This window comes from Pseudomonas sp. EYE_354 (assembly GCF_023148575.1).
GTDB lineage: Bacteria > Pseudomonadota > Gammaproteobacteria > Pseudomonadales > Pseudomonadaceae > Aquipseudomonas.
Map to the genome: position 1 here is coordinate 1 of NZ_JAHXNQ010000017.1, position 112772 is coordinate 112772.

Sequence of the window (112772 nt, forward strand, 5' to 3'; positions counted from 1 at the left end):
GGGATATCAGCCATTTTTTGATGCACCGATACAACTGGATTCGACCGCACCAATTTAATGGTGGGCTGCCACCGGCTCAGGCCGAAAAAAAACTTAACGTCGTGTCCGGGATTAGTTGACCACTACAGCCTTCTTCACCATCAGGCGCTGCCGCTCGGCTTCTCGTTCGAATAGTTTTCTCAAGTCTGCGGGCGTCAGCCTTTTCTTCTTATTCTGGCTATCACGACCCAGCGGGCTTCCCCGTACCAGTTTGTCTTTCTTGGCACGTAGCTCTAGAAGGTGACGCAGCTTGGTAATCTTCTTTCCTTTTATTCCACGTTCGTAGGCGTCAGTAAGGAGGTTTTGAATGTCGCTTTCACTGCTACGGGCGATATCGGCTGCCATGCTTAGAGGTATCAACCCTGTCTCGACTGCTGACAGGAGTTTTTCTTCACCGCGTTCAAGTAGACCAACAATCATGCTGACCCAAGAGGCTGTGCTGCCAATCACTACTGCGATCGCCTCATCGGTTTTACCCCGTTCTTTCAGGCGCCCGACCTCGTTCATAAGGTCTATCGGCCTGTGTTGCCTTCGAGCTACGTTCTCTACCAAGCTCATGACCAAGCAGTCTTCTTCCACGGCATCAATCACAAACGCTGGAATTTCTGTGGCTTCTAGCGCAAGAAATGCTTCGAGACGGCCTTGTCCACACACAAGGTCGTAGCTGATCTGCCCCTGAGGCGTGGCTCTGAGACTTACGGTAATGGGACGCTTGAGTCCTACCGTTTTTATGTTTTCTATGAGCTCGCGGTGAACCTTCTTGTTCCTCGTGCGAGGATTGAGGATGTGGATATGTGATATTGGAATTAGTGCGACGCGATCACGCGAGGTAGATGGGACAGTCATTGACGTGCCTCCTTCAGCGAGCAACGCGCAGCAAGTCCATCAAGTACGTCCAGCGTTGCAAAACGGTAACTGTCTATTAAGGGGCTGTTTTCTTCGGACATTTTTCGCGGCCACGCCCCCATATCCATACTGGGGATGAGGTAATAGTCCCGCACTTGTAGATTTTCGTGCTCCATGCGTACCGCGATGGTGATGTCGGGTGTCAGGCTGTTTTCAAACCGGAGCTTCCAGCGAAGAGTACCTGCCAGTGTGGATTGGCAGCGCGCGATGACCACTGATGCTGTCCATTCATCGTTAATTGTCAGTAGGTCACTCTGAATATTGAGCTCGACTCCGGCACCCACATGCTTGAAGTGTTTTACAACATCTTCAAGAACCTGCGGATGCAGCTGCCGCAGGGAGCGATTGACCTCCAAATACCGATAGTCTCGGTCTGGTGTGTAGCCGATAAGCGTGTAGGCACGTAAGAGGCCGCCGAAGCGATTTATATAGGTCGTGCTGGAGGGCATGTGGTCTTGGTCATCGATGAGCATCCCGGACAAAGAGCCCGCCCGCCGTAACAGGTTGCGAAGCAGTTCTAGCAGTTGTGCATCGTCCAAGCGGCGTGAGCGTTGCAAAATGATTTCGCGAACTGCGGCAAACACCTCCAGTGAGACAATTCCCTGGAATGCCCCATCGCATCGAACCCACTTTTCGGGTGGATTGCGGCTGATACGTTTACGTAGCTTGGAGGACGTTTTGTTGTAGACGTTGTTACCTATGTATTTCTCGTTGGTCAGCACTTGGTGCACGCTACCTCTACTCCAGGGGCGGTCGAAATCGGTAATCAGCCCTTCGGCGTTTAGTGCATCGGCAATTTCGTGCTCACTCATTCCGTTGTGGATGAACTGGTGATAGATGTGTTGAACCACCTCGATTTCGGTTTTGGGTCCCGGAATTAAGATAACCCTGTCGGTCTGGAGACTTTTCTGTTGGCCCCGCGACAGTTCTGCCTTGAATTCGCTTTTCTCATCGATCAAAGCGCGGCGCAATCCATATCCTGCCGGGCCGCCTTGATGAAAACCTTTTTCAACGAGGCGGCACTGACCAGCGAAGACTTTTTGGGAAAGCTCTCGGCTGTACTCCCCAGCCATGGATCGTTTGATGCCTTTGTAAATGGTTGCTAGAGGCGAGCCGTCGTTTTCAAAAGGCTCTGCGCAATACACCACGTTGATACCGGAGCTGGTGCAAAGGTATTCATAGTGGGCACTTTCGTCCGTGTTCTGAAAGCGTCCCCAACGGCTGACGTCATATACAAGAATCACCTGATACTGGGTATGTCCGGCCTGGACGTCGTCAAGCAATCTACGCAGAGCATCACGGCCGCCGATATCTAGGCCACTTTTCCCATCGTCTTTGTAAGTTTTGACGATTTTCATGCCGTGGCTCATGGCGTAAGCATGGATGGCTGCTGATTGGTTTTCCGTGGAGTAGCGTTGGTGATCAGTAGACATGCGAACGTACTCCGCAGCTGGCACCAAGCTGTCAGAGCAGTCAGTTGAATCTGTTCGCATGGACGGAGAGGACAAGTAGGCCTCCTCTAGGCCAGAGAAGGCTGGCCCATTCAATTCAGATTAGCGATGTGTTGTGACGAGATGGTGACGAGTCTTGGGGGCTGGCTGAAGCGCGGGTACGAGCGGGTGATGCCTTGCCCCCGAATCAGCCCCGTCCTGCCCAACTCCGGGCGGACTAAAGAGTCGCGACATAGGAGGATATCAAACCAGAGCAATCAGATTGATGCAGGGCCTAGAAGACGAACTTGATCAGTTTCTACTATCCAGTGGCAACTGATGTTGCCTCCCAGTTCGCCCTCTAAGGTCCGGTGACGATCGGTGATATCGAGACGTGGGTACGGCTCTTCATGACCGGCGAGAGGCGTCCGCAACGCGTTGATCACGGCGCTATTTCCCACGTTATTGGGTCCAACTAGAGCGTCCAACCCGGGCTGCAGTTTCAATGTTGTGTAACGCTACTTGCAGAAGTTTTTTATGGTGAGTTCAGCGAGGTAAATGAAGATCTCCATCCTTGATTTGCGATGGAATCCTATCCCGGCTGGGCTACGCAGTACCTTCAGTCGCACTCGAGGTTTAGATCCAGCTGGCGAGCAGTCTCTGCAGGAGGTGCTTCTCTGTTAGAAAAAAGTGGGCGGATCGAGAAGTTTTCTTTCGCGGCCAGCGCCAAGGGAATGGACGCAGCAACTATTTGATGTGTGGGCCAAGTGTCTGGTTGGCCGACAGGATTCTCCGTCGAAGGAAGATTACCCCAACGATGAACATCTGGAGTTTCGAAGCCTGCCATGATGGCCAAGCGAATCCAGTAGCCCTCAAACCTAGTCCTGATCCTTTGGTCTCCGACAACCCAGCTCAGTACTGTCGCTCGGATCTCGGTGTTCTCTGCTGCAGCCCACTCAGTCAGCGCCGATGAGGAGTAGCCAGCACGACGACATGCAAAATGGTCTTTGAAGCGTTTCCGCGGACTCACCGACTGTCCGACATAGCAGGCCTTTCGGCTGCCGTCGTTACTGTGAGCTGTGAGTGCGTAAATCCAAGTGCCTCCAAGCGAAGGTTTTCGTGGTTTCAGCTCTTTGGGCTTACGAGGGGGATGATCTCCAAAATTGAAGTGGACCCGTAACCGATTTCCGCTTTCGCAGCTAAATCCAGCGTAATCCTTCCCGTTCCTTGTGACGATCAATCCGTGCCCGGCAGCTCGACTGAGTAAATGTTCTTTGCTGGTGATTTCTCCCGAGTCGATTGCAGCTTGTAGCGTGCGTTTTAGAGTCCTGGCGTGCCTAATCGCTTCTCTGTCCATATTCGCAATCCATGTTCAACCCGCTTCAAAGGTCGATGACCATCCCACCACGCGCCCGGCTTTCCTAGCCAAGCGTTAATCAGCCGCCCCCCTGCACCACTATCGGGTTTGCTTCAGCTAAGCCGAGCCGAGCACTATAATGAGGCTTCCGTACTACGGCAGGGTGAATCGCCCCCGGGATTCTAGAAACCATGCAATCTCATTGTGGATTGTATGGGATGGGTGGCGCAGGTAGCTGCCTCCTTTGGTGATACGCTTACTACTCAGCAATTGGAGGTAGTCCAATGGTTCGGCACCATCAAAAGCATGATCAGCACCCAAAGCAGATAACCTCCGCTCGATCTTCGGTTGATCACAAACGATACAAATTGGTTGATCTACTACAGAAGTATGATTTCGGCTTACCTGAATCACCTGAAATCGCGTTCTGGCGTGATGCGCCTGCTGTTGGGGCGGAGGTCGTTACGAAAGTAACTCGGGGCGATTAATAAGCCCCACCACTGTCCTTCTCTCCTGAATCCTGTCGGAGAGGCTGTCTGTTGACGCTGATGCCGAATTGACCCACCTGCTGACGCAAGACTGACCCAACTCCAAATATGCACAATTCCAATAATGGCAATGGTTCGCTAGGGGCAGACTGGGTCAGTGACGTCTCATTAAGGGGTCAATTCGGCGGCGACGCCAACTGATGGCACTGTGATACAGTTCTTGAGTGGCCTGCTCTAGCAGGGGCTAATCTTACCCAAGGAAAAATGAGGCATGGAATGTCAATATCTAATACTACAAGCCGCTACATTCCGCTCCATGCACCAGAAACTGCCAATCTAGATGATGAAAAAACTCTGCTGCCATTGGCGGTGTACCACAAATTAGCTGAGTTCATCACTAAAGCTCTTCATACGGTCAATGCTAAAGGGGATAGCACTAAACTCAACGAAATTCGGAGCCACAATGCGGTATCCATTGACGGTGAGCGTGGCACCGGAAAAACGTCAGTATTGGTGAATTTACGCACGTACCTGAAAAGTACACATGGAGACATCTTAAAGGATATCCATATTCTTGAGCCGGTCGACCCTACCCTGCTGGAGGAGAATGAATCCCTTTTCTTGCACATAATAGTGGCGGCGGTACTGTCTGACGAAGATGTCAAAAACTCACAACGCACCAATCCCGAAAGTTACAAGCAGTTAAACCATGCATTGGATAAACTCGCCCATGCTCTGGAATGCGTAGAGGTACAACACGACGAACGCGGTATGGATAAGCTTCGTGCGCTTTTCGGCAATAAGCATTTGGCTGATCGCGTGCAGGAGTTTTTCAAGGCCGTACTGCAGTTATTGGGTAAAAAATTGTTGGTGCTGCCGATTGATGACGTAGACACCTCACTCAATCGTGCATTCGAGAATTTGGAAATTGTACGACGTTATCTGACCACGCCTTATGTGCTGCCGATCGTCAGTGGGGATCGCGAGCTGTACCGTGAAGTGACATGGCGAGATTTTCATGGTCGCTTGACCAAGGATTCAAACTACAAACCGGAGCAGGCATATACCACTGCTGTTGAGCTAGCTAATGAGTATCAGCGCAAAGTGCTGCCTTTGCCAAGTCGACTGTTCATGCCTCCGGTTAGTGAATACTTGGGTGATCAGGACATTACGTTGGGTCTGCCAAGCGTCATTTCGCTTCCCAATTTTCATGCTTGGTTGGAGATTTTCTTAGCCGGTCCGGTCAATGGTCGCGAAGGCAGTGATCTGACGCTGCCTATTCCTTCATTGCGTGCTCTGACACAGTTCATCAACAGTTGTTCGGAGCTAATCCAAGGCTTGCCACAAGCGGTGCGTTTGGCTGAGAACCCATTGCAAGTCAAGCGTGCCTGGCAAATGCCCACAATCCGTCTTGATGTAATGAACTTGTTTCATGCCGAACACCAGCGTTTAAATAAAGAAACGAAACGGGAGTTCGGCCCCGCGTACAGGTTATTTTCAGAGCCGCCTCACGAACCGCTAGATGGCATTTTCGGCGGGTTGGATCAGACGACGATATCTAGCTGGGAAAGCACTCTTAGTGATTACTTTCAGTACGAACCAAAGGCCGGGGCAGTTTATCTGGTACTACAGGCTTATAAATACTGGCAGCACCTGGCAGAAATCAGTGAAGAGGAACGCAACGGTAGTATTTTTGACACTCCGCTGTTCCAGCCTCTACATCACGAGGCGGCAGGGCTGAATCAGTTTATCAAGGAAAATGACTTTTCCGAATGGCAGGTACATTTAAAAGAAAAGTTACCGTATGGCTGGTTGGCGAGATTAGATGCTCAGCAAACCTTGTTGCCCTACCCAGTGGCAGAGGTGGGAGTAAATTCGGCAAAGGATTGGAAATACTGGGAGGTGATTTCCAGGTCTGGGGCGGCTGAAAAGATTGGAGACAAAGCCGTTTTCTTACTTTCACTGCTCACCCATCATAACTATTACACAAATGCTAACCGCAGCATGATGCTGAATATTGGCCGTATTTTCGAGCTGATTATTGCCAGTCTTGTTGGCCCGGTCAGCCTACAAACCCTGCAAGGCATCGTACAGGATGCGCCGTTTCACTCCACCAGTGCTTTGGCGCCTACTAAAACTTTGAATCTTGGGCCTGATGAGGACGATGAGCCTGTAGAAATTAGCGAGGATGATGTACTGGAAAGGCTGAATCGACAGCTTGAACTATTGCAGAAAGACATAGAGGTTTGGCGTGAACATCATAAATTGGACCAAGTAAGGTTCTCACCATGGCTTATCTACAAGGTGTTCAACAAGGTATATAGCCAGGTAGCCGAATTTAGAAATGTGCCTAAAGGCATGAAGGATGTCGGCAAAGCATTGGATAAAGTGGGTATGGTGTTCCACGCAACTTGGTCTGCCTTTGGAAGCTTTGAAAAGGGCAGGTTGTTCGGTCTCCCGGACGTGGTGGCTACTGTCAATTTGAATTCGTCACACAACTTTGAGCAGAACCCCCATTTCAAGATGAACATCTTGCCATTTGCTCCGACGACAGGGCAGAAAGGCCAAGATAATCCCGACTCTCTTTCCAAACGTCAATTTGGTGCAAGCACCCGCACCGCTAGTTTCTTTCTTGCAGATCATCCAATCAGAAGTTGGTTAGATGAGATACTGGCCATTTCTTGGGTCAAAGAAGCAAAAAATGTAAGTGCGAGAGAATGGTTATTTAGCAAGCTAAACGCTACTCCGCCATCTCGGCTAACATCGAAATTTCTTGAGATTAAGTTACGTAAAATCGCAGAGGTCGAGCGCCAAAGAATCATTACTGAAATGACAGTGTTATACCCTGATAGCAGTGAGTTGAAGTTACTGGCAGACGCGAATCAGACACTCCTGGCTAGTCAAAACTGATGCTGAACCGTTCTCTCACTGAACATGCAACCGGCGGTTTCTACGGAAGCCGCCGGTTTGCAGAGCGGTTGTGGACTGAGCTGGTCAGCCCGCAGCAGGGTATGGGACAAGACAGGTGGCAAGTCCTACAGGGAGACTGCTATCAGCAGCTGGTCGATACGCTGGATGAGCACTATCCGCGCCGTTTTCGCTTGAACGATCTTCGCCATCTAGTGGAACGGGCGTGTGATGCGCGACTGTTCATTGAGCCAAAGTTGCCGTGGCTGGATGAGTTGTTCAATCAGCAGCTGATGCGTAATGGGGACATGATTTGCTATCGCGAAACCCAGGTGCAAGCGTATGCGCGGCTTGCGGCAGAACTGGATCCTACACTGCTGGTTGGTTGGCATCTTAGTGGTTGGCTTAATGAAAACCCTCAGCCGACAGCGGGAGATGTTTGCCGTGTCGTCTCAGCGCAAACTCCTTTCTTTGCGCCATTACCTAACCCATTTTTGCCGCATGCTGAAGGACACGTTCACCTTGGGGGCGTTGCGACGGACAGTGCCGTTCTTGGCGATTATTTGTTGAGAGCAGGCGATTCTGACGGATTGAGGAGCAGCGATAAGGATGGAGTCTGGTTAAAGAACGAAAAGCAGTACTTGAATCCGCAGCTAAAGCGCATGCGCCAGTTGCTGATCCAACTGCTCGAACATTCCGGAAGGGAGCAGGATATTAGCCTGCAGTTGAATAACCCAATGGTTGTCAAAGAAAGGCTGCCGGATTGGGAATTGCTTGCAGCTAGCCACGCTACGGCGAAGGTAGGTTCTGCTCCGTGGGTATGTGGTCAGTTCGCCCAAGCGATGATGCGCGGATGTGTTAATCGCTGGCTCTGGCTGCTCCTGTACCTTTGCTGCCTCTATCGCGAGCCGACGCTTTTGCCTTCGTGGCGTGTCGCGATTCTTTGCTGGCTGCAAATGTTTAATGAGTTGCGGCGGCGGCTTATCATGGATGGTCAAGGGTTGACCCGTTTTGTTGAGCGCTACTTTCAGGGGCCGTTGAGGCGTAATGGAGCGTCTCTTTTGCAAGAAAATGTGCGCCGGCTGCTAGTAGGGCGTGAAGATGTGGCGGAGGTAAAAGCCATGATCGGAACCTTTTCTTCCAATTTTGCGAGCAAACTGGCCGATGCTGTTGCGAATAACAACAGACTTCACGCGATCATTCCGCCTTATATATTCGGCGAGCATGAAATCAGCCTAGAAGGTAGTGCCGGGCATTATTTGAGATCAATGGAGCGTTGGCATTTTTGCGGCCATTTTTCTCGCACTCAAAGGCAAAAGCGAGCTCCTGGTCGAGAATTAGAAGGACTCTGGAAAAGTGCCGACGATTTGTTGACGGGTTTGTCGAGGCAAGCCGGCTGGACATTGCCAAAATTTCTGGGCGGTCAGCTAAATCAGCATTTTCAGTTCCATCCTGCACGCTGGTTTCGCGGACTGGACGTTGCTGGTGATGAAAATGATCTGCGTATCGAGTTGTTTGCGCCTATCTTGCGTTGGTTGCGGCGGGGCCTTGTGTCGCGTCCTGACGGTGAGGATGCCAGCAGCGGTTTTCATCTGAGTATTCACGCGGGCGAGGACTATTCCCACCCCTTGTCGGGAATGCGCCATATTGACGAAACGGTGCGATTCTGTGAAATGCGCGATGGCGATCGCCTGGGACACGCGTTGGCGCTGGGTATTGACCCTGCGCAATGGGTGGCTCGGCAGGGCGAGATGATGGTCCCCCTGGACGAACACCTGGACAATCTAGTTTGGCTTTGGCATTACGCCACAACATTAAGCAGTCGTTTGCCTCTGGCGCAGCAAGTGCTGCCTATCATCGAGCGTCGTATTGCGCGCATCCTCCCCTTCGTCCCTTGGCTTGAGCCACCTGAGTTGGACGTAGATCATCAAGAAGGTGATGGTATATCTGGGTCGGCATTTGTGGCTATGCCTCCTTCGGTACTTTATCGTGCGTGGTGCTTGCGCCGTAACTGTCATCATCTATGGCAAAAACTGTACGATGATCAGCCAAGAACCGAGCGGGAGCGGTGTGCTGTGCCAGACGCTGCAGTGATTAACAACCTGTCAGATATAGCCGCACGTATTTACCGTTACCGTCATCAGCATATGGCGGCGATGAGCAAGTTACCATTGGTCGTTGTAAGAATGGGCAGTGAGTGGGATGGACAAGCCCTATACGAACAGCATTGTGAGTCGGTACTTGGAGTTATCAACGATGTAGATACTACCCAGGAGTTGGAATTCATGCATGCCCTGCAGGATTACTTAATGGATCATTATGACGATATGGGGTTGATAATTGAAACTAATCCCACGTCGAATGTTTACATTGCTCGATTGGAAAATCATAGCGAGCACCCGATTTTTCGATGGAGTCCGCCAGATGAATCATTGCTTTCAAATGGCGGGAAATACAACCGCTATGGTTTGCGGCGTGGGCCTGTTCGGGTATTGGTCAACACTGATGATCCCGGAATTACGCCAACCACTTTAAGAACTGAATTTACTCTGTTGCGCGAGGCCGCTATATCGCTGGGTACGGCTAGAACGGTGGCAGAAGAATGGCTGGAAAGACTAAGACGTTATGGAATTGAACAGTTCCATAAAAATCATCTTCCAGTTTTTGATGAAAAATAGTATCGATATACTATCCTGTTTCCTTGTATCGAAAACCCCAATTTCTCGGATAGCTATAGTCCAGATTGGGGGATACTTTTAAATTTGAAAAAGCCAAGTTTGCTTCCTAAAAGGATTTAAAGATGCCTATTGAACAATGTTATCCGTTCAACCTCCCTTGGCTGGCCTTCCTCGCTTTCGACTGTTTTGCACTCGATAAAACTGCCCCAAAGTACTTTGGATTCGCCGAGCTTATCAGTGGCCTTGCCTTGACACTGGTCGTTTGGACCGTCGCAGATCTGCGGTACAAATTTCGTATTGACACTGCATTCCTCCCTGTAAGAAGGGCTTCTGTAGCGATCACTATCACAGTGGGGTTGCTTGCGTTGCTGACTGACCATTGGCGTGCGAGCCAATCGCGTGTACCGCTTGGAGATTGGCTGACACCCGAATCGTGGCAATTATTGCTGGGTGGTGGTTTTTTTCTGGTATTGGCCACTTGGCTTTGGTTAGCTTTTTTCTTGCCTGCCAGATTCAACTGCTGGAATGCTAAAAATTTTGCTCGCAGCGTAGAAGCGCGTCTGTTGCGCGGTTCTCCAACCGAGCTGGCGATTGTTGGCGACGAACTGGCGAGGTCCGTTTCAAGGATCGTGAACTATGCGCCGGGCAATTTCACTGCAGACCAGATTACAAAGACGCAGGAGCATGCTCTCAGGCTTCTCATGGCCATGGGCAGCCCGAAGTTCTGCCGGGCGGTGGTCGAGGGATCACCGAGGTTGATCATCAATCTGTTCAACGCTGTAAGCAACCAGCTTAAGTACAGTGATGAGATCAAGATCATCGCGAAGAACCTCGTGACTGCAGCTATCGAGAATCGGAACTCATTTTTGTACCATGAGCAGGACTTTTACGAGTCGGGACTAGAAGGCATTACCCGTCCGGTGTCCACGGCTATATGTCAAAACCCACAGTTGGTCAGGCATATTGATACATTACTCAGCCCTGAGTATTCGCGTCGCAAACCTTGGGACATTGATCAGTGGAAGGCATATTTTCGTCTGGTACTCCAAGCGTTCACTGTCCACGTGGGAGGAGGCGCCGCTTCAAAACCGAAATCTTTACATTGTGCCTATCTACAAATCGAGGGCATCTACTCCGACCTTACTGAAGATCTTCAGCTAACAGATTTGAGGTTCAACGATGACCTCGACCTACGACTACGTATGCTGGGCACGCTTATTCAAGACATGGTCACAGTGCTGGATGACCTTGATCAGCAAGGTAAGACTTACGTTGAGCACGCCTCGGAAGATATTGCGCACATCATATTCTCTCTGGTTGAAGCAGCTTCGTCAGTCCGTAAGCCTCATAGGGTATCCAGAAAAATACAGTACACGCTGATCTGGGACGATATCCTAAACTCAAGTGAACTGCGCACTGCGGCAGGTGGAAAAATCCTAAAGCTGGTCCATTCGATGTTATTGAATTCAATAGTAAAGGCACCAAACCTAGACAGCGTTAGGTTGATGGGATATTGCCTTAACGTTATGGGATTCAAACCGTCCGAGAAGGATGAAGGATTCGGCTCGGCCTGGCGCGATCTGCATATTGATTTCATCGCTTGGGTAAAGCGGCATATTGCCTCTCTGCTAAAGGCTTATCCAGCTATGGCCCGTGAATGCTTTGTCGATGGCATGTCGTACGATGAGCAGGGCAGCCGCTTAGTGATTCACTATGCGGGAAAAGATGGGGGCGAGGGTAGCTATATGTATCTTGAGGTTGATCCAGCGACTGAGCCCAACCCTGCTTAACAGAATTGGCCTGGCGGTGGCCGAAAGTCCTCTCGCAGCACGCGTTGCTATGCCCTGTTCTACGTGGGACCAACTATTGTGTTAAACGAGTAGGTTTTTCTCATTTATTAAGTAAATCCCGGTAGGCGGAATCACAAAAAAGCTGATCCTCTATCAGCGTTTGTTGAGGCTCCTGAATCATCTATTCTGTGAACCTACATCCGGTGTAGCCCGCAAAAGCAAAAAGGCCAACGCATGCGTTGGCCTTTTTTATGGGTGAATATCACGCTTTATTGAAATGCTCCACGTGGAACATCTACCTTTTTAGCCACTGGATGCCGTCGCTACACTCTCCAGCCGGTACCCATACCCATAGATCGTCAACAGCTGCCAACCCCTATCGGCCGTGAGCCCCAATTTGTTGCGCAGTCGATAGATATGCGTATCAAGCGGGCGTGATGACACCATTTCTTCATGGGGCCAGAACCGCTCATACAGATACTCGCGGGACAACGGTCGCGCCAAGTTGGCGAACAGGCAGCTGGCCAGGCGGTATTCTCGCTCAGTCAGATTGATCGGTTTTCCAGCGCGAGTGACGGTCAATTCGGCATCGTCAAAGGTCAGGTCATTAAAACTCTGTACTTCATGGATTGCTGATTTTTGCAGGCCATGCCGACGTAGAACCGCCGTGACCCGAGCCTTCAGTTCGTTTGGGCGAAAAGGCTTGCTCACGTAGTCGTCGGCGCCGCTGTTCAATGCCGTGACAATGTCGCTCTCGGCATCACGGCTGGTCAGCATGATTACGGCCGGTGGTGAATCCATGTGTTCGCGGGTCCAGCGCAGCAATGCGATGCCGGTGATATCGGGCAACTGCCAGTCGAGTATCAACAGGTCAAAGGTTTCACGTCGTAATTGACGCAAGAGATCTTCACCGCGCTCAAAACAATGCAGTGTCCAGGGCTGTTCGGCGGTGCCAGGGATTTGTCGCAGTGTCTGTTCAACCCGGCGCAACTCTGCGGGTTCGTCATCCAGTATTGCGACACGCATGGGTGGGTCCTTTCGTCTTGAAGAGTTCGGCAGCCGCTGGCCTGTCTATATTGAAGGCTCGTACTGCGTAGATGCCGGTCGGCGAATCTGAAGAATTGTGCTCAGATTCGATGACCCCTTGGATCTGTCGGTACGCTGGGCCCAGTAAGTGATTACCAAACGTTCACGATACCAATGTGGGAAAGATACCGACTCGAGACGGTAAGGAAAAGGATCAGCCGACGCGCGCGCGTAAACTCCTGTGGCCTGACAGTGGACGTCCAGTGCAATCCCCACCATGAATAACATCAATCAGGAAAACTTTTCCGCCGCGTCGAAAGTAAGCTTCACTGGCCTGAGCGCAGCGTCGTATCTCAGGCGTGCTTCGGCTTACGGCGAGCATCATAAGGAAGGGGAATCCAGGTCTATGCCATCGTCCATTACGCGCCAACAACACAGGCACGCTGACTCATGATGCTCTGGGGCAAGGCTGAAAAACGTCAACCCACCCATGCCCAGCGCCTGTTCCATGGCCTGGTCCGAGAATGGTTATGGATCGGCTTACTGTTGCTGCCTATCACGGCCTACCTCTCCGTGAGTCCCGGCCTGGCCTTGAATAATCCTTTGTACGACAGCCTGCGTCGGCTGACACCGCTACCTGTGGACCCGCGCATCTTGCTGGTGACCATTGATGATCCTACCCTTAAAAAGCTTGGCCAGTGGCCCTGGCCTCGTAGCCTGCACGCTGACCTGATTGATCGCATTAGCGCCGCGCAACCTGCCGGTATTTTGTTCGACGTGATCTTCAGTGAGCCTGGCGACCCTGCCAATGACAAACGCCTGGCCGACGCGGTATGTAATGCCGGCAACGTATTGTTGCCTCTGGCGCGTGATGATGCTGCCACTCTGCCCGGTGCGCACCTGTTGCCATTGCTCAAGTGCGCCAAAGGCGTCGGGCACATCAATGTGGAGGCAGATAGCGACGGCGTGGTCCGCAGCGTATACATGCGCGAGGGACCGCCTGATGCGATGGTGCCGCAGCTGGTTTGGCTGGCCTATGCGATGAGCGGCGAGGCATCAGAGATGCCGGGAAGGGTTCAGGATTCGGCCACCCAGGACTGGCATCGTGAACATGCCGTCCGCATACCGTTTATTGAGTCCGGCACTCATTTTCCCAGCGTTTCATACGTCAGCGTACTCCAAGGCGAAGTGCCTCCCGAGCGCTTTCGCGACCGTCTGATTCTGGTTGGTGCAACGGCCTCGGGCATGGGCGAACGTTTTGTCATTCCGCCCTCCTCCACGGTAGGTACAACGGCGGGCCTGGAGATACAGGCCAATGTGCTCAACGGTTTGTTGCAAGGTCGTAGCATCGTGGACCTGTCCGGATGGTTGGCAGCGCTGATCGCCACCTCGCTTGTGGCTTCGCTATTGGGCCTGCTCCTCTTCCGCCCGCGCTACGCACTGTGGATGACCCTCGGATGCATGGTTACGGCATTGCTCGGCTCCTGGGCCCTCTTGCGGCTCGACTACTGGTGGTCGCCTGCTGCCTGTCTGATTGGCTTGCTGCTCAGTTATCTGATCTGGAACTGGCGTCGTCTCAGCGTGATCCTGGCCTACTTCGGCTGGGAATTGGCGCGGCTGGATAACGAACCCAAAGTCTTGCCCGAACGTCGTCGCGCACCCGCCAGCAAGGGCGACGTTTTGCAGGGCCGCATCTTTGCCCTCGAACAAGCCGTAAGCCGCACACGGGATACCCGGCGCTTTATGGCCGATGGGCTGGAATGTCTGCCGGTGGCAACGCTGATCACAGACACCCAGGGCAAGATTCTGCTGGCTAACCGGATTGCCCGTGATGTGTTCGGCAGTGATCTGGTCAACCACAACCTGCTGGAGCAGTTGGTGGACCTGGGGTACCCGCCGCTGCACAACGGCGTGCGTCCAGCCCTTTCGGCGCTGGAGCTCGTTGAGTTTCGTGATATCCGTCAGCGCAGCCTGCGCATGGAGCTTGCTCCTTTGCTGCCCGCCGAAGGTGATGTTGCACTGGGTTGGCTGCTGAGCCTCACCGACCTGAGTAAAGAGCGCGAGGCGCAACAGCATCGCGAAACTATGTTGCGCTTTCTCTCCCATGACCTGCGTGCCCCGCACTCGGCGATCCTCGCATTGCTGGATGTGCATGGCGCAGAGTCGCGGGTATTTGCCCAGATCGAGCAACAGGTGCGTCGCGCCTTGAGCCTGACTGAATCCTTTGTTCAGTTAGCGAAAGCCGAAGCCGACGGTTATCACTTTCAGCCGACCCTGTTCGCCATGCTGATAATGGATGCCTTTGACCAGGTGGCGTTGATCGCCCAACTCAAGGGTATCCACTTGGTTCACGACCTGGATGAGGCCGACGAAGGGATGGTGTCAGCCGATCAATCGCTGCTCACCCGCGCACTGTTCAACGTGCTCGAGAATGCGATCAAGTACTCGGCGTCCGGTACCACCGTCAGGTTACGCCACAGCAGCGCGCAAGGCTGGTTGGAATGCCGTATCAGCGATCAGGGGCCGGGGATAGCCGCGCAGGACCTGCCGGAGCTGTTCAGCCAATACAAACGCTTCGATTCTGCCCAAGGCAGCGAGGGGCTGGGATTGGGGCTGACCATGGTCAAGGCAGTCGCGGAACGTCACGGTGGTCGTATCGTGTGTGAAAGCGTGTTGGGCAAAGGCACCACGTTCACCCTGCATATACCCTTGATTGAGAACGGCTAAAAATCACTTTTTCGCTGTGCATAAAAAACCGGTCACAAGGACCGGCTTTTTTATGCAGAAAAAACTTATGCACGTTTTTAGAGAATTTATAGGGTTATGAAATATGTAAACAAATCATCAAGTTAAGATGGAAAAACACTGATTTTCCAACAAATGGTGCACAGGTTATCCACAGATGCTCACACCACTGGCGTATCCACCACAACCGGCTCTGGTGGTAGAGAGCCCATGGCTCGCTGCTGCGCTTCATTCCAGGCCTGGGCGCGGTCATTCAGCGCGGCAATGGCGCGAGGGCCTTCGCCTTCGGCGTACATCGGTTCGCCAATTACGACGGTGATGGTGCCTTCGCGTTTGGCCCAACCGGTTTTCGGCCAGAATTTTCCGGCGTTATGCGCGATCGGCAAGACCGGCAGGTTAGCGTTGACCGCCAGCGCCGTACCGCCCCGGGAGAACTTGCCCAGTGTGCCAAAAGGCACCCGCGTACCTTCGGGAAAGATCAGCACCCACACGCCGTCTTTAAGCAGCTCGTCGCCCTTCTTGGCCACATGCTTGAGCGCCGCTTTTGGGTTGTCACGGTCGATGGCGATCGGACGCAGCATGGCCATGGCCCAGCCGAAGAACGGCACATACAGCAGCTCGCGCTTGAGCACCTGGCTCAGGGGCGAGAAGTAGGCCGAGAGGAAGAACGTTTCCCAAGTGCTTTGGTGATTCGAGAGAATCACGCAGGGTTGGTCCGGGACGTTTTCGGCGCCCTTGATTTCGAACCGAATGTTCAGGAACACCTTGGTCAGCCACAACGCGCAGCGGCACCAATAGACATTGATAAAACGATATCGCGCCTTGAACGGCAGGAAGGGCGCAATAAAAAAGCTAAGGGTGCACCAGAGAAACGAACTGGTGCCCAGCAGCAGGTAAAAGAAAAAGGTTCTGATGGCCTGCAAGATTGACATGGCGGCGTTTACCGTTGCGGGACATTGCCCGCCTGTTGAAAAGCGCACTCCCGAACAATCCTTGGTCAGGAAGTCGAGGGCGACTAGTTGTTGATAAGTTCTGCGGCAACTGCCGCCAGATCGTCAAAAATCAAAGTGCCTACCGGCAGGTTTTTCGCCTGGGTCTTTTCGCCTTTCCCGGTTTTTACCAAAACTGGCTGAGAGTCGACGGCTTTGGCCGCCTCCAGGTCACCGAGGCTGTCGCCAACGAACCATATTCCCGCCAGTGGCACAGCGTAATGGGCGGCGATGGTTTTCAACATCCCCGGCTTGGGCTTGCGGCAATCGCAGCCTTCGTCGGGCCCGTGAGGGCAATACACCACCAGTCCCACCTCGCCGCCCTGTTCCGCCACCAACGTGCGCAAACGCGCATGCATGGCGTCCAGGGTCGCGATGTCGTAGTAACCGCGGGCAATGCCGGACTGGTTGGTGGCGATGGCCACCGTCCAGCCGGCTTTGCTCAACTGCGCGATGGCCTCGATCGAGCCGGGCAATGGAATCCACTCCGCCACCGACTTGATGTAAGCGTCGGAGTCGTAATTGATCACTCCGTCCCGATCGAGAATCAGCAGTTTCACCATGATCAGCTCAGCGTCGAAATGTCAGCGATGTTCACGAACAAACCGCGCAGACGCGCCAACATGGCGTAGCGGTTTTTCCGCACACCGGCGTCGTCGGCATTGATCATCACCGCTTCAAAGAACGCATCCACCGGCTCACGCAGAGTGGCCAGGCGCGCCAGGGCTTCGGCGTAGTTGCGTTCGGCGATCAGCGGCTTCACGGCGTTTTCTGCCTTGGCGATGGCTGAGTTCAGCGAGAACTCCTTGGCATCGGCGAACAAACCAGGATCGACGTCGGCGTTGCCCAGGCCTTCGGCCTTGCTCAGCAGGTTCGACACACGCTTGTTCACAGCTGCCAGTGCATCGGCTTCCGGCAGCTTGCGGAAGGCCTGCACGGCTTGTACGCGCTGATCGAAGTCCAGTGCCGAACCCGGTTGCAGGGCGCGTACCGACAGGTAGACAGAAACGTCCACGCCTTCGTCTTCATAACGCGCTCGCAGGCGGTCGAACACGAACTCCAGCACCTGCTCGGCCAGGCCGGCCTGCTTGACCTTGGCACCGAACTGGCCCACGGCGAACACCACGGCCTGGGTCAGGTCGAGGTCGAGCTTTTTGTCGATCAGGATACGCAGCACGCCCAAGGCCGCACGGCGCAGGGCATACGGGTCTTTGCTACCGGTAGGCAGCATGCCGATACCGAAGATGCCGACCAGCGTGTCCAGCTTGTCGGCGATGGCCACCGCAGCACCGGTCAGGGTGGTGGGCAGTTCGGCACCGGCACCGCGCGGCATGTATTGCTCGTTCAGCGCCAGGGCTACGTCGTTTGCTTCGCCGTCGTTGAGGGCGTAGTAGTAGCCGGCCACGCCTTGCATCTCAGGGAACTCGCCGACCATTTCAGTGGCCAGGTCGCACTTGGACAGCAACCCGGCACGCGCGGCCGAGGCGGCGTCGCCGCCAATGCGTGGGGCAATGTAGGCTGCCAGCTTGGAAACGCGCACGGCTTTGTCGTAGACGCTGCCGAGTTTTTCCTGGAACACCACGTTTTGCAGGCGCAGGTTGAAGTCTTCGAGCTTCTGCTTCTTGTCTTGCTTGAAGAAGAACTCGGCGTCGGTCAGGCGCGGGCGAACGACTTTTTCGTTACCGGCGATGATTTGCTGCGGGTCCTTGCTTTCGATGTTGGCCACGGTGATAAAGCGCGGCAGCAACTTACCGTCCACGTCCAGCAGGCAGAAGTACTTCTGGTTGTCCTGCATGGTGGTGATCAGTGCTTCTTGAGGCACGTCGAGGAAGCGCTCTTCGAACGAGCACACCAGCGGCACAGGCCATTCAACCAGTGCAGTCACCTCGTCGAGCAGGCTTGGCGGCACGATGGCGGTGCCTTCCTGCAGACGGGCCAGTTCTTCGGTGCGTTTGCTGATCAGCTCACGACGCTCATTGGCATCGGCCAATACGTAAGCGGCGCGCAGGTCGTTGAGGTAGTTGGCCGGCGACGTGATGCGCACGGCTTGCGGGTGGTGGAAGCGGTGGCCACGGGAGTCGCGACCGGCCTTCTGGGCGAGGATAGTGCAATCGATGACTTGGTCACCGAGCAGCATCACCAGCCACTGGGTTGGGCGGACGAACTCTTCCTTGCGAGCCCCCCAGCGCATGCGCTTAGGGATCGGCAGGTCATTGAGGGAGTCTTCGATGATCGTCGGCAGCAGGCTGGCAGTCGGCTTGCCGGTGATGACCTGGCTGAAACGCAGTTTCGGGCCGCTCTGGTCGATCTCGCTCAGCTCTACGCCGCACTTCTTGGCAAAACCAAGGGCGGCCTGGGTCGGGTTGCCTTCGGCGTCGAACGCAGCCTGACGCGGTGGGCCGTCAAGGTTGATGCTGCGGTCCGGTTGCTGGGTTTCCAGCGCCGTCAGGAGCACCGCCAGGCGACGCGGCGCGGCGAAAACTTTCTTGGCTTCAAACTTCAGGCCAGCGGTGTGCAAGCCTTTTTCGATACCGGCCAGGAACGCATCGGCCAGGGTATTGAGCGCCTTGGGTGGCAGCTCTTCGGTGCCCAGTTCAACCAGGAAATCTTGAGCACTCATTGTGCAGCCTCCAGCTTAGCCAACACTTCATCACGCAGGTCGGGGGTCGCCATCGGGAAGCCCAGCTTGGCGCGAGCCAGCAGGTAGGCTTGGGCGACGGAACGCGCCAGTGTGCGCACACGCAGGATGTATTGCTGACGCGCGGTCACCGAGATGGCGCGGCGGGCGTCCAGCAGGTTGAAGGTATGGGACGCCTTCAACACCATTTCGTAGCTCGGCAACGGCAGCGGCTGGTCGAGTTCGATCAGCCGCTTGGCTTCGCTTTCATAGAAGTCGAACAGCTCGAACAGCTTGTCGACGTTGGCGTGTTCGAAGTTGTAGGTCGATTGCTCCACCTCGTTCTGGTGGAACACATCGCCGTAGGTCACTTTGCCGAACGGGCCGTCCGCCCATACCAGGTCGTAGACCGAATCCACGCCTTGCAGGTACATGGCCAGGCGCTCGAGGCCGTAGGTGATCTCGCCGGTCACCGGGTAGCACTCGATGCCGCCCGCTTGCTGGAAGTAGGTGAACTGCGTGACTTCCATGCCGTTGAGCCAGACTTCCCAGCCCAGACCCCAGGCGCCCAGGGTTGGCGACTCCCAGTTGTCTTCGACAAAACGGATGTCGTGGACCAGCGGGTCCAGGCCGACATGCTTGAGCGAGCCCAGGTACAGTTCCTGGAAGTTGTCCGGGTTCGGCTTCAATACCACCTGGAACTGGTAGTAGTGCTGCAGACGGTTCGGGTTCTCGCCGTAGCGGCCGTCAGTCGGGCGACGACTGGGCTGCACATAAGCGGCGTTCCAGGTTTCCGGGCCGATGGCCCGCAGGAATGTTGCGGTGTGGAAAGTGCCGGCGCCTACTTCCATATCGTAGGGCTGAAGTACCACACAACCTTGCTCGGCCCAGTATTGCTGGAGGGCGAGGATCAAGTCTTGGAAGGTACGCACGGCTGGCGTAGGCTGGCTCACAAAATTCACCTGTTACTTGGGCTGCGATTTAAAGAGCGGGAGTATACCCGATTCGGCCGCGCCACCATCCCCTGGAGCCTTATGCCACGCTGCTTTTGGTGTTCTGAAGATCCGCTGTACATGGCTTATCACGATCAGGAGTGGGGAACGCCGTTGCGCGATGCGCAGGGTTTGTTCGAGTTGCTTTTACTCGAAGGGTTCCAGGCGGGCCTGTCCTGGATCACCGTTTTACGCAAACGCGAGCATTATCGAAAGGTCTTGTTTGGCTTTGATGCCAGGCGCCTGGCGCAACTGACCGATGCTGAAATCGACGCGTTGATGCTCGACCCCGGCATCGTGCGCAACCGTCTCAAGCTCAACGCGACCCGGCGCAACGCCGCAGCCTGGCTAGCCCTTGAGGATCCGGCAGGCATGCTCTGGTCGTTTGTCGGTGGCGTGCCCAAGGTCAATCACTTCAAGGATCGCAGCGAAGTCCCGGCGATTACGCCCGAGGCTGAAGCGATGAGCAAAGCCCTGAAAAAAGCCGGCTTCACTTTCGTCGGGCCGACCATCTGCTACGCGTTCATGCAGGCCTCTGGCATGGTCATGGACCACACTCAGGACTGCGACCGTTACGCGGACCTGGCCAACGCCGGTTAGAATGCGCGCTTTGCGCATCACATACGATCAGGAGTGACCTGTGGAAAAGTTTAAAGGCGCCTTGCTGGTGGGCGCTCTTCGGTTGTTTGCCCTGCTGCCTTGGCGCGCAGTGCAAGCCGTGGGTTCGGCCATCGGCTGGATCATGTGGAAAACCCCCAACCGTTCCCGCGAGACGGTGCGGATCAACCTTTCCAAGTGTTTTCCGGACATGGACCCGGCCGAGCGCGAGCGCCTCGTCGGCCGCAGCCTGATGGACATCGGCAAGTCCCTGACCGAGAGCGCCTGCGCCTGGATCTGGCCGGCCCAGCGCTCCATCGACCTGGTGCGTGAGGTCGAAGGCCTGCACGTGCTGCACGAGGCCCTGGCTTCGGGCAAAGGCGTGGTTGGCATCACCAGTCACCTGGGTAACTGGGAAGTGTTGAACCATTTCTATTGCAACCAGTGCAAACCGATCATTTTTTATCGTCCGCCCAAGCTCAAGGCGGTGGATGAGTTGCTGCGCAAGCAGCGCGTGCAGTTGGGCAACCGCGTGGCGGCGTCGACCAAGGAAGGCATCCTCAGCGTCATCAAGGAAGTGCGCAAAGGCGGTCAGGTGGGCATCCCCGCTGACCCGGAACCGGCTGAATCCGCCGGGATCTTCGTGCCGTTCTTCGCCACCCAGGCTCTTACCAGCAAGTTCGTACCGAACATGCTCGCCGGCCACAAGGCGGTCGGCGTATTCCTGCACGCCCTGCGGCTGCCGGACGGCTCGGGCTACAAAGTGATCCTGGAAGCGGCGCCGGAAGATATGTACAGCACCGACACCGCCACTTCCTGCGCGGCGATGAGCAAAGTGGTGGAGCGCTATGTCGGCGCCTACCCGAGCCAGTACATGTGGAGCATGAAGCGCTTCAAGAAACGTCCGCCGGGTGAGGAGCGGTGGTACTGAGTTATCGCTGACCGACAGGCGTTACAAAACAATGTGGGAGCGAGCACGCCCCCCACATTGTTTAATCGCCCTTCAGCCTTGACGGTCGAGTTTCTTCAGGAACACCGTCATTTCTTTCTCGGCCTGCTTGTCGCCATGGGCTTGCGCCGCTTCGATGCCCTTCTCCCATGCCAGCCGCGCAGCCGCTTGATCGCCAAGCCCTGCCTGCGCCTTGCCCAACAACTTCCACGCCGCCGAATACTTCGGATCGAACTCGACACACTTGTGCAAATGCTCCGCCGCCTTGGCATTGTCCTTCAGGTCCAGATAACCCTTGCCCAAGCCAAAGCGCAGCAATGAGTTATCCACACCTTTGGCGAGCATTTTTTCCAGGGATTCGAGCATTTCAAACACCCCGTTTAATCAGAAGAAGCTCAGCCCCACGTGGAACAATTTCTCCACGTCGCGGATATGTTTTTTATCCACCAGAAACAGGATCACATGGTCTCCGGTGGCGATCATCGTGTCGTCGTGGGCGATGATCACTTCCTCATCGCGAATGATCGCGCCGATGGTCGTGCCAGGTGGCAGACCGATATCGCGAATGGCCTTGCCGATCACCTTGCTCGATTTTTCATCACCGTGGGCAATCGCTTCGATCGCTTCCGCCGCACCCCGGCGCAGTGAGTGCACGCTGACGATATCGCCACGGCGTACGTGGGCGAGCAAGGTGCCGATGGTCGCCAGTTGCGGGCTGATAGCGATGTCGATATCGCCGCCCTGGATCAGGTCGACATAGGCCGGATTGTTAATGATCGTCATCACCTTCTTCGCCCCCAGCCGCTTGGCCAATAGTGAAGACATGATGTTGGCTTCGTCATCGTTGGTCAGCGCCAGGAAGATATCGGCGTCGGCGATATTTTCTTCCATCAACAGGTCGCGGTCCGAGGCGCTGCCTTGCAAGACGACAGTGCTGTCCAAGGTATCGGACAAATGCCGGCAGCGCGCGGGGCTCATCTCGATGATCTTCACCTGGTAGCGGCTTTCGATTGCCTCGGCCAGGCGCTCGCCGATTTGCCCACCGCCGGCGATGACGATGCGTTTGTAGTTCTCGTCGAGCCGACGCATTTCGCTCATCACTGCGCGAATATTCGCCTTGGCGGCGATGAAAAATACTTCGTCGTCGGCTTCGATGACCGTATCGCCCTGGGGCAGGATCGGTCGGTCACGTCGGAAAATCGCCGCGACGCGGGTTTCCACATTCGGCATGTGCTCGCGCAGCTGGCGCAATTGCTGGCCCACCAACGGGCCGCCGTAGTACGCCTTCACCGCCACCAGTTGCGCCTTGCCACCGGCAAAGTCGATCACCTGCAAGGCGCCGGGAATTTCAATCAGGCGCTTGATGTAGTGGGTCACCACCTGTTCCGGGCTGATCAGCACATCGACCGGGATCGCATCGTTGTCGAACAGGCCGGCGCGGGTCAGGTAAGCGGCTTCACGCACCCGGGCGATCTTGGTGGGGGTATGAAACAGGGTGTGGGCGACCTGGCAGGCGACCATGTTGGTTTCGTCGCTGTTGGTCACGGCCACCAGCATGTCGGCGTCGTCGGCACCGGCCTGGCGCAACACCGTCGGGAACGATGCGCGGCCCTGTACGGTGCGGATGTCCAGGCGGTCACCGAGGTTGCGCAGACGCTCGCTGTCGGTGTCGACCACGGTGATGTCGTTGGCTTCGCTGGCCAAGTGCTCGGCCAGTGTGCCGCCCACCTGCCCTGCTCCAAGGATGATGATTTTCAACCGGTCACTCCCTTAAAACCATTCAGCCGCGTGCGGCGGCGATCTTGATCAGTTTGGCGTAGTAAAAGCCATCATGCCCGCCTTCCTGCGCCAGCAATTGGCGGCCGTGTGGCTGCTTGATGCCGGCGGCCGTGGCGAGATCCAGTTCTCGCGCACCGCTGGTGCGGGAGAGGAAGGCTTCGATTACCTCGGTATTTTCGGTAGGCAGCGTGGAGCATGTGGCGTAGAGCAGGATGCCGCCGACTTCCAGGGTCGGCCACATTGCGTCCAGCAACTCGCCTTGGAGCACCGCCAGTGCGGCGATGTCGTCGGGTTGGCGGGTCAGCTTGATGTCCGGGTGGCGGCGGATCACGCCGGTGGCCGAGCATGGTGCGTCGAGCAGGATGCGCTGGAACGGTTTGCCGTCCCACCACGTGGCGGTGTCGCGGCCGTCGGCGGCGATCAGGTCGGCGCTCAGGCCCAGGCGCGCGAGGTTTTCCCGCACGCGCACCAGGCGCTTGGCCTCCAGATCGACAGCGACTACGCCAGCCAGGTCTTTTTCGACTTCCAGGATGTGACATGTCTTACCGCCCGGGGCGCAGCAGGCGTCCAGGACACGCTGGCCTGGTGCCAGATCGAGCAACTCGGCGGCCAGTTGCGCGGCTTCGTCCTGCACGCTGATCCAACCGTCGGCGAAGCCCGGCAGGCTGCGCACGTCGGTGGCGACTTCGAGCACGATGCCGTCGCCGCTGTACACGCAAGGCGTGGCGTTGATGCCGGCGGCTGTCAGCAAGTGCAGATACGCATCACGGCTGTGATGGCGGCGGTTGACCCGCAGAATCATCGGCGGGTGGGCATTGTTGGCTGCGCAAATGGCTTCCCATTGCTCGGGCCAGAAGGCCTTGAGGGATTTTTGCAGCCAGCGCGGGTGTGCGGTACGCACCACCGGGTCATGTTCCAGCTCGGCCAACAGCGCTTCGCTTTCACGCTGGGCGCGGCGCAGTACAGCGTTGAGCAGCGCCTTGGCCCAGGGTTTTTTCAGCTTGTCGGCACACCCGACGGTTTCGCCAATGGCCGCGTGGGCGGGCACGCGGGTGTAGAGCAACTGATAAAGGCCGACCAATAACAGCGCTTCGACGTCTGCGTCCGCGGCCTTGAACGGTTTTTGCAGCAGTTTGGTCGCCAACGCCGACAACCGAGGTTGCCAACGGGCGGTACCGAACGCCAGGTCCTGAGTGAAACCACGGTCGCGGTCTTCGACCTTATCCAGCTGCGTGGGCAGCGAACTGTTCAGCGATGCCTTGCCGTTGAGTACGGCGGCGAGGGCCTTGGCGGCGGCCAGACGTGGGTTCATTGAGCGGCCATCCCGAGTACAGTGCCCAGGGCAAATTTCTCCCGGCGGCTGTTGAACAAATCGCTGAAGTTCAGCGCTTTGCCGCCGGGCAATTGCAGACGGGTCAGGCACAGCGCCTGTTCACCGCAGGCCACCAACAGGCCGTCTTTGCTGGCGCCGATGATTTCACCGGGTGCGCCTTTGCCGTCGGCCAAAGTCGCGGCCAGTACCTTCAAGGCTTCGCCGTTGAGGGTGCTGTGGCAGACCGGCCAAGGGTTGAAGGCTCGCACCAGGCGCTCCAGCTCTACGGCCGGACGGCTCCAGTCGATGCGCGCTTCGTCTTTATTCAGTTTGTGGGCGTAGGTGGCCAAGCTGTCGTCCTGCACTTCGCCCTCCAGGGTGCCGGCAGCGAGACCGGCGATGGCCTGGATCACGGCAGGTGGGCCCATCTCGGCGAGGCGGTCGTGCAGGCTGCCGCCGGTGTCTTCGGCGGTGATCGGGGTGATAACTTTGAGCAGCATCGGGCCGGTGTCCAGACCCGCCTCCATGCGCATTACGGTCACACCGCTCTGGCTGTCGCCCGCTTCCACGGCGCGCTGGATCGGCGCCGCACCGCGCCAGCGTGGCAACAACGAGGCGTGGCTGTTGATGCAACCCAGGCGTGGGATGTCCAGCACCGCTTGCGGCAGGATCAAGCCGTAGGCCACCACCACCAGCAGGTCTGGCTTGAGCGCGTTCAGTTCGGCCTGGGCCTCGGCGTTGCGCAGGGTCGGTGGCTGCAACACGGGAATGGTGTGCTCCAGGGCCAGTTGCTTGACCGGGCTGGGCATCAGTTTTTGCCCGCGACCGGCCGGGCGATCCGGCTGGGTGTACACCGCGACGACGTCATAAGGGCTGGCGAGCAGGGCCTTGAGGTGTTCGGCCGCGAATTCAGGAGTGCCGGCAAAAACAATGCGCAATGGCTCGGTCATGGGAGTTCTCGGTTAAAAGCAGTCACAAAAGAAAAAGGCTTGCCGTAGCAAGCCTTTGGAAGAAGGGCATCAAGCTTGCTGGCGATGCTTTTTTTCCAGCTTCTTCTTGATCCGGTCGCGCTTGAGCGTGGACAGGTAATCGACAAACAGTTTGCCGTTGAGGTGATCGCATTCGTGCTGGATGCACACCGCCAGCAGGCCTTCGGCAATCAGCTCGAACGGCTTGCCGTCGCGGTCCAGCGCCTTGATCTTCACGCGCAGCGGGCGCTCGACGTTTTCGTAGAACTCCGGCACCGACAGGCAGCCTTCCTGGTACTCGCCCATCTCTTCGGTCAGCGGTTCGAACTCGGGGTTGATGTACACCCGGGGTTCGCTGCGATCTTCAGACAGGTCCATGACCACGACACGCAGGTGCACGTTGACCTGTGTCGCGGCCAGGCCGATGCCCGGGGCTTCATACATTGTTTCAAACATGTCATCGACCAACTGACGAACCTTGTCGTCCACTACGGCCACCGGTTTGGCGATCGTGCGCAGGCGCGAGTCGGGGAATTCGAGGATGTTCAAAATAGCCATAAGCGTAATTGCTGCACATGTGAGGTAGAGGCAAATCGGCGGTGGGATGGACCCACACGGCCGGTGTGAAACGTCCTAAAGCCGCGAAGGCCGTGGCATTTCACGCGAACGCACATAATAAAGGAGATTCACCCCATGAGGAAATCGCTACTCGTCTTGCTGCTGTGGGCCCCGTTCGCCATGGCCCTGCTGCCGCCGCCCCTACAGCGCGTGGATCAACCCACTCAACAGGCCATCCAGCGCTTCCTGCTGCATAACCGCATTCTCGATTCGCCCCAGGACCTGGACACCGCACCCTACATTGTTGCCGCAAGTACCGGTCGCGTACTGGGCGCCAATGGCGAGCGCGTGTACGCAAGGGGCAATCTGGACCCGACTCAGCCCAGCTATGGGATTTTTCGTCGCGGCAGGCTCTACACCGACCCCCACAGCGGCGAGCTGCTGGGGCTCAACGCCGACGAGATCGGCACCGCGCGCTTTGTCACCGCCGGCGATCTCAGCACGCTGGCGGTGCAGCGCGTGACCCAGGAGGTGCGCCCCGGCGACCGCTTGCTCAGTGCCGCCGCTCCCCATGGGGTGGCAACTGTGCAACCTGCGCAGTCTGTGCCGTTTATCCAGGGGCACATTATCGATATCCCCAAGGGCATCACGCAGATCGGCGTACTCGACGCCATCACCCTGAACAAAGGTCGCCGCGACGGGTTGGTCGAAGGCCACTTGCTCAGTGTGATCAAAACCGGCGCCTGCGTGCGCGACGCCCTTACCGGCGCCCTTGTGCAGCTTCCCGACGAGCGCGCGGGCACCCTGCTAGTGTTTCGCACCTTTGAAAAGCTCAGTTACGCCCTCGTACTCAGCGCGTCGCATCCGCTGGCGGTAATGGACCGTTTTGAGACTGCCCTTCAAACGCAATAAATAGCCGGCTAAATAAGTTACCAACAGAGTTATCCACAGCTTGTTCCGATCAAGGATGATCCCGATGTATCCGACAAACCGCCATGAAATATCCCCGTCAGAACTGGAAGCACGGCTACGCTTGCACAGGCTGCCGGAAGTAGGCACGAAGCGCTTTCGCGTGTTGATCGAAGCGTTCGGCAGCGCATCAAAAGCCATCAGCGCCCCGGCCAGTGCCTGGCGCTCCCTGGGCTTACCGGCCATCAGTGCCGATGCCCGACGCAGCGCTGAAATACGCGACGGAGCCAGCGACGCATTAGCCTGGCTGGCGCGTCCGGCCCAGCATTTGTTGATGTGGGACCAGCCTGAGTACCCGGCACTGCTGGCGCAGATCGACGATGCACCGCCGCTGTTATTCGTCGCCGGCGACCCCGCCATCCTCGAAAAACCGCAACTGGCGGTGGTCGGCAGCCGGCGCGCCTCGCGCCCCGGCATGGACACCGCCGCCGCGTTTTCCCGCAGCCTGGCGAGTGCCGGTTTTGTCATCACCAGTGGCTTGGCCCTGGGTATTGACGGCGCTGCGCACCAAGCGGCATTGGATGTGGGTGGACATACAATCGGCGTGCTCGGCACCGGGCTTGAAAATTTTTATCCACAGCGCCATCGGCGGCTCGCAGCGGCGATGATTGCCCAAGGCAGCGCGGTGGTTTCCGAGTTCCCGCTGGACGCCGTGCCCCAAGCGGGCAATTTCCCCCGACGCAATCGCATTATCAGCGGCCTGTCGCTGGGCGTGCTGGTGGTGGAGGCCAGTATCGCCAGCGGTTCGTTGATCACCGCAAAACTCGCCGCCGAGCAAGGGCGTGAGGTGTATGCGATCCCAGGTTCCATTCATCATCCCGGCGCCAAAGGCTGTCACCAGTTGATTCGTGAAGGCGCGACCCTGGTGCAAACCATCGATGACATTTTTGAGGGACTGCGCGGTTGGCAGGCATTGTCGCGCCCAACGCCGATGCCGGTGGTGCACCCGCTGGTGACGCTGCTGCATGCGGCGCCCCATACCAGTGAAGCTCTGGCGATTGCCAGCGGGCGACCGTTGTCCCAAGTGTTGGCAACCCTCACGGAGTTGGAGCTTGAGGGCCAGGTGATCTGCGAAAACGGGCGCTGGCTTGCGCGCGGTCCGCTTTCGTAGCAGCCAGGTTTATTGGAACTAGGTTTTGTAACGAAGATCGGTAAACTGCCCAGAGCTTTAGTCTGGAGAGTAAACAATGGTCAACAGGTGGCGTGTGCTGGAAGCCGCACGAGAAATTCGCGCAGGCGCGGTGATTGCCTATCCAACCGAGGCAGTGTGGGGCCTGGGCTGCGACCCTTGGAACGAAGAAGCGGTGGACCGGCTGCTGGCGATCAAGAACCGCTCGGTGGACAAGGGGCTGATCCTGGTGGCCGACAATATTCGTCAGTTCGACTTTCTGTTCGAGGACTTCCCGGATACCTGGATCGAACGCATGGCGAGCACCTGGCCGGGGCCGAATACCTGGCTGGTGCCTCACCAGGATTTGCTGCCGGAATGGGTGACCGGCGTGCATGACACGGTGGCGCTGCGGGTCAGCGATCACCCGTTGGTACGGGATTTGTGTTCACTGGTGGGGCCATTGATTTCCACCTCGGCCAACCCTCAGGGCCGTCCGGCTGCGCGCACGCGGATTCGCGTAGAGCAGTATTTCCGTGGCCAAGTGGACTTGGTCCTGGGCGGCGCCTTGGGTGGACGCAAGAACCCAAGCCTGATCCGCGATCTGGTGACAGGTGATGTGGTGCGTCCGTCCTGAGACCGAGGCGTGCCCTTCGCCAGCAAGCCCGCACATTTTGATCGAGTGGTCACACCAGGGGCACCGATCAAAAAATGTGCGGGCTTGCTTGCGACAAGGGCCTCACAGCCCCTATAAGTCCATCGCCTTACGGCAGCAAAATCGTCGACCCGGTGGTGCGTCGCCCCGACAACTCGGTCTGCGCCTTCGCCGCATCCGCCAGCGCATACCGTTGGTTGATATCAATGCGCACCTTGCCGCTTTTGATCATCGAAAATAGATCATCCGCCATCGCCTGCAAGTTCGCCGCATTGTTGGCGTAGGTCGCCAGGGTCGGCCGGGTCACGTACAGCGAACCCTTCGCCGACAGAATCCCCAGGTTCACGCCGTCCACTGCGCCCGACGCATTCCCGAAACTCACCACCAGCCCACGGGGCGCGGTGCTGTCCAGCGACGTGAGCCACGTGTCCTTGCCGACGCCGTCATACACCACCGGGCACTTTTTACCGTCGGTCAGTTCTAGTACGCGCTGCGCGACGTTTTCCTTGCTGTAGTCGATGGTTTCCCACGCACCGAGGGCTTTGGCTATGGCGGCTTTTTCCGGCGAACTCACGGTGCCGATCAACTTCACGCCCAACGCCTTGGCCCACTGGCAGGCCAGGGAGCCGACGCCACCGGCTGCCGCGTGGAACAGGATGGTTTCGCCCCCCTTCAACTCATAGGTCTGGCGCAGCAGGTACTGCACGGTCAGGCCCTTGAGCATGGCGCCGGCCGCTTGTTCGAAGCTGATCTCATCGGGCAGGTGCACCAGATTGGCGGCGGGCAGTACGTGCAGTTCGCTGTACGCGCCCAGCGGGCCGCTGCCGTAGGCCACGCGGTCGCCGACTTTGAATTGGCTGACGTCACTGCCGACGGCATCCACCACCCCGGCGCCTTCCGCGCCCAGCCCGGATGGCAAGGCGGGCGGTGCGTACAGGCCGCTGCGGAAATAGGTGTCGATAAAGTTCAGGCCGATGGCCTCGTTACGCACTCGAACCTGCTGCGGGCCCGGCTCCGCCGGCGTGTAGTCCACGTAGTCAAGAACGTCGGGGCCACCATGGACACTGAACTGGATACGTTTGGCCATCTGCACTTCTCCTGGGTTCGAATTCGCGTAGCCCCCTATCGGACTCCTAAGCTTGATCCTCGTCAACTGCGGTGAACCTGAGTGCAGTGGTATCCTGTGCGCCCATTTGCCGCCGAGGCCCCATGGCCTTGCGCAGCGCTGCCCGATTCAAGGTGATGTCATGACTACCCGCACCGAGGCTGTCAAAGCCTACCTGCTCGACCTGCAAGACCGCATTTGCAGCGCCCTGGAAACCTTCGAGACGGACACTCGCTTTATCGAAGATGCCTGGACCCGGCCTGCCGGCGGCGGCGGTCGCACCCGTGTGATCGCAAACGGTGCGGTGATCGAAAAAGGCGGCGTTAACTTTTCCCACGTGTTCGGCAGCGGCCTGCCGCCGTCCGCCAGTGCGCATCGCCCGGAGCTGGCCGGCCGGGGGTTTGAAGCCCTCGGCGTGTCCCTGGTGATTCATCCGCATAACCCCCATGTACCGACGTCCCACGCCAACGTACGATTTTTCATCGCCGAAAAAGAAGGCGAAGACTCGGTATGGTGGTTCGGTGGCGGCTTTGACCTCACGCCCTACTACGGCAATGAAGAAGACTGCATCCACTGGCACCGCGTGGCCGAGCAGGCCTGTGCGCCCTTCGGCCCTGACGTCTACTCGCGCTACAAGGCCTGGTGCGACACCTACTTCCACATCAAGCACCGTAACGAGCCGCGCGGTATCGGCGGTCTGTTCTTCGATGACTTGAACGAGTGGGACTTCGACACCTGTTTCGCCTTCATCCGCGCCATCGGCGACGCCTATATCGACGCGTATCTGCCGATCGTGCAGCGCCGCAAGGCCATGGCGTACACCGAGCAGCAGCGCGAATTCCAGGAATTCCGCCGAGGCCGCTACGTCGAGTTCAACCTGGTCTACGACCGCGGCACCCTGTTCGGCCTGCAGTCGGGCGGGCGTACCGAGTCGATTCTGATGTCGCTGCCACCCCAAGTGCGCTGGAGCTACGACTGGAAAGCCGAAGCCGGCACCGACGAAGCGCGCCTGACCGATTACTTCCTGCAAGACCGTGACTGGCTTGGCGTAGCTGCGCCAGAGGCGGCGGTCTGATGGATCATTACGTCGTCTTCGGCAACCCTATCGGCCACAGCAAGTCGCCATTGATCCACCGCTTGTTCGCCGAGCAGACCGGTGAACAGTTGGACTACAGCACCTTACTCGCGCCGCTGGAGGGCTTTACCGACTGTGCCCGCGAGTTCTTTCAGCACGGCCGTGGCGCCAACGTCACCGTACCCTTCAAGGAAGACGCCTACCGCCTGGCCGACAGCCTCACCGAGCGCGCCCAGCGCGCTGGCGCGGTGAACACCCTGAGCAAGCTGGGCGATGGCACGTTGCTCGGTGATAACACCGATGGTGCTGGCCTGGTGCGGGACCTGACGGTGAACGCCGGGTTGAACCTGCAAGGCAAACGCATTCTGCTGCTGGGCGCCGGTGGCGCGGTGCGCGGGGTACTGGAGCCGTTGCTGGCGGAGCGACCAGCTTCGTTGATTATCGCCAATCGCACGGTAGAAAAAGCCGAAATGCTCGCCGAGCTGTTCGACGATCTGGGCCCTGTGTCTGCCAGTGGTTTCGACTGGCTGCGTGAGCCGGTGGACGTGATCATCAATGCTACGTCCGCCAGCCTGTCAGGCGACGTACCGCCGATCGCCGGCAGCTTGATCGAACCGGGCAAGACGTTTTGCTACGACATGATGTATGCCAAGGCGCCGACGGCGTTCTGCCGCTGGGCGACTGAACAGGGCGCCGCCGTGGCGATGGACGGGCTGGGCATGCTGGTTGAGCAGGCGGCCGAAGCGTTCTTCCTGTGGCGCGGCGTGCGTCCGGATTCGGCGCCGGTGTTGGCTGAACTGCGTCGACAGTTGGCGTCTGCGTAAATCCCGCCGCGTCAGCGCTGTTCAGTCTTCAAAGTGGATGGGGCATTTTTCGGCCCCCTCCAGCTTCCTCAATTCCTCAACCACCTGCGGCCTGGCTCGGCGCAACGTCAGGCTACGCCCCAGCCCTCTTAACCGCCGCGCCTCCTGATGCAGCATCTCCACCCCGGAATAGTCGATAAAATTGATCTGCTGCGCCTCGATCACTACCCGCTGGCCCTGCAAGCTTTGCAGGCGCACTTGCAGGTAATGGCTGGCGCCGAAAAAGATCGAGCCACCCACGCGCAATACATCGTCCTCACCGTCGCGCCATTGCTGCACGCGAGGTTGTGAGGTGCGCTTGAGGTAGAAAAACAGCGAGGCCAGCACGCCCGCGTAGATCGCGGTTTGCAACTCCAGCAGCAACGTCGCGACGCAGGTCAGGCTCATCACCACGAACTCCGCACGGCTGACCCTGAACAAGGCACGCACGCCGCGATGATCCACCAGGCCCCAGCAAATCAGCAGAATGCTCGCGGCCATGCTCGGGATTGGAATATGCGCGATCAGCGCCGCGCCGAACAACGCAAACAGTGCTACCCAGAGCGCGGAGAACACCCCGGCCAATGGCGAACAGGCGCCGGCCTCGTAGCTCAGGCCTGAGCGGGTGAAGGAGCCGGCCGACAAGTAACCGGAAAAAAATCCACCGACGATGTTGGACAAGCCCTGCGCACGCACTTCCTGATTCGCATCGAGCAGTTGTTGCGAACGCGCCGAAAGTGAGCGGGCAATCGACAGGCTGGTCACCAACCCCAGCATGCCCAAGGCCACGGCGCTCGGCAGCAGACGCAGGATCATGTCCGGGTCCAGCGGTAAGGGGCTGAACGGCGGCAGTTTGCCGATAAACGCGCTGACCAACGCCACGTGCCCGAACATCGCCGGCCACAGCCAAACCGCCAGGCTGCCGCACGCCAGGGCGATCAACAGGGTCGGCCAACGCGGCACCCGATACTTGAGCAATGCGCCCACCAGTAAGGTGCCCAGGCCCAGCGTCAGCGAGGCGTGGTCCCACTCGCCGCCATGCTCGATCAATGCCATCAGGCTATTGATCGCCGTGGCCTGGCTCGGCAGGTCCAGCCCCAGCAGGTTCGGCAACTGCCCCAGGGCGATCACCACGGCGGCGCCCAGGGTGAAACCGAGCACCACCGAATGGGAGATGAAATTCACCAGCGCACCAAAGCGCAGCATGCCCAGCAGCCACTGGAACACCCCGGCGAGGAATGTCAGCAACAGGATCAGGGTGATGTAGTCCTTCGAGCCCGGCACGGCCAACGGACTGATGCTGGCGTAGAGCACAATGGAAATCGCCGCTGTTGGCCCACAGATCAGGTGCCACGACGAGCCCCACAGGCAGGCGATCAACACCGGGATGATCGCGGCGTACAGGCCGTATTCCGGTGGGAGCCCGGCGATCAGCGCGTAGGCAATCGACTGCGGCAAGGCGAGCACGGCGCCGCTGAGACCGACCATCGCGTCCCGCCCGACGCTGGCGCGGGTCTGGCGCGGTAGCCAACTGAGGAAAGGAAAGAGGGTGTGGCGGTTGGGCCGGGGCATCGCAGACTCGGATAAAAAGGCGTGTTGGGGGCAGGTTATCAGGTTGTGGCGAGCTTGCTTGCGCAGGCTGGCGCGAGCAAGCCCGCTCGCCACAGTAGGGTGATCTTGCAGGCGCGCGTTTTAGAGTTGGGCTTTGACCGCCGGCAACGCCTCTTTGCCATCCACGGTTTTCACGCCGTCGAGCCACTTATCCAGCACCGCCGGGTTGGCCTTGATCCACGCCTTTGCCGCATCGGCGTTGCTGACCTTTTTGTTGGCCACTTCGGCCATGATGCTGTTCTCCATCTCCTGGGTAAAACTCAGGTTGGTCAGCAGTTTTCCTACGTTCGGGCAGGCCTGTGCATAACCCTTGCGAGTCAGGGTGTAGACGCTGCCGGTGTCGCCGAAGTACTTCTCGCCACCTTTGAGGTAGTGCATCTTCAACTGCACGTTCATCGGGTGCGGCGTCCAGCCGAGGAAGGTGACGAAGCGTTGTTTCTTCACCGCCCGCGAGACTTCGGCAAGCATTGCCTGTTCGCTGGACTCGATCAGCTTCCACTGGCCGAGGTCGAAGTCGTTTTTCTTGATGATCTCCTGCAACGAAATGTTGGCCGGTGCGCCAGAGCCGATCCCGTAGATCTTCTTGTCGAACTTGTCGGCGAATTTATTCAGATCGGCGAAGTCATGCACACCCGCGTCCCATACATAGTCCGGTACGGCGAGGGTGAACTCGGTGCCGTCGAGGTTTTTCGCCAGTTGCACGACGTCGCCATTGGCCACGAATTTATCGTAGAAGCCCTGCTGCGCCGGCATCCAGTTGCCCATGAATACATCCACCTGGCCGTCCTTGAGCCCGCCAAAGGTGATCGGCACCGCCAGGGTGTCGACTTTGGCTTTGTAGCCCATGCCCGTCAGCAAAAAACCGGTGATGGCGTTGGTCGCGGCAATGTCACTCCAGCCGGGATCGGCCATTTTCACCGTTTCACACTTGGCGTCCGCGTACACATTGGCGCTGCTCAACGCCAGAATGCCCAGCATTACCGTTAACTTTTGCATGGCCTTCCCTCTGTGTTTATTGGTTTTGGCAGGGTTGTGGATAACGTGCCTTGCGCTCCAGGTCGTCGAGGTCGATATGGTTGCGCATGTATTGCTGACTGGCGTCCACCAGCGGCTGGTGATCCCAGCTCTTCAGCTTGCCTTGGGTCAGTGCCTCGAACACCAGGCGACGACGACGCTGGCTGGCGAGCACCTGTTGGTGAATCGCCGGAATGTCCCATTTGGCCCGCGCCTCGTTCAGGAAAGCCTCGAACAGCGCCCGATGCTGCGGCGATGCGCTGAGCTCTTGCTGCTCCCGAGGGTCGTTGCGTACATCGAACAGCAGGCAGGGATCGTCCTCGCTGTAGATAAATTTGTAGGCCCCCCGGCGAATCATCATCAGCGGGCCGACGGTGCCTTCGGCCATGTATTCGCCGAACACTTCGTCGTGGCCGCCCTGCCCTTGCAAGTGTGGCATCAGCGAGCGGCCATCGAGTGGCAGGCGCGGGTCCAACTGGCCACCGGCCATTTCCACCAGGGTCGGCAGCAGGTCAGCGGTCGACACCGCGCTGGCGACGCGAGCCGCTGCGAACTGCCCCGGTGCACTGACCAGCAATGGCACGCGGGCGGCCATTTCAAACCAGTGCATTTTGTACCAGAGGCCACGCTCGCCGAGCATGTCGCCGTGGTCGCCGGAGAACACGATGATCGTATCGTCGGCCAGGCCGGTGTCCTCCAGGGTTTGCAGCAGCTTGCCGACGTTGCTGTCGATGTAACTGCACGCGCCGAAGTAGGCGCGGCGCGCATCGCGGATCTTATCCACCGGCAGCGGTTTGTCCCACAGGTCGTAGACCTTGAGCAGGCGCTTGGAATGCGGGTCCAGATCCGCTTGCGCAGGCGTTGCAGGCAAGGGAATGTCACTGTCGTCGTACAGGTCCCAGAACGGTTTGGGAATGGTGTATGGGTCGTGGGGATGGGTCATCGACACGGTCAGGCAGAACGGCTGGTCGCCATCCTCGCGAATATGATCAAACAGGTACTGCTGGGCCTTGAACACCACCTCCTCGTCGAAATCCAGCTGGTTGGTGCGCACGCACGGTCCGGCCTGCAGTACCGATGACATGTTGTGGTACCAGGTGGGGCGTACGTCCGGTTCGTCCCAGTTCACCGCCCAGCCGTAGTCGGCGGGGTAGATGTCGCTGGTCAGGCGCTCTTCATAGCCGTGCAACTGGTCGGGGCCGCAAAAATGCATCTTGCCTGACAGCGCAGTACGGTAGCCGAGGCGTCGCAGGTAGTGGGCATAGGTCGGTACGTCGGCGGGGAAATCCGCCGCGTTGTCGTAGGCGCCGATCTTGCTCGGCAACTGGCCGCTGACCAGGGTAAAGCGCGACGGCGCGCACAGCGGGCTGTTGCAGTAGGCGGCGTCGAACACCACACCCTGTTCGGCAAGGCGGCTAAGGTTTGGCAGCTTGATCGGGGAAGGTCCGTAGAACGGCAGCATCGGCGCAGCCATTTGATCGGCCATGATAAAAAGAATGTTCTTGCGCTTCATGGGTTCTCGGCATTCCATAGGCGATGTTTATGCCAATGAGCATGCAGCCCATGGAAAACGGGGTAAAGCCCATGAAAAGCAATGTCTAGGATAAGCACGGCTTATGTATGAATCCCTCGGAAATGTGTCCCTCGACCTGCTGCGCGCGTTCGAAGCGGCCGCACGCCATCGCAGCTTCACCGCGGCGGCCATGGAGTTGGGCACCACCCAGCCGGCGATCAGCCAGCAGATCAAGCGACTCGAGGAACAACTGGCTATTCGCTTGTTTGATCGCATCTACCGTGGCATTGAGCTGACCGACGCCGGCGCCCTGTTGTTCGAACACGCGCAAGGGGGATTGCAGGCCATCAACGCCGGCCTCAGCGCCATTACCCAACAAGACCAGCACGAAGTACTGCAAGTGGCCACCGACTTCGCGTTCGCCGCCTACTGGCTGATGCCGCGCCTGCACCGCTTCCACCAGGCCAACCCGCAGGTGGATGTCAGCCTGGTGACCAGCGAGCGCAACCACGCCACGCTGCGCAGTGACATCGACGTGGCCGTACTGTTTGGCGACGGCCGCTTCAAGCAAGGCGATAGCCTGTGGCTGTTCAACGAGGAAGTGTTCCCGGTGTGCAGCCCGCAATGGCTCCAGGCCCAGGCCACGCCGCTGACTGTACAAAATTTGCACGATTTTCCGTTGCTGCACCTGCGCCAGGAAAACAACAGCCAGTGGTTCGACTGGAGCGGCGTGTTTCGCGAATTGGGGATCGCCGTTGCGCCCACGCCCGGGCAATTGCGGTTCGATAACTACACGCTGCTTATCCAGGCCGCGATCGCCGGCCAGGGCGTCGCCATCGGCTGGCGCCACCTGGTGGACAACCTGTTGGAGCAGAACTGGCTGTGCCGGCCGTTCGGCGAAACGGTGATGTCACGGTTCGGTTATTACGTGGTGCAGCCCCAACGCAAACGCCGGGGGCAACTGGTGGACCGATTTGTCGAGTGGCTGCTGGCGGAGCAAGCCAGCAGCGCGCAGTCATTGACCGGGCTGGCCCTGCCGTCGATTGCGGTCTAGCCTTTGGCGTACATTGGATCCGGAGCCCCCCATGCAACGTATCAAGGGCTATCACGCCCATATCTACTTTGACGCCAGCACCCTCGATCAGGCGCGCACCTTGTGCGAGGACGCGGTAAAACTCTTCCCGCTGCAAATGGGGCGCATGCATGAGCGTCCCGTCGGCCCGCACCCGGACTGGAGCTGCCAGCTGGCATTTGCCCCGGAGTACATTGGCGTGGTGCTGCCGTGGCTGGCGCTGCATCGCAACGGTCTGGTGGTGTTCCTGCACCCGGACACCGGCAATGACCTGAAAGACCACACCGATTACGCGATCTGGATGGGGGCCATGCGCACCCTGGACCTGAGCGCTTTTTAACCTACTTCGCCAATCACTACGTCTGAACTGCCCTGAAAGGCCGTAGAGCTTCGTTTGTCCTTCTCCCAATATATGGGACTGATATTTATATATTGAGATATGTCGAGGCATAGGTTTATATTCGCCCATCCGCTTTTTTCGGCACCCACTCATTTCAGGTGAAGCGATGCAGGCGCAATTGATCGCGCTCGATTGGGGAACCAGCTCCCTTCGTGCTTACAAACTCGGCCCCGCAGGCGTGGTGCTGGAACAACGCTCGCTGGCCTCGGGCATCATGCATTTGCCCACCGAGCCCCGTGAGATCGCCGGCGTACTGTGCAGCGATGGCTTCGAATTGGCCTTCGATGCGGCCTGCGGTGATTGGCTCGATGCCCAGCCTGGCGTCCCGGTCATCGCCTGCGGCATGGTCGGCAGCGCCCAGGGCTGGAGCGAGGCGGCCTATCGCAATACCCCCGTCGACGTTGCCAGCCTGGGTCAGGCGCTGCATAAAGTGCGCAGCGTGCGCGGTGTGGAGGTGCATATCGTGCCCGGCGTGATCGAGCAGGTCGGTTTGCCCAATGTGATGCGCGGCGAAGAAACCCAAGTGCTCGGCGTGCTGCAAGGGCTGAACGCTGAGGTGTTGATTGGCCTGCCGGGCAGCCACTCAAAATGGGTCGAGGTCGTCGACGGTTGCATCACGCACTTCGATACCTTCATGACCGGTGAGGTGTTCGCGGTGCTGAGCAAGCACAGCATCCTGGGTCGTACCCAACAAAACTCTGCAACGTTCCAGGCCGCGGCGTTTGATCGTGGCGTGCAGGTGGCGTTGTCCCAGGAAGGCGAGCGCGGCGTGCTGTCGACCTTGTTCAGCGCACGTACCCTGGGGCTCACCGCCGAACTCGCGCCGGATGAACAGCCCGATTACCTGTCAGGCCTGATGATCGGCCATGAACTTGCCGGCCTGCCGGCCATTGCCCGCAGTTTCCCCATCATTCTGGTGGGCGCAGCCCCGTTGTGCGCCCGCTACCAACGCGCCCTCGCCCTTTGCGGCTTCGCCCACGTCAGCCTGGCGCAAGAGGCCACCGAGCGCGGCCTCTGGCAACTGGCCGTGGCGGCCGGGCTCATTCAGCCTGTATCGGAGGCCTGACATGCTCAAGAAAGCACTCGCACAAAACGGTTTGATCGCGATCCTGCGTGGCGTGCGCCCGGACGAAGCCCAGGCCGTCGGCCAGGTGTTATACGACGCCGGTTTTCGCGTGATCGAAGTGCCGCTGAATTCGCCGGACCCCTACACCAGCATTCGCACCCTGCGCGACAGCCTGCCCGCCGACTGCCTGATCGGTGCCGGTACGGTGCTGACCCCCGAGCAGGTCGAGCAGGTGAAAGCCGCCGGTGGCCAGGTGATCGTCATGCCCCATAGCGATGCCAAGGTATTGCGTGCCGCCAAAGCGGCAGGCCTGTACCTGTCGCCAGGTGTGGCCACGCCCACTGAAGCCTTCGCCGCACTGGCCGAAGGCGCCGACGTGTTGAAGCTGTTCCCGGCCGAGCAAATGGGTCCGGCAGTGATCAAGGCGTGGCTCGCGGTTTTGCCGGCGGGCACCTTGCTGCTGCCGGTAGGCGGCATCAACCCGGACAATATGCAGGTGTTTACCGACGCCGGCGCCAAGGGTTTCGGGCTGGGTTCCGGGTTGTTCAAACCGGGCATGACGGTGGATCAGGTCGCAAGCCGCGCCACGGCCTATGTCGCCGCCTGGAAAGCCCTGAGCTGATATCAAGTTCCGCGCCCGCAGGCGCCGCATCGATAAGAGAGATAACAGATGAAAATCACCAAACTGACGACCTTTATCGTCCCGCCGCGCTGGTGCTTCCTCAAGGTCGAAACTGACCAGGGCGTGACCGGCTGGGGGGAGCCCGTGGTCGAGGGCCGCGCGCACACCGTGGCTGCGGCCGTCGAAGAACTGTCCGACTACCTGATCGGCAAAGACCCGCGCAATATCGAAGACATATGGACCGTGCTCTATCGCGGCGGCTTCTACCGTGGCGGCGCCGTGCACATGAGCGCGCTGGCCGGCATCGACCAGGCGCTGTGGGACATCAAGGGCAAGGCGCTTGGCGTGTCCGTCAGTGACCTGCTGGGCGGCCAGGTGCGTGACAAGATCCGCGTGTACTCGTGGATCGGCGGCGACCGCCCCGCCGACACCGCCCGCGCGGCCAAAGAAGCCGTGGCGCGCGGCTTTACCGCTGTAAAAATGAACGGCACCGAAGAATTGCAGTTCGTCGACAGCTTCGAAAAAGTCGACCTCGCCCTGGCCAACGTGGCCGCTGTGCGTGATGCAGTGGGGCCCAATGTGGGCATCGGCGTCGACTTCCATGGCCGTGTGCACAAACCCATGGCCAAGGTGCTGATGAAAGAGCTGGACCCATACAAACTGATGTTCATCGAAGAGCCCGTGCTCAGTGAAAACTACGAAGCGCTCAAGGAACTGGCGCCGCTGACCAGCACGCCCATCGCCCTGGGCGAGCGCCTGTTCTCGCGTTGGGACTTCAAACGGGTGCTCAGCGAAGGCTACGTCGACATCATCCAGCCGGATGCGTCCCACGCCGGCGGCATCACCGAAACCCGCAAAATCGCCAACATGGCCGAAGCTTACGACGTCGCGCTGGCCCTGCACTGCCCGCTGGGCCCGATTGCCCTGGCCGCCTGCCTGCAACTGGACGCGGTTTGCTACAACGCGTTTATCCAGGAGCAAAGCCTGGGCATTCACTACAACGAGAGCAACGACCTGCTCGACTACGTGCGCGACCCTGGCGTGTTCGACTATGACCAGGGTTTTGTGAAGATCCCCAACGGGCCGGGGCTGGGTATCGAGATCAACGAGGAATACGTGATCGAGCGCGCCGCCATCGGCCACCGCTGGCGCAACCCGATCTGGCGCCATGCCGACGGCAGCTTTGCCGAGTGGTGATGTTCACCTGAAGACACTCGGCAAAAAATGTGGGAGCGCGCTCCCACATTGGCCGGTTCTCGTCAGTAAGACCTGTCCTCAACAAACATAAGAAGAGGCAAACCCCCATGCAACCTGAATCCTTCACCGGGCAGGCTTCTCTCGTCACGCCTACCCGAAAGCGTTTTTTTATCATGGTGCTGCTGTTTATCACCGTGGTGATCAACTACCTCGACCGCAGCAACCTGTCGATTGCCGCGCCCGCGTTGACCAGCGAGTTGGGCATCGATCCGGTGCATGTCGGGCTGATTTTCTCTGCGTTCGGTTGGACCTACGCTGCGATGCAGATCCCCGGCGGCTGGCTGGTGGACCGCGTGCCGCCGCGCATCCTTTACAGCGTGGCGTTGCTGCTGTGGTCCATCGCCACGGTCATGCTGGGTTTTGCCGCCAGCTTCATTGCGCTGTTCGTGCTGCGTATGGCGGTCGGCGCACTTGAGGCGCCGGCCTATCCGATCAACAGCCGCGTGGTCACCACCTGGTTTCCCGAGCGCGAGCGTGCGACGGCGATCGGGTTCTACACCTCGGGGCAGTTCGTTGGGCTGGCGTTTCTCACGCCGGTGCTGGCCTGGCTGCAGCACACTTTCGGCTGGCACATGGTGTTTGTCGTCACCGGCGGCGTGGGCATCGTGTGGGCGGCGATCTGGTATGCGGTGTATCGCGAGCCGAAAGACTTCAAAGGCGCCAATGCCGCCGAGATCGAACTGATCCGCGAAGGCGGTGGGCTGGTCGATATGCAGACCAAAACGGTGAAGGCGCCCTTCAGTTGGGTCGATCTGGGCATCGTATTGAGCCAGCGCAAACTTTGGGGCATCTACCTGGGCCAGTTCTGCCTGAACTCCACCCTGTGGTTCTTCCTGACCTGGTTTCCCACCTACCTGGTGAAATACCGCGGCATGGACTTCATCAAGTCCGGCCTGCTGGCATCGCTGCCGTTCCTCGCGGCGTTTATCGGCGTGCTGTGTTCCGGGATTTTTTCCGACTGGCTGATTCGCCGTGGCGCCTCGGTGGGCTTTGCGCGCAAGTTACCGATCATTGGCGGGCTGTTGATTTCGACCGCGATCATCGGCGCCAACTACGTGGACTCGACCGCGTGGGTGATCGCGTTCCTGGCGGTGGCGTTTTTCGGTAATGGGCTGGCTTCGATTACCTGGTCACTGGTATCGACCCTGGCGCCCGCGCGGTTGCTGGGGCTGACCGGGGGCGTGTTCAACTTCATCGGCAACCTGTCGGCGATTGCCACACCGATCGTGATTGGCTTTTTGGCCAGCGGCGATTCGTTTGCGCCGGCGATCACGTATATCGCGGTGCTGGCGTTGCTGGGCGCGCTGTCCTACGTGCTGCTGGTAGGCAAGGTCGAGCGCATCGAACTGAACGAGTAAAACCGCCCAATGCGAGCTTGCTGCACCCAGTCAACGTGTTGTGGCGAGCAAGCTGAATCAGCGTCAGTTGAGCACGCCCTCCAGAATCTCGTAGACGATGCCGGTGCCCACCGCGATCAGCACCACGTCCGGCCCCGAACGGCGCCATTCGTAACCTGGGTAGACGGGCAGACGCGCCAGGGCGCGGTGGTCCAGGCGTTCGCCGTAATAGCCGGGCGGCAGCGGTCGGCCACGCATCAGGCGTACATTGGGCGGCGGCGGTGCGCCACGGGCGAACTGGCCGTGGTTGTCGTGGATGATCTGACGCACCGGGCCAAAGTCCTGAGGTGGGCCGCCGCGGCGGTTGTCCGGCGGGCCACGATGGTCGTCGCCACGTTGCTCATGCGGGCCTTGCGGGCCGCCACGGTCATCGCCGCGCGGGTCAGGCGGCGCGGCGTGCACCAGGGCGCTGGCGCCGAGCACCAGCACACCAAGACCTGCAATCAAGGATTTGGGCATTTTCATCGGGTATTCCTCAGGGCGCGCACACAAAAAAGGGATTTCGAACGAGGTTCGAAATCCCTTGGTCTTGCGTGTTAGGCCCTGCTCCGACGGGTTGATTCCTCTGTATCAGGAACTTTACCTACGCCTTACCTGCGGCTTACTTACGTGCGTTGCGAACACCTTCCGCCAACGCCGCGCAATGGCTCAACACGCCGTCGATGGCTTGCTGATCGTTGCTGGCCGTGGCGATGTGATCGATCAGTGCCGACCCCACCACCACGCCGTCTGCCAGGCGCGCGATAGCTGCGGCCTGTTCCGGCGTGCGGATACCAAAACCGATGCTGATCGGCAGGTCGGTATGGCGGCGCAGGCGGGTCACGGCTTCTTCGACGTGTTCCAGGGTCGCGGCACCGGCGCCGGTCACACCGGCGACCGATACGTAATACACAAAGCCGGAGCTGCCGTTGAGCACGGTCGGCAGGCGCACGTCGTCGGTGGTCGGTGTGGTCAGGCGGATAAAGTCGATGCCTGCGGCCTGGGCCGGGTCGCACAGTTCGCCGTTATGCTCGGGCGGCATGTCGACCACGATCAGGCCGTCTACACCGGCTTCTTTGGCGTCGGCAATGAACGCCGGCACGCCGTATTTGTGGATGGGGTTGAAGTAGCCCATCAATACCAGGGGGGTGTCGTTGTTGTTCTTGCGGAACTCGCGAACCATTTGCAGGGTTTTGGCCAGGTTCTGCTTGGCCTCCAGCGCGCGGATGTTGGCCAGTTGGATCGCCGGGCCGTCGGCCATTGGGTCGGTGAAGGGCATGCCCAACTCGATCACGTCGGCGCCGGCCGCCGGCAAGCCCTTGAGGATCGCCAGGGAGGCGTCATAACCCGGATCGCCCGCCGTGACGAAGGTCACCAACGCAGCACGGTTCTGTTCTTTGAGTTCGGCAAAACGCGTTTGCAGGCGGCTCATCAGTGTTTCTCCTGCTGGGACTGTTCCATGTGGTGCATCACGGTTTGCATGTCTTTGTCGCCACGGCCGGAGAGGTTGACCACCATCAGGTGATCCTTCGGCAGATTCGGTGCGCGTTTGAACACTTCGGCCAAGGCGTGGGCGGTTTCCAGTGCGGGAATAATCCCTTCCAGGCGGCAGCACTTGTGGAATGCGATCAGAGCCTCGTCGTCGGTCACCGAGGTGTATTGGGCGCGGCCGATGTCATGCAACCAGGCGTGTTCCGGGCCGATGCCAGGGTAATCGAGGCCGGCGGAGATCGAGTGGGCATCGATGATCTGGCCATCGTCGTCCTGCAGCAGGAAGGTGCGGTTGCCGTGCAGCACGCCCGGTACGCCGCCGTTGAGGCTGGCGGCGTGTTTGCCGGTGGCAATACCGTAGCCGGCCGCTTCCACGCCGATGATCTCGACGCTGGTGTCATCCAGGAACGGGTGAAACAGGCCCATGGCGTTGGAGCCACCGCCGATGCACGCCACCAGGCTGTCCGGCAGGCGGCCTTCCTGGGCTTGCATCTGGGTGCGGGTTTCCTTGCCGATCACGGCCTGGAAGTCGCGCACCATCGCCGGGTATGGGTGCGGGCCGGCCACGGTGCCGATCAGGTAGAAGGTGTCGTCGACGTTGGTCACCCAGTCACGCAGGGCTTCGTTCATCGCGTCTTTGAGGGTGCCGGTGCCGGCGACCACCGGGATCACTTCGGCGCCCAGCAGCTTCATGCGGAACACGTTGGCCTGTTGGCGCTCAATGTCGGTGGTGCCCATGTAGATCACGCACTGCAGGCCAAAACGCGCGGCGACGGTGGCGGTGGCCACACCGTGCATGCCGGCGCCGGTCTCGGCGATGATGCGTTTTTTGCCCATGCGCCGCGCCAGCAGGATCTGGCCGATGCAGTTGTTGATCTTGTGCGCGCCGGTGTGATTCAGCTCTTCGCGCTTGAGGTAGATCTTGGCGCCGCCGCAGTATTCAGTCAGGCGTTCGGCAAAATACAGCGGGCTTGGGCGGCCAACATAGTCGCGCTGGAAGTAGGCCAATTGCTCATTGAACGCCGGATCAATCTTGGCCGCTTCGTATTCGCGCGCCAGTTCAAGGATCAACGGCATCAGGGTTTCAGCGACGTAGCGGCCGCCGAACGCGCCAAACAGGCCGTTGGCGTCTGGGCCGTTGCGTAGATCGGTCTGGGACTGAGTCATGGGACGCTCCAGGAAAAGGTGTGTAAGAAACAATGAGGGCCACTCTACCCCTGACGCAGTCAGCTGAAAACCGATAAGATCGCCGCAACCTGTCAGGAAAACTCACATATGAGCCGAGACCTTCCACCGCTGAACGCCTTGCGTGCATTTGAAGCTGCCGCCCGGCTCAACAGCGTCAGCGGAGCTGCGGAGCAGTTGCATGTGACCCATGGCGCGGTAAGCCGCCAGCTCAAGGTGTTGGAAGAGCACCTTGGCGTGGGTCTGTTCGTGAAAGATGGGCGTGGCCTTAAACTCACAGATGCCGGCATTCGATTGCGCGATGCCAGCGCCGAAGCCTTCGAGCGTTTAAGGGACGTGTGCGCCGAACTCACCCAGCGCAGTGCCGATGCGCCATTCGTGTTGGGGTGTTCAGGCAGTTTGTTGGCACGCTGGTTGATTCCGCGCCTGGGGCGCTTGAACGCCGACCTGCCGGACCTGCGTCTGCATTTGTCGGCCGGTGATGGCGATCTTGATCCGCGTCGTCCGGGTCTGGATGCCCTTTTGGTCTTTGCTGAGCCACCGTGGCCGGCGGACATGCAGGTGTATGAACTGGCCAGCGAGCGTATCGGCCCGGTCATGAGCCCGCGTTTCGCCGGCTACGAGCGCCTGCGCCAAGCGCCCGCTTCGGCCTTGTGTGGCGAAGCGTTGCTGCACACCACCTCGCGACCCCAGGCTTGGCCGAGTTGGGCGCAGCACCATGGGATCAAGCCCGACGCGTTGAAACACGGCCAGGGGTTTGAGCATTTGTATTATTTGCTGGAGGCCGCGGTGGCCGGCTTGGGCGTGGCAATCGCGCCGCAACCGCTGGTTGCAGAGGACGTGCGTGCGGGTCGCCTGGTGGCGCCGTGGGGGTTCAGTGAAACGGCGGCGCACCTGGCGTTGTGGCTACCCAAGCGCGCCGCAGATGGGCGCGCCGGGCAGTTGGCGCAATGGCTCAAGGCTGAGCTGTTGCGCGAGCCGGTTTAGTCACCGCGTTTGCACAGCAGATAGGCTGCGAGCAGGCCCAGGGCGCCTACAGCCACACCGGCTGTAGTCCATGGGTGCTCTTGCGCGTAGTCCCGGGTTGCAACACCGGTTTCGCGGATTTTGACTTTGCTCTCTTCATAAGCATCGCTGATCAGGTGACGCGAATGCTTGAGGGCATTTTCGGCATTGCTTTTCAGGGCCTTGAGGGTCTTGCGCGACTCATCGGACGCATCGTCCTTGAGGCTCTCAAGCGACTTGAGCAGGCTCGAAATCTCGGCTTCCATGCTTTCCAGCGACGCTTTACGTAAAGAAGTGTTGGCCATGTGGACTCTCCTGAAGTGATTGAGTGGCGTGTGTAGATACCGACTCCTGCGCTTTCAGAAAGTGCAGTAAATCTGAACTTTCGGGTAGGAACGGTCGCCAGAAGCAGTATGAGCTTTGACTGCTAGGCTTTATTGACGACCCTCAGGAGAAACGCTATGTCTGATCATCACACCTACAAGAAAGTCGAATTGGTGGGCTCTTCCACCACCAGCATCGAAGATGCGATCAACAACGCCCTGGCCGAGGCCAACAAAAGCATCAAGCATCTTGAGTGGTTTGAAGTGACCGAAACCCGTGGTCACATCAAGGACGGCAAGGCCGCGCACTTTCAGGTCACCCTCAAAGTGGGGTTCCGAATTGCCAGTAGTTAATCGGCAGAGTTGAACTTTGCTGGCTGGCCGATTGCCATAACCTGCGCTACAAGACAATGTGCCGACCCCCTGTGTGTCGGCACGCTCTTTTTGATCAGCGCAAGGAAAGTAACGGATGAAGAAGTTCCTGCTAGCGGTAGGTTTGTTGAGCATCGCGGGCACAGCCCTGGCGGCGGGCAAGCCTTGTGAAGAGCTTAAAAGTGAAATCGCAGCGAAGATCGACGCCAAAGGCGCGTCGGGTTATTCGCTGGAAGTCGTAGATAAAGGCGCCTCAACCGACGCCCAAGTGGTTGGCACCTGTGAAGGTGGCACCAAGGAAATCGTCTATAAGCGCGGTTAATCCCGTGTTGCAGACATAAAAAACCGACGCAGGTGCGTCGGTTTTTTTTCGCCTGGGGGTTATGCCTGCATCAACTGCGCGAGCAGCTCGTAGGAATGAATCCGGTCGGCGTGTTCATACAGGTCGCAGGTGAAGATCAGCTCGTCGGCGCCGGTTTGCTCGATCAGCACCTCCAGCTTGGCGCGGATCTTCGCCGGACTGCCGACCATGGCCAGGCCGAGGAAGCTGCCGACAGCGTCTTTTTCGTGAGGCAGCCACAGGCCGTCCATGGTTTTTACCGGCGGGCGCTGCACCAGGCTCTGGCCTCGCATCAGCGCGAGGATGCGCTGGTACACCGAGGTGGCCAGGTAGTCCGCCTGTTCGTCGGTGTCGGCCGCCACCAGCGGAATGCCGAGCATCACGTAGGGCTTGTCCAGCACGGCCGAAGGCTTGAAGTGATTGCGGTAGACGCGAATCGCCTCGTGCATCAGGCGCGGTGCGAAATGGGAGGCGAATGCGTAGGGCAAACCGCGCTCCCCTGCCAGCTGCGCGCTGAACAGGCTGGAACCCAGCAGCCAGACCGGGACGTTGGTGCCGGTACCGGGCACGGCGATCACCCGTTGATCGGGTGTGCGCGGGCCCAGGTAGGCCATCAGCTCGGCCACGTCCTGCGGGAAGTCGTCGGCGCTGCCGGAGCGCTCACGGCGCAGGGCGCGGGCGGTCATCTGGTCGGAACCGGGTGCGCGCCCCAGGCCCAGGTCGATACGGCCGGGGTAAAGGCTTTCCAGGGTGCCGAACTGTTCGGCGATCACCAGCGGCGCATGGTTGGGCAGCATCACGCCGCCGGAGCCGACGCGGATGGTCGACGTGCCGCCGGCCAGGTAACCCAGCAACACCGAGGTGGCCGAACTGGCGATGCCGTCCATGTTGTGGTGTTCGGCCACCCAGAAACGGTTGTAGCCGAATTTTTCCACGTGCTGGGCCAGGTCCAGGGAATTGCGCAGCGACTGCGCCGGGCTGCCATTGGCGCGCACGGGCACCAGGTCGAGGGTCGAGAATTTCACGTCGGACAGCGATTTCATAAGCCTGCTTCTCCAATGGGGGCGCAGGCTTCTTAGACGAACCAAAACCTGCTGCTTCATGTGCATGTTCTATGCAATGAGGGCATATACCCGAGATTCAATAGCTGAGCTGGAAATTTCCTACTAAATTCCTGGGTTTCTCCGACAAGGTGAACTTTGCCCCGCCGTCTATCCTCAGAACCCTTACTGACGCAAAACCACCGTTCGAGGAGACCGCTATGAGTATCGTTAAAAAAGCATCCGCGCATTGGGAAGGTGACCTGAAGACTGGCCTGGGTTCCATCTCCACGGAAACCGGGGTACTGCGTGAAGCGCCCTACGGCTTCAAGGCGCGTTTTGAAGGCGGCAAGGGCACCAACCCGGAAGAGCTGATCGGCGCGGCCCATGCCGGCTGTTTCTCGATGGCCTTTTCCATGATTCTCGGCGACGCCGGCTTGAAGGCTGACAGCATCGACACCCAGGCTGAAGTGACGCTGGACCAAGTCGACGGCGGCTTTGCGATTACCGCTGTGCACCTGATTCTCAAAGCCAAGATCCCCGGCGCAAGCCAGGCGCAGTTCGATGAGCTGAGCAAGAAGGCCAAGGAAGGGTGCCCGGTGTCCAAGGTGCTGAACGCGACCATCACCCTGGATGGTACGTTGGTAAACTGACAAACCCGCCATTCACAGGGGATTAACTGTAGGGCGGGCCTGCCGTGTTGAGCGGGCTTGCCCAGCATTGGGCTGCAAAGTGGCCCCATGGGTTTGCAATGTACCCATGCCGGGGCCAGCCCCGCACCCACCTTCCGCTATGCGTTAAATCAGAACTCGTGTTTGCAAACTGTGGTCGAATAGCCATGCAGCCTAGGCGCACACCCGTGCGCGGTGCATTCAGGGAGCTTCACACATGAAACGTTTTGCCTTGGCGATCATCTGCGCTGTGTTGGCCACATCGGCCGTGGCCGCTCCAAAAGATTGTGAAGAACTCAGGAAAGAGATTGAAGTGAAGATCCAGGCCAAGGCGATTCCGTCCTACACCCTGGAAATCATCACCGCCGAAGAAGCCCAGAACCACGACAGTGCCATGATCGTCGGCTCGTGTGAAAACGGCACCAAGCGCATCATCTACCAAAAAAACAACGACTGATCAGAGGCAGTTGACGCTGCGTTCTTCGGCCAGCAACTGCCGCGCCGAGTCGTACAGCCGAATGTTGGGCGTGAAGGCCAGCGAGCGCCCCTCCAGCACATAGCGCCGGCCTGCCTGGAAATGCTCGTACTGCAAGGTCATGAAGCAGGTGCGGTACTGCATGGCGCTGAATCCGCCCAGGCCTCCGCCGGAAGGCACCTCAAAGTCAAAGCGCACCATCAGCTCATGCGCTCCGGGCGGCATTTGGAAATAACGTCCGTCGTTAAGGTTTTTGCCGTCCAGGCGCTGCGCCATCACCAGTTTGGCACCCGGCGTCGGCGTGGCGAAATCGACCCAGGCTTGCTGCGGATCGGCTGGCGGCACGGGGGTCGACGTACAGGCACTGATGAGCACGACGGCGACGCAAAGCAAGAGCTGACGCATGACAGGCACTCGGCGATAGGTGGGTGATTTCTGTCAGTATAAACACGAACCTATCACCTAGGAGCAGTCAGGGCATGGTCAGAGGCTTTCTTGCGGTGCTCATGCTTATGCTGCTCAGCGGCTGTTCCAGCGTCAGTTATTACAGCCAATTGGCGGGCGGTCAGTGGCAGCTCTTGCGGGCGAGAGAGCCGGTTGCACAGGTGATCGCCGATCCGGCCCGCGCGCAGTCGTTGCGTGAGCATCTGGCTCAATCCCAGAGGGCACGAACCTTCGCCAGTGAACAACTGCACCTGCCTGACAACCAGAGTTACCGGCTGTACGCCGATATCGGCCGGCCCTACGTGGTGTGGAATGTCTTTGCCACGCAGGAATTTTCGCTGTCGCCTGAAAACCATTGCTTCCCCATCGCCGGTTGTGTGGCCTATCGCGGCTACTACAGCCAGGGCGCGGCCCGCGGTGAGGCGGCGTTGTTGCGCCAGCAGGGCATGGATGTTTCGATTGGCGGTGTTGAGGCCTATTCCACCTTGGGCTGGTTCAATGACCCCATCATGAGTTCGATGATGCACTGGGGCGATGAACGCCTGGCCACGTTGATTTTTCATGAGCTGGCCCACCAGCGTTTTTATGTGAAGGACGACACGGAGTTCAACGAGTCATTCGCCACCTTCGTCGAACAGGAAGGCACCCGCCAATGGCGCGCCGTCCGTGGGCTGGCGCCGCAGAGCGAGGCGACGCGGCAACAGCGCGACCAGTTTATCCAGCTGATTCTCGATACCCGCAAACGCCTGGAAACCCTCTACGCCCAGCCGTTGGCGGCGGACGCAATGCGCCAGGCCAAGGCGGCGCAGTTCGAGCGCTTGCGCCGTGAGTACCGCCAGTTGCGCGACGGCCCGTGGCGCGGCGACAAGCGTTATGACGCCTGGATCAACCAGCCGATGAACAACGCGCGGTTGCTGCCGTTTGGGCTGTATGACCGCTGGGTACCGGCCTTTGCGGCGTTGTTCAGGCAGGAAGGTGGGGACTGGCCGAAGTTCTATGCCGCGGTGGAGAACATGGGTGGGTTGCCGGTGGCGCAGCGAAAGGCGGCGTTGAAGCAGTTGGAGGATCTTGATTTGTAGGGCCCCGATGGCGGCCTCAAGACCTCTGCAAAAATGCCCGATGCATGTCAGCCAACGTCTCGAAATGCCAGGTCGGCGCCTCGGCGTTCAACTCTTCGAAGCTGCCAAACCCATACCCCACCGCCGCGCAATCCACCCCATTGCTGCGCGCGCCGATCAGGTCGTGTTTGCGGTCACCAATCATTAGGGTGGTGGCCGGGTCCAGGCCTTCTTCGCTGATCAAATGCGCAATCAGCTCAACCTTGTTGGTGCGCGTGCCATCCAGCTCGCTGCCGTAGATCACCTTGAAATGCTTGGCAAAGTCAAAATGCCGGGCGATTTCGCGGGCAAAGACCCACGGTTTGGAAGTGGCCACGTACAGGTGGCGTCCTTGATCGTTCAGGGCCTGCAGCAGCGGCATCACCCCGTCGAACACACGGTTTTCATACAGGCCGGTGACTTTGAAACGCTCGCGGTAAAAATTCACCGCTTCCCAGGCCTTGGCTTCATCGAAGCCATAGAACTGCATGAACGCTTGCAGCAACGGCGGGCCGATGAAGTGTTCGAGCTTTGTCAGGTCCGGCTCATCAATGCCCAGCTTGCCGAGCGCATATTGGATCGAGCGGGTGATGCCTTCGCGTGGGTCGGTGAGGGTGCCGTCCAGGTCGAACAAGACGGTCTGGTAACGCTGGGTCATCGATCGAATCCTTCAGCCAGGTGCAGGTCTTTGAGCTTCACGTAGTTCGCGGCGCTGTAGGTGAAAAAGGCGCGTTCCTTGTCAGTCAGGGCGCGGATCTGTTTAACCGGGCTGCCGACGTACAAAAAACCGCTCTCGAGTTTCTTGCCCGGCGGCACCAGGCTGCCGGCGCCGATGATGACATCGTCTTCGACCATCGCGCCGTCCATCACGATACTGCCCATGCCGATCAGGATGCGGTTGCCCACGGTGCAGCCATGCAGCATGACTTTGTGGGCGATGGTCACGTCATCGCCGATCAGCAATGGGAAGCCATCAGGATTGAACGGCCCGGCGTGAGTGATGTGCAGCACGCAGCCGTCCTGCACGCTGGTACGCGCGCCGATGCGGATGCGGTGCATGTCGCCGCGAATCACGGTCAATGGCCATACCGAGCTGTCGGCGCCGATTTCGACATCGCCGATTACCACCGCCGAAATATCGACAAAAGCCCCGGCGCCCAGGGTTGGCGTGTGGTTCTGATAGGTGCGAAGGGTCACGATAGCCTCTCTCTCTTCTGCTGATAGCTGCGGTGGGCGTTGATTGTAATTAAGATGGCCCCATCTTTGTCTTACCTGTTTCTTCAGCCAAGGTGCCAACCGTGAGCGCGAACAACCCTCTTTTGCAGTCCTACGACCTGCCGCCATTCTCGGCGATCCGTGCCGAGCACGTTCAGCCGGCCATCGAACAGATCCTCGCCGATAACCGCGTGGCCATCGAAGGCATCCTGCAAAGTCAGGGTAAAAATCCTACCTGGGCCGGGCTGGTGCTGGCCATGGACGAACTCAACGACCGCCTGGGTGCCGCCTGGAGCCCGGTCAGCCATCTCAACGCGGTGTGTAACAGTCCTGAACTGCGCGAAGCCTACGAGGCTTGTCTGCCGGCGTTGAGCGCGTACTCCACCGAGATGGGCCAGAACCGCGAGCTGTTCCAGGCCTTCGAAGCCTTGGCCAACAGCCCCGAAGCTGCCGGTTTCGATGTGGCGCAAAAAACCATCCTTGAGCATTCCCTGCGTGATTTCCGCTTGTCGGGTATCGACCTGCCGCCGGAGCAGCAGAAGCGCTACGCCGAAGTGCAGAGCAAATTGTCCGAGCTGGGCAGCAAGTTCTCCAACCAACTGTTGGACGCCACTCAGGCCTGGACCAAGCACGTCACCGATGAAGCCACCCTCGCCGGCCTGACCGACTCGGCCAAGGCGCAAATGGCCGCTGCGGCCCAGGCCAAAGGCCTTGACGGCTGGCTGATCACCCTGGAATTTCCCAGCTACTACGCCGTGATGACCTACGCCCAGGACCGTGCTCTGCGTGAGGAAATCTACGCCGCTTATTGCACCCGTGCGTCGGACCAAGGCCCCAACGCCGGTCAGAACGATAACGGCCCCGTGATGGAACAGATCCTCGACCTGCGTCAGGAACTGGCGCAATTGCTCGGTTTCGCCTCGTTCTCCGAGCTGAGTCTGGCCACCAAGATGGCCGAATCCAGCGACCAGGTGCTGAGTTTCCTACGAGACCTGGCCAAGCGCAGCAAGCCGTTTGCCGTTCAGGACCTGCAACAGCTCAAGGCCTACGCCGCCGAACAAGGGTGTGCCGATCTGCAAAGCTGGGACAGTGGTTTCTACGGCGAAAAACTGCGAGAGCAGCGCTACAGCGTGTCTCAGGAAGCCCTGCGAGCATACTTCCCGATCGACAAAGTACTGGGCGGCCTCTTCGCCATTGTGCAGCGCCTGTACGGCATCGAGATCGCCGAGCAGAAAGGCTTCGACACCTGGCACCCGGATGTTCGCCTGTTTGAAATCAAGGAGAACGGCCAGCACGTCGGCCGTTTCTTCTTCGACCTGTACGCCCGCGCCAACAAACGCGGCGGTGCCTGGATGGACGGCGCCCGCGACCGTCGCCGCACGGTCGACGGTGTACTGCAAAGCCCGGTTGCCAACCTGGTGTGCAATTTCACCCCGGCCGACAGCGGCAAGCCCGCCCTGCTGACCCACGATGAAGTCACCACGCTGTTCCACGAATTCGGCCATGGCCTGCATCACCTGCTGACCCGCGTCGAGCACGCTGGCGTGTCCGGCATCAACGGCGTGGCCTGGGATGCAGTGGAGCTGCCAAGCCAGTTCATGGAGAACTGGTGCTGGGAGCCGGAAGGTCTGGCGCTGATCTCCGGCCACTATGAAACCGGTGAGCCGTTGCCGCAGGACCTGCTGGAAAAAATGCTCGCGGCGAAGAACTTCCAGTCCGGCCTGATGATGGTCCGCCAGTTGGAGTTTTCGCTGTTTGACTTTGAGATGCACGCCACCCACGGCGACGGCCGCGCGGTGGCCCAGGTGCTGGAGGGCGTGCGGGACGAGGTCTCGGTGATGCGTCCACCCGCGTATAACCGCTTCCCCAACAGCTTTGCGCATATTTTCGCCGGGGGTTACGCGGCCGGGTACTACAGCTACAAGTGGGCCGAAGTACTGTCGGCGGATGCCTTCTCCAAATTCGAGGAAGACGGTGTACTCAATGCCGACACCGGTCGCGCCTTCCGTGAGGCGATCCTGGCGCGCGGCGGCTCCCAGGCGCCCATGGTGCTGTTCGTCGACTTCCGCGGACGCGAGCCGTCGATTGACGCACTCTTGCGCCACAGCGGCCTGAGTGAGGATGCGGCAGCATGAGTGACGCGCCTGTGGTGACCAAAAAGCAATTTATCGCCGGGGCTGTCTGCCCGGCGTGCAGCGAGCCGGACAAGCTGAAAATGTGGACCGAAGACAGCGTGCCGCACCGTGAATGCGTGGCCTGCGGCTATACCGATACCCTGAATGATCAAGGATTGTCGGTGCCCAAGGAGCTGGGGACGCGGGTCAATACCTCGGCATTGAAAGCGCCGGCTGATCCAAAGGTTCAGGCGGTGCAGTTCTTCCCCAATCCGAAGCTGAAAAAAGACTGAACGGGCGCCAACTAGGCGCCTTTGTGCGTCTACTTGGGCTCTTCGGTCTTACGGGTTGTCGAGATCCAATCCTTCATTGAGCACAGCGCAAACGCGCTGGTGCTGCAATCGCCATTGGCTAACGCGGTGCGCAATTTGTCGATATCCGCGCCCATCATGTAACGAACGTTATCCTTGAAGCCATTACTGGCGCCAAAGCCGCCCAGGGTCATTTCATTCAGGGCGTCCTCCTTGCTCCATCCCTGAATTACCACGCGATACATCGCCGCCATCAGGCCGGTGCGGTCCGAGCCATGTTTGCAGTGCATCAGCACAGGGCCGTTTGCTTCTGCGGAGCGAATTGCTCGGAGCGCCGCCAGAACGTCGGAATCATCCACATGATTGGTGCGATAACTTATCTGTACCTGCCGGATGTCGGGCGTTTTCAGCCAACCAGTGTCGGACTCCGGCAGAAAGTTGATCACGGTGGCGATCCTGAGATTTTCCAGCAACGGCACTGCGTTTCTGTCCGGCAGTGCGCTGCGGTAGAGCGTGGGCGTCATCTGATACAGGTTGTATTGGTTGCCCACGGGTTGCGCCCACTCCGGCGAGCGAAGGGAGGCACTGTCGTCCGCCTGAATACACACGGTGGTGAGCAATACGACGAGCGCCAGGGCGGTAGCTGGCAACCATTGATGCTTGGGCATGGGTGGCGTAACCAAATAGGGCATGGGTGGAGTGCGCGCAGATTGGTTTACCGGGGGTCAACGGCGCGTCAGGCAGGCGTCAAAGAATCGTGAAGACTGCGTCTTTCGTCACTGAAACGATTCGGTGGATGCTTAGCCTGCTATCATTTGTAACTATTGATTGCGGCTGCGTTCTATCCCTTTTGATCGTTCAGATTCTGCTTGCTGCGTAAACACACAAGCCACTCCATAGAAGCGGCTGAATTAACCCGTGACCACATGATGAGGTGCACCCATGTCTGACCAAGATCAAGACAACCCCCGGCGTGACTTTCTGCGCAAATCCTTGACCTTGATCCCGGTGGTCACGGTTGCCAGTACTGGCCTTGGTGGCTCGATGCTGATGGCGACGCCGCAGCCTGCCCAGGCCGCGCCTGCCACGCCGGTGACCCGCGCGAAGGCCTATGAACCGAGCTATTTCACTGCCGAGGAATGGGCGTTCATCAACGCCGCCGTCGAGCGCCTGATCCCCGCCGATGCCCAAGGCCCAGGCGCCCTGGAAGCCGGTGCGCCTGAATACATTGATCGTCAGATGAACACACCGTATGCCAGCGGCGCGCTGTGGTTCATGCAAGGTCCGTTCAACGCTGATGCCGCGCCGGAGATGGGTTGGCAGAGCAAATTGGTGCCCAAAGAGATCTACCGCCTGGGCATTGCCGCCACGGATGCTTGGTCGAAGGCGTTCAACGGTAAAGCTTTTGCTGCGCAAGACAGCGCTACCCGAGACGACATGTTGCGTCGTCTGGAGGCTGGCGGCACTGAGCTCAGCGCGCATTTCGAGGCGGTGCCGCCCAAGGTGTTCTTCAACCTGTTGTTGCAAAACACCAAGGAAGGCTTTTTTTGCGACCCGATCCACGGTGGCAATAAAGGCATGGTCGGTTGGACCATGATCGGTTTCCCCGGCGCGCGCGCCGACTTTATGGACTGGGTGGAGCGCAACGAGCAGTACCCCTTCCCGGCTGTTTCCATCCGCGGCGAGAGGGCATAAACGTGGCGACCATCATGAAAAAAGTCGATGCAGTGATCGTAGGCTTCGGTTGGACCGGCGCGATCATGGCCAAGGAACTGACGGAAGCAGGCCTCAATGTGCTGGCGCTGGAGCGCGGCCCGATGCAGGACACTTACCCGGACGGCAACTATCCCCAGGTCATCGACGAATTGACCTACAGCGTGCGCAAAAAACTCTTCCAGGACATTTCCAAAGAGACCGTGACCATCCGCCATAGCGTGAATGACGTCGCGTTGCCCAACCGTCAGCTCGGCGCCTTCCTGCCGGGCAACGGCGTCGGTGGCGCGGGTTTGCACTGGTCCGGCGTGCATTTTCGCGTGGACCCGATCGAGTTGCGCATGCGCAGCCATTACGAAGAGTGCTACGGTAAAAATTTCATTCCCAAGGACATGACCATCCAGGACTTCGGTGTCAGCTACGAAGAACTGGAGCCATTCTTTGACTACGCGGAAAAAGTCTTCGGTACCTCCGGCCAGGCCTGGACGGTGAAGGGAAAACTGGTGGGCGAAGGCCGTGGCGGCAACCCGTACGCACCGGACCGGTCCAACCCGTTTCCATTGGAATCGCAGAAAAACACCGTTTCCGCACAGTTGTTTCAGAAAGCGGCGGCTGAAGTGGGTTACAAGCCCTACAACCTGCCCTCCGCCAATACCTCGGGGCCATACACCAACCCTTACGGCGCGCAGATGGGGCCGTGCAATTTCTGCGGCTTTTGCAGCGGCTACGTGTGCTACATGTACTCCAAGGCCTCGCCGAACGTGAACATCCTGCCGGCGCTGCGTCAGGTGCCGAACTTTGAGCTGCGGCCCAATTCCCAAGTACTCAAGGTCAATCTCGACAGCACTGGTAAGAAAGCCACGGGTGTGACCTACATCGACGCCCAGGGCCGTGAGATCGAGCAACCGGCGGACTTGGTGATCCTCGCGGCGTTCCAGTTCCACAACGTGCGACTGATGCTGTTGTCGGGCATCGGCAAGCCGTACGATCCCATCACCAATGAGGGCGTGGTGGGCCGCAATTTCGCCTACCAGAACATGGCGACCATTAAGGCGTTCTTCGATAAGGACACCCACACCAATAACTTCATCGGCGCCGGCGGCAATGGCGTGGCGGTGGATGACTTCAACGCTGATAACTTTGACCACGGCCCGCACGGCTTTGTGGGCGGTTCGCCGATGTGGGTCAATCAGGCCGGCAGCCGGCCTATTGCTGGCACGTCCAACCCGCCCGGCACCCCGGCCTGGGGCAGTGCGTGGAAGCGTGCCACCGCGGATTACTACACCCATCAGGTTTCGATGGATGCCCACGGTGCTCACCAGTCCTACCGAGGTAACTACTTGGATCTGGACCCGGTGTACCGCGATGCCTACGGCCTGCCCTTGCTGCGTATGACGTTCGACTGGCAAGAAAACGACATCAAGATGAACCGCTTTATGGTCGAGAAGATGGGCAAGATCGCACAAGCGATGAACCCCAAGGCGATTGCCCTGCTCGGCAAAAAAGTCGGTGAGCACTTCAACACCGCGTCGTACCAGACCACCCACCTCAACGGTGGCGCGATCATGGGCACCGACCCGAAAACCAGTGCATTGAACCGCTACCTGCAGAGCTGGGATGTACACAACGTGTTTGTCCCCGGCGCGTCCGCGTTCCCACAGGGCCTGGGCTACAACCCGACCGGCCTGGTGGCGGCGCTGACCTATTGGTCGGCGCGAGCCATCCGCGAGCAGTACCTGAAGAACCCCGGCCCGCTGGTTCAGGCATAAGGAGCGATGACCATGAAAACACTTGTTATCGCCACCTTTGCTCTGCTCAGCAGTTGCTCGATCAGCGCCGCTGAAGCTGATGTGATCAAACAGGGCGAATACCTGGCGCGCGCCGGCGATTGCGTGGCCTGCCACACCGCCAAAGACGGCAAACCCTTCGCCGGCGGCTTGCCGATGGAAACCCCGATCGGCGTGATTTACTCCACCAACATCACGCCAGACAAAACCGGGCTGGGCGACTACAGCTTCGACGATTTCGACAAGGCCGTGCGCCATGGCGTCGCCAAGAACGGTAGTACGCTTTACCCGGCGATGCCGTACCCGTCCTATGCGCGTGTCAGCGACAGCGATATGCAAGCGCTGTACGCGTACTTTATGAAAGGGGTGGAACCGGTCGCCCAGGAGAACAAAGACAGCGACATTCCGTGGCCGTTGAGCATGCGCTGGCCGCTGGCGGCGTGGCGCTGGATGTTCGCGCCTGAGGTGGCGGCTAAACCGGCAGCGGCGGACGCCGACCCGGTGATCAGCCGCGGCGCCTACTTGGTAGAAGGCCTCGGCCACTGCGGCGCGTGCCATACGCCGCGTGCCCTGACCATGCAGGAAAAGGCCTTGAGCGCTGCCGATGGCGCTGCCTTCCTGTCCGGCAGTGCGCCGTTGGAGGGTTGGATCGCGAAAAGCCTGCGCGGCGACCACAAGGACGGTCTCGGCAGTTGGAGCGAGGAGCAGTTGGTGCAATTTCTCAAGACCGGCCGCAGCGATCGCAGTGCGGTGTTTGGCGGCATGAGCGATGTGGTCGTGCACAGCATGCAGTACATGTCGGACACCGACCTGACCGCTATCGCCCGTTACCTCAAAAGCCTGCCGGCGGTGGATCCCAAGGACCAACCGCATCAATACGATAAACAGGTGGCTGAAGCACTGTGGAACGGCGACGACCGTCAGCGAGGGGCCTCGGTGTACATCGACAACTGTGCAGCCTGCCATCGCACCGACGGCCATGGCTATACACGGGTGTTCCCGGCGCTGGCGGGCAACCCGGTGCTGCAGACGGCGGATGCCACGTCGTTGATCAACATCGTGTTGAATGGCGGCACCTTGCCGGCCACCCGCACCGCGCCGTCCACCTTCACCATGCCGGCGTTCGCCTGGCGGCTGTCGGACCAGGAAGTGGCGGATGTGGTGAGCTTCATCAGGGGCAGTTGGGGCAACCAAGGTGCGCCGGTAAACGCCAGTGAAGTGGCGGACCTGCGCAAGAATGATCTGCACACCACCTCGGGCGATGACTTGGGGCAGGTGACGCAAAAGCACTGACCGCCAAACGGCACTGGCAAGAAGCCCTGCGCCTCGATACTGTATATAAAAACAGTATAGAGGCGCTTTTATGTCTAATCCGCCGCTCCGAGGCCGGGGCACTGGCACCCATCTGCACAACCGCTTTGCGCCCACGGTCAGCGTGGTCGAGGATGACGGCTGGTTCCAGGAAGTGCCGCCGACCCAGGGCACCGAAGTGCGCATCGAAACGGCCAAGACCATCATCACCCGCAATAACTCGCCGGATCTGCCGTTCGATCGCTCAATCAACCCTTATCGTGGCTGCGAGCATGGCTGTATCTACTGCTATGCGCGCCCCAGTCATGCTTATTGGGACCTGTCGCCGGGGCTCGATTTCGAGACCAAACTGATCGCCAAAAGCAACGCAGCCGACGTGCTGGAACAGCAATTGTCAAAACCGGGGTATGTATGTGCGCCGATCAATCTGGGTTCAAACACCGATCCGTACCAACCCATCGAGCGTGAGTACAAGATTACCCGGCAAACCCTGCAAGTGCTGCTGCGCTACCGGCACCCGGTGACCATCATCACCAAAGGCTCGTTGATCCTGCGCGACCTCGACCTGCTGGCCGAACTGGCGAGCCAGCGCCTGGTGGCGGTGATGATCAGCCTCACCAGCCTGGACGATGAGCTCAAGCGCATTCTGGAGCCGCGCACGGCTGCGCCCAAGGCACGGTTGCGGGCGATTCGGGTGATGCGCGAGGCGGGAATTCCAGTGGGCGTGTTGTGTTCGCCCATGATCCCGATGATCAATGACAGCGAGTTGGAGAGCCTGCTGACGGAGGCCCACGCCGCAGGTGCGCAAAGCGCTGCCTACATGATGCTGCGTCTGCCGCTGGAGGTGGCGCCCTTGTTCGAGGAGTGGCTGGCGGCGCATTACCCGCAGCGTGCTGCCCATGTGATGAGCCTGGTACGGCAGGTGCGCGGCGGTGAGGTCTATGACAGCCGCTTTGGCGTGCGCATGCGCGGCGAAGGGCCGTTTGCTGATCTGCTGGCCCAGCGTTTCAGCAAGGCGATCAAACGCTTGGGGCTCAATCGTCGCGACGGGTTCAACCTGGATTGCACGGCATTCTGTCCACCGGGCAGGCAGATGGCGTTGTTGTAGACTGAGCAGGAACAGTGCGTCACTTCTGTAGGAATAGTCGCGTTTTGATATCACTGAAACCCCCGATCTAGAGCGGTTCATTCAGTTTGAGTTAAGTTTCGGCCGCTACCTTGATCAGCGAATGACTGATGAGTCGGGGTCTGGCTTTTGGGGTGACACAACTATTTCACTGGCCGGGCGTCGAACTGACTTGAACACTCCCCTGCACTAACCAAGAGGATGAATCATGAGTGATAAGGATAAACAGCCGTTGGCTGCGTCGGCTTCAGCCCCTGAGGTGGCGGAGTCCGCCGATGCAGCGCTAAAGCACATCGTTGACGGTTTTTTGCATTTCCATCACGACGTCTTCCCCCAGCAGGAAGAGCTCTTCAAGAAACTCGCGACGGCCCAGAGCCCACGGGCGATGTTCATTACCTGCGCCGATTCGCGCATCGTGCCGGAACTGATCACCCAGAGTTCCCCTGGCGACCTGTTCGTAACCCGTAACGTCGGCAACGTCGTACCGCCCTACGGCCAGATGAACGGCGGCGTGTCCACCGCCATCGAGTACGCGGTACTGGCCCTGGGGGTGCAGCACATCATCGTCTGCGGGCACTCCGATTGCGGCGCCATGCGCGCGGTACTCAACCCGGACAGCCTGGAAAAAATGCCGACGGTCAAAGCCTGGTTGCGCCATGCCGAGGTCGCCAAGACCATGGTTCATGACAACTGCGACTGCGCCAACGAAGGCGAGAGCATGCAGGTGCTCACCGAAGAAAACGTCATCGCCCAGTTGCAACATTTGCGCACCCACCCTTCCGTGGCTTCGCGCATGGCCAATGGTCATTTGTTTATCCATGGTTGGATCTACAACATCGAGACCAGCGAAATACGGGCCTACGATGCCGATAAAGCGGCGTTCCGACCGCTGAACGGCAACGAGCCGATTCCTTCAGCGACGCCTAAAGCGCGCTTCTAAAACACTTCCCTGCCGGGTAATGCGGTGGCTGCCATGGACGCAGCCAGGCTTTACCGCGCCCGGCGAATGCCTCGGGAGAGTCATCATGCGTGCTGCTCAATTGAAAGCTGTATTGCCACGAGAGCTGCTCGCCTCGGTGGTCGTGTTTCTGGTCGCCTTGCCACTGTGCATGGGGATCGCCATCGCTTCCGGCATGCCGCCGGCCAAGGGCCTGATCACCGGCATTATCGGTGGCCTGGTGGTGGGCTGGTTGGCGGGTTCGCCGCTGCAGGTCAGCGGCCCGGCGGCGGGTTTGGCGGTGTTGGTGTTCGAGCTGGTGCGCCAGCACGGCATGCTGATGCTGGGGCCGATCCTGCTGCTGGCGGGTTTTCTGCAACTGGTCGCCGGGCGATTGCGCCTCGGGTGCTGGTTCCGTGTGACGGCGCCGGCGGTGGTGTACGGCATGCTGGCGGGGATCGGCGTGCTGATTGTGCTGTCGCAGATCCATGTGATGCTCGACGGCGCACCCAAGCCTTCGGGGCTGGATAACCTGGCGGGCTTCCCGGCCGCTTTGGCCAACGCGGTCCCGGCCCTTGGTGGCGGTCTCGGCTGGCAAGCCGGTCTGCTCGGGTTATCGACAATGCTGGTGATGTACCTGTGGGATAAATTTCGCCCGCAGGGGCTGCGATTCGTGCCGGGCGCGTTGCTCGGCGTTGGCTTGGCCACGGTCACCAGCCTGGTGCTGGCGTTGCAGGTCAAGCGTGTGGAGGTGCCGGAAAACTTATCCGACGCCATCGATTGGCTGCGTCCCAGCGACTTGTTGAACCTGGCCGACCCTCAACTGCTGATCGCCGCGTTCGCCGTGGCGTTCATCGCCAGCGCCGAAACCCTGCTCTCCGCCGCGGCTGTCGACCGTATGCACAGCGGCCAGCGCTCCGATTTTGATAAGGAACTGTCCGCCCAGGGTGTCGGCAATATGCTCTGCGGTCTGGTCGGCGCCCTGCCGATGACCGGCGTGATCGTGCGCAGCTCGGCTAATGTGCAGGCCGGCGCTACCACGCGTTTATCGGCGATGTTCCATGGCGTGTGGTTGCTGGGCTTTGTGCTGCTGCTGTCGAGCGTGCTGCAGAGCATTCCGGTGGCGAGCCTGGCCGGCGTGCTGGTGTACACGGGCATCAAGCTGGTGGACATCAAGGCGTTTAAAGCCTTGGGGCGCTACGGTCGGATGCCGATGTTTACCTATGCGGCCACGGCGTTGGCGATCATCTTTACCGACTTGCTGACTGGTGTATTGGTGGGCTTTGGCTTGACGCTGGTGAAGCTCGCATTCAAGGCTTCACGTTTGAAAGTCAGCCTGATCGATTTGCCTCAGGACGGTGAAATGGAGCTGCGGTTGACCGGTGCGGCGACGTTTCTCAAAGTGCCGGCCTTGACCCAGGTGCTGTCGACGGTGCCTGCGGGGACTACCGTGCATGTGCCGTTGAGCAACCTGAGCTATATCGACCATTCCTGCCTGGAACTGCTGGAGGAATGGGGGCGGGCCAATGCGGCCAAGGGCTCGAAGCTGGTGATTGAGGCGCGCGGGTTGAAGCGTCGGTTGGAAGGGCGGATTCGCACGACGACCGGGATAGGCTCGGCGGCCGTCTGAAACCCGCTTAATCGTGTGGGAGCCGGGCATGCCCGGCTCCCACAGTGTTGCGCGTCAGTTCAAGGATTCAGGCCGGCTGAACCAGCGCCAGCTCAACCCCCAGCTTCCTCGACAGGCACGGCCAGCGCTTCCACGCGGCTTCGGTGTTCGGGCTCTTTAGCGTTTCGCGGTAGGTCTCGACCGACTCCAGCGCAAAGCTCTCCTCGTTGAGCATCTCATCCACGGCCAGATGCACCGCCTCGTCCAACTGATTGGCGAAGTCTTCACCGATCAATTGGTGAGCGATCACATTGGCTACGGTGGTATCCGCCGGAATCAACGGCTGGCCGAAATGCTTGATATACAGATCGTTCACTTCCTCCACCAGACGATGGGCCAGGTAGGCCTCGTCCAGCAAACCGTCGAGCCCTTCGTGGCCCGCCAGAATCGCGGGCGGTTGCAGGAAGAAGTGCTCGGCAATTTTCAGTACCGGCTTGACCTGGCTTTCGATCCCGGCTTCGCGCGCCACGTCATTGGCGGCGTCGAGCAAATCCGGGACTAGGTCGATGTAGGCGCTGACAAAGCGGGTCATCACGATGTTGCGGTCACCGTCAGCCAGGGAAATGGCCGAATGCAGATGCGGCAATTGTTTTTCCAATTGCTGGGCAAGCTGGCCCGTTGTGGCTTCGTGTTGATGGGCACGGGAAATCTGCTCGCGCAATGCGGCGGTGTTCATGGAGGCTCCAATGGTGCAGGCGTAGGAAAAGGGAAAGATCAAGGTAACGCGTTTATACGAGCGGCTAAGACGCATTTGTCATAATTATTTCATGGTTATGCGCGGGCGTTATATCGAATTGCCATCGTTCGTCGGAAAAACGATTCCGCACCCTGTTTCATTAGTCCTCGCCGGTCTTTTCAGCTCATTTGCCCCTACACATTGCGGGGTTGCAAGGCGTGTCTATACTCGGGTTTGTACGCGATTAGCTGATGACGCCAGACTGCATAAGCAGGCAAGGCTAAGCGGTTGTAAGCAGTATGGAAGCCGCTCCCTTCGACGCAGGTGCAAACCGGCGGGATAACAAGAACGATAAGGGGAACCCGCAATGATGCGACATCCACACGTTTGGATGGGCCTCCTGTTGTGGTCGGTATTCGGCCAGGCACATGCCGCCTGGACAACGAATATGGCGCCAGGGGCGACAGAAGTCAGTCACGCTGTGTTCGACCTGCACATGACCATTTTCTGGATCTGTGTGGTGATCGGCATCATCGTGTTTGGCGCTATGTTCTGGTCGATGATGGTGCACCGACGCTCCACGGGCCAGGTGGCCGCCAAGTTCCACGAGAGCACCACCGTAGAAATCCTCTGGACCATCGTGCCGTTGCTGATCCTGATCGCCATGGCGATTCCGGCGACCAAGACCTTGATCAACATCTACGACAGCAGTGAGTCGGATATCGATATCCAGGTCACCGGTTACCAGTGGAAATGGCACTACAAATACCTGGGCCAGGACGTGGAGTTTTTCAGCAACCTGGCCACGCCTGCCGAACAGATCCATAACCAGGCCACCAAAGGCGAACACTACCTGCTGGAAGTGGATGAGCCGCTGGTATTGCCGGTGGGCGCCAAAGTGCGCTTCCTGGTCACCGCCGCCGACGTAATCCACTCCTGGTGGGTGCCGGCCTTCGCGGTCAAGCGCGACGCCATCCCTGGTTTCGTCAACGAGGCCTGGACCCGCGTCGAGAAGCCCGGCATCTACCGTGGCCAATGTGCCGAGTTGTGCGGCAAAGACCACGGCTTTATGCCCATCGTGGTCGAGGTCAAGTCCAAAGCCGATTACGACACCTGGCTCGGTGAGCGCAAGGCGCAGGCCGCCCAGCTCAAGGAGCTGACGTCCAAAGAGTGGACCCTTGAAGAGCTGGTGGCCCGTGGCGACAAGGTCTACCACACCACTTGCGTGGCCTGTCACCAGGCCGAGGGCCAGGGGCTGCCGCCGATGTTCCCGGCGCTCAAGGGCTCCAAAATCGCCACCGGGCCTGCCGCCGATCACTTGAGCATCGTCTATCACGGCAAGCCGGGCACCGCGATGGCAGCGTTCGGCAAGCAGCTCTCGGAGGTGGATATCGCCGCCGTGGTGACCTACGAGCGCAACGCGTGGGGCAACAACAAAGGCGACATGGTCACGCCTAAAGACGTGTTGGCCATCAAGCAGGCGGAAAGCAAATGAGCCACTTCATTGCCAATGCGCTGACCCGCCCCGCCCATTCGTTTGCAGGAGAACGGCCATGAGCGCTGTGATCGATGACCATGGCCACGCCAGTGACCATGCCCACGGCCCCGCGAAGGGTTTGATGCGCTGGGTGCTGACCACCAACCACAAAGACATCGGCACGATGTACCTGTGGTTCGCGTTCGCGATGTTTCTGCTCGGCGGTTCGTTTGCCATGGTGATCCGCGCCGAGCTGTTCCAGCCCGGTCTGCAGATCGTGCAACCGGCGTTCTTCAACCAGATGACCACCATGCACGGGTTGATCATGGTGTTCGGCGCGGTGATGCCGGCGTTTGTCGGCCTGGCCAACTGGATGATCCCGCTGATGATCGGCGCGCCCGATATGGCCCTGCCGCGCATGAACAACTTCAGTTTCTGGCTGCTGCCGGCGGCGTTCCTGCTGCTGGTCTCGACCCTGTTCACGCCGGGCGGCGGGCCGAACTTCGGCTGGACCTTCTACGCGCCGCTGTCCACCACATACGCCCCGGAAAGCGTGACGTTCTTTATCTTTGCCATCCACTTGATGGGCATCAGTTCGATCATGGGCGCGATCAACGTGGTCGCGACCATCCTCAACCTGCGTGCGCCCGGCATGACCCTGATGAAAATGCCGCTGTTCGTGTGGACGTGGCTGATCACCGCGTTCCTGCTGATCGCAGTGATGCCCGTATTGGCCGGTTGCGTGACCATGATGCTGATGGACATTCACTTCGGCACCAGCTTTTTCAGTGCCGCAGGCGGCGGTGACCCGGTGCTGTTCCAGCATGTGTTCTGGTTCTTTGGTCACCCGGAGGTGTACATCATGATCCTGCCGGCCTTCGGCGCCGTCAGTTCGATCATCCCGACCTTCTCGCGCAAGCCACTGTTCGGCTACACCTCGATGGTTTACGCCACGGCGAGCATCGCGTTCCTGTCGTTTATCGTGTGGGCGCACCACATGTTCGTGGTCGGTATCCCGCTGGTAGGTGAGCTGTTCTTCATGTACGCCACGCTGCTGATCGCCGTGCCGACGGGGGTGAAGGTCTTCAACTGGGTCAGCACCATGTGGCAGGGCTCGCTGACCTTCGAAACGCCGATGCTGTTTGCGGTGGCCTTTGTGATTCTGTTCACCATCGGCGGTTTTTCCGGGCTGATGCTGGCGATTGCCCCGGCGGACTTCCAGTACCACGACACCTACTTTGTGGTGGCGCACTTCCATTACGTACTGGTGCCCGGCGCGATCTTCGGCATCTTCGCATCGGCCTACTACTGGCTGCCGAAATGGACCGGTCACATGTACGACGAAACCTTGGGCAAGCTGCACTTCTGGCTGTCTTTCGTGGGCATGAACATGGCGTTCTTCCCCATGCACTTCGTCGGCTTGGCCGGCATGCCTCGGCGGGTGCCCGACTACAACCTGCAGTTCGCGGACTTCAACATGGTCTCGTCGATTGGCGCGTTTATGTTTGGCGCTACGCAGATCTTCTTCCTGTTTATCGTCATCAAGTGCATCCGCGGCGGCCAACCCGCCCCGGCCAAGCCATGGGATGGGGCTGAAGGCCTGGAGTGGAGCGTCCCTTCCCCTGCGCCGTACCACACCTTCACCACGCCGCCGGAGGTCAAATGAACGCCTGGGGCGCCAAGCCCGCTCCCGCCACTGTCTCGGGTGATCGCCATGGCTGACTCCGTGCCGCTCAAGCGCCTGGTCACCCGCCTGCTGATCCTGGTGCTGGCGATGTTCGCTTTCGGCTTCGCCTTGGTGCCGATCTATGACGTGATGTGCAAGGCATTCGGCATCAACGGCAAGACCGCCGGGCAGTACGAGGGATCGCAGGTGGTGGATGCGTCACGCCAGGTGCGCGTGCAGTTTTTGTCCACTAATGCCATCGACATGGTCTGGGACTTTTATGCCAAGGCTGACGAGGTGGTGGTCAATCCTGGCGCGGTGACCGAGATGCTGTTCGTGGCCCACAACCCGACCGATAAACCGATGACCGCCCAGGCCGTGCCAAGCATTTCGCCGGCCGAGGCGGCGATGTACTTCCACAAGACCGAGTGTTTTTGCTTCACCCAGCAAGTGTTGCAGCCAGGCGAGCGTATTGAGATGCCGGTGCGCTTCATCGTCGACCGGGACATGCCCAAGGATGTGAAGCATCTGACCCTGGCGTACACGCTGTTTGACATCACTGCGCGCCAACCGCCCGTGGCTGCCCGTTCTGGCGGCTAGCTACTGTTTGCCCGCTCAATCAGGAGAGCGAATACATGTCGACTCATGATACGTACTACGTACCAGCGCAAAGCAAATGGCCAATAATTGCCACGTTTGGCCTGCTGATCACTGTGTATGGCCTGGGGCTGTGGTTCAACGACCTGAAGGCCGCGCGCCCGGAATCCCACGGACCGTGGATCTTTTTCGTCGGTGGGTTGTTGCTGGCCTACATGATGTTCGGCTGGTTTGGTGCGGTGATCAAAGAAAGCCGAGCCGGTTTGTACAGCTCACAAATGGACCGCTCCTTTCGCTGGGGCATGACCTGGTTCATCTTTTCTGAAGTGATGTTCTTTATCGCGTTCTTTGGTGCGCTGTTTTATGTGCGTACCTGGTCGGGCCCCTGGCTGGCGGGTGAAGGCCCCAAAGGCATCGCGCATATGCTGTGGCCGAACTTCGAATATGCCTGGCCATTGCTCAACAATCCGGACCCCAAACTCTATCCGGCACCCAAGGGCACCATCAGTCCGTGGGGCTTGCCGCTGGTCAATACCATCCTGCTGGTGAGTTCCAGCGTGACCATCACCATTGCCCACCATGCATTGCGCAAGGGGCATCGCGGTGCGTTGAAGATCTGGTTGGCGATCACCGTGCTGCTGGGCCTGGCGTTTCTCGGGTTTCAGGCCGAGGAGTACATCCATGCCTATAAAGAGCTGGGGCTCACGCTGGGCTCCGGTGTATACGGCGCAACCTTTTTCATGCTCACCGGTTTCCACGGCGCCCACGTGACCATCGGTACGATCATTTTATTTGTGATGCTGATGCGCATCCTGCGCGGGCACTTCAATGCCGAGCACCAGTTCGGGTTCGAGGCGGCCAGTTGGTATTGGCACTTTGTGGATGTGGTGTGGATCGGGTTGTTTTTCTTCGTGTACGTGCTGTGAGGGTTATTACCACGGCGCGTGAGACACCAACTGGCCGCTGAAAAAACCCCAGCTGATCAACGCCAGGGTGATCACCGCCAGTACGACACGTACGGTCAAGGCAGTGACGAGGCGATTGGAGTGGCCCTCGTCCTTGACCAGAAAGAACAAGCCACTGAACAGGCTCACGACAGTCGCGATCAGCATCAGGGCAATGGCTGCTTTGAGCATGGTCTGGCTCCTGGGCTTTTATGGAGGGGGCGGGCAATGAAAACAAGTATAGCCAGCGCCATAAAACAGTTTCGCCCCGGCATTGCGCCAACCGTGGTGGTGATGGTGCTGCTGCCGTTGATGGTGGGTTTGGGGTTCTGGCAGCTGTCGCGCGGGCATCAAAAGCAGGTGATGCTCGACAGCTATGCCGAACGCCGCGCGGCCGCGCCGATGCGCAGTGAGCAGCTCGATGGCACGGTGGATCCGGCGTTTCGCCGCGTGCATCTGCGCGGGCAGTTCGACGTCGATCACAGCGTGCTGCTGGACAACCGCATGCGCGACGGCAAGGCCGGTGTTGAGTTGCTGCAACCCTTTCATGACCAGGCCAGCGGCCTGTGGCTGTTGCTTAACCGTGGCTGGCTGCCCTGGCCGGATCGCCGCATTCCGCCGGCCTTCACCACCCCTGAGCCGCCGTTGAACCTCGACGCCTGGGTGTACGTCGCCCCCGGCGAGACCTTCCAGCTGCATGCCGACCCGGCCGATGCGCCCTGGCCGCGCTTACTCACCGCAGTGCACCCCGCCGCCTTATGGACTGAGCTGGGCCGCAGCGGCTTTGCCTACGAGTTGCGTGCCGAGGGCGGCCCCGGTACGTACGACACCACCTGGCCGGTGGTCGCCATGGGCCCGGAAAAACACCAGGCCTACGCCGTGCAATGGTTCGCCATGGCGCTGGCGTTGCTCGCGCTTTACCTCTACCTCGGATGGCACAACACAAAGGAGAAGCCCCATGGGAGCGGCCACCAATCCACTCAACATGTCTGACCTGCCTGATCGGCGCAAAGGCCGCTGGCAACTGCTGCTGATCCTGCTGATGGTGATCGGCCCGATGGTGCTGGCGACGTTTATGTACAAGCTGCAGTTCTGGGTGCCGGACAGCCGCAGCTACCATGGCGAAATGATCGGCAACGGCCAGACCCGTGCCGATATTGGCGTGCAGGCCGATGAGCAGCGCTGGCAGTTGCTGGTCACCGCGCCCACTGCGTGTGCGGCCGATTGTCAGCAACTGGTGTACCTCGCGCGGCAGTTGCAGATCGGTTTGGGGCGCGACGCTTCACGGGCCAGTCATGCCCTGGCCAGTGCGCAGCCGGTTGGCGCCGACTACGAGGCCAAGTTGAAAACCGAATACCCCCAATTGCAGCGTTATTCGCTGGATGCTTCGACCTTCACTAAGAACGCCGCCGCACCGGGCGAGGCGCAGCTGTGGATCGTTGACCCCCACGGCAACCTGGTGCTGCGCTACGACGCCAAGGTCAAGGGCAAGGACTTGCTCAACGACCTGCGCCACCTGCTGAAACTGTCGAATATCGGATAAGGGCATCGTCATGGCCAAACCTGGATTTCGCCTCGCGTTGTTTGCCACCTTGCTGGCGCTGATTGTCGTGCTGCTCGGCGCCTACACCCGCCTGACCCACGCGGGCCTCGGCTGTCCGGATTGGCCGGGTTGCTACGGCTTTATAGGCGTGCCGCAAAGCGAGGCGCAACTGGCCCATGCCGAATTGCATTTCCCCGACACCCCGGTGGAAGCTGACAAGGGCTGGGCCGAGATGACCCACCGTTACTTCGCGGGTACCTTGGGCCTGCTGATCGTGCTGCTGGCGGCGCGCGCGTGGAGCCATCGGCGTGATCCAGGGCAGCCGGTGAAGTTGCCGTTGTTTCTGCTGGCGGTGGTGTTTGCCCAGGCCGCTTTCGGTATGTGGACGGTGACGTTAAAGCTGTGGCCGCAGGTGGTGACCGGACACTTGTTGGGCGGTTTTGCCACGTTGAGCCTCCTGCTTTTGCTGACCTTGCGCCTGTCCGGCGTGCTGCCTGCGTTGATTGTGCCCAAGCGTCTGCAATATTGGGCGACGGCGGGACTGGTGCTGGTGATCGGGCAGATTGCGCTCGGCGGTTGGGTCAGTTCCAACTATGCGGCGGTGGCCTGTGTGGACTTGCCAACGTGCCATGGCCAATGGTGGCCGGCGGCGGATTTTGCCAATGGCTTTCACTTGACCCAGCACATTGGCCCCAACTACCTGGGCGGCCAGCTCGACAGCGAGGCGCGCACGGCCATTCATCTGACCCATCGCATTGGCGCGGTGCTGGTGAGCCTGGTGCTGTTGGGCCTGGCCTGGCAGTTGCGCGCCGTGGGCATGACGCGGCTTGCTGGCCTGCTGCTGATCGCCCTGCTCGTGCAAATCGGCCTGGGCCTGAGCAATGTGGCGTTCGGTCTGCCGCTGCCGGTGGCGGTCGCTCACAACGCCGGCGGTGCCGCGCTGTTGCTGACGCTGGTATTGGTCAATTACCACGCGCGCACCAGCCTGGTTCGGGTGCGCCATCAACGGCTGTTCGGTTGGCGTTTCAGCCCGCGCAAACCTGTGTCGGGCCTCGTAACGCTTAAAGGAGAGATGCCATGGCGACCTTGATCGGCGCGCGTCACGGCCAGGCGATCTGGCGTGACTATTTGGAGCTGACCAAGCCGAAAGTGGTGGTGCTGATGCTCATCACCTCGCTGGTGGGCATGTTTCTCGCGACCCGCGCCGGGGTGCCGTGGACGGTGCTGGTGTTCGGCAACCTGGGTATCGCCCTGTGCGCGGGCGGCGCGGCGGTGGTCAATCATGTGGTGGACCGGCGCATCGATGCGGTGATGGCGCGGACCCACAAGCGACCGTTGGCGCAAGGTCGCGTATCGCCCATGGCCGCATTGGCCTTTGCTTTGTTTCTGGCTGTTGCAGGATTGGCGCTGTTACTGGCATTCACCAATCCGTTGGCCGCCTGGCTGACGTTGGCTTCGTTGCTCGGTTATGCGGTGATCTACACCGGCTTTCTCAAGCGTGCGACGCCGCAGAATATCGTCATCGGTGGGCTTGCCGGTGCTGCACCGCCGCTCTTGGGCTGGGTCGCCGTGACCGGGCATATCAGCGCCGAGCCGCTGTTGCTGGTGCTGATCATCTTCGCCTGGACCCCGCCGCACTTCTGGGCCCTGGCTATTCATCGCAAAGAGGAGTACGCCAAAGCCGACATCCCGATGTTGCCGGTCACCCACGGCGAGCACTACACCAAGGTGCATATCCTGCTCTATACCTTTGCGCTGTTGGCGGTGAGCCTGATGCCCTATGTGATCCACATGAGCGGCCCACTGTACCTGGCGTGTGCGCTGCTGTTGGGCGGGCGCTTTCTGCAATGGGCCTGGGTGTTGTACCGTGGCGGTCGGCCGCACGCGGCGATCAACACGTTCAAGTACTCTATCTGGTACCTGTTCCTGCTGTTTATCGCCCTGCTCGTAGACCATTACCTATTGTTGAACCTATGACTCGAACTCAAAAAACCGTCTTCATCCTGGTGGCAATCGTCGCGCTGATCATGGGCCTGACCGTTAACAAAGTGCTGTCGGGCAAAGGCCAGGGTGACCCTGCCGCGTTGATCGACGCCGGCATTATCCTGCTGCCTCAGAGCCGCCAACTGCCGGCGGTGACCATGACGGATCAGGACGGCCAGCCGGTGCTGGTCAATGAGTTGAAGGGTAAGTGGAGCCTGCTGTTCTTCGGCTACACCTTCTGCCCGGACATCTGCCCTACCACCCTCGCCCAGTTGCGCCAGATCAAGAGTGAGTTGCCCAAAGAGGCGGTGGATAAGTTGCAGGTGATCCTGGTCAGCGTTGACCCGAACCGTGACACGCCGACCCAGCTCAAGCAGTACCTGGGCTATTTCGATCCGCAGTTCGAAGGCCTCACCGGCGCTAATGTGGAGGACGTGCAAAAGGTCTCGAACGCGGTGAGTATCCCGTTCATTCCGGCAGATACCAGCAAGCCGAACTACACCGTCGACCACAGCGGCAACCTCGCGCTGATCGGCCCGGACGGCACCCAGCGTGGGTTTATCCGTGCGCCGTTGAACAACCAGAAGCTGGTGGCGCAGTTGCCGGGGTTGCTGCAGCGCAAATAAGCGGCGACAAAAAAATGTGGGGGCGGGCTTGCCCCCACATTGATTTTCAGTCAGATCAGAACGCCGGCTTGATCGCGCCTTTGTACTTCTCTTCGATGAATGCCTTCACTTCTGGTGTGTGCAGGGCTGCCACCAGCTTCTTCACAGCGTCAGAATCTTTGTTGTCTTCGCGGGTGACCAGAATGTTCACGTAAGGCGAGTCGCTGCCTTCGATCACCAGTGCATCCTTGGAAGGATCGAGCTTGGCTTCCAGGGCGTAGTTGGTGTTGATCAGGGCCAGGTCGACCTGGGTCAGCACGCGAGGCAGCGTGGCGGCTTCCAGTTCGCGGAACTTCAGGTTTTTGCTGTTAACGGTGATGTCCTTGATGGTCGACAGGATGTTGGTCGGGTCCTTCAGGGTGATCAGGCCGTTCTTGGCCAGCAGCAGCAGCGCACGGCCGCCGTTGGTGGCGTCGTTAGGGATGACCACGTTGGCGCCGTTCGGCAGGTCTTCCAGCTTCTTGTACTTGCTGGAGTAGGCGCCCAGCGGCTCCAGGTGCACCGCGCCGACGCTCACCAGATGAGTGCCCTTGGCTTTGTTGAACTCATCCAGGTACGGCTGGTGCTGGAAGAAGTTGGCGTCCAGGCGCTTTTCAGCCACTTGTACGTTGGGCTGGACGTAGTCGGTGAAGACTTTGACCTGCAGGTCCACGCCTTCTTTGGCCAGTGCAGGCTTCACGAATTCGAGGATTTGCGCGTGCGGCACCGGCGACGCCGCGACGGTAATCGTCTCGGCATGGGCGGAAAACGCGGCAACGGCGGCGAAAGCGACCAGTAGTTTTTTCATCCAGCAAGCTCCTTGTTCGGGTATCTGCCGGCTTTGCGCCGGCAATGGCCGTTATTTTCGAGAAAAGTGCACCACCAGCCTGTCGCCGACGGTTTGCAGAATTTGCACCAGAATCAACAGCATCACCACGGTGACCACCATTACATCGGTCTGGAAACGCTGGTAACCAAAACGAATCGCCAGATCGCCCAGGCCGCCGGCGCCGACGACACCGGCCATGGCGGTGTAGGACACCAGTGTAATCGCTGTCACGGTAATCGCTGCGAAGATGCCAGGGCGGGCTTCTGGCAGCAGTGCGTTGGTGATGATCTGGCGGGTGGTGGCGCCCATCGACTGCGTGGCTTCGATGATGCCGCGGTCCACTTCACGCAGGGCGGTTTCCACCAGGCGCGCAAAGAACGGGGTTGCGCCGACCACGAGCGGCGGAATCGCACCGGCCACGCCCAGCGAGGTGCCGGTGATCAGCACGGTGAACGGGATCATCACGATCAGCAGGATGATGAACGGCAACGAACGCAGGATGTTGACGACCAGTGACAACAGCGCGTACAGGCCTTTTTGTTCGAACAACTGGCGCGGACTGGTCAGGAACAGCAGTACACCCAGCGGCAGGCCGAGTAGCACGGTGAACAACAGTGAGCCGAACAGCATGATCATGGTGTCGCCGGTAGCGAGCCAGATTTCGGACCAGTCGATATTGGCGAAGAAACTCGTCAGGACTTCCATTAACGCAGCACCTCCATGTGGACGTCTGCGGCAGTGAAGCGGGCGAAGGCCGCCTGCATGTCACCGCCGGTGACGGCGAGGGTCAGTTGCCCGTAGGGGATGTCTTTGATGCGGTCAATACGACCGGCAAGGATGCTGTAGTCCACCCCCGTTTCGCGTGCGACGGTTCCCAGCAGCGGCGCGTAGGTCGCTTCGCCCTGGAACGTCAGGCGCACGATACGGCCCGGTACGTGGGCGAAGTCATCGCGCTGCTCGCCTTCGTCGACCTGCTCGGCTTCCTGCACGAAGCGTTTGGTGGTCGGGTGCTTGGGGTGCAGGAACACGTCGGCCACCGAGCCTTGCTCGACGATCACGCCGGCGTCCATCACGGCCACCTGGTCGCACACGCGACGGATCACGTCCATTTCATGGGTGATCAGCACGATGGTCAGTTTCAGCTCACGGTTGATCTCGGCCAGCAGCTGCAGCACCGAGGCGGTGGTCTGCGGGTCGAGGGCGCTGGTGGCTTCGTCGCACAGCAAAATCTTTGGCTTGGTCGCCAGGGCGCGGGCGATGCCGACGCGCTGCTTCTGGCCGCCGGACAACTGCGCCGGGTATTTCTTGGCGTGGTCCGACAGGCCGACGCGGGCCAGCAACTCGGCCACGCGCAGGTCGATGTCCTTGCGCGACAGTTCGCCGGCCAGGGTCAGCGGCAGTGCCACGTTGTCGGCCACGGTCTTGGATGCCAACAGGTTGAAGTGCTGGAAGATCATCCCGACCTGCTGACGGAAACGGCGCAGGCCGTTGGCATCCAGGGCGGTGACTTCTTCGCCGTCGACCGTGATCTGGCCGCCGCTGGGTTCTTCCAGGCGGTTAATCAGGCGCAGCAGCGTACTTTTACCCGCACCCGAGTGGCCGATCAGGCCGAACACCTGGCCGTTTTCGACGCGCAGGCTGGTGGCGTGGAGGGCAGGAATATCCTTACCGGCGACGCGGTAAGTTTTATGGACGTTTTGAAACTCGATCACGTAGCGAACCTTGTGGGGCGCATTGAAAAGGGATCAGCGGTTAGCCGGGCGCGCATTTTAGCCTGTCCGTATAGCGTTTCTTAGCATTTATTTCGCATTCATCCTGCGATTTGGCAATAACGCGATCAAAGGTCATAAAAAAGGAACGGCCCAAAACCTCATCAGTCACTACTTAGGCAACGCGATGTCCTGGGTGCCGTGCCTGGGGTTTTGCTCAAACGAGCCGGGGACCGCTCTGGCTACTTTGAATAAGGAGTTTTGTCTGATGAGTACCAAGAAGCCAGCCACCCCGCCGAAGAGTGACCTTGCGGGCACCGACACCCTGGACCGTGGCAATACCAACGCCAAGCTGCAGGCCTTGGAAACGTTTCGTTCCGACGCCACCGGCCAAGCCTTGCGCACCAACCAAGGCGTGAAGATTTCCGACAACCAGAACAGCTTGAAGGTCGGCCCTCGTGGTCCTTCGCTGCTCGAAGATTTCATCATGCGGGAGAAAATCACGCATTTTGACCATGAGCGCATCCCGGAGCGCATCGTGCACGCCCGTGGCACAGGCGCCCATGGCTACTTCCAATCCTATGGCGACCATTCTGCGCTGACCAAGGCCGGGTTCCTGCGCACGCCGGAGCATAAAACCCCGGTATTCGCGCGCTTTTCCACCGTGCAAGGCCCACGTGGTTCGGGTGATACGGTGCGTGACGTGCGCGGTTTTGCCGTGAAGTTCTTCACCGAAGAAGGCAACTTCGACCTGGTGGGCAACAACATGCCGGTGTTCTTTATTCAGGACGCGATCAAGTTTCCGGACTTTGTGCACGCGGTAAAACCCGAGCCGCACAACGAGATCCCTACCGGCGGTTCGGCCCACGATACGTTCTGGGATTTCGTCTCCCTGGTACCGGAATCGGCGCACATGGTGGTGTGGGCGATGTCCGACCGTGCGATTCCCAAAAGCCTGCGCGCCATGCAGGGTTTCGGCGTGCACACCTTTCGCCTGATCAATACCGAGGGTAAGTCCAGCTTCGTCAAATTCCATTGGCGGCCAACAGTCGGCACCTGCTCCCTGGTATGGGACGAAGCGCAAAAGCTTGCCGGTAAAGATACCGATTACCACCGTCGCGATCTGTGGGAGTCCATCGAGATGGGCGACTACCCCGAGTGGGAGCTGGGTGTTCAGATCGTCGCCGAAGAAGACGAACACTCGTTCGACTTCGATTTGCTCGACCCCACCAAGATCATTCCTGAAGAGCTGGTGCCCATCACGCCCCTGGGCAAGATGGTGCTTAACCGTAATCCGGACAACTTCTTCGCTGAAGTCGAGCAGGTTGCGTTCTGCCCAGGACATATTGTGCCCGGCATCGACTTCACCAACGACCCGTTGCTGCAAGGCCGTCTGTTTTCCTACACGGATACGCAGATCAGCCGACTGGGTGGGCCGAACTTTCATGAGATCCCGATCAACCGCCCGGTCGCGCCGTTCCATAATGGCCAGCGCGATGCCCAGCACCGTACGGTGATCGACAAGGGACGGGCATCTTACGAGCCGAACTCCATCGACGGCGGCTGGCCGAAGGAAACGCCGGCAGGGCCAACCGATGGTGGTTTCGAAACCTATTACGAGCGCGTTGATGCCAGCAAAGTGCGCGAGCGCAGTGAATCGTTCGGTGACCACTTTTCCCAGGCGACGCTGTTTTTCAACAGCATGAGCCATCATGAGAAAGAGCACATTATTGCGGCCTACAGCTTTGAGCTTGGCAAAGTCGAGCGCGAGCATATTCGCGCCCGTCAGGTGAACGAGATCCTGGCCAATATCGACCTGGAACTGGCCAAGCGCGTGGCGCAGAACCTGGGCCTGCCGGCGCCGACCAAGGGCACAGTGCCTGTGCGTGAGACGTCGGTTAAAGAATCGCCGGCATTGAGCCAGGTCAATCTGCTGTCGGGTGATATCAAGACGCGCAAAGTGGCGATCCTGGCGGCCAATGGTGTCGACGGCGCGGCGATCGATGCGATGAAAAAAGCCCTTGAGGCCGAAGGTGCCCATGCGAAGTTGCTGGGGCCTACTTCGGCGCCTGTGACCACGGCGGACGGCAAGACGCTGGCGGTGGATGCGTCGATGGAGGGTATGCCGTCCATTGCGTTTGACGCGGTGTTTATCCCAGGCGGTAAAGAGTCGGTGACGGCCTTGAGCGGTGATGGCGTGGCGTTGCACTACGTGCTGGAAGCGTACAAACACCTCAAGGCGATTGCCGTGGCCACTGACGTGAAGCCGCTGCTGGATCTGCTGAAGCTGGAGGCGGATGCGGGGTTGATCGTGGGCGCGGATGCCAAGGCGTTCAAGACGTTCTTTGCCGCCATTGCCCAGCATCGGGTGTGGGACCGTGAGGCGAAGGCCAAGGCGATTCCGGCTTAAATACTCGGCTGTTTGTCAGGTCGCCCGCTCCCACATTTGAGTGATGAATACATTCAAGTGTGGGAGCGGGCGTGCCCGCGATGCTATTAGTCCGCCTTGCGCGGAATCAGCACAATTTGCGCCGGAATCTTCTTCAGGATTTGCCGGTGAATTTTCAGGTCGTACCCCGAATCAATGCGCTTAACCCGTTTGGTCAGCAGTGTGGCCAACCATGGGTAATCCTCGGTGCGCGGGGCCTGGATGCTCACATCGCACTGGTAATTCACCACGTCGATGGCGATCGCATCCAGTTGATGGCGCAGTTCTTCGATATCGGTGAGGTTCAAGGCCACGGTGGTGCTTGGTGCCGCCGGGTCGATGACCTTGGCTGCGGGTTTGGCTTCGGCGGCCTTGAGGGCTTCTTCGGCTTTATCCAGCTCGGCTTTGCGGGCATGGGTAATGGCGCTGTTGACGCCGCCCGTCAGTGCCGGCGCCTTGGGCATCAACGCGCGGGCGCGGCTCAAGGCAGTGGCTGCAGCGTTGACGTCACCCTTTTGCAGCACGATTTGGCTGCGTTGCAGGTAGGCTTCGGCCAGTTGGCGCTGATAAGACTCCAGCGTTGGGTCGTTGGGCGACTGAGCCTGTAGCGCGGCAAGCTGGTCTTCGGCGGTGGCCAATTCACTGCTGGCCAGGTTTTGCTCCAGCTGCGCGATGGCCGCAGCACGCGGGTCGGCAGCCTCGGGGGCTACGGGCGGTGTGCTTTGACAGGCGCCCAGCAGCAAAGAAAATGCGGCAAGGAGCAGATAACGGGAGGTGAACAGCTTCATTCCTGCGACTCTCTATTTGCGCAAAAAGCGAGCAAGTCTACACCCCTCGACGGGGCAGGACAAAACTCAGCAGAAACAGGGCGGCAGCCGTGACCACAATCGATGGTCCGGCCGGCGTGTCCTTGAACCACGACAACGCCAGGCCCCCACATACTGCCAGCATCCCCAACAGGCTGGCGCCGATTGCCATCTGCTCCGGGGAACGGGCGTGACGCTGGGCGGCGGCGGCGGGAATGATCAACAGCGATGTGATCAACAATACGCCGACAATCTTCATTGCGACAGCGATCACCACGGCAATCAACAGCATCAGGGCCATGCGCAGGGCCGATACGGGCAGGCCTTCGACCTTGGCCAACTCTTCATGCACCGTGATAGCCAGGAGTGGCCGCCACAGGGCTACCAGCAGCACCAGCACCGCGGCGCTGCCGCCCAGGATCCAGGCCAGGTCAGTGGGGCTGATCGCCAGCAGGTCGCCGAACAGGTAGGCCATCAGGTCGATGCGCACCTCGTGCATAAAGCTCAGCACCACCAGGCCCAGCGACAGCGTGCTCGGCGCCAGAATGCCGAGCAGCGTATCCGAGGCCAGCGGCTGGCGCTGTTGCAGGGTCACCAGCAGCACCGCCAACAGCAGGCAGCCGACGGTCACGGCGATGGTCGGGCTCACGTCCAGCAAAAAGCCCATGGCCACGCCCAGGAGCGCGGCATGCGACAAGGTGTCGCCAAAATACGCCATGCGTCGCCAGACCACGAACGAGCCCAAAGGGCCCGCCACCAGCGCCAAAGCCAAGCCTGCCAGCAGGGCGTAGAGCAGAAAATCAGCCATGCTTGCAGCTATCTCCATGAACGTGGGTGTGAGGTGCGGTTGGATCGTCAACCACGGCGCCATGCAGGTCGTGGGCGTGGTCGTGATGGTGGTGATAAATCGCCAGGCTCTGGGCGTTCTTGCCGAACAGCTCGACAAACGCCGGGTCGCCGCTGACCTGTTCCGGGTGGCCGGAACAACACACGTGGCGGTTGAGGCACACCACTTGGTCGGTGGTGCTCATCACCAGGTGCAGATCATGGGACACCATCAGCACGCCGCAACCATGACGATCGCGCAGGCGGGTGATCAGGCTGTACAGCTCGGCCTGGCCGGCGACGTCGACGCCCTGGACGGGCTCATCGAGCACCAGCAGTTGCGGTTCACGCAACAAAGCCCGGGCCAGCAGAACGCGCTGCATTTCGCCGCCGGAGATGCTTTGTACCGGGCTGTCGATCACCTGTTCGGCGCCGACCTCCTTGAGTGCAGACTGCGCGCGGGCACGGTCCACGCCGGGCACCAGACGCAGGAAGCGCAGCACGGAGAGTGGCAGGGTCGGGTCGACATGCAGTTTCTGCGGCATATAGCCGACGCGCAGCCTGGGCTTGCGCCACACGCTGCCGCTGTCGGGCTTGAGCAGGCCAAGCACGGCGCGCACCAGGGTTGTTTTGCCGGCGCCGTTGGGGCCGATGAGCGTGACGATTTGCCCCGGCTCTACGCTCAGTGCGATGTTATCGAGCACGGTTTGGCCGGCAAACGTGACCCCAACCTGCTCCAGGCGGATTAACGCGTTGCTCATCAAGCCCCCTGGCAGCCCGAGCACAGGCCGACCACTTCGACCGTCTGCCCTTCGACCTTGAAGCCCACGTCGGCAGAGCTCTTGATAATGGCGTCGCTGATGCTTTTTTGTTCAAGCTCAATGGCCGCATGGCACTCGCGGCAGATCAGGAACTGGCCCTGGTGGGCGTGTTCCGGGTGGTTGCAACCCACGAAGGCGTTGAGCGAGGCGATGCGGTGCACCAGGCCGTTTTCCAGCAGAAAATCCAGCGCGCGGTACACCGTGGGCGGCGCGGCGCGGCGGCCATCCTGCTCGCTGAGTACACCCAGAATGTCGTAGGCGCCCAGCGGTTTGTGGCTCTGCCACACCAGTTCCAGCACGCGACGACGCAGAGCGGTCAAGCGCAGACCTTTTTGCGCACACAGGGTGTCGGCCTCCGACAGCGCCGTATGCACGCAGTGAGAGTGATCGTGGGGACGGCTGGCTAGCGGTGTTTTAGGCATGAGCGGCGACAGATATTTGATAGAGACGTTATTATGTTACCCGTTCCTACGCCATCGAGTGGTCATCGTGTCCCGACTTTTTCCCGTTTTTGTCGTATTTGTCGCCAGTTTGTTCATGGGTGGGGCCGCTCAGGCCGATGTCAACGTGCTGACCAGCATCAAGCCACTGCAGTTGATTGCCGCAGCTGTGCAGGATGGCGTGGCGGTTCCTGAGGTGTTGCTGCCGCCGGGCGCGTCGCCGCATAACTTTGCATTGCGGCCATCCGACGTACGGCGCGTGCAGTCGGTGGATCTGCTGTATTGGATCGGGCCGGACATGGAAGGCTTCCTGCCTCGCGTACTGAAAGGTCGCACAGCGAAGACGGTAGCGGTGCAGGATCTACCAGGTCTGAAATTGCGCCGGTTCGGCGAAGATAGTCATTCTCACGCCGATGATGCCGACGAACATGACCACGATCATCGCCCAGGCAGCCTGGATGCGCATTTATGGCTGTCGACGGTGAACGCGCGGGTGATTGCGGCAAGCATGGCGGCCGACCTCAGTGCGGCTGACCCGGCGAATGCCGAGCGTTATCAGAACAACGCAAAAGCCTTCGATGGTCGTTTGGATGCGTTGGACGCGCGCTTGAAAAAGCGCCTGGCGGGGATTGATGGCAAGCCTTACTTCGTGTTCCACGAAGCCTTCGATTACTTTGAGGAGGCTTACGGCTTGAAGCATGCCGGCGTGTTCAGCGTCGCCGCTGAAGTACAGCCTGGCGCCCAGCACGTGGCAGCCATGCGTACGCGGTTGCAGGAAGTCGGCAAGACCTGCGTGTTCAGTGAGCCGCCATTGCGCCCGCGTCTGGCTGAGACGCTGGTCGCGGGTTTGCCGGTGAAGTTGGCGGAGCTGGATGCGTTGGGCGGGTATACCCCGGCGACGGCTCAGGGTTACGAGCAGGTGTTGGATAAGTTGGGCAATGACCTGGCCGGATGCCTGGAGTCTCTTTAACCGCAAGCGCATAACCCATGTGGGAGCGAGCACGCCCGGTCCCACATTTTTTGTGCCGTTTTTTATAGCGCGAACGGCAATTGCACACTGACCTGCTGGCGTTGAGCCAAGCGACGCTCGAATTCCGCCGGGTCGTGGATTAACACATCCTGCCCTGCAAACGATTCCGCCGCGATCAGGCGTGACAACCAGAACCGCACGCAGGCTACGCGCAACATTGTCGGCCAAAGCTCTGCTTCCTTCGCCGTAAACGGCCGCAGCCCGGCGTAAGCGCCCAGCAATGCGCGGGCACGTTGCCCGTCGATCACGCCTTCGGCGTCCGAACACCAGTCATTGAGTGCGATGGCCACGTCATACAGCATCGGGCCCGAGCAGGCGTTGTAGAAGTCGATCAGGCCCGTCAGGTGCGTGCCTTCGAACATGGCATTGTCACGGAACAGGTCGGCGTGGACGTTGGCGCGCGGCAGGGCAAGGATCTGCCCTTTATGCGCGGTAATCTCCTCCAATGCGTCTTTGAGCAGCTGCTGCTGTGCATCGCTCAGGTGCGAAATCAGCTGCGCGCCTTCGCTGAGCATCCAATCCAGGCCGCGATCGGTCTTGCGCTCCAGGACCTTGTCACCTTGAGTCGCCAGGTGCAGATGGCCGAGCAGCTCGCCCACTTGGGCGCAGTGCTGCGCGTTAGCATCCTTGATGTGTTTGCCGGCCAGGCGCGGCTGCAGCAGCGCCGGTTTGCCGGCCAGCTCTCGCAGCGCTACGCCGTCGGTGGTGCGCAGGGCGTACGGCACGGGCAGGTCGGCATCGTGGAGCACATCGAGCAGCTCAATGAAAAACGGCATTTCTGCAACGGGCCCACGTTCAACCAGGGTCAGGACGAATTCGCCTTGTTCCAGGCTGATAAAGAAATTGGTGTTTTCGCTACCGGCGGCAATCCCCTGGAAGTCGAGCAGGCGGCCGAGCCCGTAAGGGGCGAGAAAGGTTTCCAGCTCGGGCCGAGCCAGGGGGGTGAACACAGACATGGTTAAAACTGCCAGTACGGGCGCCGCGAGGTACGGCGCCAATTGAAGTTAAGAAATCATTTCCATTCGAAGATCTTCCATGACGGGATCAGCATATCCGGCTGGTCAGAGCGGATGAAGTTCGCGTCGGTTCCGTCCGCGCGCACCAGGAAATACGGTGGAAAGCCTTTTTTCGTGATCTTGATTGCGTACAGGAAACCGTTTTGGCGGTACTCCTGGATAGTCCTGTCGCCTTCCGTGCGAATGGTCACTTCAGGATCGCCCGAAGGTGCGCTGTCTGCCGCCACGGCAGCCAGCGGAGCGAGTGCGATCAAGCCGGTCAACAGGAGGCGATTGAATGTACGCATGATAACCTTGTCCCTTTGTTTTCATTGGTCCGGCTATTCTAGCGCCTGACCCGCCGAAAAGGTTGATCCTGCTCATGAGCCAAGCGCCCCTCGTCCTGGTGGACGGTTCTTCTTATCTGTACCGCGCCTTCCACGCGCTGCCACCGCTGACCACCTCCAAAGGCCTGCCGACCGGTGCGGTCAAGGGCGTGTTGAACATGCTCAAAAGCCTGCGCAAACAGTACCCGGACAGCCCCTTCGCGGTGGTGTTCGATGCCAAGGGTGGGACCTTTCGCGATGACATGTACGCCGAATACAAGGCCAACCGCCCAAGCATGCCCGATGACATGCGCCTGCAGATCGAGCCGCTGCACCAGAGCGTGATCGCCCTGGGCTTCCCGTTGCTGTGCGTCGAAGGCGTCGAGGCCGATGACGTGATCGGCACCCTGGCTCGCAGCAGCGCCGCCGCTGACCGCCCGGTGGTGATCTCGACCGGTGACAAGGACATGGCGCAGCTGGTGGATGGACACATTACCTTGGTCAACACCATGACCGGTAGCGCCATGGATGTGGACGGCGTAAAGGAGAAATTTGGCGTCGCTCCGGAGCAGATCATCGACTATCTGGCGTTGATGGGCGATTCGTCCGACAACATTCCGGGTGTTCCGGGTATTGGGCCGAAGACCGCATCCGGTTTGCTGGTAGGCGTGAATGGCGGCCTCAAAGAGCTGTATGAGCAGCTTGATATTGTGCCGACCCTGCCGATCCGCGGCGCCAAGACGCTGCCGGCCAAGCTCGAAGAGCATAAGGAGATGGCGTTCCTTTCCTACCAGTTGGCGACGATTAAGATTGATGTGCCGCTGGACATCGGGCTGGACGATTTGCACCTGATCGAGCCGGACCGCGAGAAACTCCTGGAGCTGTACACGCTTTTGGAGTTCAAAAGCTGGATTGATGAGATCCAACGCGATGCCAAGCGTGTCGAACTCAAGGCGACTCCGGCTGTTGAAGACGCCGTCGACGCTGTTCCGTCAGCATCGGTGGAGGCTGCCTACACCACGATTCTTGACCAGGCGACATTCGACCTGTGGTTAAAGAAGCTCAACGACGCGAAGTTGTTCGCCTTTGACACCGAAACCACTGGGATCGATGCCCATCAGGCGCAATTGGTCGGGGTTTCGTTTGCGGTGCAACCGCATGAGGCGGCCTACATCCCGCTGACGCATTCCTACATCGGTGCGCCCGAGCAACTGGATCGCGACACGGTGCTGCTGGCGTTGAAGCCGTTGCTGGAAGATCCGAGCAAGCTCAAGGTGGGCCAGCACGCTAAATTCGACATGAACATCCTGGCCAACTGCGCCATTGGCGGCGACCCTGCGCGGGGCATCACCGTGCGGGGTATCGCGTTCGACACCATGCTTGAGTCCTATGTGTTGAATGCCACCGCAACCCGGCATGACATGGACAGCCTGGCCAAGAAGTACCTGGGCTACGACACCATCAGCTTCCAGGACATCGCTGGCAAAGGCGCCAAGCAACTGACGTTCGATCAGATCGCGCTTGAGCAGGCCGGGCCTTACGCGGCGGAGGATGCGGATGTGACCCTGCGCCTGCACCAGGCCCTGCATGCGCAACTGACGGCTATTCCGAGTCTGGCCAGCGTGCTGACGGATATCGAGATGCCGCTGGTGCCGGTACTGGCGCGCATCGAGCGTCAGGGCGCGCTGGTGGATGCGCAGTTGCTGGGCATCCAGAGCATCGAGTTGGGCAACAAGATGGTCGAGTTGGAGCGCCAGGCGTTTGAGATTGCCGGTGAAGAATTCAACTTGGGCTCACCCAAACAATTGGGGGCGATTCTCTACGAGAAGCTCGGGCTGCCGGTACTGAAAAAGACGGGCAAAGGGCAGGCCTCCACGGCTGAAGAAGTGCTGGCCAAACTGGCCGAAGACGACTATCCGCTGCCCAAGGTGCTGATGCAGTACCGCAGCATGAGCAAGCTCAAAAGTACTTACACCGACCGTTTGCCGGAGCAGATCAACCCGCGCACCGGGCGCATTCACACGTCTTATCATCAGGCGGTAGCAGCGACTGGGCGCCTGTCATCCAGCGACCCTAACCTGCAAAACATTCCAGTGCGCACCGCTGAAGGCCGGCGTATCCGCCAGGCGTTTGTTGCGCCCAAGGGCTACAAGTTGCTGGCGGCCGACTATTCGCAGATCGAGTTGCGGATCATGGCGCACCTGTCCAAGGACGAAGGCTTGATGAACGCCTTTCGTCATAATCTGGACGTGCACACCGCCACGGCGGCCGAAGTGTTCAAGGTTGAGTTGGGTGAGGTCACGTCCGATCAGCGCCGCAGCGCCAAGGCGATCAACTTTGGCCTGATCTATGGCATGGGCGCGCAGAAGCTGGGTAAGGACATCGGTGTTGATACCAAGACGGCCAAGGCCTACATCGACGTGTATTTCGCCCGTTATCCCGGTGTTCGCGAATATATGGAGCGCACTCGTGCCCAGGCGTCCGACCAGGGCTATGTAGAGACCTTCTTCGGGCGTCGCTTGTACCTGCCGGATATTCACTCCAATAAACCTCAAGAGCGCGCAGCGGCGGAACGCACTGCGATCAACGCACCCATGCAGGGCACCGCCGCGGACATCATCAAGAAAGCCATGGTGCTCGTGGACAACTGGCTGACCGACTCGGGCCTGGATGCCAAGGTCATCCTGCAGGTACACGACGAACTCGTACTGGAAGTGCGTGAGGACCTGGTAGCAGAGGTCAGCGAGAAAATCCGTGAGCACATGAGTGCTGCGGCGCAGTTGGACGTGCCGCTTCTGGTGGAAGTGGGCGTGGGCGATAACTGGGACGAGGCGCACTGATTGACGGGCTTTGCCATTGCCCGGGGTGGTGGCAAAGCGCTTTAGATCGGAAACGACCGTCAGTTATTTCCAATAGTTTTTTGGGCGAGCCGGAACTTAACCTGTGAAGTGCCACTCAGAGTTACTGAATGGGTGGTGAAGCCCTTCAATGCTCCTATGTTGTGTTAAGTGTTGGCAGATATCTGGACCCCGCCCTAGCGGTCCGGAACTTGAACCCCGAACTTCCCCTCCCCATACGAAGTCCGGGGTTTTTTTTGCCTGCAGAAAAGTTATTCGGCGATTTCTGCGCCTTTGTCCGCCAGCTCCATCCAGTCGGCCAGTACGGTGTAAGCCTCTTCCAGGCCCATGCGCTTAGGCGCCGAGAACAGCTGGATGCTGATCGCATCGCCCCAGCCCTTACGGATATCGGACTGCACTTTGAGCAGCGTGTTCTTAGCTGCGCCGTAGGTCAGCTTGTCGGCTTTGGTCAACAGGATGTGCATCGGCATGCCGCTGGCCACAGCCCAGTCGAGCATCAGCAGGTCGAAATCGGTCATTGGATGACGGATGTCCATCATCAGAATCAGTCCCTTCAAACTCTCCCGGCCACCCAGGTAAGCCTCCAGGTGACGCTGCCAATGCAGCTTCAATGGGATAGGTACTTTTGCATAACCGTAGCCCGGCAGGTCGACCAGACGCCGATCATCGTCTAGCTTGAAGAAGTTGAGCAGTTGCGTGCGGCCCGGAGTTTTCGAGGTGCGCGCCAGGCTGGCGTGGGTCAGGGTGTTCAGGGCGCTGGACTTACCTGCGTTGGAGCGGCCGGCAAACGCGACTTCGAAGCCTTCGTCATCGGGGCATTGGTCCACTTTGGCGGCGCTGAGCATGAAGGTGGACTGTTGGCACAGGCCGAGGATGGGATTCTTGAGTTGCATGGGATTTCCGATATGGGCGATGCCGAGAAAGGGTGCGGCAAGCGGTGTCGTTTCCGTTTCAGTAGCGCCAGTATATAATGCCGCAGATTTTGTGTGTGCTTTGTCCCAGCGAAGGATGAAGTTCACGGGAGCGATAGACCTTTATTGCGCATTAGAACGCAAAACGCTCTCAAACCCTGAAAAGGTCGATGTATGACCTGATGGTTGCTCGCTTTTGGTGTCCTGACTCCGCTTTTAAGGCGCTCAGGCTACACAGGAACCGGAGGCGCTGTACAACCGAGTTTGCGTGGTCACGCTGGTGCAATAGGTGACCCAGGGTTTCAAGGCAATGCCGCCGCGTGGTTTGTGCATGGAATGCTGTACTGAGGATTACCAGGCCATCATTGAGTTGATGGTGAGTAAACCCGGTTGATAACTCTTAAACCCTTAGCCGTAGTTGGATTAGCTGATGAACAAACTGATCGTGAGTCTGCTGTTGACCTTGGGCATCACCGGTGTTGCCCATGCTGCAGGCGACGCTACAGCGGGCCAGGCGAAAGCCGCCGTGTGTGGTGCTTGCCACGGACCGGATGGCAACAGCCCGGCGCCGAACTTCCCCAAACTGGCTGGCCAAGGTGAACGTTACCTGACCAAGCAGATGCACGACATCAAGGATGGCAAGCGTACGGTGCTGGAAATGACCGGCCTGCTGACCAATCTCAGCGATCAGGACCTGGCGGACCTCGCGGCGTATTTTGCCAGCCAGAAAGGCAGTGTGGGAGCTGCCGATCCTAAAGTTGTCGCCCGTGGAGAGAAGCTGTTCCGTGGTGGTGATCTGGAGAAAGGTCTACCTGCCTGCACCGGTTGCCACTCGCCCAATGGTTCAGGCAACGCCGCCGCAGGCTTCCCGCACCTGGGCGGCCAACACGCTCAGTACATTGCCAAGCAGTTGACTGACTTCCGTAAGGAAGAGGCCGGCCGGGCTAATGACGGAGACGCAATGACCATGCGTACCATCGCTCGTAAGCTGAGCGACGAAGACATCGCAGCCGTCTCCAGTTACATCCAGGGCCTGCACTAGGGACGAGTGACGTTAACGCCCGATTAATCCGGCGATGCAAGCATAAAAAGGGTGGCCCAGGCCGCCCTTTTTTGTGGCCGGTGCCGTTACACTAACGAACTCATGCCCGCGCAGACCTGTCATACCTAAAGGTCGCGTGAGGCGACCTTATTTGTCCAGGAGTAAAGCATGCGTAATCTGATCCTCAGCGCCGCTCTCGTCACTGCCAGTCTCTTCGGCATGACCGCACAGGCAGCCGACGTGCCGCTTGAAGCCGGTAAAACCTATGTGGAGCTGGCTAACCCGGTCCCGGTTGCGCAGCCAGGCAAGATCGAAGTGGTGGAGCTGTTCTGGTATGGCTGCCCGCATTGCTACGCTTTTGAGCCGATTATCAATCCGTGGGTCGAGAAGCTGCCCAAGGATGTGAACTTCAAGCGCATTCCTGCCATGTTCGGCGGTCCATGGGATGCACACGGCCAGCTGTTCCTGACCCTGGAGGCCATGGGTGTAGAACATAAGGTCCACAACGCTGTGTTTAACGCCATCCAGAAGGAAGGTAAGCGCCTGACCAAGCCGGCCGAAATGGCTGACTTCGTTGCCACTCAGGGTGTCGACAAGGACAAGTTCCTCGCCACGTTCAACTCCTTCGCTATCCAGGGTCAGATCAAGCAGGCCAAGGAACTGGCGCAGAAGTACGGCGTGCAAGGCGTACCGACCATGATCGTCAACGGCAAATACCGTTTCGACCTGGGCACTACAGGCGGTCCTGAAGCGACCCTCAATGTGGCCGACCAACTGATCGCTAAAGAGCGCGCAGCCAAGTAAGGGGCCCGTCATGCGCCGCTGGGGTACCGAACGCGTCGTTGGCCTGCACGATCCGCGGGTCAACGAGCATCACCTGGAATCGACAGGCTTGCCGGCGGATAACCGCCTGCGTCTGCTCAGCTTCAATATCCAGGTGGGCAACAGCACCGAAAAGTACCGACACTACCTCACCCGTGGCTGGCAGCATCTGCTGCCCCACAACGGGCGGGCCGGTAACCTGCAGAAGATCGGCGACCTGTTGAATGATTTCGACCTGGTCGCCCTGCAGGAAGCCGACGGTGGCAGCATACGTTCGGGCTATATCAATCAGGTGGAGCACCTGGCCCACCTCGGAGCCTTCCCTTATTGGTACCAGCAGCTCAATCGCAACCTCGGGCGCCTGGCGCAGCACAGTAATGGTGTGCTCAGCCGCTTGAAGCCGACCGCTATCGAAGATCACCCGTTGCCCGGCCCTAAAGGCCGCGGTGCGATACTCGTACGGTTTGGTGAGGGGCCTGAGGCATTGGTGGTGGTGATGATGCACCTTGCGCTCGGAGGCCGTACGCGCAACCTGCAACTGGCCTATGTGCGTGATTTGATTGGCAACTACAAGCATCAGGTGTTGATGGGGGACATGAATACCCATGCCACCGATCTGCTGCAGAATTCTCCGTTGCGCGACCTTGGATTACTGGCGCCGCAAGTCGAGGCCACCTTTCCCAGTTGGCGTCCGCAACGCTGTCTTGACCATATCCTGCTCAGTCCGAGCCTCACACTGGAAAGTGTGCAGGTGCTTGCGCAGCCCATTTCCGATCACCTGCCGGTCGCGGTAGAGATTCGTCTGCCGGGTTCGCTCACGGTTGATGCATTGCCCGCGTTGAGCCCCGGCCCTCGCGGACCCCTTGCATGAGCGACGACGCCCAGCGCTGGAAAGAAAAATACCTGTTAAGCATCGAGCAACAAGAAAAGCTCGAGCGACGTTGGGCCGCCCGCCTCGACCTGCTGCGCCGGGGGCTGGTGCGCAGTACGTTGGCGGCTGAAGGCACCGACCGTGCGGTCGACCAATGCATGAAGGAAATGCGCGACGTTGTGCGCACAGACGACATGGACGCCGCGCTCGCCGCCTTGCTGCCGCGTCTGGAGAAGGCTGTGCTGGATTCGGAGCAGCGCCGCGAAACCCGGATCGAGCAAATGAGCACTGCGCTGACCTCCCTGGTTACTCAGCTGCAAAAGCTGCCGCTGCCCCGTGAGGTCGCGCGTCCGCTGAAAACCTTTGCCAAGCAGTTGGATGGCCGCGTCAGCCAGGCCCGCGAGATACCGTTGCTGCTCAGCGAATTGAGCGGCCTGCAGGGGCAAGCCTTGAATAACCTGGAGCCGGACGGCGAAACCACACGCCCCGGGCCTGGATTGTTACAGCGCTTGTTTGGCGCCAAGGACATTGCCAGCGAAGCGCCGGTAAGCGAGTTGATTCCTGCGCCGTCATCGGCACCCGCCGGGCCTAAACCCGTTGCTGCGCCGCCGGAGCCCGAACCGTCCGAGCAGTCCGAAGCGCTCACGCAAGCCTTGCGTGCCTTTGCGCCACAGCCCGAGGCGCCGGTTGACCCGCTGCTGCAACGCCCAGTGGCCACCCACCCCGCTCAAGTTGCCAGCGAAACGTTCGTGTACGAAGCGCCCACCCAACAGGTTGCAATTGTCCAGCCCTTGACGGCCGCTGTGACGCCCGTGGTGCCTGAAACGCCTGAGCCCCAGGTCGAAGAGCCCGCTGCCGAAAGTGCTCTTGCCGCCCTTATTGAAGAGCCCCAGGTTCAAGTCGAAACGCCGGACGAGACGTTTATCGGTAGCCTCTCGCTCCCCCCTGTGCTGGATGTTGAGGCGTCCAATCCCGACGAACTGCAATCGGATGGCACCTACTCGTTGCCGGATTCGCCGGAGCCGTCCTACAGCTCCGTGGCCAAACATATTGAAGACACGCTCATCGGCCTGCTGGAAGAGTTGTCCTTGCCCGAACGGCATCGGCCTCAGGCCGAAGCGATGCGTGAGCGCCTGGCCAACGGTTTGAACTGGTACGAGTTACTGCCGATCCTTGACGACCTGGCCGTGTTGATGCTGGCGATCACCGACAGTGGCCAGCATGAATTCGAGGCTTATCTCAAGCAGCTCAACGAGCGTCTCGAAGCATTCCAGGGGCATTTGCAGGTCGCCAGTGATGGCCATGCCGACAGCCGTGCCGCCGCTCGCGAACTGGACACGCAGATTCGCGAGCAGGTCGACGGCCTGCAAAGCAGTGTGCAGGAAGCAGCAGACCTGGACAGTCTCAAACAGGTCCTTGAGAGCCACCTTGAAGGGTTGCTCGGCACCATGGACGAGCACCAGCAGCAACGCGACCAGCGCGAGCAGGAAGTGGCGTCGCGTTTGAAGAGGTTGGCAGAGCGCGTCGCGAGTATGGAGAAGGAGGCCCAGGGCTATCGTGAGCATCTTGAAGTACAGCGCCAGAAGGCCCTGATCGATCCGCTCACGGGGCTGCCCAACCGCGCGGCATGGAGCGAGCGCCTGGATCATGAAGTCAACGCCTGGCACCAACGCGGTAGCAGCCTGTCGCTGGCGATGCTGGATTTGGACCATTTCAAGCGCATCAACGATGGTTACGGCCACTTGGCCGGCGACAAAGTGTTGAAGATTATCGCCAGCGTGCTGCGCAAGCGTCTGAGGCCGAGCGACTTCATTGCGCGGTTTGGCGGCGAAGAGTTCGTGTTGCTGATGCCCGACTCACCTTTGCCGGATGCGCTGGCGGTGGGTGAAGTGCTGCGCGAGGCGATCGCAGCCTGCCCGTTCCACTTCAAAGGCGAACCGGTGACGATCACCGTATCCATGGGTGTGGCGCAGTTCCAGCAGGGTGAGCGCAGTGAGCTGGCGCTCAAACGAGCCGATGAGGCGTTGTATCGGGCCAAGGCAGCAGGGCGTAACCAGGTACAGGCCGCGTAAAAGGTGTTCCATTTTGTAATTTGACCGCCTGGCTGCAAACGGTACGTTACACTGTTGCATTATCGTCTTCAGCGTACTGTCCTCTGCCATGAAATCCTTGTACTTCGCTTGTGTGTTTCTTCTGCTGGCCGGCTGCGCCAGCGGTCCTCGCCTCAATACCAGCCATCCCTCGGCGAACCACGACAACCGCGTGCAGTTCGTCGTCGTCCACTACACCTCAACTGACCTCGAACACTCACTGGCCCTGCTGACGCACGGCCAGGTCAGTGCTCATTACCTGATCGGCGATGATGCCTCGGCCACCATTTACAAGCTGGTGGATGAAAGTCAGCGCGCCTGGCATGCCGGGGAAAGTGAGTGGATGGGGCGCACCTGGCTCAATTCCAGCTCCATTGGCATCGAGATCGTGAACCCTGGGTACCGTGACACACCGACCGGGCGCGTCTGGTACCCGTACTCCGAGGCGCAGGTGAAGTCGCTGGTGGTGTTGCTCAAGGACATCAGCAAGCGCAATGGCATCGACCCCAGGAACATCATTGGTCACAGCGATATCGCCCCGCTGCGCAAGCTTGACCCCGGTCCATTGTTCCCCTGGAAGCGCTTGGCCGATGAAGGGTTGGGCATATGGCCGGACGCTCAGGCCGTCGCACGAGTTCAGGTGCAGTACGCCGTCGAGCTGCCGAGTGTCACGTGGTTCCAGGACGAGCTGGCGCAATTGGGTTACCCGACGCCCCGGACCGGCGAATTGGATGTCGCCACGCGCCATGTGATTGCAGCGTTTCAGATGCGTTTCCGGCCATCACTGTTCGATGGCACACCAGATGCCGAAAGTGCCGCCATCCTGCGTGTGCTGAACCAGCGTTAAAGCGGCAGCGCCATATAGAACTGCGTTCCCTGGCCCGGCCGCGAATACACGCCCATGCGGCCACCGTGCAATTGCACGATCTCTTTGCACAGCGCCAGCCCCAGGCCGGCGCCGCCTTTCTTGCGGCCTACCTGGACGAAGGGTTCGAAGATCCGCCCTTGCTGCCCGTAGGCAATGCCTTCGCCGTTGTCCTCCACGCTGATAATCACCCGCTCGCCGTGGCGGCGCGCCTGCAGGCGAATCTGCCCACCGTCGGCGGTATGGCGCAGGGCGTTGCCCAGCAGATTATCGAGCACCCGCTCCAACTGCGCCCGGTCGGCGTACAACCGAGGCAGGTCGGACTGGGCTTCCACCAGCAGCTCGACGTGCTGCGCGTTGGCCACCTCTACGAAGCGCGCACGTGCGTGTTCCAGCAGATCAATGACGTCGCACGGGCCCAGGGTCAGTTTCTGCAGGCCGTTCTGGTAGCGCGAGAAGTTGAGCAAGTCATTGATCAGTTGCATCAGGCGCTGCATTTCTTCGTTCACCGTATCCAGCAGGTCCGCTTCACGGGACTCCGCCGGGAACTTCGCACGCTCGCGAAACAGTCCGAACGCCATATGCATGCCGGTCACCGGCGTGCGCAACTCGTGGGAGGCGCGCAATACAAACTCACTGCGTACCCGCTCGAACGCGCGTTGTTCGGTGACATCGTGCAGCACCATCACGGCCCCGAGTATGTGCCCTTGGGTGTGACTGACCGGCGTGAGGCTGTAGGTCAGCAGGCGCAGTTCGCCCTCGACTTCCACTTCCAGATCGTCCGGGGCCCGCTCCAGATTGCCGCCGCGCAGCACCAGTTGCAGTTGTTCATCCAGCTCCGGCCGCACCAGTGCCTCGCCCAGGCCTTGGCCGAGACGTTCTTCGTCCCAGCCCAACTGACGCTGTGCGACGGGGTTGAGATGCTCCAGGCGGCCTTGGCGGTCAATCATCAGCAGGCCATCGTCAATGCTGTCGAGTACCGCTTGCAGGCGTTGCTGGCCGGCGAGCAGTTCGTCGATATTGGTTGCCTGATGCTGGCGCAAAGCTTCGGCCATGATGCCGAACCGGCGCGTCAGTTGGTTCATTTCCGCTGCCGATGAGATCGGCAGCGTCACTTCGAAATCGCCCTGGCCGATCTTGTCGGCCGCTTTGGCCAGTGCTTCGATTGGGCCGCCAAAACGTCGGGCGATACCGTGGGCCGTGACAAATCCGATGATCAATACGGCGAGCCCCACCATCCCCAGCAGACCGGCGATCAGCAGGGCGCGCTCGCGGGATTTGTGTTCGCTGGCGCTGATGTTTTCCAGGGCTTGCTTGTGTTCGGCGATCAGCCCGTTGCGCAGCACATTGAAGGTTTCGGTGATTTTTTCTTTGCTGTCCGGGGGGCGCGGTACCTGCTGAGACTGGTCAAACGCCTCGAGCAGCGCCTGGTACTGGCGGCGTGACTGGCTGAAGCCGGTGCCATGGCCATTGCGCTGTTCATGGGCAATGCCTTGGTCCAGCAAGTCGAAGTAATGCTTTTTGGATATTCGTAGCGCTTCGGAGTCGGGGCGCTGCTCGAGCATCATGATTAACTGGTCGCCCAGGCTCTGGCGCAGTTTGAGCCCCAGGTCCAGGGTGACAAAATTGCTGCGAATCAGGGACTCCTGGGTCTTGGCCATTTGCATGACGCTGACCAGGCCCAGGATCAAGCCCAGCAAGGCGACGGTGATCAGCGCTGAGATACTCAGAAACAATCGAGTGCGCAGTTTCATCGCTAACTTCATAGGGTACAGCTCACAGGTTGTACTGCTTGCGTTTGCGATACAGGGTCGAAGCGTCAATGCCGAGGGTGCGCGCCGCCTGATCCAGTGTGTCGCTGGTGGCCAGTACGGCGCCGATGTGGGCTTTCTCCAGCTCGTCCAGGCTTAGTGCCGCGCCAATGCGCGGAGCGTTGTTGGTCGGTTGCTCGGCCATGCCCAAGTGGCTGATTTCGACTTTTTCCTGCGGGCAAATGATGCTGGCGCGCTCCACCACGTTGCGCAGCTCACGGATATTGCCCGGCCAGCGATAATTGAGCAGCGCCTCGCGCGCCTGGTCACTGAAGCCCCGCGCCGGGCGCGCGTATTCCTTGACGAAGCGGGCCAGGAAGCGGTCGGCCAGGGTCAGGATGTCTTCACTACGCTCGCGCAGCGGCGGCAGGTGCAAAGTGATGACGTTGAGTCGGTACAGCAAGTCTTCACGGAAGCGGCCGTCGCGCACCATGTCTTCCAGGTTCAGGTTGGTGGCGGCGAGGATACGCACGTCGGCGCGACGGGTAACGGGGTCGCCCACGCGCTCGTATTCTTTGTCCTGGATAAAACGCAGCAACTTTGGCTGCAACGTGAGGGGAAAGTCGCCGATCTCATCGAGAAACAGCGTGCCTCCGTCCGCTTGGTTAACACGCCCCAATGTGCTCTCACTGGCACCGGTGAACGCCCCCCGGCTATGGCCGAACAGCTCGCTTTCCATCAGTTCCGCCGTCAGCGACGGGCAGTTGATGGTCACGCAGGACTTCTTGGCGCGCTTGCTCCAACCGTGAATGGCCCGAGCCAGCTCGCCTTTGCCTGTGCCGGACTCGCCGAGGATCAGAATATTGGCGTCGGTCCCGGCCACCTGGCGGGCAGTTTCCAGCACCGCCATCATCGATGGGCTGTGGGAGTCAAGGCCGTCCTTGGGCTGACGCACTGCGCCTTCCAAGGCTTCCAGTCGCGCCGACAGCTGGCGTACTTCCAACTGCTTGGCTGTCGCCAGGCGCAGTTGATCAGGGCTGCACGGTTTGACCAGATAATCAGCCGCGCCAGCCTGGATCGCGTCCACCGCGGTATCAACGGCAGAGTGAGCCGTGACGATCACCACACGCATCCAGGGGGCCTGGATGCGCATCTGCGCCAGTACATCCAGACCGTTGTCTTCGCCCAGACGCAGGTCGAGGAAGCACAGGTCGAAGACCTGACGCTGCATCAAGGTATCCGCTTGCGCGGCGCTGTTGGCGGTGGCGACGGTGTAGCCCTCATCTTCCAGGCAATAACGGAAGGTGCGGAGGATCGCGGATTCGTCATCCACTAAAAGAATGCGGCCTTGAAGTTCCTTGGCTGATTCCATCTGTCCCGCGCTCCTTAACTATGAATGATGGTGTTTAGTCCCGGAATAATCGGGCAAGTTGCATGGTTTATTCTGATCGATAAAAGGCAACGTCGCGCAGCTATCTGCACACCTTCCTACAGCGCACCCGGCTAGTGGCATTTTCATGCCTTCTTGCCAGTTCGGCAGCGCCACAATCGTTTTCGATCCGGCGACCCGACCACTGGCCATCGTGCATTTCGCACGGGCCACCCGGGTGCATCGTGCAGGATGCCGCATAAGCTTAGAACCATCAGTGCATAACTCATTGATTATATTGAGTTTTATTTTGCAAAAAAGCTGGCACGCGCTCTGCAATACCTCTCTCAACGAATAATCAGAACGCGGGAGAAATGCAGCATGACTCGCCAAAGCCTCAGCCAGTTCCATGTATCGCCACTGCGCTTGCAGCAAGGTCTGTTTGCCAGCCTGGCCGTGATGGTCACGTTGATTGCCGGCCAGCAGATGCAGCATTGGCAGAAGAGTCAGCAATATGCCCCGCAGTTCGAACGTCCGGTAACGACTCAGACCCATTTCAGTTCCATTGGCAGCCGTTCCGCCGGTAGCGCTTCTGCTGATGTGACCGCCCCGCAATTGAGAGTGGCTGACCAGGGCACCCTGGTTGAGCTGCCTGCCCAAGAGCGTTGGGTGTTCTAGGCAAGAAACACGGTCGCTTGAATAGGCGCCCGTCACGCACTACCGCTGTTACCTCTATAAAGCGTAAGGAGAATCACCATGTTGAGTTGGGCAATCACGTTTCTGATCATCGCCATTGTGGCTGCAGTGCTGGGCTTCGGTGGTATCGCGGGCACCGCCACGGGTATCGCCAAGATTCTGTTCGTGGTCTTCCTGGTGATGTTCGTTGTGTCGTTCTTCTTTGGTCGCCGCGGCCGAGGCTGAATATGACCAGTTCGTCCTTTAAAGCCATAGCTGCCGCCCTGCTCTTGGGCGGTAGCGGCTTGGCGATGGCCGCCAATGACGGCCAGTCCCGGGCTAACGAGTTGCTCAGTGCGGACCCGCAGTACCGCGAGACGTGGCAAGGGGTGGTCAAGAAGGAAGAGCGTTTGCCGGAATGGGTGATGAACCTGTCGGGCAGCGCCGAGCAAATGAATGCCGTGGAAGAGGATGGCGATAAGTACTTGGTCGGGCCGCTCTGCGAAACCGCAGATACATGCCTGAACAAGCGCCTGATCGTCGCTTTCAGCCTCGACAAGGAAGATGCCTACGCCATGTTGGTAGAAGTCCCTGCCGGCTTACCGGCCGACAAGTCTCCGACACGGCACGCCGATTACCGTTTTATCGGTAAGCCGGATGAAGGCATGCAGAAGTTGCTGATGGAGCAGCTTAAGAAAGATCCGAATTGGTACTAGGTGCCGTCTGACGCGTTTGTCGTCTGCGGGGCCAGCGTCCATAGAAAGAAGCACCCTCGCTTCTTTCTGTCTGCACGGCTCGCCAAGGGCAGTGCATGACCAGGGGGCCGGGTTGCTCTGATCAAATGGGATCGGCGCGACCTACGGGTACAGGGAGTGCCTGCGCAAGGGCCGGGTCAGGTGAAAAGCTGCGACGCAGGTTCACAAGCCAACGGCTTGCTGAACTTGCGGCGGGCTTGTAATGCTCATCTCGTCTTGATATGCCGCCTATAGCTGCAAAATTTCTTTTCGCCCGATCCCAACCTTTACTGAGTGTGTCGGCGCGACCATCTATCGAGAAAGTTTTGCGCGCACTTTGCCACTCTTCTCACGCATCACCGTGAAATATCTAGTCATTTCCTGTCGCGCACCTAATGCGTGCAGACTCTCTGAGCGAGCCTGAATTGGCCGGTTCACGGCATATTCACCTGACAAAATGTCGCATTTGAACTGACCGATCGGACAGTTATTATCAAAAAGAGTCATGCCGATTCGGCATGGGGTAGGCGTTTACGGCATTAGACGGCGCTCCCTTGCATCGGAATAGTTGCGCCTTTTTTCGCCTGCCAGTAAGCCATTTCGGCCACGCTGCGGTGACCTTTCATGGAGGCAGATGCACACACTTTTTCGCTCTCGAGCGTTCCAGCTGGCGCATTTGCCTTAAGTTCACTTGAAGTAAGGGTAATGACATGAAGAAGGCAAAGCTAAGCCTCGCCTGGCAGATCCTCATCGGTTTGGTGCTGGGGATTGCAATCGGTGCAGTGCTCAACCATTTCAGTGCCGAGAAGGCCTGGTGGATCAGCAACGTGCTGCAGCCGGCAGGCGATATCTTTATCCGCCTGATCAAGATGATCGTGATCCCGATTGTGATTTCCTCGCTGATCGTCGGCATCGCCGGTGTCGGTGACGCGAAAAAACTCGGTCGCATCGGCGTCAAAACCATCCTTTACTTCGAAATCGTCACCACCATCGCCATCGTGGTCGGCCTGCTGTTGGCCAATATCTTCCATCCGGGCGCCGGCATCGACATGAGCACCCTGGGGACGGTGGATATCTCCAAGTACCAGGCGACCGCCGCTGAAGTGCAGCATGAGCATGCGTTCATCCAGACCATCCTCAACCTGATCCCCTCGAATATCTTCGCCGCCGTCGCCCGTGGCGAAATGCTGCCGATCATCTTCTTCTCTGTACTGTTCGGCCTGGGCTTGTCGAGCCTCAAGCCTGAGCTGCGCGAGCCGCTGGTGACGCTGTTCCAGGGCGTGTCCGAGAGCATGTTCAAAGTGACCCACATGATCATGAAGTACGCCCCGATCGGCGTCTTCGCACTGATCGCGGTGACCGTCGCCAACTTTGGCTTCGCCTCGTTGCTGCCGCTGGCCAAGCTGGTGATCCTGGTTTACGTCGCGATCCTGTTCTTCGCCTTTGCGGTATTGGGCCTGATCGCCCGCCTGTTCGGCTTCTCGATCCTCAAGCTGATCCGCATCTTCAAGGATGAACTGGTGCTGGCGTATTCCACCGCCAGCTCCGAAACCGTGCTGCCGCGCGTGATCGAGAAGATGGAGGCCTATGGCGCGCCGAAGGCCATCTGCAGCTTCGTGGTACCGACCGGTTACTCCTTTAACCTCGACGGTTCGACCCTGTACCAGAGCATCGCGGCAATCTTTATCGCCCAGCTGTACGGCATCGACCTGTCGATCGGCCAGCAACTGATGCTGGTGCTGACCCTGATGGTCACCTCCAAAGGTATCGCCGGTGTACCGGGTGTGTCCTTTGTGGTGCTGCTGGCGACCCTGGGCAGTGTGGGTATCCCGCTCGAAGGACTGGCGTTCATCGCCGGTGTCGACCGCGTCATGGACATGGCGCGTACCGCCCTCAATGTGATCGGCAACGCCCTGGCGGTGTTGGTGATCTCGCGCTGGGAAGGCATGTACGACGACGCCAAGGGCGCCCGCTACTGGAACTCTCTGCCGCACTGGCGCAGCAAAGAAGCTTTACCGACCGCCCAGGCCACTCGCGGCTGACAGCACGACGGCTCTGAGACAAACCCCGGGAAATCCGGGGTTTGTCGTTTCTGCCAGCCCCGCTATCATTCGCCCCATCTTTCGGGGGATTTAACTGATGCTCAATGGCCTGTGGCTTGGCTTCTTTGTTGTGGCAATGGTGTCAGCACTGGCGCAATGGCTGGTCGGCGGTAACGCCGGGATTTTTGCGGCCATGGTGGAAAGCATTTTCGCCATGGCCAAGTTGTCGGTGGAAGTGATGGTGCTGCTGTTCGGCACCCTGACCTTGTGGTTGGGCTTTTTGCGCATTGCCGAGAAAGCCGGCATCGTCGATTGGCTGGCAAAGGCTCTGGGTCCGCTGTTTCGCCGCCTGATGCCGGAAGTGCCGGCCGGCCATCCGGCTATCGGTTTGATCACCCTCAACTTCGCCGCCAACGGCTTGGGCCTGGACAACGCGGCAACGCCCATCGGCCTGAAAGCCATGAAGGCGTTGCAGGAACTCAACCCTATCCCCAACACCGCCAGTAACGCGCAGATCCTGTTCCTGGTGCTTAACGCATCCTCGTTGACGCTGTTGCCGGTGACCATCTTTATGTACCGCGCCCAGCAAGGCGCTGCCGACCCGACGCTGGTGTTCCTGCCGATTCTGCTGGCCACCAGTGCCTCGACCCTGGTGGGCCTGCTCTCGGTGGCTGTGATGCAGCGCCTGCGCTTGTGGGACCCGGTGGTGCTGGCCTACCTGATTCCAGGCGCGCTGGTGTTGGGTGGCTTTATGGCGTTGCTGGCGACCTTGTCTGCCACGGCCTTGGCCGGTTTGTCGTCGATCCTCGGCAACCTCACGTTGTTTGGCCTGATCATGCTGTTCCTGCTGATCGGCGCCTTGCGCAAGGTGAAGGTGTACGAAACGTTTGTCGAAGGCGCCAAAGAAGGCTTCGATGTGGCCAGGAACCTGCTGCCCTACCTGGTCGCGATGCTCTGCGCCGTGGGCGTGCTGCGCGCCTCCGGGGCCCTGGAGTTCGGCCTGGAAGGCATTCGCCATGTGGTGGCGTGGACGGGCATGGACACGCGCTTCGTCGACGCGCTGCCGACGGCCATGGTCAAGCCGTTCTCCGGCAGTGCGGCGCGGGCGATGCTGATCGAGACCATGCAGAGCCAGGGCGTCGATAGCTTCCCGGCATTGGTCGCGGCGACGATCCAAGGCAGTACCGAAACCACCTTTTATGTGTTGGCCGTGTATTTCGGCTCGGTGGGGATTCAGCGGGCCAGGCACGCGGTGGGGTGTGCATTGCTGGCGGAGTTTGCCGGCGTCGTGGCGGCAATTGCGGTGTGCTACTGGTTCTTTGGTTGACGCTCAGATTGATCTCGCAGGCGAGTCGGCGGCCTGCGATGCCGTCAGTCTCTGGCTGATCTGTTGCCCTGGGCCACGACCCAATCCACCACCTGCCTGTTCAATTGATCCGCGGCGTGCCCAAAAGCGGCCACCACCGCAGGCACTTTGGTATCTGCCACTGGCTGGCGCACTTCAAACCGCTGACTGGCGATAATCCGTTGGTCACGTCCACGCACCAGCCGCGCGTCGAGACGTATCACCACCTCTACCGCACTGCCCAGATACTCGCTTTGAAACGCTTGCAACTGCCCTCCCAGTTCATAGTCGGCCTGCAAGTTGGTCTCGTCGGTGCTCAACAGCGTCACCCGACCGTCACGCTGAAAGCCGTCCAGCAGGCGATTGCGCAACAGCACCGGCGCTGGATCGCTCCAGCGCGCGTTTGCATAGCTGCTGATCAGATCGCCATTGGGCACCACGGCAATGCGTGGGCTGTCGAGGAACTCGCTGGTCTGCGGTTTGGTCAGTCGCAGCGACCAGTTCACCGGCGTGCCTTGCGTGACGGTCTGGGCGGCGGCCAGGCGATACACGTCCGAAGGGTCGGCCTTGGGCAGGATCGAGCAAGCGCTGATCAGGGCCAAAGCTACAGGGGCAATCATTTGGTAAGCACGCTTCATGGCGTGAACTCCTTGTTCTTATCGCTGCCCAGCAGATAACCGCTGGGGTTGGCTTCCAGGCGGCGGGAAATGGCGCGCAACGAACCGAGGGTTTCGCGTAGTTCGCGCACGGCCGGGGCCAGTTCATTGAGGCCCTGCATGCCACTGTTCACCGAGGCCTTGTTGTCGTTGAGCAAGGAGTTAATGGTGGCGGTGCTTTGCTCAAGGGACTTCATCGCCTGCTCGGCGCTGCCGAAGGCCTGCTTGCCCTGATCGTTGAGCAGGCCGTTGGCATTGCGCATCAGCACCGTGGTCTGCTCCAGGGCGGCGCTGGCCTGTTTGCTCACTTGCATCAGCTGCTGCATCACCATCTTGATATCACCGCGTTGGTCGGCAATCGCACCCGTGGTCAGTTGCAGGTTATCCAGGGTCTTGCTCAGGCGGTCGACGTTCTCTGAGGAGAACATCGCGTTGGCGTTGTGCAGCAGCAGGTTGATGCCGGTCATCAGGTCGTTGCTGTTGTTCAGCAGTCGCGCGATGGGCGAAGGCGAGGCGATGATCTGCGGCAGGTTGCCGTCCTTGCCCTTGAGCACCGGGCTTTGCGGGGTACCGCCGCTGAGCTGGATGATTGAGGTGCCGGTGATGCCGGTCAGCGCCAGCTTGGCCTGGGTGTCTTCCTTGATCGGTGTTTGCCCGGCCAGGCGAATGCGCGCCAGTACGCGGCGCGGGTCTTTAGGGTCCAGGCTCAGGCTGATCACATCGCCCACCTTGATCCCGCTGTATTGCACCGAACTGCCCTGGGACAGGCCGCTGACCGCCTCGTTGAAGATCACTTCGTAATCCTGGAAGGCGCTGTCGACGCTGGATTTGGCCAGCCACAGGCCAAACAGCATCGCGCCGACCACCACGATTACGCTGAACAGACCGATCATCACATGATGGGCTCGGGTTTCCATGTCATACCTCGTTGAGCGGTTGAGCGGCATCCAATGCCGCGCGGCCCCGAGGGCCGTGGAAATATTCGTGAATCCAGGCGTCGTTCGTTTCCGAGACGACATCGATGGCATCGGCCACCAGCACTTTCTTCTGCGCCAGCACCGCCACGCGGTCGGTGATGGTGTACAGCGTGTCGAGGTCATGGGTGACCAGGAACACACTCAGGCCCAGCGCGTCGCGCAGGGTCAGGATCAACTGGTCGAATTGCGCCGCGCCGATCGGGTCGAGGCCCGCGGTGGGTTCATCGAGGAACAGGATGTCCGGGTCCAGCGCCAGGGCCCGGGCCAGGGCGGCGCGCTTGATCATGCCGCCGGACAGCGAGGCCGGGTACTTGTCGGCGGCCGACAGCGGCAGCCCGGCCAGCGCAAGTTTGACCGCCGCCAGGTGCTCGGCATCCCGGCGGCTGAGGCCGGCGTGTTCGATCAGCGGCAGTGCGACGTTTTCGGTGACGGTCAGCGAGGAGAACAGCGCGCCCTTCTGGAACAGCACGCCAAAGCGTCGTTCCACCAGGGAGCGTTCCTGCTCGGGCAAGCTTGGCAGGTTCTTGCCGAACACCCGCACCTCGCCTTCGCTGGGTCGGCGCAGGCCGACGATACTGCGCAGCAACACCGATTTGCCGCTGCCGGAGCCGCCGACGACGGCGAGGATTTCGCCCTTGTATAAGTCCAGGTCGAGGTTTTCATGCACGCTCTGGCTACCAAAGCGATTGCACAGGCCGCGTACCTGGATCACCGCCTCGGTGGGCGCCCGGTGTAAACGGCTCACCAGCTCATCTCCATGAAGAACAACGCGGCCACCGCATCCAGCACGATCACCACAAAGATCGATTGCACCACGCTGGAGGTGGTGTGCGCGCCGACCGATTCGGCACTGCCGCTGACCTTAAAGCCTTCCAGGCAGCCGATGGCCGCGATCAGGAAGGCAAAGATCGGCGCTTTCGCCATGCCCACCAGGAAATGCTGAACGCCAATGTCCGATTGCAGCAACGAGAGAAACATCGCCGGCGAAATATCCAAGGCCACTGCGCATACGACGCCCCCGCCGATGATGCCCGAGAGCATCGCCAGGAAGGTCAGCATCGGCAGCGCTACGAGCAAGGCCAGCACGCGGGGCAATACCAGCAGCTCCATCGGGTCCAGACCCAAGGTGCGGATAGCGTCGATTTCTTCGTTGGCTTTCATGGAGCCGATTTGTGCGGTGAATGCGCTGGCGGTGCGACCGGCGATCAGGATCGCGGTGAGCAGCACGCCGAATTCGCGCAGGAAGGAAAACGCCACCAGGTCCACGGTAAAGATCGTCGCGCCGAAACTCTTGAGCACGGTGGCGCCGAGAAATGCCACCACAGCGCCCACCAGAAAGGTCAGCAAGGCCACGATGGGCGCGGCGTCGAGGCCGACCTGTTCCAGATGCGCAACCATCGGCGTGAGGCGCCAGCGCTTAGGGCGGAAAATGCCTCGGGCGAAGGTTTCGAGGATCAGGCCGATAAATCCCAGCAACTGCTTGCTGTCCTGCCAAACCGTATCTACCGCGCGGCCGATGCGTGCCAGGAGTTGGATGCCGGTGGCTTCTTCGGGGGCTTTATCCGGTACGCAAAAGTCATTCAACGAGCGGTAGACGGTCTTGAGCAGTGCGCGGTCAGCGGCAGACAGGCTGCAATCGGTCTGCTCGGCGGATTGCTCGATTCGGGTCGGCCCCAGCAGTTCCACCAACAACGAGGCGCCGGCGGTATCCAGGGCACCGAGGCCGTTGAGGTCGATGCGCGCGCCGGCGTCGTACTGGCCGTCGAGTTTGTCCGACAGCTTTTTCAGGTTTGCGTAGTGGGCAAGCGTCCAGTCCCCCGTAATCCGCAGTAACGGAGGCACGCTGGACGTATCGAGGTGGGCTGCGCCGGGCGTGGTGCTACTGGTCATAAGCTCCGAGCTTGTATTGGCTATCCACAATTGCTACGTAATAGCACGATCCAGCCTACTTGGGGTTGTCCGTTTGTGCTGTCTCAGTGACTTTGAAGCGCAGCACGCCGATCACCTGACCGTCTTCGGTGAGCACCTGCACTTGCCAGCGGCCCGCCGCATCGGCGGGGAAGTTCTGCTTGTGGGTCCAGGCGCGGTAGCCCTCCTTGCGCCCACCGTGGATATCCAAAGCGATGCGGTCGACTTCTTTACCGTTGAATTTCCACACGTGGTAGATCCGCTCGTCGAGCCCGCGCGGCGCGTTGATCGCGGTGTAGGCGTACAGCCCACCGCTACGCAGCTGGGCGGCGTTGACGTCCTTGAGGTCGTCGCCGGGTGTGCGGTCTTGCAGCTGGGTGCTGATGGCCACTTCAGTCATCCACAGTGTGGCCGGTGGTACCCAACTGCGCAGAAACCAGCCCGCGCAGCCGATGGCGGCCGTGACCCCCAGCAACATCGCCCAGCCTTTGAGGCTGCGCAGCGGCAGGCTGACCGCCAGGCTAGGGATCGACAAAACCATGGCTACGCCGAGGGCGAGTTTGTAGCTCTGGGCAGTGGTCAGGTGCAGGATGATCGGCAGCGCGGTAAGCAGTGCGGCGAACAGGGTCAGGGTGTGCAACGCCAGGAACAGCGAGCGCTTGGGGGCCAGCCATTTGTAGTACAGCGGATCGATGATCGACACCAGCGCGGCGGCGCCCAGCAGGCCGGTAAAGATCGACTGGCCGCTGTTCCAGGCGGTGGTGACAAAAAAGAACGGCAGCACAAAGAACAGGCTTTCCTGGTGGATCATCTGGGTGGCGTAGCGCAGCAGCGGTTCGGGGATTTCCCGCTTAAACACTTTGGTAAACAGCTGGGTAAAGCTGTTCTCCAGCATCAGCCACAGCCAGCTCACCAGCATGATCACCGCGATCCAGCTGGCCATGCCCTGCTGGCGGTCCACCAGGATGAAGCTGCAGACACCCGAAATGAAACCGCCGAGTGCGATCACCCCTGGGTAGCGCTTCATCAATTCGAGGATGCGCTGGATGTAGTGGGTCAGGTTCGGCATTCGGCGGGTCACAGTCTTTGTAGGAAAAAATCCCAGACAGAATAACGTCTTAGGCCCGTGTTCGGTGTCTCATTACGCGATCCGTTTGCGATAAACCCGCACGCCGATCATTACAAAGGCGATCAGGCCAAGTACACCGGCGCCGAGCCAATTGAGCATGTCGTAGCTGAGCAGCGGCTTTTCGATACGCCAATACCCGGGTTGCTGGAGTACCTGGCGCATGGCCTGGTTGGCCCCGTCCAGGTTGACGGCCTTGATGCGTTTGACCGGGTCGCTGAAGCGACCTTTGTCGTAGTCGGCCGCCGCCGCCCAATAGTAGTCGGCCAAGGCGCTGTTGCCCTGCACGGCCCAGGCTTGTCGCGCGATAGCGGCCTGTTGCAGGCGGGCGAAGGTGACTGGGTCGAGGCCTTCCTTGAGCAGTTGCGCGGTGAGGTCGCGCATTGCCTGTTCGGCTTCGGGCAGCTTGTCCCGCTCCAGATCGGCATTGAGGCTGAGAAAGCCGACGCCGCCGAGAACTTCGCGCTCGCTGTGTGGGCCGTAGGACAAACCGTGCTTGAGGCGCAGTTGGCGGTACAGCGCCCAGTCGAGGTAGTCCTTGAGCAGGTCGTAGGTTTCATCGTGCTGGTCGTCCAGCACCGGTTCCGGGAGCAGCCAGTGCAGTTTGGCGCCGTCGCCGACCCAGCCATGGATCAGTTCGCGATGGTCGAGGGCCGTGTGCTGGATCGCTGGCAGCGGCAGGTGTTCGGTGGGGTCGACCGGGTCGAGCTCGCCGTAGGTGCGCTCCAGGTAGGCCGGTAGCAGTTTGTCGAGTTCGCCGACGACGATCAGCGTCATGTTGTTGGGGGCGTACCAACGCTTGCGCAGCATCTGCAACTGCTCACGGGTCAGGTGATCGACCTCGGCACGCTCGGCGCACTTGAGCCCCAACTCGACCGCCAGTTGATTGCTGGCGGTGTGGCCGAGGTCCTGGCGGTCGAGCAGACGTTGCAGGTGCGAGTAATGGCCGCCGTCTTCGCGTTCGACGACTTTTTTGGCCGCGTCGATGTTGGCGTCGTTCAGTTCGGTGCGGGTGATGATTGCCAGCAGCAGATCGAGCACTTTGCGCTGGTTCTGCGCCGGGGCCTCAATCACAAAAGTGGTGTCGGCGTTGCTGGTGTAGGCGTTCCATTCGCCGCCCAGGGCTTGCATGCGCTCCTCAAGGTCGCCTTCGTCCCCGCCATCAATGCCACTGAACAGCACATGCTCGAGCAGGTGTGGCAGTTCTTTTTGCTCACAACTGAAGTCGTCCAGGCCTACGCCCACCACCAGCCGAATAGCCACATGCCCGCGCTCGGTGCCCGGTTTGAGCAACACCTGCAGGCCGTTGGGCAAGGTGTAGCCCTCCACTTGCAGGCGATCAAAGGCAAAGGCGTGGGCAGAACCCATGAGCAGGCAGGCGAATAACAGGCGACGCATAACTGGCTTCCTGGCGAGTGAGGTCAGCTTTAACTGACTTCACGGGCCATCGTACGTTCAGGGTGAATGCGTGATGTCGGCAATATCTTCGGCCGAGAGCGCGCCGGTGTCGGACGTTTCCAACACTACATAGGCACTGCTGCAAAACAACGAGTTCAAGCGTTTCATGTCAGCAATCAGCTCCAGGTGCAGGGAACTGGTCTCCAGGCTTTGTACGATCTTGCGTTGCAGGCGACTGACGTGGGCGTGGGCCAGGCGGCGCTCCTGGGCGCGGAAGCGGCGTTTCTCACGCAGCAATTGGCGGGCGCTGTGCGGGTCGGCGCTGAGGAACACCGACAGGCCCAGGCGCAGGTTGGCGATCAATTGGCTGTGCAGGTCGGTGAGTTCTTCCAGGCCGACTTCAGAGAACTGGCGACGCTGGGAGGTTTTTTGCTGCTGGACTTTGCGCAGCATGCGTTCGATCAAGTCGCCGGCGAGCTTGAGGTTGATCGACAGCTCAATGATCTCGGCCCAGCGGCGACTGTCGTGCTCGCTCAGGTCTTCGCGGGGCATTTGCGCCAGGTAGAGCTTTATCGCGCTGTAGAGGGCTTCGACGTCGTCGCTGAGGCTGCGCATTTCCTGGGTGATGGCGGTCTGTTTGCCGCGCAGTACTTCCTGCATCGACGTGAGCATGTTGTCGATCAAGTCGCCCAGTCGCAGGGTTTCTCGCGCCGCGTTAGCCAAGGCCAGGCTCGGTGTGGTGAGCGCTGTCGGGTCCAGGTGGCGCGGTTTGGTCTTGCCGTTGGCGTCTTCACGCTCGGGCAGCAACCACGCGCACAAGCGAGCCATTGGGCCGATGGTGGGCAACAGGATCAGGCAGCGGCTAACGTTGTAGAGCAGATGGAAGGTGATGACCATGCCCTGGGCACTGTAATCCAAGTCGTCCATCCAGCGTACGAGCGGGTCGAGCACAGGAATGATCAGCAGCAGGCCGATCAGTTTGTATAACAGACTGCCCAGAGCGACCTGGCGTCCGGCGGCGTTCTGCATGCTGGTGCTGAGAAAGGCCAGCACGCCGCTGCCGATGTTGGCGCCGATGACCAGGCCGATGGCCACGTGCAAACCGATCACGCCCGCGCCGGCCAGGGTGGCTGTGAGCAGGACGGCGGCCAGGCTGGAGTAGGAGACCATCGCAAACAAGGCGCCGACCAGGGCATCGAGCAGGATGTCGCCGGTCAGCGACGCGAAGATTACTTTGACGCCCTGGGCGTGGGTAATCGGCCCGGCGGCTTCGACGATCAATTGCAGCGCCAGGATGATCAAGCCGAGGCCGATGCCCACCCGCCCCAATTGCCCCGCCCGCGTCTGCTTGCGCGACAGGAAGAAGATCACCCCGAGAAAAATCAGCAGGGGCGACAGCCAGGACAAGTCAAAGGTGAGTACCCGCGCCATCAGCGCGGTACCGACGTCGGCGCCGAGCATGGTCGCCAAGGCGGGCATCAGGCCCATCAAGCCTTGGCCGACAAACGACGTCACCAGCATCGCCGTGGCGTTGCTGCTCTGCACCATGGCCGTCACCAGAATGCCGGCGATAAAGGCGAGCCAGCGCCTGGACATATTCTGCCCGATGACTTGGCGCAAGTTGGAGCCGTAGACCCGCAGGATCCCGGTACGGACGATGTGCGTGCCCCAAATGAGCAGGGTCACGGCGGAAAGCAGATTGAGCAAGGTCAGCATGCTCGGCCCCCCGTGTGGGTGTGCTCCAACGGAGCAAATCAGTATTGCCGCGTGCCGCTCTACGTCTTGTACTTAAGCTGTAGTTGGCGAATAGGCGGTGCGCCAGCATCGCATAGCTAAAGTTGGGATTGAAACAAAACTGTCATGAATTCAGCTTTTTGCGGACGAAAAAAAGGGGCTCGAAAGCCCCTTCTGGACAGCGGGTCAGGTTTATTGACCCGGAATGTCCTTGCGCAGTTTCACCGGATCCTGCTGTTTCTTCTTTTTCGCGATGGCGGTACGCATCTTGATGTTTACCGCCTCCACCGCCAGCGAGAACGCCATGGCGAAGTAGACGTAGCCTTTTGGTACGTGCACGTCGAAGGATTCAGCAATCAGCACTGTACCCACTACCAGCAGGAACGACAGTGCGAGCATTTTCAACGACGGGTGCTTGTCGATGAATTCGCTGATGGTGCCCGCGGCCAGCATCATCACCAGAACGGCTACGACGATGGCGGCTACCATGACCGGTACGTGGGAAACCATACCCACGGCAGTAATGACCGAGTCCAGGGAGAACACGATGTCGATGATCGCGATCTGAATGATGGTGTAGATGAACTTGCCGCCGGCGCCTTTAGGCTCGTCTTGGGTTTCGTCTTCACCTTCCAGGGCGTGGTACATCTCCTGGGAGCTTTTCCACAGCAGGAACAGGCCGCCGAAGAACAGGATCAGGTCGCGTCCGGAAATGCCTTGGCCAAACACCACGAACAGGTCTGCGGTCAGTTGCATGACCCAGGTGATCGACAGCAGCAGCAGGATGCGTGTGACCATGGCCAGCGCCAGGCCGAAGATCCGGGTGCGCGCCTGCATATGCTTGGGCATGCGGCTGACCAGGATCGAAATCATGATGATGTTATCGATGCCCAGGACGATCTCGAGAGCCGTCAGGGTGAAGAAGGCAATCCAGATTTCCGGATTGGTCAGCCATTCCATGTGTATTCCTTTGAGCGTGTGTTAGACCGCACCGGCGTAGGGCCGGCGCAGTTGGGTTGTACGATTATAGAGTGCTGAACAGCGGAAAAATCCCCATCAGCAATGCGGCAAACATTATGCACAGGCACACCAATACTGCCCACTTCAGTGTGAAGCGCTGGTGATCACCAAATTCGATACCGGCCAGGGCCACCAGCAGGTAAGTCGAGGGTACCAACGGGCTGAGCAAGTGCACCGGCTGGCCAACGATGGAGGCGCGGGCCATTTCTACAGCGGTGATACCGTAGTGGCTGGCGGCTTCGGCCAATACCGGCAGTACGCCATAGTAGAACGCATCGTTAGACATGAAGAAGGTGAACGGCATGCTCACCAGCGCCGTGATCACTGCCAGATACGGGCCCATGGCTTCCGGAATGACCGCCAGCAGGCTCTTGGACATGGCATCGACCATGCCGGTGCCTGACAGGATCCCGGTGAAAATACCCGCAGCAAAGATCAGCCCCACCACCGCCAGTACGCTGCCGGCGTGGGCGGCGACGCGGTCTTTCTGCATTTGCAGGCAGGGATAGTTGACGATCATCGCGATGCTGAACGCCACCATGAACAGCACCGGCAGCGGCAACAGGCCGGCAATCAGGGTGCACATCAGGGCGAAGGTCAGGGCGCCGTTGAACCAGATCAGTTTTGGACGGCGGGCGTCCGGGTATTGCGACACGCTGATCTCGCTGTGGTCGATATCGTCGCCTTGCAGATGCAGTTCACCCAGACGTGCGCGTTCGCGCTTGCCGTACATGTAGGCGATCACCAGGATCGCGACGACACCGGCGGCCATGGCCGGGATCATCGGCACGAAAATATCCGAAGGGTCTACGTGCAGCGCACTGGCGGCGCGGGCGGTCGGGCCACCCCAGGGGGTCATGTTCATCACGCCACCGGCGAGGATGATCAGGCCGGCCATGATTCGCGGGCTCATGCCGATGCGCTGGTACAGCGGCAGCATGGCCGCCACGCAGATCATGTAGGTGGTGGCGCCGTCGCCGTCGAGGGACACCACCAGGGCCAGCACGGCGGTGCCGACCGACACCTTCAGTGGGTCGCCCTTGACCATCTTGAGAATCTTGCGCACGGCCGGGTCGAACAGGCCGGAGTCGATCATCAAGGCAAAGTAAAGGATGGCGAACATCAGCATCACGCCGGTCGGCGCGAGCTTGGTGATGCCTTCGAGCATCATTGGGCCGATCTTCGGTGCGAAACCGCCGAACAGCGCGAACAGGATCGGGACGATGATCAGAGCGATCAGCGCGGACAGGCGCTTGGTCATGATCAGGAACATGAACGTGATGACCATGGCAAAGCCAAGGAAAGTCAGCATAGGAATACTCCAGGCGTAGCGCAGCTAGGGAATGGCGAACCGGGTGGCGGTCAGCGCAGAACGAAAGGCACGAGACGTACGGGTGGAGTTGGGGCTAACAGGCGGTTACGGGCGGACATCGGGAATCACCATTGTTGTTGTTAACAGCCGGTCTGTTGCCGGCAGTGGAGGCGATCCTAGACGCGAAAGCTTTCAGCCAGCTTTCGCTGAGCCGTCAGATGATGAGAGGTTTGTAGGACTGTTCTTTAATGCGAGTCAGGGCAGCTCCAGGCCGCCCGCCGCTTTGTGCAGTGATCGCAGGTGTTCGCCGACCTGTTTGAGGTTGGCCTCGCAGCCGGCAATCTCGGCGGCGCGGGAAGGATCCAGCAGCGCCCTCACCTCTTTATCCAGCTCGCCGGTCAACGATTGCAGCTGTTTCTGGCGCTCGGCACTTTCCGATTCCAGGCGCCTGGCTTCTGACGGTTGCGGCAGCCCGTAACCGCCGCTGCCGAGCAACTCCGCCGGGCGGCTGAGGAAACCGCTGTTGGCGAGGATCTGTTGCAGGGTGGCGTTGGCCTTCTCCATGCCGCCGTTTTTCAACTCGCGGGCACCGAGGTAGCGTTGTTTGACTTCGTCCTGAGCCAGCATCAGTTGCTTGCGAAAGCTGGCCTGTTCCAATAGCAACAAGGCGGCACTGGTGCGCAGGTCGGCCCTATCGAACCATTGACGGCGCTGCGCGGCGCTCAGCGATAACCAGTCTTCAACTTGGGTCTGTTCGATCGGCAAGTGTTTGCGCAGCACGTCGAACATCGCTTGGTAGCGCTCGCGGAATGAGTCGAAGTGGTAGCCCAGGCGCAGTGCTTCGCGTTTGTCGTTCAGCACGCTGGTGTCGGCCAGGCCACGGGCTTGCAGCACTTCGAGCAGGCCGTTGGGGGTGATGTTGTCCAGGCCGGTCAATTGCGGATTACCGCTGCCGCTGCGCAACAGTTTCAGGCTTTCGACCGCGCAATTGTTGGACAGGAAGTAGTAATTGCCGTCGTAGCTCCAGTGCATTTCTGCGGCGTGTTCGACGGTGTCGTTGATTTCCTGGCGTGAGAGTTTCAGTGGCACGGAGGCCAGGCCGCGCAGCTCGGTCTTGGTGTATTCGTCGATGACCTGGGCCAGCGGCAGCACGAACAGACGTGATGGGTACTTACCCACCAGGCCGTCCCAGCTCGACAGTTGTACGTCGCCGACAAAGGCGCGATAGGACAACACCAGGTGTTGGTCCAGATCCAGCCGACAATCGGGGCCACGTGGACGGCCGGGTGCGCAGATCACCAGGCGCAACATGCTGTGGCCCCAGCGGCTGACGAGGTTCTGGTTGGCTTCGGCCAGCAGGTAGTCGATTTCGTAGACCCGCTCAGGGTCCACGTGGCCCAACGGCGTCTTGGCGAAGTCGTTGCCGGCGTTGAGGAATGGGTAGGCCTTGGCGCAGGCGTCCTGCTCAGGCGGTGCCCAGCCGAAGTGTTGCTGGTAATAGCGGAACAGTGCGGGACGCCGGCAAGCGTAGCTCGGGTCCAGCAGGAAGTACTCCATATTGACGGCGACGAACTCCAGCGGGCTGGTGGTTTCGTAGATATCCGGGCTGCGCACGACCTGGCGATTGTGTTGTTCGCGCTCACCGCGACGACCGACATATTGCGGCCAGCCGGCAAGGTCCAGCAGGCGCGGGTCATCGCTGAGGGTGAAACGGCGATCGTTCTGGCCACGGCATTGATCGGGCAGGCCGATCAGGCCGGTGATGCTGTTCTGGCGACTGCAACGCTGGATCAGCGAGCGCTCATCGGCGGGCCACAGGCGCGCACGGTCATAGATGTGGGTCAGTTCATGCAGCACCGTGGCGAGCATTTCCCGGCGCACGGTGCCGTGGGGGCGATTGGTTTTCTGGGTGGCGGCACTGCCGTCGGTCAGGCTGGCAAGCAGGTTGCTATTGAGGTCCAGCTCGGAGACCAGCGACGCCTGGCCGTAAGCGTTGTCGGGCATCTTGTCGGTCCAGCCGACATCGATGCGCCGGTCCAACTGCTCGACAAAGCGCGGCGGCAACGCACGCATCGCCTCGTCGAGCAATGCCTGGCTGGCCTGCTGTTGGGCTGGGCTCAAGCCTTGTGTCTTGAGCCGCAGTTGCAGGCCGGCCTGGGCCGCGCCGCTACAGAGCAGTACAGACCCGGCCAGGAGCCAGGCGACAAGTCGCCTCACAGAGCGAGAATAGCTTCGGCGAGGGTCTGGTCACTGGCGTCGCGGGCTTCCGGCAGGCGGGTGCGCAGGGTGTCGAAGGCAGCTTCAAGCTGTGCGCCACGGATTTCACCGTTGGTGGCGACAAAGCTGGCGGCGTCATCGTGGGCTTCGCGCACGACTTTGGAGTCGCGGATGGAGGTGGTGGTGTCCGACGTGAAATCAATGGTGCGACCCGAGGCGCGAACAATGATGTTACTGGTGGCCACCAGAGTCTGTGCCTGGGCAACATCGGCCAACAACAGCAGGCCAAGGGAGGCGGCGATCAGCGGGCTACGCATGGAATGACTCCGAAATACAAAGATGATTATTGGACGAGAATTGCCTGCGCCAGTTCAAGGTCGCTTGCATGAAGTTTTGGTTGAGTGCGTCGCAGGTAATCCAGCGCGGACTCCAACCGTGCCCCTCGCCATCGGCCGTCAGTGGCGATGAAGGCGGCAGCGTCATCCTGGGCGGCCACGATGACTTTGCGGTCGAAGGGCGCCGACGTCACCTTGCTGGTGGCGTATGCGCTCGCAACGGTGCTCTGGATGGTCAAATCAAAGGCTGAAGCCCATGGCGACCAGCAGACAAAAAGCAGCACAGGGGCAATGAACAGGCGGTATGAAAAAGCCATGGGACTCGACAACTGAAAACGAGCGCCAAGGCTAGCGCAATGCTCGGGCGAGGGCCAGTGCAAAGGCGTCCGGGAGCGGCCCGCGCTCCCTTTACGTTCTGGGTTAGATAGCCAGTATCGCTTGAGCCAGTTGTGCGTCAGTCGCGGTGTTGAGTTGAGGTGCTTGGTGGCGGATCTGTGCCAGGGCGCTCTCCAGCTTCACGCCACGGATCGCGCCTTC

At 59.7% G+C, this 112772-nt stretch carries 106 protein-coding genes and 1 pseudogene (1 of these 107 running past the window's edge); 54 read left to right on the forward strand and 53 right to left on the reverse strand.

Annotation, left to right across the window (positions count from 1 at the left end; genetic code table 11):
• Positions 1 to 111: 111 nt before the first annotated feature.
• The 3 genes from KZX66_RS21325 to KZX66_RS21335 form a co-directional block, all read right to left on the reverse strand.
• Positions 112 to 885, reverse strand: a complete 774-nt coding sequence (locus tag KZX66_RS21325; RefSeq protein WP_248083192.1) for a plasmid partitioning protein RepB C-terminal domain-containing protein — start codon at positions 883 to 885, stop codon at positions 112 to 114.
• Complete coding sequence (locus KZX66_RS21330; RefSeq protein WP_282446025.1) at positions 882 to 2438, reverse strand: recombinase family protein; 1557 nt, start codon at positions 2436 to 2438, stop codon at positions 882 to 884. The genes KZX66_RS21325 and KZX66_RS21330 overlap by 4 nt, the downstream gene beginning before the upstream one ends.
• Positions 2439 to 2994: 556 nt before the next feature.
• Positions 2995 to 3732, reverse strand: a complete 738-nt coding sequence (locus KZX66_RS21335) for a GIY-YIG nuclease family protein (protein WP_248083201.1) — start codon at positions 3730 to 3732, stop codon at positions 2995 to 2997.
• 764 nt (positions 3733 to 4496) lie between these two features.
• Between KZX66_RS21335 and rdrA the strand changes: the two genes are divergently transcribed.
• The 3 genes from rdrA (at position 4497) to KZX66_RS21350 (ending at position 11595) form a co-directional block, all read left to right on the forward strand.
• Positions 4497 to 7130, forward strand: coding sequence for an antiviral RADAR system adenosine triphosphatase RdrA (gene rdrA / locus KZX66_RS21340; protein ID WP_248083203.1), 2634 nt, complete (start codon positions 4497 to 4499; stop codon positions 7128 to 7130).
• Entirely contained in the window at positions 7130 to 9805 is a 2676-nt protein-coding gene (rdrB, locus tag KZX66_RS21345) for an antiviral RADAR system adenosine deaminase RdrB (RefSeq protein WP_248083204.1), read from the forward strand. The genes rdrA and rdrB overlap by 1 nt, the downstream gene beginning before the upstream one ends.
• 122 nt (positions 9806 to 9927) lie before the next feature.
• Positions 9928 to 11595 carry a hypothetical protein gene (locus KZX66_RS21350; protein ID WP_248083206.1) on the forward strand — a complete coding sequence of 556 codons (1668 nt, stop codon included), beginning with the start codon at positions 9928 to 9930 and terminating at the stop codon, positions 11593 to 11595.
• Positions 11596 to 11898: 303 nt separating this feature from the next.
• On the opposite strand, the gene KZX66_RS21355 is transcribed toward KZX66_RS21350, so the two are convergent.
• Complete coding sequence (locus KZX66_RS21355) at positions 11899 to 12621, reverse strand: response regulator transcription factor (protein WP_248083208.1); 723 nt, start codon at positions 12619 to 12621, stop codon at positions 11899 to 11901.
• Positions 12622 to 13071: 450 nt separating this feature from the next.
• Here KZX66_RS21355 and KZX66_RS21360 point away from each other — a divergent pair, with 450 nt between their 5' ends.
• Positions 13072 to 15348: a CHASE2 and HATPase_c domain-containing protein gene (locus KZX66_RS21360; RefSeq protein WP_248083210.1), complete on the forward strand. Its 2277-nt coding sequence runs from the start codon at positions 13072 to 13074 to the stop codon at positions 15346 to 15348.
• A 179-nt stretch (positions 15349 to 15527) separates the two neighbouring features.
• Here the strand turns inward: KZX66_RS21360 and KZX66_RS21365 are convergent, their stop codons facing one another.
• The 4 genes from KZX66_RS21365 to glyQ form a co-directional block, all read right to left on the reverse strand.
• Positions 15528 to 16298 carry a lysophospholipid acyltransferase family protein gene (locus tag KZX66_RS21365; RefSeq protein ID WP_248083212.1) on the reverse strand — a complete coding sequence of 257 codons (771 nt, stop codon included), beginning with the start codon at positions 16296 to 16298 and terminating at the stop codon, positions 15528 to 15530.
• A gap of 83 nt (positions 16299 to 16381) precedes the next feature.
• Positions 16382 to 16921, reverse strand: a complete 540-nt coding sequence (gene gmhB, locus KZX66_RS21370; RefSeq protein WP_248083355.1) for a D-glycero-beta-D-manno-heptose 1,7-bisphosphate 7-phosphatase — start codon at positions 16919 to 16921, stop codon at positions 16382 to 16384.
• Positions 16921 to 18975, reverse strand: a complete 2055-nt coding sequence (glyS, locus tag KZX66_RS21375; RefSeq protein ID WP_248083214.1) for a glycine--tRNA ligase subunit beta — start codon at positions 18973 to 18975, stop codon at positions 16921 to 16923. The genes gmhB and glyS overlap by 1 nt, the downstream gene beginning before the upstream one ends.
• Positions 18972 to 19925 (reverse strand): glycine--tRNA ligase subunit alpha, encoded by a 954-nt coding sequence (glyQ, locus tag KZX66_RS21380; RefSeq protein ID WP_003187265.1) that lies wholly within the window; start codon positions 19923 to 19925, stop codon positions 18972 to 18974. Before glyQ ends, glyS begins: the two co-directional genes overlap by 4 nt.
• An 81-nt stretch (positions 19926 to 20006) precedes the next feature.
• On the opposite strand from glyQ, the gene tag reads away from it, so the two are divergent.
• Both tag and KZX66_RS21390 read left to right on the forward strand, forming a co-directional pair.
• The gene (gene tag / locus KZX66_RS21385) at positions 20007 to 20564 is read left to right on the forward strand and encodes a DNA-3-methyladenine glycosylase I (protein ID WP_248083222.1); all 558 of its coding nucleotides are present in this window, start codon (positions 20007 to 20009) and stop codon (positions 20562 to 20564) included.
• A 40-nt stretch (positions 20565 to 20604) separates the two neighbouring features.
• A complete protein-coding gene (locus tag KZX66_RS21390; RefSeq protein WP_248083224.1) occupies positions 20605 to 21492 on the forward strand; it encodes a lysophospholipid acyltransferase in 888 nt (295 codons plus the stop codon).
• Between the two features lie 72 nt (positions 21493 to 21564).
• On the opposite strand, the gene KZX66_RS21395 is transcribed toward KZX66_RS21390, so the two are convergent.
• The 5 genes from KZX66_RS21395 to def form a co-directional block, all read right to left on the reverse strand.
• Entirely contained in the window at positions 21565 to 21876 is a 312-nt protein-coding gene (locus KZX66_RS21395) for a hypothetical protein (RefSeq protein ID WP_248083226.1), read from the reverse strand.
• Positions 21877 to 21894: 18 nt separating this feature from the next.
• Positions 21895 to 23268 (reverse strand): Trk system potassium transporter TrkA, encoded by a 1374-nt coding sequence (trkA, locus tag KZX66_RS21400; protein WP_248083228.1) that lies wholly within the window; start codon positions 23266 to 23268, stop codon positions 21895 to 21897.
• 22 nt (positions 23269 to 23290) lie between these two features.
• Entirely contained in the window at positions 23291 to 24601 is a 1311-nt protein-coding gene (gene rsmB, locus KZX66_RS21405) for a 16S rRNA (cytosine(967)-C(5))-methyltransferase RsmB (protein ID WP_248083230.1), read from the reverse strand.
• A complete protein-coding gene (fmt, locus tag KZX66_RS21410; protein ID WP_248083232.1) occupies positions 24598 to 25551 on the reverse strand; it encodes a methionyl-tRNA formyltransferase in 954 nt (317 codons plus the stop codon). The genes rsmB and fmt overlap by 4 nt, the downstream gene beginning before the upstream one ends.
• 69 nt (positions 25552 to 25620) lie before the next feature.
• Entirely contained in the window at positions 25621 to 26127 is a 507-nt protein-coding gene (gene def / locus KZX66_RS21415; protein WP_003187273.1) for a peptide deformylase, read from the reverse strand.
• A 135-nt stretch (positions 26128 to 26262) separates the two neighbouring features.
• Here def and KZX66_RS21420 point away from each other — a divergent pair, with 135 nt between their 5' ends.
• The 3 genes from KZX66_RS21420 to KZX66_RS21430 all read left to right on the forward strand — a co-directional run bounded on the left by KZX66_RS21420 (position 26263) and on the right by KZX66_RS21430 (position 28841).
• On the forward strand, positions 26263 to 27039 hold the full coding sequence (locus KZX66_RS21420) for a peptidoglycan-binding protein (protein WP_248083233.1): 777 nt from the start codon (positions 26263 to 26265) through the stop codon (positions 27037 to 27039).
• 64 nt (positions 27040 to 27103) lie between these two features.
• Positions 27104 to 28207 carry a DNA-processing protein DprA gene (gene dprA / locus KZX66_RS21425; RefSeq protein WP_248083235.1) on the forward strand — a complete coding sequence of 368 codons (1104 nt, stop codon included), beginning with the start codon at positions 27104 to 27106 and terminating at the stop codon, positions 28205 to 28207.
• 76 nt (positions 28208 to 28283) lie between these two features.
• Positions 28284 to 28841 (forward strand): L-threonylcarbamoyladenylate synthase, encoded by a 558-nt coding sequence (locus KZX66_RS21430; RefSeq protein ID WP_248083236.1) that lies wholly within the window; start codon positions 28284 to 28286, stop codon positions 28839 to 28841.
• Between the two features lie 127 nt (positions 28842 to 28968).
• Here the strand turns inward: KZX66_RS21430 and KZX66_RS21435 are convergent, their stop codons facing one another.
• Positions 28969 to 29946 (reverse strand): NADPH:quinone reductase, encoded by a 978-nt coding sequence (locus tag KZX66_RS21435; RefSeq protein ID WP_248083238.1) that lies wholly within the window; start codon positions 29944 to 29946, stop codon positions 28969 to 28971.
• A 160-nt stretch (positions 29947 to 30106) separates the two neighbouring features.
• On the opposite strand from KZX66_RS21435, the gene hemF reads away from it, so the two are divergent.
• Positions 30107 to 31039, forward strand: a complete 933-nt coding sequence (gene hemF / locus KZX66_RS21440) for an oxygen-dependent coproporphyrinogen oxidase (protein ID WP_248083241.1) — start codon at positions 30107 to 30109, stop codon at positions 31037 to 31039.
• Complete coding sequence (aroE, locus tag KZX66_RS21445) at positions 31039 to 31863, forward strand: shikimate dehydrogenase (RefSeq protein WP_248083243.1); 825 nt, start codon at positions 31039 to 31041, stop codon at positions 31861 to 31863. The genes hemF and aroE overlap by 1 nt, the downstream gene beginning before the upstream one ends.
• Positions 31864 to 31884: 21 nt before the next feature.
• Here aroE and KZX66_RS21450 read toward each other — a convergent pair whose 3' ends face one another.
• From KZX66_RS21450 to betC, 3 genes are all read right to left on the reverse strand, one after another.
• Entirely contained in the window at positions 31885 to 33453 is a 1569-nt protein-coding gene (locus tag KZX66_RS21450) for a SulP family inorganic anion transporter (RefSeq protein ID WP_248083245.1), read from the reverse strand.
• A gap of 120 nt (positions 33454 to 33573) precedes the next feature.
• The gene (choX, locus tag KZX66_RS21455) at positions 33574 to 34488 is read right to left on the reverse strand and encodes a choline ABC transporter substrate-binding protein (RefSeq protein ID WP_248083247.1); all 915 of its coding nucleotides are present in this window, start codon (positions 34486 to 34488) and stop codon (positions 33574 to 33576) included.
• Between the two features lie 16 nt (positions 34489 to 34504).
• Positions 34505 to 36019 (reverse strand): choline-sulfatase, encoded by a 1515-nt coding sequence (gene betC, locus KZX66_RS21460; RefSeq protein WP_248083248.1) that lies wholly within the window; start codon positions 36017 to 36019, stop codon positions 34505 to 34507.
• A gap of 103 nt (positions 36020 to 36122) precedes the next feature.
• Between betC and KZX66_RS21465 the strand changes: the two genes are divergently transcribed.
• From KZX66_RS21465 to KZX66_RS21490, 6 genes are all read left to right on the forward strand, one after another.
• Positions 36123 to 37073, forward strand: coding sequence for a LysR family transcriptional regulator (locus KZX66_RS21465; RefSeq protein ID WP_248083250.1), 951 nt, complete (start codon positions 36123 to 36125; stop codon positions 37071 to 37073).
• Positions 37074 to 37104: 31 nt separating this feature from the next.
• Positions 37105 to 37431 (forward strand): DOPA 4,5-dioxygenase family protein, encoded by a 327-nt coding sequence (locus tag KZX66_RS21470; RefSeq protein ID WP_248083258.1) that lies wholly within the window; start codon positions 37105 to 37107, stop codon positions 37429 to 37431.
• 166 nt (positions 37432 to 37597) lie between these two features.
• Positions 37598 to 38557, forward strand: coding sequence for a 2-dehydro-3-deoxygalactonokinase (locus tag KZX66_RS21475; RefSeq protein ID WP_248083260.1), 960 nt, complete (start codon positions 37598 to 37600; stop codon positions 38555 to 38557).
• 1 nt (position 38558) lies between these two features.
• On the forward strand, positions 38559 to 39179 hold the full coding sequence (locus tag KZX66_RS21480) for a 2-dehydro-3-deoxy-6-phosphogalactonate aldolase (RefSeq protein WP_248083262.1): 621 nt from the start codon (positions 38559 to 38561) through the stop codon (positions 39177 to 39179).
• A 48-nt stretch (positions 39180 to 39227) separates the two neighbouring features.
• Positions 39228 to 40376: a galactonate dehydratase gene (dgoD, locus tag KZX66_RS21485; RefSeq protein WP_003170741.1), complete on the forward strand. Its 1149-nt coding sequence runs from the start codon at positions 39228 to 39230 to the stop codon at positions 40374 to 40376.
• Between the two features lie 107 nt (positions 40377 to 40483).
• Positions 40484 to 41794, forward strand: a complete 1311-nt coding sequence (locus tag KZX66_RS21490; RefSeq protein ID WP_248083265.1) for an MFS transporter — start codon at positions 40484 to 40486, stop codon at positions 41792 to 41794.
• 63 nt (positions 41795 to 41857) lie between these two features.
• Here KZX66_RS21490 and KZX66_RS21495 read toward each other — a convergent pair whose 3' ends face one another.
• From KZX66_RS21495 to trpB, 3 genes are all read right to left on the reverse strand, one after another.
• A complete protein-coding gene (locus tag KZX66_RS21495; protein WP_248083273.1) occupies positions 41858 to 42298 on the reverse strand; it encodes an anti-virulence regulator CigR family protein in 441 nt (146 codons plus the stop codon).
• Between the two features lie 136 nt (positions 42299 to 42434).
• Positions 42435 to 43244, reverse strand: a complete 810-nt coding sequence (gene trpA / locus KZX66_RS21500; protein WP_248083281.1) for a tryptophan synthase subunit alpha — start codon at positions 43242 to 43244, stop codon at positions 42435 to 42437.
• Entirely contained in the window at positions 43244 to 44470 is a 1227-nt protein-coding gene (gene trpB / locus KZX66_RS21505; RefSeq protein ID WP_248083287.1) for a tryptophan synthase subunit beta, read from the reverse strand. The genes trpA and trpB overlap by 1 nt, the downstream gene beginning before the upstream one ends.
• A gap of 108 nt (positions 44471 to 44578) precedes the next feature.
• Between trpB and KZX66_RS21510 the strand changes: the two genes are divergently transcribed.
• Positions 44579 to 45475 carry a LysR family transcriptional regulator gene (locus tag KZX66_RS21510; protein WP_248083288.1) on the forward strand — a complete coding sequence of 299 codons (897 nt, stop codon included), beginning with the start codon at positions 44579 to 44581 and terminating at the stop codon, positions 45473 to 45475.
• Here the strand turns inward: KZX66_RS21510 and KZX66_RS21515 are convergent.
• The gene (locus tag KZX66_RS21515; RefSeq protein WP_003170746.1) at positions 45472 to 45798 is read right to left on the reverse strand and encodes a DUF883 family protein; all 327 of its coding nucleotides are present in this window, start codon (positions 45796 to 45798) and stop codon (positions 45472 to 45474) included. The two genes, KZX66_RS21510 and KZX66_RS21515, sit on opposite strands and share 4 nt — an antisense overlap.
• Positions 45799 to 45954: 156 nt before the next feature.
• Between KZX66_RS21515 and KZX66_RS21520 the strand changes: the two genes are divergently transcribed.
• Together KZX66_RS21520 and KZX66_RS21525 are read left to right on the forward strand one after the other, a co-directional pair.
• Positions 45955 to 46170, forward strand: a complete 216-nt coding sequence (locus KZX66_RS21520) for a dodecin (protein WP_005783406.1) — start codon at positions 45955 to 45957, stop codon at positions 46168 to 46170.
• 115 nt (positions 46171 to 46285) lie between these two features.
• The gene (locus tag KZX66_RS21525; RefSeq protein WP_057011581.1) at positions 46286 to 46510 is read left to right on the forward strand and encodes a DUF1161 domain-containing protein; all 225 of its coding nucleotides are present in this window, start codon (positions 46286 to 46288) and stop codon (positions 46508 to 46510) included.
• 59 nt (positions 46511 to 46569) lie between these two features.
• On the opposite strand, the gene KZX66_RS21530 is transcribed toward KZX66_RS21525, so the two are convergent.
• The gene (locus KZX66_RS21530) at positions 46570 to 47571 is read right to left on the reverse strand and encodes an LLM class flavin-dependent oxidoreductase (RefSeq protein ID WP_248083289.1); all 1002 of its coding nucleotides are present in this window, start codon (positions 47569 to 47571) and stop codon (positions 46570 to 46572) included.
• A gap of 218 nt (positions 47572 to 47789) precedes the next feature.
• On the opposite strand from KZX66_RS21530, the gene KZX66_RS21535 reads away from it, so the two are divergent.
• Positions 47790 to 48221: an OsmC family protein gene (locus tag KZX66_RS21535; protein WP_003170750.1), complete on the forward strand. Its 432-nt coding sequence runs from the start codon at positions 47790 to 47792 to the stop codon at positions 48219 to 48221.
• Positions 48222 to 48456: 235 nt separating this feature from the next.
• Entirely contained in the window at positions 48457 to 48696 is a 240-nt protein-coding gene (locus KZX66_RS21540) for a DUF1161 domain-containing protein (protein WP_248083290.1), read from the forward strand.
• On the opposite strand, the gene KZX66_RS21545 is transcribed toward KZX66_RS21540, so the two are convergent.
• Entirely contained in the window at positions 48697 to 49119 is a 423-nt protein-coding gene (locus KZX66_RS21545) for a hypothetical protein (protein ID WP_248083291.1), read from the reverse strand. It lies immediately after the preceding gene.
• Positions 49120 to 49193: 74 nt separating this feature from the next.
• Between KZX66_RS21545 and KZX66_RS21550 the strand changes: the two genes are divergently transcribed.
• Positions 49194 to 50237 (forward strand): aminopeptidase, encoded by a 1044-nt coding sequence (locus tag KZX66_RS21550; protein WP_248083292.1) that lies wholly within the window; start codon positions 49194 to 49196, stop codon positions 50235 to 50237.
• 16 nt (positions 50238 to 50253) lie between these two features.
• Here the strand turns inward: KZX66_RS21550 and KZX66_RS21555 are convergent, their stop codons facing one another.
• On the reverse strand, positions 50254 to 50913 hold the full coding sequence (locus KZX66_RS21555; RefSeq protein WP_248083293.1) for an HAD family hydrolase: 660 nt from the start codon (positions 50911 to 50913) through the stop codon (positions 50254 to 50256).
• Positions 50910 to 51452 carry a gamma carbonic anhydrase family protein gene (locus KZX66_RS21560; RefSeq protein ID WP_248083294.1) on the reverse strand — a complete coding sequence of 181 codons (543 nt, stop codon included), beginning with the start codon at positions 51450 to 51452 and terminating at the stop codon, positions 50910 to 50912. Before KZX66_RS21560 ends, KZX66_RS21555 begins: the two co-directional genes overlap by 4 nt.
• 101 nt (positions 51453 to 51553) lie before the next feature.
• Between KZX66_RS21560 and prlC the strand changes: the two genes are divergently transcribed.
• Positions 51554 to 53605 (forward strand): oligopeptidase A, encoded by a 2052-nt coding sequence (prlC, locus tag KZX66_RS21565; RefSeq protein ID WP_248083295.1) that lies wholly within the window; start codon positions 51554 to 51556, stop codon positions 53603 to 53605.
• The gene (locus KZX66_RS21570; protein WP_248083296.1) at positions 53602 to 53877 is read left to right on the forward strand and encodes a YheV family putative zinc ribbon protein; all 276 of its coding nucleotides are present in this window, start codon (positions 53602 to 53604) and stop codon (positions 53875 to 53877) included. Before prlC ends, KZX66_RS21570 begins: the two co-directional genes overlap by 4 nt.
• A gap of 29 nt (positions 53878 to 53906) precedes the next feature.
• Here KZX66_RS21570 and KZX66_RS21575 read toward each other — a convergent pair whose 3' ends face one another.
• Positions 53907 to 54563 carry a tyrosine-protein phosphatase gene (locus KZX66_RS21575; RefSeq protein ID WP_248083297.1) on the reverse strand — a complete coding sequence of 219 codons (657 nt, stop codon included), beginning with the start codon at positions 54561 to 54563 and terminating at the stop codon, positions 53907 to 53909.
• Between the two features lie 274 nt (positions 54564 to 54837).
• Here KZX66_RS21575 and KZX66_RS21580 point away from each other — a divergent pair, with 274 nt between their 5' ends.
• The 6 genes from KZX66_RS21580 to KZX66_RS21605 all read left to right on the forward strand — a co-directional run bounded on the left by KZX66_RS21580 (position 54838) and on the right by KZX66_RS21605 (position 62399).
• The gene (locus KZX66_RS21580; RefSeq protein ID WP_248083298.1) at positions 54838 to 55590 is read left to right on the forward strand and encodes a gluconate 2-dehydrogenase subunit 3 family protein; all 753 of its coding nucleotides are present in this window, start codon (positions 54838 to 54840) and stop codon (positions 55588 to 55590) included.
• 2 nt (positions 55591 to 55592) lie between these two features.
• On the forward strand, positions 55593 to 57377 hold the full coding sequence (locus KZX66_RS21585) for a GMC family oxidoreductase (protein ID WP_248083299.1): 1785 nt from the start codon (positions 55593 to 55595) through the stop codon (positions 57375 to 57377).
• A gap of 12 nt (positions 57378 to 57389) precedes the next feature.
• Positions 57390 to 58688, forward strand: a complete 1299-nt coding sequence (locus tag KZX66_RS21590) for a cytochrome c (protein WP_248083300.1) — start codon at positions 57390 to 57392, stop codon at positions 58686 to 58688.
• 70 nt (positions 58689 to 58758) lie between these two features.
• Positions 58759 to 59814, forward strand: coding sequence for a PA0069 family radical SAM protein (locus tag KZX66_RS21595; protein WP_248083301.1), 1056 nt, complete (start codon positions 58759 to 58761; stop codon positions 59812 to 59814).
• A 226-nt stretch (positions 59815 to 60040) separates the two neighbouring features.
• On the forward strand, positions 60041 to 60772 hold the full coding sequence (locus tag KZX66_RS21600; protein ID WP_248083302.1) for a carbonic anhydrase: 732 nt from the start codon (positions 60041 to 60043) through the stop codon (positions 60770 to 60772).
• A gap of 85 nt (positions 60773 to 60857) precedes the next feature.
• Complete coding sequence (locus KZX66_RS21605; RefSeq protein ID WP_248083303.1) at positions 60858 to 62399, forward strand: SulP family inorganic anion transporter; 1542 nt, start codon at positions 60858 to 60860, stop codon at positions 62397 to 62399.
• Positions 62400 to 62466: 67 nt separating this feature from the next.
• Here KZX66_RS21605 and KZX66_RS21610 read toward each other — a convergent pair whose 3' ends face one another.
• The gene (locus tag KZX66_RS21610; protein ID WP_248083304.1) at positions 62467 to 63114 is read right to left on the reverse strand and encodes a hypothetical protein; all 648 of its coding nucleotides are present in this window, start codon (positions 63112 to 63114) and stop codon (positions 62467 to 62469) included.
• 367 nt (positions 63115 to 63481) lie between these two features.
• Between KZX66_RS21610 and coxB the strand changes: the two genes are divergently transcribed.
• The 4 genes from coxB to KZX66_RS21630 are packed head-to-tail and all read left to right on the forward strand — an operon-like array spanning position 63482 to position 67780.
• Positions 63482 to 64609 (forward strand): cytochrome c oxidase subunit II, encoded by a 1128-nt coding sequence (gene coxB, locus KZX66_RS21615; RefSeq protein ID WP_248083305.1) that lies wholly within the window; start codon positions 63482 to 63484, stop codon positions 64607 to 64609.
• Positions 64610 to 64667: 58 nt separating this feature from the next.
• Positions 64668 to 66257, forward strand: coding sequence for a cytochrome c oxidase subunit I (gene ctaD / locus KZX66_RS21620; RefSeq protein ID WP_248083306.1), 1590 nt, complete (start codon positions 64668 to 64670; stop codon positions 66255 to 66257).
• Positions 66258 to 66305: 48 nt separating this feature from the next.
• Positions 66306 to 66857 carry a cytochrome c oxidase assembly protein gene (locus KZX66_RS21625; protein ID WP_248083307.1) on the forward strand — a complete coding sequence of 184 codons (552 nt, stop codon included), beginning with the start codon at positions 66306 to 66308 and terminating at the stop codon, positions 66855 to 66857.
• A gap of 35 nt (positions 66858 to 66892) precedes the next feature.
• Positions 66893 to 67780 carry a cytochrome c oxidase subunit 3 gene (locus KZX66_RS21630; RefSeq protein ID WP_248083308.1) on the forward strand — a complete coding sequence of 296 codons (888 nt, stop codon included), beginning with the start codon at positions 66893 to 66895 and terminating at the stop codon, positions 67778 to 67780.
• 6 nt (positions 67781 to 67786) lie between these two features.
• Here KZX66_RS21630 and KZX66_RS21635 read toward each other — a convergent pair whose 3' ends face one another.
• On the reverse strand, positions 67787 to 67990 hold the full coding sequence (locus KZX66_RS21635) for a twin transmembrane helix small protein (RefSeq protein WP_248083309.1): 204 nt from the start codon (positions 67988 to 67990) through the stop codon (positions 67787 to 67789).
• 36 nt (positions 67991 to 68026) lie between these two features.
• Here KZX66_RS21635 and KZX66_RS21640 point away from each other — a divergent pair, with 36 nt between their 5' ends.
• Genes KZX66_RS21640 through KZX66_RS21660 form a run of 5 tightly spaced genes read left to right on the forward strand, consistent with a single transcriptional unit; the run spans position 68027 to position 71950 of the window.
• A complete protein-coding gene (locus KZX66_RS21640; protein WP_248083310.1) occupies positions 68027 to 68791 on the forward strand; it encodes an SURF1 family protein in 765 nt (254 codons plus the stop codon).
• A complete protein-coding gene (locus tag KZX66_RS21645; protein WP_248083311.1) occupies positions 68757 to 69341 on the forward strand; it encodes a hypothetical protein in 585 nt (194 codons plus the stop codon). The genes KZX66_RS21640 and KZX66_RS21645 overlap by 35 nt, the downstream gene beginning before the upstream one ends.
• A gap of 10 nt (positions 69342 to 69351) precedes the next feature.
• Positions 69352 to 70431: a COX15/CtaA family protein gene (locus KZX66_RS21650; protein WP_248083312.1), complete on the forward strand. Its 1080-nt coding sequence runs from the start codon at positions 69352 to 69354 to the stop codon at positions 70429 to 70431.
• Positions 70419 to 71318, forward strand: a complete 900-nt coding sequence (gene cyoE / locus KZX66_RS21655; RefSeq protein ID WP_248083313.1) for a heme o synthase — start codon at positions 70419 to 70421, stop codon at positions 71316 to 71318. Before KZX66_RS21650 ends, cyoE begins: the two co-directional genes overlap by 13 nt.
• Positions 71315 to 71950: an SCO family protein gene (locus KZX66_RS21660; RefSeq protein WP_248083314.1), complete on the forward strand. Its 636-nt coding sequence runs from the start codon at positions 71315 to 71317 to the stop codon at positions 71948 to 71950. Before cyoE ends, KZX66_RS21660 begins: the two co-directional genes overlap by 4 nt.
• Before the next feature lie 55 nt (positions 71951 to 72005).
• Here KZX66_RS21660 and KZX66_RS21665 read toward each other — a convergent pair whose 3' ends face one another.
• Genes KZX66_RS21665 through KZX66_RS21675 form a run of 3 tightly spaced genes read right to left on the reverse strand, consistent with a single transcriptional unit; the run spans position 72006 to position 74509 of the window.
• Entirely contained in the window at positions 72006 to 72776 is a 771-nt protein-coding gene (locus tag KZX66_RS21665) for a MetQ/NlpA family ABC transporter substrate-binding protein (protein WP_248083315.1), read from the reverse strand.
• Between the two features lie 51 nt (positions 72777 to 72827).
• Entirely contained in the window at positions 72828 to 73502 is a 675-nt protein-coding gene (locus KZX66_RS21670; RefSeq protein WP_248083316.1) for a methionine ABC transporter permease, read from the reverse strand.
• A complete protein-coding gene (locus KZX66_RS21675; protein ID WP_248083317.1) occupies positions 73502 to 74509 on the reverse strand; it encodes a methionine ABC transporter ATP-binding protein in 1008 nt (335 codons plus the stop codon). Before KZX66_RS21675 ends, KZX66_RS21670 begins: the two co-directional genes overlap by 1 nt.
• A 184-nt stretch (positions 74510 to 74693) precedes the next feature.
• Between KZX66_RS21675 and katE the strand changes: the two genes are divergently transcribed.
• On the forward strand, positions 74694 to 76916 hold the full coding sequence (katE, locus tag KZX66_RS21680; protein WP_282446023.1) for a catalase HPII: 2223 nt from the start codon (positions 74694 to 74696) through the stop codon (positions 76914 to 76916).
• Between the two features lie 86 nt (positions 76917 to 77002).
• Here the strand turns inward: katE and KZX66_RS21685 are convergent, their stop codons facing one another.
• Genes KZX66_RS21685 through KZX66_RS21700 form a run of 4 tightly spaced genes read right to left on the reverse strand, consistent with a single transcriptional unit; the run spans position 77003 to position 79820 of the window.
• A complete protein-coding gene (locus KZX66_RS21685; RefSeq protein WP_248083319.1) occupies positions 77003 to 77722 on the reverse strand; it encodes a PA5502 family lipoprotein in 720 nt (239 codons plus the stop codon).
• Positions 77723 to 77759: 37 nt separating this feature from the next.
• On the reverse strand, positions 77760 to 78548 hold the full coding sequence (gene znuB, locus KZX66_RS21690) for a zinc ABC transporter permease subunit ZnuB (RefSeq protein ID WP_017528742.1): 789 nt from the start codon (positions 78546 to 78548) through the stop codon (positions 77760 to 77762).
• Positions 78541 to 79326, reverse strand: coding sequence for a zinc ABC transporter ATP-binding protein ZnuC (znuC, locus tag KZX66_RS21695; protein WP_248083320.1), 786 nt, complete (start codon positions 79324 to 79326; stop codon positions 78541 to 78543). Before znuC ends, znuB begins: the two co-directional genes overlap by 8 nt.
• The gene (locus KZX66_RS21700; RefSeq protein WP_174244849.1) at positions 79326 to 79820 is read right to left on the reverse strand and encodes a Fur family transcriptional regulator; all 495 of its coding nucleotides are present in this window, start codon (positions 79818 to 79820) and stop codon (positions 79326 to 79328) included. The genes znuC and KZX66_RS21700 overlap by 1 nt, the downstream gene beginning before the upstream one ends.
• Positions 79821 to 79866: 46 nt before the next feature.
• On the opposite strand from KZX66_RS21700, the gene KZX66_RS21705 reads away from it, so the two are divergent.
• Entirely contained in the window at positions 79867 to 80796 is a 930-nt protein-coding gene (locus tag KZX66_RS21705; protein ID WP_248083356.1) for a zinc ABC transporter substrate-binding protein, read from the forward strand.
• 62 nt (positions 80797 to 80858) lie between these two features.
• Here the strand turns inward: KZX66_RS21705 and KZX66_RS21710 are convergent, their stop codons facing one another.
• Together KZX66_RS21710 and KZX66_RS21715 are read right to left on the reverse strand one after the other, a co-directional pair.
• Positions 80859 to 81812, reverse strand: coding sequence for a homoserine kinase (locus tag KZX66_RS21710; protein WP_248083321.1), 954 nt, complete (start codon positions 81810 to 81812; stop codon positions 80859 to 80861).
• Positions 81813 to 81868: 56 nt separating this feature from the next.
• Positions 81869 to 82159, reverse strand: a complete 291-nt coding sequence (locus KZX66_RS21715) for a DUF2782 domain-containing protein (protein WP_248083322.1) — start codon at positions 82157 to 82159, stop codon at positions 81869 to 81871.
• 74 nt (positions 82160 to 82233) lie between these two features.
• On the opposite strand from KZX66_RS21715, the gene polA reads away from it, so the two are divergent.
• Positions 82234 to 85017, forward strand: a complete 2784-nt coding sequence (gene polA / locus KZX66_RS21720; RefSeq protein ID WP_248083323.1) for a DNA polymerase I — start codon at positions 82234 to 82236, stop codon at positions 85015 to 85017.
• Between the two features lie 269 nt (positions 85018 to 85286).
• Here the strand turns inward: polA and yihA are convergent, their stop codons facing one another.
• Positions 85287 to 85928, reverse strand: coding sequence for a ribosome biogenesis GTP-binding protein YihA/YsxC (yihA, locus tag KZX66_RS21725; protein ID WP_248083324.1), 642 nt, complete (start codon positions 85926 to 85928; stop codon positions 85287 to 85289).
• Positions 85929 to 86132: 204 nt separating this feature from the next.
• Here yihA and KZX66_RS21730 point away from each other — a divergent pair.
• The 6 genes and pseudogenes from KZX66_RS21730 to KZX66_RS21755 all read left to right on the forward strand — a co-directional run bounded on the left by KZX66_RS21730 (position 86133) and on the right by KZX66_RS21755 (position 91618).
• Positions 86133 to 86340 (forward strand): annotated as a pseudogene (locus KZX66_RS21730) (cytochrome).
• Between the two features lie 36 nt (positions 86341 to 86376).
• Positions 86377 to 86988: a cytochrome c4 gene (locus KZX66_RS21735; protein WP_248083325.1), complete on the forward strand. Its 612-nt coding sequence runs from the start codon at positions 86377 to 86379 to the stop codon at positions 86986 to 86988.
• Positions 86989 to 87156: 168 nt separating this feature from the next.
• Positions 87157 to 87792 carry a thiol:disulfide interchange protein DsbA/DsbL gene (gene dsbA, locus KZX66_RS21740; RefSeq protein WP_248083326.1) on the forward strand — a complete coding sequence of 212 codons (636 nt, stop codon included), beginning with the start codon at positions 87157 to 87159 and terminating at the stop codon, positions 87790 to 87792.
• A gap of 10 nt (positions 87793 to 87802) precedes the next feature.
• Positions 87803 to 88681: an endonuclease/exonuclease/phosphatase family protein gene (locus KZX66_RS21745; protein WP_248083327.1), complete on the forward strand. Its 879-nt coding sequence runs from the start codon at positions 87803 to 87805 to the stop codon at positions 88679 to 88681.
• Positions 88678 to 90753: a GGDEF domain-containing protein gene (locus KZX66_RS21750; protein ID WP_248083328.1), complete on the forward strand. Its 2076-nt coding sequence runs from the start codon at positions 88678 to 88680 to the stop codon at positions 90751 to 90753. The genes KZX66_RS21745 and KZX66_RS21750 overlap by 4 nt, the downstream gene beginning before the upstream one ends.
• An 88-nt stretch (positions 90754 to 90841) precedes the next feature.
• The gene (locus tag KZX66_RS21755; protein WP_248083329.1) at positions 90842 to 91618 is read left to right on the forward strand and encodes an N-acetylmuramoyl-L-alanine amidase; all 777 of its coding nucleotides are present in this window, start codon (positions 90842 to 90844) and stop codon (positions 91616 to 91618) included.
• On the opposite strand, the gene KZX66_RS21760 is transcribed toward KZX66_RS21755, so the two are convergent.
• Together KZX66_RS21760 and algB are read right to left on the reverse strand one after the other, a co-directional pair.
• The gene (locus KZX66_RS21760) at positions 91615 to 93402 is read right to left on the reverse strand and encodes an ATP-binding protein (RefSeq protein ID WP_248083330.1); all 1788 of its coding nucleotides are present in this window, start codon (positions 93400 to 93402) and stop codon (positions 91615 to 91617) included. The genes KZX66_RS21755 and KZX66_RS21760 overlap by 4 nt on opposite strands.
• Positions 93403 to 93412: 10 nt before the next feature.
• Positions 93413 to 94759, reverse strand: coding sequence for a sigma-54 dependent transcriptional regulator (algB, locus tag KZX66_RS21765; protein WP_248083331.1), 1347 nt, complete (start codon positions 94757 to 94759; stop codon positions 93413 to 93415).
• Positions 94760 to 95137: 378 nt separating this feature from the next.
• Between algB and KZX66_RS21770 the strand changes: the two genes are divergently transcribed.
• From KZX66_RS21770 to KZX66_RS21790, 5 genes are all read left to right on the forward strand, one after another.
• Positions 95138 to 95434: a hypothetical protein gene (locus tag KZX66_RS21770; RefSeq protein WP_248083332.1), complete on the forward strand. Its 297-nt coding sequence runs from the start codon at positions 95138 to 95140 to the stop codon at positions 95432 to 95434.
• Positions 95435 to 95512: 78 nt separating this feature from the next.
• The gene (locus KZX66_RS21775; protein WP_002555679.1) at positions 95513 to 95677 is read left to right on the forward strand and encodes a DUF1328 domain-containing protein; all 165 of its coding nucleotides are present in this window, start codon (positions 95513 to 95515) and stop codon (positions 95675 to 95677) included.
• Between the two features lie 2 nt (positions 95678 to 95679).
• Positions 95680 to 96147, forward strand: coding sequence for an inhibitor of vertebrate lysozyme family protein (locus KZX66_RS21780; protein WP_248083333.1), 468 nt, complete (start codon positions 95680 to 95682; stop codon positions 96145 to 96147).
• Between the two features lie 728 nt (positions 96148 to 96875).
• Positions 96876 to 98207 (forward strand): glutamate/aspartate:proton symporter GltP, encoded by a 1332-nt coding sequence (gene gltP / locus KZX66_RS21785; RefSeq protein ID WP_248083334.1) that lies wholly within the window; start codon positions 96876 to 96878, stop codon positions 98205 to 98207.
• 97 nt (positions 98208 to 98304) lie between these two features.
• Positions 98305 to 99534, forward strand: coding sequence for a spore maturation protein (locus KZX66_RS21790; protein WP_248083335.1), 1230 nt, complete (start codon positions 98305 to 98307; stop codon positions 99532 to 99534).
• Between the two features lie 44 nt (positions 99535 to 99578).
• Here KZX66_RS21790 and lptE read toward each other — a convergent pair whose 3' ends face one another.
• From lptE to KZX66_RS21855, 13 genes are all read right to left on the reverse strand, one after another.
• Positions 99579 to 100190: an LPS assembly lipoprotein LptE gene (gene lptE / locus KZX66_RS21795; RefSeq protein WP_248083336.1), complete on the reverse strand. Its 612-nt coding sequence runs from the start codon at positions 100188 to 100190 to the stop codon at positions 99579 to 99581.
• Positions 100187 to 101125 carry an MlaD family protein gene (locus KZX66_RS21800; protein WP_248083337.1) on the reverse strand — a complete coding sequence of 313 codons (939 nt, stop codon included), beginning with the start codon at positions 101123 to 101125 and terminating at the stop codon, positions 100187 to 100189. Before KZX66_RS21800 ends, lptE begins: the two co-directional genes overlap by 4 nt.
• Position 101126: 1 nt before the next feature.
• Positions 101127 to 101930 (reverse strand): ABC transporter ATP-binding protein, encoded by an 804-nt coding sequence (locus KZX66_RS21805; RefSeq protein ID WP_248083338.1) that lies wholly within the window; start codon positions 101928 to 101930, stop codon positions 101127 to 101129.
• The gene (locus KZX66_RS21810) at positions 101927 to 103075 is read right to left on the reverse strand and encodes an ABC transporter permease (RefSeq protein ID WP_248083339.1); all 1149 of its coding nucleotides are present in this window, start codon (positions 103073 to 103075) and stop codon (positions 101927 to 101929) included. Before KZX66_RS21810 ends, KZX66_RS21805 begins: the two co-directional genes overlap by 4 nt.
• Before the next feature lie 55 nt (positions 103076 to 103130).
• Positions 103131 to 104162, reverse strand: a complete 1032-nt coding sequence (locus tag KZX66_RS21815) for a DUF5924 family protein (protein ID WP_248083340.1) — start codon at positions 104160 to 104162, stop codon at positions 103131 to 103133.
• Between the two features lie 72 nt (positions 104163 to 104234).
• Entirely contained in the window at positions 104235 to 105617 is a 1383-nt protein-coding gene (locus KZX66_RS21820; RefSeq protein WP_248083341.1) for a pitrilysin family protein, read from the reverse strand.
• A 57-nt stretch (positions 105618 to 105674) separates the two neighbouring features.
• Entirely contained in the window at positions 105675 to 107333 is a 1659-nt protein-coding gene (locus tag KZX66_RS21825) for a Na/Pi cotransporter family protein (RefSeq protein ID WP_248083342.1), read from the reverse strand.
• A 210-nt stretch (positions 107334 to 107543) separates the two neighbouring features.
• The gene (locus KZX66_RS21830) at positions 107544 to 108311 is read right to left on the reverse strand and encodes a TerC family protein (protein WP_003187403.1); all 768 of its coding nucleotides are present in this window, start codon (positions 108309 to 108311) and stop codon (positions 107544 to 107546) included.
• A gap of 64 nt (positions 108312 to 108375) precedes the next feature.
• Positions 108376 to 109683, reverse strand: coding sequence for a CitMHS family transporter (locus KZX66_RS21835; RefSeq protein ID WP_248083343.1), 1308 nt, complete (start codon positions 109681 to 109683; stop codon positions 108376 to 108378).
• A gap of 255 nt (positions 109684 to 109938) precedes the next feature.
• Positions 109939 to 111900, reverse strand: coding sequence for a DUF4105 domain-containing protein (locus tag KZX66_RS21840; protein WP_248083344.1), 1962 nt, complete (start codon positions 111898 to 111900; stop codon positions 109939 to 109941).
• Positions 111897 to 112217: a DUF2388 domain-containing protein gene (locus tag KZX66_RS21845; protein WP_248083345.1), complete on the reverse strand. Its 321-nt coding sequence runs from the start codon at positions 112215 to 112217 to the stop codon at positions 111897 to 111899. Before KZX66_RS21845 ends, KZX66_RS21840 begins: the two co-directional genes overlap by 4 nt.
• Before the next feature lie 26 nt (positions 112218 to 112243).
• Positions 112244 to 112552 (reverse strand): DUF2388 domain-containing protein, encoded by a 309-nt coding sequence (locus tag KZX66_RS21850; RefSeq protein ID WP_248083346.1) that lies wholly within the window; start codon positions 112550 to 112552, stop codon positions 112244 to 112246.
• Between the two features lie 103 nt (positions 112553 to 112655).
• A protein-coding gene (locus tag KZX66_RS21855) for a DUF2388 domain-containing protein (protein ID WP_248083347.1) crosses the window boundary here: on the reverse strand, positions 112656 to 112772 show its 3' end. It continues 204 nt past the right edge of the window; the window shows 117 of its 321 coding nt (coding positions 205-321); the start codon falls outside the window, past its right edge; its stop codon occupies positions 112656 to 112658.

Coding starts and splice junctions, on each gene's coding strand:
- algB (WP_248083331.1), bottom strand. CDS start 94,759: ATGGAATCAGCCAAGGAACTTCAAGGCCGCATTCTTTTAGTGGATGAC.
- KZX66_RS21715 (WP_248083322.1), bottom strand. CDS start 82,159: ATGCGTACATTCAATCGCCTCCTGTTGACCGGCTTGATCGCACTCGCT.
- dgoD (WP_003170741.1), top strand. CDS start 39,228: ATGAAAATCACCAAACTGACGACCTTTATCGTCCCGCCGCGCTGGTGC.
- znuC (WP_248083320.1), bottom strand. CDS start 79,326: ATGAGCAACGCGTTAATCCGCCTGGAGCAGGTTGGGGTCACGTTTGCC.
- KZX66_RS21710 (WP_248083321.1), bottom strand. CDS start 81,812: ATGTCTGTGTTCACCCCCCTGGCTCGGCCCGAGCTGGAAACCTTTCTC.
- yihA (WP_248083324.1), bottom strand. CDS start 85,928: ATGCAACTCAAGAATCCCATCCTCGGCCTGTGCCAACAGTCCACCTTC.
- KZX66_RS21395 (WP_248083226.1), bottom strand. CDS start 21,876: ATGCTCGAATCCCTGGAAAAAATGCTCGCCAAAGGTGTGGATAACTCA.
- KZX66_RS21450 (WP_248083245.1), bottom strand. CDS start 33,453: ATGCCCCGGCCCAACCGCCACACCCTCTTTCCTTTCCTCAGTTGGCTA.
- KZX66_RS21430 (WP_248083236.1), top strand. CDS start 28,284: ATGGTCAACAGGTGGCGTGTGCTGGAAGCCGCACGAGAAATTCGCGCA.
- KZX66_RS21810 (WP_248083339.1), bottom strand. CDS start 103,075: ATGACCAGTAGCACCACGCCCGGCGCAGCCCACCTCGATACGTCCAGC.
- hemF (WP_248083241.1), top strand. CDS start 30,107: ATGACTACCCGCACCGAGGCTGTCAAAGCCTACCTGCTCGACCTGCAA.
- trpB (WP_248083287.1), bottom strand. CDS start 44,470: ATGACTCAGTCCCAGACCGATCTACGCAACGGCCCAGACGCCAACGGC.
- KZX66_RS21575 (WP_248083297.1), bottom strand. CDS start 54,563: ATGCCCAAGCATCAATGGTTGCCAGCTACCGCCCTGGCGCTCGTCGTA.
- KZX66_RS21670 (WP_248083316.1), bottom strand. CDS start 73,502: ATGGAAGTCCTGACGAGTTTCTTCGCCAATATCGACTGGTCCGAAATC.
- KZX66_RS21685 (WP_248083319.1), bottom strand. CDS start 77,722: ATGAAGCTGTTCACCTCCCGTTATCTGCTCCTTGCCGCATTTTCTTTG.
- KZX66_RS21645 (WP_248083311.1), top strand. CDS start 68,757: ATGGGAGCGGCCACCAATCCACTCAACATGTCTGACCTGCCTGATCGG.
- KZX66_RS21845 (WP_248083345.1), bottom strand. CDS start 112,217: ATGCGTAGCCCGCTGATCGCCGCCTCCCTTGGCCTGCTGTTGTTGGCC.
- KZX66_RS21650 (WP_248083312.1), top strand. CDS start 69,352: ATGGCCAAACCTGGATTTCGCCTCGCGTTGTTTGCCACCTTGCTGGCG.
- KZX66_RS21480 (WP_248083262.1), top strand. CDS start 38,559: ATGCTCAAGAAAGCACTCGCACAAAACGGTTTGATCGCGATCCTGCGT.
- KZX66_RS21515 (WP_003170746.1), bottom strand. CDS start 45,798: ATGGCCAACACTTCTTTACGTAAAGCGTCGCTGGAAAGCATGGAAGCC.
- KZX66_RS21435 (WP_248083238.1), bottom strand. CDS start 29,946: ATGGCCAAACGTATCCAGTTCAGTGTCCATGGTGGCCCCGACGTTCTT.
- KZX66_RS21820 (WP_248083341.1), bottom strand. CDS start 105,617: ATGCGTCGCCTGTTATTCGCCTGCCTGCTCATGGGTTCTGCCCACGCC.
- KZX66_RS21490 (WP_248083265.1), top strand. CDS start 40,484: ATGCAACCTGAATCCTTCACCGGGCAGGCTTCTCTCGTCACGCCTACC.
- KZX66_RS21735 (WP_248083325.1), top strand. CDS start 86,377: ATGAACAAACTGATCGTGAGTCTGCTGTTGACCTTGGGCATCACCGGT.
- KZX66_RS21590 (WP_248083300.1), top strand. CDS start 57,390: ATGAAAACACTTGTTATCGCCACCTTTGCTCTGCTCAGCAGTTGCTCG.
- KZX66_RS21550 (WP_248083292.1), top strand. CDS start 49,194: ATGGTCAGAGGCTTTCTTGCGGTGCTCATGCTTATGCTGCTCAGCGGC.
- fmt (WP_248083232.1), bottom strand. CDS start 25,551: ATGACCGAGCCATTGCGCATTGTTTTTGCCGGCACTCCTGAATTCGCG.
- ctaD (WP_248083306.1), top strand. CDS start 64,668: ATGAGCGCTGTGATCGATGACCATGGCCACGCCAGTGACCATGCCCAC.
- coxB (WP_248083305.1), top strand. CDS start 63,482: ATGATGCGACATCCACACGTTTGGATGGGCCTCCTGTTGTGGTCGGTA.
- KZX66_RS21325 (WP_248083192.1), bottom strand. CDS start 885: ATGACTGTCCCATCTACCTCGCGTGATCGCGTCGCACTAATTCCAATA.
- KZX66_RS21360 (WP_248083210.1), top strand. CDS start 13,072: ATGATGCTCTGGGGCAAGGCTGAAAAACGTCAACCCACCCATGCCCAG.
- KZX66_RS21350 (WP_248083206.1), top strand. CDS start 9,928: ATGCCTATTGAACAATGTTATCCGTTCAACCTCCCTTGGCTGGCCTTC.
- KZX66_RS21640 (WP_248083310.1), top strand. CDS start 68,027: ATGAAAACAAGTATAGCCAGCGCCATAAAACAGTTTCGCCCCGGCATT.
- KZX66_RS21555 (WP_248083293.1), bottom strand. CDS start 50,913: ATGACCCAGCGTTACCAGACCGTCTTGTTCGACCTGGACGGCACCCTC.
- KZX66_RS21750 (WP_248083328.1), top strand. CDS start 88,678: ATGAGCGACGACGCCCAGCGCTGGAAAGAAAAATACCTGTTAAGCATC.
- KZX66_RS21775 (WP_002555679.1), top strand. CDS start 95,513: ATGTTGAGTTGGGCAATCACGTTTCTGATCATCGCCATTGTGGCTGCA.
- KZX66_RS21665 (WP_248083315.1), bottom strand. CDS start 72,776: ATGAAAAAACTACTGGTCGCTTTCGCCGCCGTTGCCGCGTTTTCCGCC.
- KZX66_RS21635 (WP_248083309.1), bottom strand. CDS start 67,990: ATGCTCAAAGCAGCCATTGCCCTGATGCTGATCGCGACTGTCGTGAGC.
- KZX66_RS21835 (WP_248083343.1), bottom strand. CDS start 109,683: ATGCTGACTTTCCTTGGCTTTGCCATGGTCATCACGTTCATGTTCCTG.
- aroE (WP_248083243.1), top strand. CDS start 31,039: ATGGATCATTACGTCGTCTTCGGCAACCCTATCGGCCACAGCAAGTCG.
- KZX66_RS21510 (WP_248083288.1), top strand. CDS start 44,579: ATGAGCCGAGACCTTCCACCGCTGAACGCCTTGCGTGCATTTGAAGCT.
- KZX66_RS21520 (WP_005783406.1), top strand. CDS start 45,955: ATGTCTGATCATCACACCTACAAGAAAGTCGAATTGGTGGGCTCTTCC.
- rdrA (WP_248083203.1), top strand. CDS start 4,497: ATGTCAATATCTAATACTACAAGCCGCTACATTCCGCTCCATGCACCA.
- znuB (WP_017528742.1), bottom strand. CDS start 78,548: ATGGCTGATTTTCTGCTCTACGCCCTGCTGGCAGGCTTGGCTTTGGCG.
- glyS (WP_248083214.1), bottom strand. CDS start 18,975: ATGAGTGCTCAAGATTTCCTGGTTGAACTGGGCACCGAAGAGCTGCCA.
- KZX66_RS21610 (WP_248083304.1), bottom strand. CDS start 63,114: ATGAACACCGCCGCATTGCGCGAGCAGATTTCCCGTGCCCATCAACAC.
- dprA (WP_248083235.1), top strand. CDS start 27,104: ATGTATCCGACAAACCGCCATGAAATATCCCCGTCAGAACTGGAAGCA.
- KZX66_RS21660 (WP_248083314.1), top strand. CDS start 71,315: ATGACTCGAACTCAAAAAACCGTCTTCATCCTGGTGGCAATCGTCGCG.
- dsbA (WP_248083326.1), top strand. CDS start 87,157: ATGCGTAATCTGATCCTCAGCGCCGCTCTCGTCACTGCCAGTCTCTTC.
- KZX66_RS21815 (WP_248083340.1), bottom strand. CDS start 104,162: ATGCCGAACCTGACCCACTACATCCAGCGCATCCTCGAATTGATGAAG.
- KZX66_RS21790 (WP_248083335.1), top strand. CDS start 98,305: ATGCTCAATGGCCTGTGGCTTGGCTTCTTTGTTGTGGCAATGGTGTCA.
- lptE (WP_248083336.1), bottom strand. CDS start 100,190: ATGAAGCGTGCTTACCAAATGATTGCCCCTGTAGCTTTGGCCCTGATC.
- KZX66_RS21495 (WP_248083273.1), bottom strand. CDS start 42,298: ATGAAAATGCCCAAATCCTTGATTGCAGGTCTTGGTGTGCTGGTGCTC.
- KZX66_RS21535 (WP_003170750.1), top strand. CDS start 47,790: ATGAGTATCGTTAAAAAAGCATCCGCGCATTGGGAAGGTGACCTGAAG.
- KZX66_RS21335 (WP_248083201.1), bottom strand. CDS start 3,732: ATGGACAGAGAAGCGATTAGGCACGCCAGGACTCTAAAACGCACGCTA.
- rdrB (WP_248083204.1), top strand. CDS start 7,130: ATGCTGAACCGTTCTCTCACTGAACATGCAACCGGCGGTTTCTACGGA.
- tag (WP_248083222.1), top strand. CDS start 20,007: ATGCCACGCTGCTTTTGGTGTTCTGAAGATCCGCTGTACATGGCTTAT.
- KZX66_RS21570 (WP_248083296.1), top strand. CDS start 53,602: ATGAGTGACGCGCCTGTGGTGACCAAAAAGCAATTTATCGCCGGGGCT.
- rsmB (WP_248083230.1), bottom strand. CDS start 24,601: ATGAACCCACGTCTGGCCGCCGCCAAGGCCCTCGCCGCCGTACTCAAC.
- KZX66_RS21545 (WP_248083291.1), bottom strand. CDS start 49,119: ATGCGTCAGCTCTTGCTTTGCGTCGCCGTCGTGCTCATCAGTGCCTGT.
- KZX66_RS21625 (WP_248083307.1), top strand. CDS start 66,306: ATGGCTGACTCCGTGCCGCTCAAGCGCCTGGTCACCCGCCTGCTGATC.
- KZX66_RS21825 (WP_248083342.1), bottom strand. CDS start 107,333: ATGCTGACCTTGCTCAATCTGCTTTCCGCCGTGACCCTGCTCATTTGG.
- def (WP_003187273.1), bottom strand. CDS start 26,127: ATGGCTATTTTGAACATCCTCGAATTCCCCGACTCGCGCCTGCGCACG.
- KZX66_RS21800 (WP_248083337.1), bottom strand. CDS start 101,125: ATGGAAACCCGAGCCCATCATGTGATGATCGGTCTGTTCAGCGTAATC.
- KZX66_RS21605 (WP_248083303.1), top strand. CDS start 60,858: ATGCGTGCTGCTCAATTGAAAGCTGTATTGCCACGAGAGCTGCTCGCC.
- polA (WP_248083323.1), top strand. CDS start 82,234: ATGAGCCAAGCGCCCCTCGTCCTGGTGGACGGTTCTTCTTATCTGTAC.
- KZX66_RS21530 (WP_248083289.1), bottom strand. CDS start 47,571: ATGAAATCGCTGTCCGACGTGAAATTCTCGACCCTCGACCTGGTGCCC.
- KZX66_RS21355 (WP_248083208.1), bottom strand. CDS start 12,621: ATGCGTGTCGCAATACTGGATGACGAACCCGCAGAGTTGCGCCGGGTT.
- katE (WP_282446023.1), top strand. CDS start 74,694: ATGTCCTGGGTGCCGTGCCTGGGGTTTTGCTCAAACGAGCCGGGGACC.
- KZX66_RS21465 (WP_248083250.1), top strand. CDS start 36,123: ATGTATGAATCCCTCGGAAATGTGTCCCTCGACCTGCTGCGCGCGTTC.
- KZX66_RS21755 (WP_248083329.1), top strand. CDS start 90,842: ATGAAATCCTTGTACTTCGCTTGTGTGTTTCTTCTGCTGGCCGGCTGC.
- KZX66_RS21420 (WP_248083233.1), top strand. CDS start 26,263: ATGAGGAAATCGCTACTCGTCTTGCTGCTGTGGGCCCCGTTCGCCATG.
- betC (WP_248083248.1), bottom strand. CDS start 36,019: ATGAAGCGCAAGAACATTCTTTTTATCATGGCCGATCAAATGGCTGCG.
- KZX66_RS21760 (WP_248083330.1), bottom strand. CDS start 93,402: ATGAAGTTAGCGATGAAACTGCGCACTCGATTGTTTCTGAGTATCTCA.
- KZX66_RS21770 (WP_248083332.1), top strand. CDS start 95,138: ATGACTCGCCAAAGCCTCAGCCAGTTCCATGTATCGCCACTGCGCTTG.
- KZX66_RS21780 (WP_248083333.1), top strand. CDS start 95,680: ATGACCAGTTCGTCCTTTAAAGCCATAGCTGCCGCCCTGCTCTTGGGC.
- KZX66_RS21850 (WP_248083346.1), bottom strand. CDS start 112,552: ATGGCTTTTTCATACCGCCTGTTCATTGCCCCTGTGCTGCTTTTTGTC.
- KZX66_RS21470 (WP_248083258.1), top strand. CDS start 37,105: ATGCAACGTATCAAGGGCTATCACGCCCATATCTACTTTGACGCCAGC.
- KZX66_RS21330 (WP_282446025.1), bottom strand. CDS start 2,438: ATGCGAACAGATTCAACTGACTGCTCTGACAGCTTGGTGCCAGCTGCG.
- KZX66_RS21525 (WP_057011581.1), top strand. CDS start 46,286: ATGAAGAAGTTCCTGCTAGCGGTAGGTTTGTTGAGCATCGCGGGCACA.
- KZX66_RS21475 (WP_248083260.1), top strand. CDS start 37,598: ATGCAGGCGCAATTGATCGCGCTCGATTGGGGAACCAGCTCCCTTCGT.
- KZX66_RS21595 (WP_248083301.1), top strand. CDS start 58,759: ATGTCTAATCCGCCGCTCCGAGGCCGGGGCACTGGCACCCATCTGCAC.
- gltP (WP_248083334.1), top strand. CDS start 96,876: ATGAAGAAGGCAAAGCTAAGCCTCGCCTGGCAGATCCTCATCGGTTTG.
- KZX66_RS21745 (WP_248083327.1), top strand. CDS start 87,803: ATGCGCCGCTGGGGTACCGAACGCGTCGTTGGCCTGCACGATCCGCGG.
- KZX66_RS21540 (WP_248083290.1), top strand. CDS start 48,457: ATGAAACGTTTTGCCTTGGCGATCATCTGCGCTGTGTTGGCCACATCG.
- KZX66_RS21600 (WP_248083302.1), top strand. CDS start 60,041: ATGAGTGATAAGGATAAACAGCCGTTGGCTGCGTCGGCTTCAGCCCCT.
- cyoE (WP_248083313.1), top strand. CDS start 70,419: ATGGCGACCTTGATCGGCGCGCGTCACGGCCAGGCGATCTGGCGTGAC.
- choX (WP_248083247.1), bottom strand. CDS start 34,488: ATGCAAAAGTTAACGGTAATGCTGGGCATTCTGGCGTTGAGCAGCGCC.
- KZX66_RS21630 (WP_248083308.1), top strand. CDS start 66,893: ATGTCGACTCATGATACGTACTACGTACCAGCGCAAAGCAAATGGCCA.
- KZX66_RS21580 (WP_248083298.1), top strand. CDS start 54,838: ATGTCTGACCAAGATCAAGACAACCCCCGGCGTGACTTTCTGCGCAAA.
- KZX66_RS21365 (WP_248083212.1), bottom strand. CDS start 16,298: ATGTCAATCTTGCAGGCCATCAGAACCTTTTTCTTTTACCTGCTGCTG.
- trpA (WP_248083281.1), bottom strand. CDS start 43,244: ATGAGCCGCCTGCAAACGCGTTTTGCCGAACTCAAAGAACAGAACCGT.
- KZX66_RS21830 (WP_003187403.1), bottom strand. CDS start 108,311: ATGGAATGGCTGACCAATCCGGAAATCTGGATTGCCTTCTTCACCCTG.